The 113,547-nt window shown below is 73.6% G+C and carries 112 protein-coding genes, 2 tRNA genes and 1 riboswitch (2 of these 115 only partly in view); of the genes, 73 read left to right on the forward strand and 41 right to left on the reverse strand.

All coding sequences use genetic code 11. The features are described 5' to 3' along the window. The 3 genes in view from CO540_RS26295 to CO540_RS26305 are tightly spaced (at most 16 nt apart) and all read left to right on the forward strand, a layout consistent with a single transcriptional unit that may run on beyond the window. On the forward strand, positions 1-667 hold the 3' portion of the coding sequence (locus tag CO540_RS26295; protein ID WP_099164022.1) for a carbohydrate ABC transporter permease. 326 nt of this gene lie to the left of the window's left edge; the window shows 667 of its 993 coding nt (coding positions 327-993); its start codon lies off the left edge, out of view; the stop codon is at positions 665-667. Further along, positions 664-1,494: a carbohydrate ABC transporter permease gene (locus CO540_RS26300; RefSeq protein ID WP_091572020.1), complete on the forward strand. Its 831-nt coding sequence runs from the start codon at positions 664-666 to the stop codon at positions 1,492-1,494. Before CO540_RS26295 ends, CO540_RS26300 begins: the two co-directional genes overlap by 4 nt. Positions 1,495-1,510: 16 nt before the next feature. Continuing rightward, a complete protein-coding gene (locus CO540_RS26305) occupies positions 1,511-2,146 on the forward strand; it encodes an MOSC domain-containing protein (RefSeq protein WP_099164023.1) in 636 nt (211 codons plus the stop codon). Positions 2,147-2,161: 15 nt separating this feature from the next. On the opposite strand, the gene CO540_RS26310 is transcribed toward CO540_RS26305, so the two are convergent. Continuing rightward, complete coding sequence (locus CO540_RS26310; protein ID WP_172967942.1) at positions 2,162-3,022, reverse strand: hypothetical protein; 861 nt, start codon at positions 3,020-3,022, stop codon at positions 2,162-2,164. A gap of 138 nt (positions 3,023-3,160) precedes the next feature. Next, positions 3,161-3,946: an enoyl-CoA hydratase-related protein gene (locus CO540_RS26315; protein WP_099164952.1), complete on the reverse strand. Its 786-nt coding sequence runs from the start codon at positions 3,944-3,946 to the stop codon at positions 3,161-3,163. A 19-nt stretch (positions 3,947-3,965) separates the two neighbouring features. Between CO540_RS26315 and hemW the strand changes: the two genes are divergently transcribed. Beyond that, entirely contained in the window at positions 3,966-5,189 is a 1,224-nt protein-coding gene (hemW, locus tag CO540_RS26320) for a radical SAM family heme chaperone HemW (RefSeq protein ID WP_172968076.1), read from the forward strand. A gap of 43 nt (positions 5,190-5,232) precedes the next feature. Here the strand turns inward: hemW and CO540_RS26325 are convergent, their stop codons facing one another. Continuing rightward, entirely contained in the window at positions 5,233-5,874 is a 642-nt protein-coding gene (locus CO540_RS26325) for a DUF4870 domain-containing protein (RefSeq protein WP_091572031.1), read from the reverse strand. A gap of 176 nt (positions 5,875-6,050) precedes the next feature. Between CO540_RS26325 and hrcA the strand changes: the two genes are divergently transcribed. The 3 genes from hrcA (at position 6,051) to CO540_RS26340 (ending at position 9,028) form a co-directional block, all read left to right on the forward strand. Then, positions 6,051-7,073 (forward strand): heat-inducible transcriptional repressor HrcA, encoded by a 1,023-nt coding sequence (gene hrcA / locus CO540_RS26330; protein ID WP_098746941.1) that lies wholly within the window; start codon positions 6,051-6,053, stop codon positions 7,071-7,073. 73 nt (positions 7,074-7,146) lie between these two features. Continuing rightward, positions 7,147-8,292 (forward strand): molecular chaperone DnaJ, encoded by a 1,146-nt coding sequence (gene dnaJ / locus CO540_RS26335; protein ID WP_172968077.1) that lies wholly within the window; start codon positions 7,147-7,149, stop codon positions 8,290-8,292. Position 8,293: 1 nt separating this feature from the next. After that, on the forward strand, positions 8,294-9,028 hold the full coding sequence (locus CO540_RS26340; RefSeq protein WP_099164025.1) for a 16S rRNA (uracil(1498)-N(3))-methyltransferase: 735 nt from the start codon (positions 8,294-8,296) through the stop codon (positions 9,026-9,028). A gap of 91 nt (positions 9,029-9,119) precedes the next feature. On the opposite strand, the gene CO540_RS26345 is transcribed toward CO540_RS26340, so the two are convergent. Then, entirely contained in the window at positions 9,120-9,881 is a 762-nt protein-coding gene (locus CO540_RS26345) for an SDR family NAD(P)-dependent oxidoreductase (protein ID WP_099164953.1), read from the reverse strand. Positions 9,882-9,957: 76 nt separating this feature from the next. Here CO540_RS26345 and CO540_RS26350 point away from each other — a divergent pair, with 76 nt between their 5' ends. From CO540_RS26350 to CO540_RS26385, 8 genes are all read left to right on the forward strand, one after another. Further along, on the forward strand, positions 9,958-10,308 hold the full coding sequence (locus CO540_RS26350; protein ID WP_091572052.1) for a histidine triad nucleotide-binding protein: 351 nt from the start codon (positions 9,958-9,960) through the stop codon (positions 10,306-10,308). Positions 10,309-10,310: 2 nt separating this feature from the next. Beyond that, on the forward strand, positions 10,311-11,687 hold the full coding sequence (locus CO540_RS26355; protein WP_099164026.1) for a serine hydrolase: 1,377 nt from the start codon (positions 10,311-10,313) through the stop codon (positions 11,685-11,687). Between the two features lie 133 nt (positions 11,688-11,820). Continuing rightward, positions 11,821-12,879, forward strand: coding sequence for a PhoH family protein (locus CO540_RS26360; RefSeq protein WP_099164027.1), 1,059 nt, complete (start codon positions 11,821-11,823; stop codon positions 12,877-12,879). Positions 12,880-12,898: 19 nt separating this feature from the next. Next, on the forward strand, positions 12,899-13,372 hold the full coding sequence (ybeY, locus tag CO540_RS26365) for an rRNA maturation RNase YbeY (RefSeq protein ID WP_091572065.1): 474 nt from the start codon (positions 12,899-12,901) through the stop codon (positions 13,370-13,372). Beyond that, a complete protein-coding gene (locus CO540_RS26370) occupies positions 13,348-14,757 on the forward strand; it encodes a hemolysin family protein (RefSeq protein WP_172968078.1) in 1,410 nt (469 codons plus the stop codon). Before ybeY ends, CO540_RS26370 begins: the two co-directional genes overlap by 25 nt. Then, positions 14,750-15,136, forward strand: coding sequence for a cytidine deaminase (locus tag CO540_RS26375; protein WP_091071324.1), 387 nt, complete (start codon positions 14,750-14,752; stop codon positions 15,134-15,136). Before CO540_RS26370 ends, CO540_RS26375 begins: the two co-directional genes overlap by 8 nt. Next, positions 15,133-16,029: a GTPase Era gene (era, locus tag CO540_RS26380; RefSeq protein WP_099164029.1), complete on the forward strand. Its 897-nt coding sequence runs from the start codon at positions 15,133-15,135 to the stop codon at positions 16,027-16,029. The genes CO540_RS26375 and era overlap by 4 nt, the downstream gene beginning before the upstream one ends. A gap of 150 nt (positions 16,030-16,179) precedes the next feature. Then, positions 16,180-17,331 (forward strand): acyltransferase, encoded by a 1,152-nt coding sequence (locus CO540_RS26385; protein ID WP_099164030.1) that lies wholly within the window; start codon positions 16,180-16,182, stop codon positions 17,329-17,331. Here CO540_RS26385 and CO540_RS26390 read toward each other — a convergent pair. After that, positions 17,318-18,136: a DUF4097 family beta strand repeat-containing protein gene (locus CO540_RS26390; protein ID WP_253866204.1), complete on the reverse strand. Its 819-nt coding sequence runs from the start codon at positions 18,134-18,136 to the stop codon at positions 17,318-17,320. The two genes, CO540_RS26385 and CO540_RS26390, sit on opposite strands and share 14 nt — an antisense overlap. Before the next feature lie 102 nt (positions 18,137-18,238). Here CO540_RS26390 and recO point away from each other — a divergent pair, with 102 nt between their 5' ends. From recO to CO540_RS26410, 4 genes are all read left to right on the forward strand, one after another. Continuing rightward, positions 18,239-19,114 (forward strand): DNA repair protein RecO, encoded by an 876-nt coding sequence (gene recO / locus CO540_RS26395; RefSeq protein ID WP_098746932.1) that lies wholly within the window; start codon positions 18,239-18,241, stop codon positions 19,112-19,114. Further along, the gene (locus tag CO540_RS26400) at positions 19,111-19,923 is read left to right on the forward strand and encodes an isoprenyl transferase (protein ID WP_099164032.1); all 813 of its coding nucleotides are present in this window, start codon (positions 19,111-19,113) and stop codon (positions 19,921-19,923) included. The genes recO and CO540_RS26400 overlap by 4 nt, the downstream gene beginning before the upstream one ends. Positions 19,924-19,990: 67 nt before the next feature. Next, positions 19,991-20,176 (forward strand): hypothetical protein, encoded by a 186-nt coding sequence (locus CO540_RS26405; RefSeq protein ID WP_098746930.1) that lies wholly within the window; start codon positions 19,991-19,993, stop codon positions 20,174-20,176. A gap of 131 nt (positions 20,177-20,307) precedes the next feature. Further along, the gene (locus CO540_RS26410; RefSeq protein ID WP_099164033.1) at positions 20,308-20,559 is read left to right on the forward strand and encodes a thioredoxin reductase; all 252 of its coding nucleotides are present in this window, start codon (positions 20,308-20,310) and stop codon (positions 20,557-20,559) included. A gap of 3 nt (positions 20,560-20,562) precedes the next feature. Here the strand turns inward: CO540_RS26410 and gndA are convergent, their stop codons facing one another. Continuing rightward, positions 20,563-22,005: an NADP-dependent phosphogluconate dehydrogenase gene (gene gndA, locus CO540_RS26415; RefSeq protein WP_099164034.1), complete on the reverse strand. Its 1,443-nt coding sequence runs from the start codon at positions 22,003-22,005 to the stop codon at positions 20,563-20,565. Positions 22,006-22,351: 346 nt separating this feature from the next. Here gndA and CO540_RS26420 point away from each other — a divergent pair, with 346 nt between their 5' ends. Further along, positions 22,352-22,585 (forward strand): hypothetical protein, encoded by a 234-nt coding sequence (locus CO540_RS26420; RefSeq protein WP_091572098.1) that lies wholly within the window; start codon positions 22,352-22,354, stop codon positions 22,583-22,585. Positions 22,586-22,722: 137 nt separating this feature from the next. Here the strand turns inward: CO540_RS26420 and CO540_RS26425 are convergent, their stop codons facing one another. The 3 genes from CO540_RS26425 to CO540_RS26435 form a co-directional block, all read right to left on the reverse strand. After that, positions 22,723-23,523: an energy-coupling factor transporter transmembrane protein EcfT gene (locus CO540_RS26425; protein WP_099164035.1), complete on the reverse strand. Its 801-nt coding sequence runs from the start codon at positions 23,521-23,523 to the stop codon at positions 22,723-22,725. Then, positions 23,520-25,124 carry an ABC transporter ATP-binding protein gene (locus tag CO540_RS26430; protein ID WP_253866206.1) on the reverse strand — a complete coding sequence of 535 codons (1,605 nt, stop codon included), beginning with the start codon at positions 25,122-25,124 and terminating at the stop codon, positions 23,520-23,522. The genes CO540_RS26425 and CO540_RS26430 overlap by 4 nt, the downstream gene beginning before the upstream one ends. A gap of 99 nt (positions 25,125-25,223) precedes the next feature. After that, the gene (locus CO540_RS26435; protein WP_091572107.1) at positions 25,224-25,814 is read right to left on the reverse strand and encodes an ECF transporter S component; all 591 of its coding nucleotides are present in this window, start codon (positions 25,812-25,814) and stop codon (positions 25,224-25,226) included. 73 nt (positions 25,815-25,887) lie between these two features. Beyond that, a riboswitch (TPP riboswitch) is annotated at positions 25,888-25,994 on the reverse strand. A gap of 77 nt (positions 25,995-26,071) precedes the next feature. Here CO540_RS26435 and CO540_RS26440 point away from each other — a divergent pair. From CO540_RS26440 to CO540_RS26455, 4 genes are all read left to right on the forward strand, one after another. After that, the gene (locus CO540_RS26440; RefSeq protein WP_099164954.1) at positions 26,072-26,908 is read left to right on the forward strand and encodes an alpha/beta fold hydrolase; all 837 of its coding nucleotides are present in this window, start codon (positions 26,072-26,074) and stop codon (positions 26,906-26,908) included. Further along, positions 26,905-27,654, forward strand: coding sequence for a sugar isomerase domain-containing protein (locus tag CO540_RS26445; RefSeq protein WP_099164036.1), 750 nt, complete (start codon positions 26,905-26,907; stop codon positions 27,652-27,654). The genes CO540_RS26440 and CO540_RS26445 overlap by 4 nt, the downstream gene beginning before the upstream one ends. 210 nt (positions 27,655-27,864) lie before the next feature. Continuing rightward, positions 27,865-28,368: a DUF6328 family protein gene (locus CO540_RS26450; protein ID WP_099164037.1), complete on the forward strand. Its 504-nt coding sequence runs from the start codon at positions 27,865-27,867 to the stop codon at positions 28,366-28,368. 113 nt (positions 28,369-28,481) lie between these two features. Next, the gene (locus tag CO540_RS26455) at positions 28,482-30,443 is read left to right on the forward strand and encodes an acyl-CoA dehydrogenase family protein (protein ID WP_099164038.1); all 1,962 of its coding nucleotides are present in this window, start codon (positions 28,482-28,484) and stop codon (positions 30,441-30,443) included. A gap of 56 nt (positions 30,444-30,499) precedes the next feature. On the opposite strand, the gene CO540_RS30485 is transcribed toward CO540_RS26455, so the two are convergent. From CO540_RS30485 to CO540_RS26485, 7 genes are all read right to left on the reverse strand, one after another. Beyond that, entirely contained in the window at positions 30,500-30,670 is a 171-nt protein-coding gene (locus CO540_RS30485) for a hypothetical protein (RefSeq protein ID WP_172967943.1), read from the reverse strand. A 9-nt stretch (positions 30,671-30,679) separates the two neighbouring features. Next, on the reverse strand, positions 30,680-31,285 hold the full coding sequence (locus tag CO540_RS26460; protein WP_099164039.1) for a hypothetical protein: 606 nt from the start codon (positions 31,283-31,285) through the stop codon (positions 30,680-30,682). Between the two features lie 52 nt (positions 31,286-31,337). Next, a complete protein-coding gene (locus CO540_RS26465; protein ID WP_091572124.1) occupies positions 31,338-31,640 on the reverse strand; it encodes a metalloregulator ArsR/SmtB family transcription factor in 303 nt (100 codons plus the stop codon). A gap of 43 nt (positions 31,641-31,683) precedes the next feature. Then, positions 31,684-32,559, reverse strand: a complete 876-nt coding sequence (locus CO540_RS26470; protein ID WP_099164040.1) for a metal ABC transporter permease — start codon at positions 32,557-32,559, stop codon at positions 31,684-31,686. A 1-nt stretch (position 32,560) separates the two neighbouring features. Further along, positions 32,561-33,325, reverse strand: coding sequence for a metal ABC transporter ATP-binding protein (locus CO540_RS26475; protein ID WP_099164041.1), 765 nt, complete (start codon positions 33,323-33,325; stop codon positions 32,561-32,563). Further along, positions 33,322-34,281 (reverse strand): metal ABC transporter substrate-binding protein, encoded by a 960-nt coding sequence (locus CO540_RS26480; RefSeq protein ID WP_099164042.1) that lies wholly within the window; start codon positions 34,279-34,281, stop codon positions 33,322-33,324. The genes CO540_RS26475 and CO540_RS26480 overlap by 4 nt, the downstream gene beginning before the upstream one ends. A gap of 78 nt (positions 34,282-34,359) precedes the next feature. Beyond that, the gene (locus tag CO540_RS26485; protein WP_091572141.1) at positions 34,360-34,623 is read right to left on the reverse strand and encodes a DUF6703 family protein; all 264 of its coding nucleotides are present in this window, start codon (positions 34,621-34,623) and stop codon (positions 34,360-34,362) included. 27 nt (positions 34,624-34,650) lie between these two features. Between CO540_RS26485 and CO540_RS26490 the strand changes: the two genes are divergently transcribed. The 3 genes from CO540_RS26490 to CO540_RS26500 all read left to right on the forward strand — a co-directional run bounded on the left by CO540_RS26490 (position 34,651) and on the right by CO540_RS26500 (position 37,057). Then, on the forward strand, positions 34,651-34,992 hold the full coding sequence (locus CO540_RS26490; protein WP_091572145.1) for an antibiotic biosynthesis monooxygenase: 342 nt from the start codon (positions 34,651-34,653) through the stop codon (positions 34,990-34,992). Between the two features lie 97 nt (positions 34,993-35,089). Continuing rightward, positions 35,090-35,563, forward strand: a complete 474-nt coding sequence (locus CO540_RS26495) for a hypothetical protein (protein WP_091577089.1) — start codon at positions 35,090-35,092, stop codon at positions 35,561-35,563. A 114-nt stretch (positions 35,564-35,677) separates the two neighbouring features. Beyond that, positions 35,678-37,057: a glycine--tRNA ligase gene (locus tag CO540_RS26500; RefSeq protein WP_098746919.1), complete on the forward strand. Its 1,380-nt coding sequence runs from the start codon at positions 35,678-35,680 to the stop codon at positions 37,055-37,057. Positions 37,058-37,121: 64 nt separating this feature from the next. Here CO540_RS26500 and CO540_RS26505 read toward each other — a convergent pair whose 3' ends face one another. Further along, positions 37,122-38,084: a type IV toxin-antitoxin system AbiEi family antitoxin domain-containing protein gene (locus tag CO540_RS26505; protein WP_099164043.1), complete on the reverse strand. Its 963-nt coding sequence runs from the start codon at positions 38,082-38,084 to the stop codon at positions 37,122-37,124. 178 nt (positions 38,085-38,262) lie between these two features. On the opposite strand from CO540_RS26505, the gene dusB reads away from it, so the two are divergent. Beyond that, complete coding sequence (dusB, locus tag CO540_RS26510; RefSeq protein WP_099164044.1) at positions 38,263-39,411, forward strand: tRNA dihydrouridine synthase DusB; 1,149 nt, start codon at positions 38,263-38,265, stop codon at positions 39,409-39,411. A 56-nt stretch (positions 39,412-39,467) separates the two neighbouring features. Here the strand turns inward: dusB and CO540_RS26515 are convergent, their stop codons facing one another. After that, entirely contained in the window at positions 39,468-40,115 is a 648-nt protein-coding gene (locus tag CO540_RS26515; protein WP_091572157.1) for a C39 family peptidase, read from the reverse strand. An 865-nt stretch (positions 40,116-40,980) separates the two neighbouring features. Continuing rightward, the gene (locus CO540_RS26520) at positions 40,981-42,717 is read right to left on the reverse strand and encodes a beta-N-acetylhexosaminidase (RefSeq protein WP_099164045.1); all 1,737 of its coding nucleotides are present in this window, start codon (positions 42,715-42,717) and stop codon (positions 40,981-40,983) included. A gap of 310 nt (positions 42,718-43,027) precedes the next feature. Between CO540_RS26520 and ppdK the strand changes: the two genes are divergently transcribed. The 10 genes from ppdK (at position 43,028) to CO540_RS26570 (ending at position 54,651) form a co-directional block, all read left to right on the forward strand. Further along, the gene (ppdK, locus tag CO540_RS26525) at positions 43,028-45,736 is read left to right on the forward strand and encodes a pyruvate, phosphate dikinase (protein ID WP_099164046.1); all 2,709 of its coding nucleotides are present in this window, start codon (positions 43,028-43,030) and stop codon (positions 45,734-45,736) included. Between the two features lie 112 nt (positions 45,737-45,848). Continuing rightward, the gene (locus CO540_RS26530; protein WP_099164047.1) at positions 45,849-46,211 is read left to right on the forward strand and encodes a VOC family protein; all 363 of its coding nucleotides are present in this window, start codon (positions 45,849-45,851) and stop codon (positions 46,209-46,211) included. Further along, complete coding sequence (locus tag CO540_RS26535) at positions 46,201-47,433, forward strand: deoxyguanosinetriphosphate triphosphohydrolase (RefSeq protein WP_099164048.1); 1,233 nt, start codon at positions 46,201-46,203, stop codon at positions 47,431-47,433. The genes CO540_RS26530 and CO540_RS26535 overlap by 11 nt, the downstream gene beginning before the upstream one ends. 49 nt (positions 47,434-47,482) lie before the next feature. Beyond that, positions 47,483-48,313: a siderophore-interacting protein gene (locus tag CO540_RS26540; protein WP_099164049.1), complete on the forward strand. Its 831-nt coding sequence runs from the start codon at positions 47,483-47,485 to the stop codon at positions 48,311-48,313. Positions 48,314-48,376: 63 nt separating this feature from the next. Then, a complete protein-coding gene (locus CO540_RS26545; protein WP_099164050.1) occupies positions 48,377-50,011 on the forward strand; it encodes a BCCT family transporter in 1,635 nt (544 codons plus the stop codon). Between the two features lie 44 nt (positions 50,012-50,055). Then, on the forward strand, positions 50,056-51,030 hold the full coding sequence (locus tag CO540_RS26550; protein ID WP_091572190.1) for an ABC transporter ATP-binding protein: 975 nt from the start codon (positions 50,056-50,058) through the stop codon (positions 51,028-51,030). Continuing rightward, positions 51,027-51,878, forward strand: a complete 852-nt coding sequence (locus tag CO540_RS26555) for an ABC transporter permease (RefSeq protein ID WP_098746908.1) — start codon at positions 51,027-51,029, stop codon at positions 51,876-51,878. Before CO540_RS26550 ends, CO540_RS26555 begins: the two co-directional genes overlap by 4 nt. Before the next feature lie 10 nt (positions 51,879-51,888). Beyond that, entirely contained in the window at positions 51,889-52,134 is a 246-nt protein-coding gene (locus tag CO540_RS26560; RefSeq protein WP_099164051.1) for a helix-turn-helix transcriptional regulator, read from the forward strand. A 73-nt stretch (positions 52,135-52,207) separates the two neighbouring features. Then, on the forward strand, positions 52,208-54,112 hold the full coding sequence (dnaG, locus tag CO540_RS26565) for a DNA primase (RefSeq protein ID WP_099164052.1): 1,905 nt from the start codon (positions 52,208-52,210) through the stop codon (positions 54,110-54,112). Continuing rightward, complete coding sequence (locus CO540_RS26570; protein ID WP_099164053.1) at positions 54,112-54,651, forward strand: hypothetical protein; 540 nt, start codon at positions 54,112-54,114, stop codon at positions 54,649-54,651. The genes dnaG and CO540_RS26570 overlap by 1 nt, the downstream gene beginning before the upstream one ends. Here CO540_RS26570 and CO540_RS26575 read toward each other — a convergent pair. The 7 genes from CO540_RS26575 to CO540_RS26605 all read right to left on the reverse strand — a co-directional run bounded on the left by CO540_RS26575 (position 54,648) and on the right by CO540_RS26605 (position 63,203). Then, the gene (locus CO540_RS26575) at positions 54,648-55,142 is read right to left on the reverse strand and encodes a hypothetical protein (RefSeq protein WP_099164054.1); all 495 of its coding nucleotides are present in this window, start codon (positions 55,140-55,142) and stop codon (positions 54,648-54,650) included. The genes CO540_RS26570 and CO540_RS26575 overlap by 4 nt on opposite strands. Positions 55,143-55,238: 96 nt before the next feature. After that, positions 55,239-56,093: a MerR family transcriptional regulator gene (locus CO540_RS26580; protein WP_099164055.1), complete on the reverse strand. Its 855-nt coding sequence runs from the start codon at positions 56,091-56,093 to the stop codon at positions 55,239-55,241. Between the two features lie 51 nt (positions 56,094-56,144). Next, positions 56,145-57,092: a TAXI family TRAP transporter solute-binding subunit gene (locus CO540_RS26585; RefSeq protein WP_253866208.1), complete on the reverse strand. Its 948-nt coding sequence runs from the start codon at positions 57,090-57,092 to the stop codon at positions 56,145-56,147. A gap of 20 nt (positions 57,093-57,112) precedes the next feature. Further along, on the reverse strand, positions 57,113-57,505 hold the full coding sequence (locus CO540_RS26590) for a roadblock/LC7 domain-containing protein (protein WP_091572222.1): 393 nt from the start codon (positions 57,503-57,505) through the stop codon (positions 57,113-57,115). After that, on the reverse strand, positions 57,502-59,883 hold the full coding sequence (locus tag CO540_RS26595; protein ID WP_099164057.1) for a sensor histidine kinase: 2,382 nt from the start codon (positions 59,881-59,883) through the stop codon (positions 57,502-57,504). Before CO540_RS26595 ends, CO540_RS26590 begins: the two co-directional genes overlap by 4 nt. 63 nt (positions 59,884-59,946) lie before the next feature. Beyond that, positions 59,947-60,966 (reverse strand): TAXI family TRAP transporter solute-binding subunit, encoded by a 1,020-nt coding sequence (locus CO540_RS26600; RefSeq protein ID WP_091572230.1) that lies wholly within the window; start codon positions 60,964-60,966, stop codon positions 59,947-59,949. After that, complete coding sequence (locus CO540_RS26605) at positions 60,963-63,203, reverse strand: TRAP transporter permease (RefSeq protein ID WP_371682247.1); 2,241 nt, start codon at positions 63,201-63,203, stop codon at positions 60,963-60,965. Before CO540_RS26605 ends, CO540_RS26600 begins: the two co-directional genes overlap by 4 nt. 246 nt (positions 63,204-63,449) lie before the next feature. Here CO540_RS26605 and CO540_RS26610 point away from each other — a divergent pair, with 246 nt between their 5' ends. The 20 genes from CO540_RS26610 to CO540_RS26710 all read left to right on the forward strand — a co-directional run bounded on the left by CO540_RS26610 (position 63,450) and on the right by CO540_RS26710 (position 89,317). Then, entirely contained in the window at positions 63,450-64,382 is a 933-nt protein-coding gene (locus CO540_RS26610; RefSeq protein ID WP_099164059.1) for an ABC transporter ATP-binding protein, read from the forward strand. An 844-nt stretch (positions 64,383-65,226) separates the two neighbouring features. Next, the gene (locus tag CO540_RS26615) at positions 65,227-66,024 is read left to right on the forward strand and encodes an ABC transporter permease (protein WP_253866210.1); all 798 of its coding nucleotides are present in this window, start codon (positions 65,227-65,229) and stop codon (positions 66,022-66,024) included. Positions 66,025-66,035: 11 nt separating this feature from the next. Beyond that, a complete protein-coding gene (locus CO540_RS26620) occupies positions 66,036-66,842 on the forward strand; it encodes an ABC transporter permease (RefSeq protein WP_099164060.1) in 807 nt (268 codons plus the stop codon). Positions 66,843-66,902: 60 nt separating this feature from the next. After that, a complete protein-coding gene (locus CO540_RS26625; RefSeq protein ID WP_099164061.1) occupies positions 66,903-67,919 on the forward strand; it encodes a YihY/virulence factor BrkB family protein in 1,017 nt (338 codons plus the stop codon). Between the two features lie 203 nt (positions 67,920-68,122). Next, positions 68,123-69,301, forward strand: a complete 1,179-nt coding sequence (locus tag CO540_RS26630; RefSeq protein WP_091572254.1) for an ROK family protein — start codon at positions 68,123-68,125, stop codon at positions 69,299-69,301. 206 nt (positions 69,302-69,507) lie between these two features. Beyond that, on the forward strand, positions 69,508-71,103 hold the full coding sequence (locus tag CO540_RS26640) for a sugar ABC transporter ATP-binding protein (protein ID WP_099164956.1): 1,596 nt from the start codon (positions 69,508-69,510) through the stop codon (positions 71,101-71,103). After that, the gene (locus CO540_RS26645) at positions 71,100-72,188 is read left to right on the forward strand and encodes an ABC transporter permease (RefSeq protein WP_099164062.1); all 1,089 of its coding nucleotides are present in this window, start codon (positions 71,100-71,102) and stop codon (positions 72,186-72,188) included. The genes CO540_RS26640 and CO540_RS26645 overlap by 4 nt, the downstream gene beginning before the upstream one ends. Before the next feature lie 90 nt (positions 72,189-72,278). Beyond that, positions 72,279-73,331 carry a substrate-binding domain-containing protein gene (locus tag CO540_RS26650; RefSeq protein WP_091572263.1) on the forward strand — a complete coding sequence of 351 codons (1,053 nt, stop codon included), beginning with the start codon at positions 72,279-72,281 and terminating at the stop codon, positions 73,329-73,331. Between the two features lie 20 nt (positions 73,332-73,351). Next, positions 73,352-74,551 (forward strand): Gfo/Idh/MocA family protein, encoded by a 1,200-nt coding sequence (locus tag CO540_RS26655; protein ID WP_091572268.1) that lies wholly within the window; start codon positions 73,352-73,354, stop codon positions 74,549-74,551. Positions 74,552-74,817: 266 nt separating this feature from the next. Beyond that, positions 74,818-75,966, forward strand: coding sequence for an inositol-3-phosphate synthase (locus CO540_RS26660; RefSeq protein ID WP_099164063.1), 1,149 nt, complete (start codon positions 74,818-74,820; stop codon positions 75,964-75,966). Beyond that, positions 75,963-76,862, forward strand: coding sequence for an SCO3242 family prenyltransferase (locus CO540_RS26665; RefSeq protein ID WP_099164064.1), 900 nt, complete (start codon positions 75,963-75,965; stop codon positions 76,860-76,862). Before CO540_RS26660 ends, CO540_RS26665 begins: the two co-directional genes overlap by 4 nt. Continuing rightward, the gene (locus CO540_RS26670) at positions 76,859-77,752 is read left to right on the forward strand and encodes a sugar phosphate isomerase/epimerase (RefSeq protein WP_099164065.1); all 894 of its coding nucleotides are present in this window, start codon (positions 76,859-76,861) and stop codon (positions 77,750-77,752) included. Before CO540_RS26665 ends, CO540_RS26670 begins: the two co-directional genes overlap by 4 nt. A gap of 37 nt (positions 77,753-77,789) precedes the next feature. Beyond that, positions 77,790-78,395 (forward strand): EboA domain-containing protein, encoded by a 606-nt coding sequence (locus tag CO540_RS26675; protein ID WP_099164066.1) that lies wholly within the window; start codon positions 77,790-77,792, stop codon positions 78,393-78,395. Position 78,396: 1 nt separating this feature from the next. Then, a complete protein-coding gene (locus CO540_RS26680) occupies positions 78,397-79,248 on the forward strand; it encodes a TatD family hydrolase (RefSeq protein WP_091572289.1) in 852 nt (283 codons plus the stop codon). Then, on the forward strand, positions 79,248-80,435 hold the full coding sequence (gene eboE / locus CO540_RS26685; protein ID WP_099164067.1) for a metabolite traffic protein EboE: 1,188 nt from the start codon (positions 79,248-79,250) through the stop codon (positions 80,433-80,435). Before CO540_RS26680 ends, eboE begins: the two co-directional genes overlap by 1 nt. Continuing rightward, on the forward strand, positions 80,432-81,826 hold the full coding sequence (locus CO540_RS26690) for an alkaline phosphatase family protein (RefSeq protein ID WP_099164068.1): 1,395 nt from the start codon (positions 80,432-80,434) through the stop codon (positions 81,824-81,826). Before eboE ends, CO540_RS26690 begins: the two co-directional genes overlap by 4 nt. Then, entirely contained in the window at positions 81,823-82,890 is a 1,068-nt protein-coding gene (locus CO540_RS26695) for a polyprenyl synthetase family protein (RefSeq protein ID WP_099164069.1), read from the forward strand. Before CO540_RS26690 ends, CO540_RS26695 begins: the two co-directional genes overlap by 4 nt. 277 nt (positions 82,891-83,167) lie before the next feature. After that, positions 83,168-86,005, forward strand: a complete 2,838-nt coding sequence (locus CO540_RS26700; protein WP_099164070.1) for an RICIN domain-containing protein — start codon at positions 83,168-83,170, stop codon at positions 86,003-86,005. Positions 86,006-86,025: 20 nt separating this feature from the next. Beyond that, positions 86,026-88,134: a ThuA domain-containing protein gene (locus CO540_RS26705; RefSeq protein ID WP_099164071.1), complete on the forward strand. Its 2,109-nt coding sequence runs from the start codon at positions 86,026-86,028 to the stop codon at positions 88,132-88,134. A 172-nt stretch (positions 88,135-88,306) separates the two neighbouring features. Further along, entirely contained in the window at positions 88,307-89,317 is a 1,011-nt protein-coding gene (locus tag CO540_RS26710; protein WP_099164072.1) for a sugar phosphate isomerase/epimerase, read from the forward strand. Positions 89,318-89,423: 106 nt separating this feature from the next. Here the strand turns inward: CO540_RS26710 and CO540_RS26715 are convergent, their stop codons facing one another. Both CO540_RS26715 and CO540_RS26720 read right to left on the reverse strand, forming a co-directional pair. Continuing rightward, positions 89,424-90,608 (reverse strand): ROK family transcriptional regulator, encoded by a 1,185-nt coding sequence (locus tag CO540_RS26715; RefSeq protein ID WP_099164073.1) that lies wholly within the window; start codon positions 90,606-90,608, stop codon positions 89,424-89,426. Between the two features lie 127 nt (positions 90,609-90,735). Next, positions 90,736-91,128, reverse strand: coding sequence for a hypothetical protein (locus tag CO540_RS26720; RefSeq protein WP_099164074.1), 393 nt, complete (start codon positions 91,126-91,128; stop codon positions 90,736-90,738). A 272-nt stretch (positions 91,129-91,400) separates the two neighbouring features. Between CO540_RS26720 and CO540_RS26725 the strand changes: the two genes are divergently transcribed. From CO540_RS26725 to CO540_RS26745, 5 genes are all read left to right on the forward strand, one after another. Then, a tRNA-Asn gene (locus CO540_RS26725) sits at positions 91,401-91,473 on the forward strand. Between the two features lie 169 nt (positions 91,474-91,642). Then, a complete protein-coding gene (locus CO540_RS26730) occupies positions 91,643-93,778 on the forward strand; it encodes an MMPL family transporter (protein WP_099164957.1) in 2,136 nt (711 codons plus the stop codon). Beyond that, a complete protein-coding gene (locus CO540_RS26735) occupies positions 93,771-95,003 on the forward strand; it encodes an NAD(P)/FAD-dependent oxidoreductase (RefSeq protein ID WP_099164075.1) in 1,233 nt (410 codons plus the stop codon). The genes CO540_RS26730 and CO540_RS26735 overlap by 8 nt, the downstream gene beginning before the upstream one ends. Before the next feature lie 120 nt (positions 95,004-95,123). After that, positions 95,124-95,200: transfer RNA gene (locus CO540_RS26740), tRNA-Ile, on the forward strand. A 97-nt stretch (positions 95,201-95,297) separates the two neighbouring features. After that, positions 95,298-95,537 (forward strand): hypothetical protein, encoded by a 240-nt coding sequence (locus CO540_RS26745; RefSeq protein ID WP_099164076.1) that lies wholly within the window; start codon positions 95,298-95,300, stop codon positions 95,535-95,537. A 677-nt stretch (positions 95,538-96,214) separates the two neighbouring features. Here CO540_RS26745 and CO540_RS26755 read toward each other — a convergent pair. Together CO540_RS26755 and CO540_RS30240 are read right to left on the reverse strand one after the other, a co-directional pair. Then, the gene (locus CO540_RS26755) at positions 96,215-96,787 is read right to left on the reverse strand and encodes a GNAT family N-acetyltransferase (RefSeq protein WP_371682248.1); all 573 of its coding nucleotides are present in this window, start codon (positions 96,785-96,787) and stop codon (positions 96,215-96,217) included. Further along, positions 96,774-97,475: an SMI1/KNR4 family protein gene (locus CO540_RS30240; RefSeq protein ID WP_157779180.1), complete on the reverse strand. Its 702-nt coding sequence runs from the start codon at positions 97,473-97,475 to the stop codon at positions 96,774-96,776. The genes CO540_RS26755 and CO540_RS30240 overlap by 14 nt, the downstream gene beginning before the upstream one ends. Before the next feature lie 120 nt (positions 97,476-97,595). Between CO540_RS30240 and CO540_RS26765 the strand changes: the two genes are divergently transcribed. Beyond that, positions 97,596-98,102 (forward strand): SigE family RNA polymerase sigma factor, encoded by a 507-nt coding sequence (locus CO540_RS26765; RefSeq protein WP_099164079.1) that lies wholly within the window; start codon positions 97,596-97,598, stop codon positions 98,100-98,102. Positions 98,103-98,912: 810 nt separating this feature from the next. Here CO540_RS26765 and CO540_RS30245 read toward each other — a convergent pair. Continuing rightward, on the reverse strand, positions 98,913-99,353 hold the full coding sequence (locus CO540_RS30245) for a hypothetical protein (RefSeq protein ID WP_157779181.1): 441 nt from the start codon (positions 99,351-99,353) through the stop codon (positions 98,913-98,915). 261 nt (positions 99,354-99,614) lie between these two features. On the opposite strand from CO540_RS30245, the gene CO540_RS26780 reads away from it, so the two are divergent. Next, the gene (locus CO540_RS26780; RefSeq protein WP_099164081.1) at positions 99,615-99,959 is read left to right on the forward strand and encodes a hypothetical protein; all 345 of its coding nucleotides are present in this window, start codon (positions 99,615-99,617) and stop codon (positions 99,957-99,959) included. 91 nt (positions 99,960-100,050) lie between these two features. Here the strand turns inward: CO540_RS26780 and CO540_RS26785 are convergent, their stop codons facing one another. Then, positions 100,051-100,590, reverse strand: a complete 540-nt coding sequence (locus CO540_RS26785) for a GNAT family N-acetyltransferase (protein WP_216642305.1) — start codon at positions 100,588-100,590, stop codon at positions 100,051-100,053. A 152-nt stretch (positions 100,591-100,742) separates the two neighbouring features. Between CO540_RS26785 and CO540_RS26790 the strand changes: the two genes are divergently transcribed. Continuing rightward, the gene (locus tag CO540_RS26790) at positions 100,743-101,324 is read left to right on the forward strand and encodes a DinB family protein (RefSeq protein WP_099164959.1); all 582 of its coding nucleotides are present in this window, start codon (positions 100,743-100,745) and stop codon (positions 101,322-101,324) included. A gap of 151 nt (positions 101,325-101,475) precedes the next feature. Here the strand turns inward: CO540_RS26790 and CO540_RS26795 are convergent, their stop codons facing one another. Beyond that, a complete protein-coding gene (locus CO540_RS26795; RefSeq protein ID WP_099164960.1) occupies positions 101,476-101,886 on the reverse strand; it encodes a RidA family protein in 411 nt (136 codons plus the stop codon). 73 nt (positions 101,887-101,959) lie between these two features. Between CO540_RS26795 and CO540_RS26800 the strand changes: the two genes are divergently transcribed. Beyond that, a complete protein-coding gene (locus CO540_RS26800) occupies positions 101,960-102,268 on the forward strand; it encodes a hypothetical protein (protein ID WP_099164082.1) in 309 nt (102 codons plus the stop codon). 10 nt (positions 102,269-102,278) lie between these two features. On the opposite strand, the gene CO540_RS26805 is transcribed toward CO540_RS26800, so the two are convergent. Then, a complete protein-coding gene (locus tag CO540_RS26805) occupies positions 102,279-102,713 on the reverse strand; it encodes a hypothetical protein (RefSeq protein ID WP_099164083.1) in 435 nt (144 codons plus the stop codon). A gap of 69 nt (positions 102,714-102,782) precedes the next feature. Next, positions 102,783-103,250, reverse strand: a complete 468-nt coding sequence (locus CO540_RS26810) for an SRPBCC family protein (RefSeq protein ID WP_099164961.1) — start codon at positions 103,248-103,250, stop codon at positions 102,783-102,785. A gap of 39 nt (positions 103,251-103,289) precedes the next feature. On the opposite strand from CO540_RS26810, the gene CO540_RS26815 reads away from it, so the two are divergent. Together CO540_RS26815 and CO540_RS26820 are read left to right on the forward strand one after the other, a co-directional pair. Further along, complete coding sequence (locus tag CO540_RS26815) at positions 103,290-103,877, forward strand: GNAT family N-acetyltransferase (RefSeq protein ID WP_099164084.1); 588 nt, start codon at positions 103,290-103,292, stop codon at positions 103,875-103,877. An 82-nt stretch (positions 103,878-103,959) separates the two neighbouring features. Then, on the forward strand, positions 103,960-107,112 hold the full coding sequence (locus CO540_RS26820; RefSeq protein ID WP_099164085.1) for a BTAD domain-containing putative transcriptional regulator: 3,153 nt from the start codon (positions 103,960-103,962) through the stop codon (positions 107,110-107,112). A gap of 6 nt (positions 107,113-107,118) precedes the next feature. Here CO540_RS26820 and CO540_RS26825 read toward each other — a convergent pair whose 3' ends face one another. Together CO540_RS26825 and CO540_RS26830 are read right to left on the reverse strand one after the other, a co-directional pair. After that, positions 107,119-107,943, reverse strand: a complete 825-nt coding sequence (locus CO540_RS26825; RefSeq protein WP_099164086.1) for an ABC transporter permease — start codon at positions 107,941-107,943, stop codon at positions 107,119-107,121. After that, positions 107,940-108,896 carry an ATP-binding cassette domain-containing protein gene (locus CO540_RS26830; protein WP_099164087.1) on the reverse strand — a complete coding sequence of 319 codons (957 nt, stop codon included), beginning with the start codon at positions 108,894-108,896 and terminating at the stop codon, positions 107,940-107,942. Before CO540_RS26830 ends, CO540_RS26825 begins: the two co-directional genes overlap by 4 nt. 135 nt (positions 108,897-109,031) lie before the next feature. On the opposite strand from CO540_RS26830, the gene CO540_RS26835 reads away from it, so the two are divergent. The 3 genes from CO540_RS26835 to CO540_RS26845 are packed head-to-tail and all read left to right on the forward strand — an operon-like array spanning position 109,032 to position 110,287. Continuing rightward, complete coding sequence (locus tag CO540_RS26835; RefSeq protein ID WP_099164088.1) at positions 109,032-109,478, forward strand: SRPBCC family protein; 447 nt, start codon at positions 109,032-109,034, stop codon at positions 109,476-109,478. Beyond that, the gene (locus CO540_RS26840) at positions 109,475-109,825 is read left to right on the forward strand and encodes a metalloregulator ArsR/SmtB family transcription factor (protein WP_099164089.1); all 351 of its coding nucleotides are present in this window, start codon (positions 109,475-109,477) and stop codon (positions 109,823-109,825) included. Before CO540_RS26835 ends, CO540_RS26840 begins: the two co-directional genes overlap by 4 nt. Before the next feature lie 18 nt (positions 109,826-109,843). Then, positions 109,844-110,287 (forward strand): SRPBCC domain-containing protein, encoded by a 444-nt coding sequence (locus tag CO540_RS26845; RefSeq protein WP_099164090.1) that lies wholly within the window; start codon positions 109,844-109,846, stop codon positions 110,285-110,287. Here CO540_RS26845 and CO540_RS26850 read toward each other — a convergent pair. Continuing rightward, positions 110,271-110,999, reverse strand: coding sequence for a hypothetical protein (locus CO540_RS26850; protein WP_253866214.1), 729 nt, complete (start codon positions 110,997-110,999; stop codon positions 110,271-110,273). The genes CO540_RS26845 and CO540_RS26850 overlap by 17 nt on opposite strands. Before the next feature lie 85 nt (positions 111,000-111,084). Here CO540_RS26850 and CO540_RS26855 point away from each other — a divergent pair, with 85 nt between their 5' ends. Continuing rightward, positions 111,085-111,468 carry a hypothetical protein gene (locus CO540_RS26855; RefSeq protein ID WP_099164091.1) on the forward strand — a complete coding sequence of 128 codons (384 nt, stop codon included), beginning with the start codon at positions 111,085-111,087 and terminating at the stop codon, positions 111,466-111,468. 110 nt (positions 111,469-111,578) lie between these two features. On the opposite strand, the gene CO540_RS26860 is transcribed toward CO540_RS26855, so the two are convergent. From CO540_RS26860 to CO540_RS26870, 3 genes are all read right to left on the reverse strand, one after another. Further along, positions 111,579-112,466, reverse strand: a complete 888-nt coding sequence (locus CO540_RS26860) for a glycine betaine ABC transporter substrate-binding protein (RefSeq protein ID WP_099164092.1) — start codon at positions 112,464-112,466, stop codon at positions 111,579-111,581. Between the two features lie 76 nt (positions 112,467-112,542). Then, positions 112,543-113,436, reverse strand: coding sequence for a proline/glycine betaine ABC transporter permease (locus CO540_RS26865; RefSeq protein WP_099164093.1), 894 nt, complete (start codon positions 113,434-113,436; stop codon positions 112,543-112,545). Then, positions 113,433-113,547 carry the end of a glycine betaine/L-proline ABC transporter ATP-binding protein gene (locus tag CO540_RS26870; protein WP_253866216.1) on the reverse strand. Its footprint extends 1,181 nt past the window's final position, so 115 of the gene's 1,296 nt are visible here — the last part of the coding sequence; the start codon falls outside the window, past its right edge; it ends in the stop codon at positions 113,433-113,435. The genes CO540_RS26865 and CO540_RS26870 overlap by 4 nt, the downstream gene beginning before the upstream one ends.

A 113,547-nucleotide genomic window follows, 5' to 3' on the forward strand; every position in this document is an offset into this window, starting at 1 on the left:
GCTGGGCACCCTGGTCGGGCTGCTGCTCAACCGGCTGGGCAAGAAGATGGCCACGTTCGTGGCGAGCTGCGTGATGCTCGCCTGGGCCACTCCGGCGCTCACCGGCACGATCGTCTGGAAGTGGATCTTCGACGACACGAGCGGCCTGGTCACCTGGCTGTTCAACAAGCTCCCGGACGGGCTCTCCACGACCCTGTTCGGGCGCAGCGACTGGACCGGCTACGGCTGGTTCAACGACCCGCTGATGTTCTTCGGCATCCTGACGCTGGTGGTGGTCTGGCACTCGTTCCCGTTCATCGCGGTGAGCGTGCTGGCCGGGCTCAAGAGCGTGCCGACCGAGCTGCAGGAGGCGGCCCGGGTCGACGGCGCCGGACCGTGGAAGGTCTTCTGGTCGGTCACGTTCCCGATGCTGCGGCCGGTCTTCGGCATCCTCGTGGTGCTCTCCACGATCTGGGACTTCAAGGTCTTCACCCAGCAGTTCGTGCTGGCCGGCGGCACGCAGGACCGCTCGACGTTCATGCTGTCGATCTACTCGTACGCGGAGGCGTTCTCGCCGCCGCCCAAGTACGGCCTCGGCTCGGCCATCGCCGTCATCCTCACCGTGATCCTGCTCGTGGTGACCGCCCTGTACGTCCGCATGGTGCTCAAGCAGGAGGACGAGTCGTGAAGAAGATCGCCCTCAACGGTGCCGGCCTGCTGGTCGCGCTCTTCGCCGCGTTCCCGGTCTACTGGATGGTGGCGACCTCGCTGAAGCCCAACCGGGAGATCTTCTCGTCCACGCCGCGCCCGGTGCCGGCGGAGCCGACGCTGGAGCACTACCGGGAGATCCTCACCGGCAACCTCATCCCCGGCGTGACGTTCGTCGACTTCTTCCTCAACAGCGTGCTGGTCGCGGTGGCCACCGTGCTGCTGAGCGGTCTGGTCGCGCTGCTCGCCGCCACCGCGGTGGCCCGGTTCCGGTTCAAGCTGCGCACCAGCTTCCTGATCCTGCTCCTGGTGGTGCAGATGATCCCGCTGGAGGCGCTGGTCATCCCGCTGTTCCTGATGATCCAGCGGCTCGGCCTGTACAACACGCTGCCCAGCCTGATCCTCACCTACCTCGGCTTCTCGCTGCCGTTCGCGGTCTGGATGCTGCGCGGCTTCGTCGCCGCGGTGCCCAAGGAACTGGAGGAGGCCGCCGCGATCGACGGGGCCAGCCGGGCCCAGACGTTCCGCAAGGTGCTCTTCCCGCTGGTCGCACCCGGCCTGGTGGCGACCAGCATCTTCTCCTTCATCACCGCGTGGAACGAGCTGATCTTCGCGCTGACCTTCATCAACGACCAGGAGAAGTACACCCTGCCGGTGGCGATGACGTTCTTCTTCGGTCGGGACGACACGGCCTGGGGCTCGGTCATGGCCGCGTCCACGCTGTTCACCCTGCCGGTGATCGTCTTCTTCCTGCTGGTCCAGCGTCGGATGGTCTCCGGCCTGGTCGCCGGCGCGGTCAAGGGCTGAGCCTAGGCTGATCGCCATGACGGGCAGGCTGGTGGCGGTGAACCTCGGCACGGTCACCGAGGCGGAGTGGGCGGGCGACGCGAGCGGTCGCAGCGGCATCGACAAGCGTCCGGCCGAGGGCCGGGTGCCGGTCACGGCCGCCGGGCTGACCGGCGACTTCATCGGCGAGCCGGCCCACCACGGCGGCCCCGACCAGGCGGTCTACGCGTACGCCGAGGAGGACGCCGCCTGGTGGGCCGCGGAGTTGGGGCGGCAGCCCCGCCCGGGCGTCTTCGGGGAGAACCTCAGCACCTGGGCGGTGGACGTGACCGGCGCGGTCGTCGGCGAGTGCTGGGCGGTCGGCTCCGCGCTGCTCCAGGTGACCAAGCCGCGCACGCCGTGCCGGACGTTCGCCGGCTTCTGGGGCGTACCGGACCTGATCAAGCGGTTCACCCTGCGGGGCGCGCCCGGGGCCTACCTGCGGGTGCTGCGCGAGGGCGAGATCGGTGCCGGCGACCCGGTCGAGGTGGTCGACCGGCCGGCACACGGGGTGACCGTCGGCGAGGTGTTCCGCGCGACCACGCTGGAGCCGGAGCTGCTACCCCGCCTGCTCGACGTGCCGGAGCTGCCCGAGCCGCTGCGGGAGAAGGTCCGCCGCCGGCTCGCCGGCTGACCGGCGCCGGCCGGATCAGGTCGCGGCGAAGACCTCGGCCAGCACCTGCGTGGCCGGGTCACCCTTCACCCGGTCCCAGGTGCCCTGCTCGGCCGTCCACTCCAGGTTCGCGAAGCGGACCCGCTTCACGCCGTGGTCGTCGGCGTGCGACACCAGCCAGTGCGCGTAGCGCCAGCCGTCGCGGTCGTCGCCCGCCGGCACCGTCAGCCCGGTGAGATCGGTCCCCGCGGTCAGCCGGGGCAACCCCCAGTCGAGCGTGAGCCCCTCCAGCAGCGCACTGGCGGCGGCCGGTCCGCGCATGGTCGGCGTCGAACCGACGGTGCAGGCCACCGCTCCGGTCGCCTCACCCAGCAGGGCGCGGGTCAGGACCTGCGACTCGTCCGCCCACTTCTGGTACGCCTCGGGGTAGGCCGACCGCTGCACCCGCTGGGCGGCCTCGGTGACCCGCATCCGCTCCCAGCCCCTGACCCTCTTCAACGCGGCGTAGAACTTGTTCGCCGCGTAGCGCGGGTCCTGGATCTCCTCCGGCGTGCCCCAACCCTGGCTCGGGCGCTGCTGGAACAGGCCCAGGGAGTCCCGGTCGCCGTGCGCGATGTTGCGCAGGTGCGACTCCTGGTAGGCGGTGGCCAGCGCCACCACCACCGCCCGCTCGGGCATCCGGCGCTGCACGCCGATGGCCGCGATGGTGGCCGCGTTCGCCATCTGGTCGGCGCCGAGCACCACCTCGCCGTCGGCCTGCACCGTGCAGGTCCGGCTGGCCACCGGCAGGCGCAGGTGGTGACCGAACTGCTTGGTGACGAACCAGATCGCGAGCAGGGCCAGCACACACACCGCCACACCAGATGCCACGATCGCCGCTCGCGTCCGCACCCGCACCCCCTGTCCCGACAGTCCGACCAGCGTACGTCGGCCACCTCACATCCCGGCTCGGCCGACCGGCTGTCTCACCCCGGCGTCACCGGGCCGCCACGTACCGCGTCGATGTGGCCGGCCGGTGAGCGGCGCTCCCGCCCCTCAGTCTCCGGTCGGCACCCACGACGCGGGGCGCTTCTCCCGGAACGCCAGGACCCCCTCGCGCCCCTCGTCGGAGAGGAAGTACCCGGTGGAGAGCGCCGCCAACTCGGCGATCTCGGCCCGCAGGTCGGTGGCGGCCGGGCGGCGCAGCAGTTCCTTCGCCCCGGCCAGGGCACGAGGCGCCCCCCTGACCAGCGAGGCGCAGTACCGCTCCACGGCGGCGTCCAGCCCGTCCGCCGGCACCGCGGCGGTGACCAGGCCGACCTCGGCGGCCCGCCGGCCGTCGAAGGTGTCCCCGGTCAGGTACAACTCGGCCGCGGCCCGAGGGCTCAGCCGGGGCAGCACGGTCGCCGAGATCACCGCCGGGATCACCCCGATCCGCACCTCGGTGAACGCGAACGTCGCCTCCTGCGCGCAGACCGCCAGGTCGGCGGCCGCGATCAGGCCCAGCCCGCCGGCCCGGGCCGGCCCGGCCACCTTCGCCAGCACCGGCTTCGGGCACTCCCGCACGGCGACCAGCACGTCGCCGAGCATCCCGGCGGGCACGGTCCCGCTCGCGTACGCGGCGGCGGTCTCCTTCAGGTCGGCGCCGGAGCAGAAGACCGGACCGGTGTGGTCCAGCACGATCGCCCGGACCGTGTCGTCGGCGACCGCGGCGGCCAGCCCGGCCAGCAGCTCGGTCATCAGCGCCGTGGAGAGCGCGTTGCGGTTGTGCGGGCTGTCCAGGGTGAGGGTGGTCACCCCACGGGCCGTGGCGACCCGCACGAGAGCGTCCGGAGAGGTCATGCCGGGCACACTAGTGGCCATGCCCGGCGTCCTTCCAGAAGGCGAACCCGTCCCGCGCGACGGCTCGCTGCCCGCCGCCGCCCGCCGCGCCGTCGGCGCCCGCGGCTTCGGCGTGTACGTGCACGTCCCGTTCTGCGCCAGCCGGTGCGGCTACTGCGACTTCAACACGTACACCGCGTCGGAGCTGGGCGGCGGGGCGAGCCGGGAGACGTACGCCGACAGCGTGCTGGCCGAGCTGGCGCTCGCCGACCGGGTGCTCGGCGACACGCCGCCGCCGCGGGTCGACACCGTCTTCGTCGGTGGCGGCACGCCCACCCTGCTGCCCGCCGACGACCTGGCCCGGATCCTCGACGGCATCGACCGCACCTGGGGGCTGGCCGCCGACGCCGAGGTGACCACCGAAGCCAACCCCGAGTCGGTCACCCCGGAGTCGCTCAAGACGCTGCGGGCCGCCGGCTACACCCGCATCTCGCTGGGCATGCAGTCCGCCGCGCCGGGGGTGCTCGCGGTGCTCGACCGCCGGCACAGCGCCGGCCGGGCCACCGCCGCGGCCCGGGAGGCGCGCGATGCCGGATTCGACCACGTCAACCTGGACCTGATCTACGGCACGCCGGGGGAGACGGCCGAGGACTTCGCCGCCTCGCTGGCGCAGGTGGTCGAGGCGGGGGTGGACCACGTCAGCGCGTACGCCCTGATCGTGGAGGACGGCACCCGGTTGGCCGCGCGGATGCGCCGGGGCGAGCTGCCGTACCCCTCCGACGACGTGGCGGCGGACCGCTACCTGGCCGCGGAGGAGGCGCTCGGCGCGGCCGGCTTCTCCTGGTACGAGGTGTCCAACTGGGCCCGCTCGGCGGCGGCGGCGTGCCGGCACAACCTGCTCTACTGGACCGGCGCCGACTGGTGGGGCCTGGGCCCGGGGGCACACAGCCACGTCGGCGGGGTGCGCTGGTGGAACGTCAAGCACCCGACCGCGTACGCGGCGCGGCTGGCCGAGGGCGCGTCACCGGCGCTGGCCCGGGAACGGCTGACGCCCGACGAGCAGCACATGGAGGACGTGATGCTGCGGGTGCGGCTCGCCTCCGGGCTGCCGCTGGACGTGCTCGACGAGGCCGGCCGGACCGGCGCCGAGCGGGCCCGGGACGCGGGGCTGCTGGACGCCGGGGCGTACGCGCGGGGCCTGGTGGTGCTGACCCTGCGCGGCCGGCTGCTGGCCGACGCGGTGGTCCGCGACCTGCTGCCCTGACCGGCGCCGGCCGGCCCCGTCGTCCGGGACCGGCCGGAGCGGATCACTTGATCAGGCTGGCCGACATCGGGTAGCGGTAGAGCTGACCCTCGTTGGCCTTCACCCCGGCCAGGATGCCGAAGACGATGCCGACGATCATGGCGCCGAAGCCGATCACCAGACCGATCAGGATGCAGGTGAGGATCCAGCCGACCAGCGCGATGACCGACCAGATGAGCTGGAAGTTGAGCGCGGCGATCGCGTGCGCCCGGACGGTGGGGGACTGGTTGCCCCGGGCCAGCAGCGCCACCAGCGGCGCGATCCAGCCCAGCACGCCGCCACCGATCAGCATCCCGGCGGCGCCGCCGAAGTGCGCGACCAGGGCCCAGGTCTTGTCGTCGTTGTTGGCGTAACCGGCCGGCGGGCCGTACCCGCCGCCACCGGGGTAGCCGGCGCCGTAGCCCGGCGCGCCGCCGCCCGGCGGGGGATAGCCACCCGGCGGCGGGTAGCCGCCGCCCGACGGGGGTTGGCCGCCCGGGGGTGGATAGTCACCGGGCGGGGGATAGCCGCCCGCCGCCGGTGCCCCGGACAGTGGTGCGGTGGGCGGCTCACCGGCAGGCGAGGAGCCGTAGGGCGCCGACGGCGCGGTCGGGTCGGGCTGGGGGCCGGGGTCCCCCGCTCCGGGAGGGCGAGGAGGTTCAGTCATGCACGTCACGGTAGGTCCCGCCGGCAAGTGGCACCAGGGCTGTTCGGCCCCGGCGCGTCGACGGAGGGCGGTGGGGCGCACCGGAGGTCCGTCGCTGATCATCGCGTCGGCGGGGGTGCCGACGTAGACTGGCACTCGCTACAGTCGAGTGCCAGCCGCGTCAGGAGGTGGGGGACATGGGTCTCGACGACCGGAAGCTCGCCGTGCTGCGCGCGATCGTCGAGGACTACGTCGCCACGCAGGAGCCGGTGGGCAGCAAGGCCCTGGTCGAGCGGCACCAGCTCGGCGTCTCGCCGGCGACCGTGCGCAACGACATGGCGGTGCTGGAGGAGGAGGGCTACATCCGGCAGCCGCACACCAGCGCCGGCCGGGTGCCCACCGACCGTGGCTACCGCCTCTTCGTCGACCGGCTGTCCCGGGTCAAGCCGCTCAGTCCGGCCGAGCGGCGGGCGATCGAGCGCTTCCTGGTCGGCGCCGTCGACCTCGACGACGTGGTGCACCGCACGGTCCGGCTGCTCGCGCAGCTGACCCGGCAGGTCGCCGTGGTGCAGTACCCGAGCCTGGCCCGCTCCAAGGTGCGCCACCTGGAGCTGGTGCCGATCTCCACCACCCGGCTGATGGTCGTCATGATCGCCGACACCGGGCGGGTCGAGCAGCGGCTGGTCGAGCTGCCCGCCCCGGTGCCCGCCGACGACGTCACCGCCCTGCGCCGGCTGGTCAACGAGAAGCTGGTCGGCTGCCAACTGGCCGAGACGCCGCCGCTGGTGCAGGCGCTGGTCGAGGAGTCCGCGCCCCAGCTGCGCCCGGCCATGACCACGCTCTCCACCGTGCTGCTGGAGACGCTCGTGGAACGGCACGAGGAGCGCATCGCGCTGGCCGGCACGGCCAACCTCACCCGGGGTGGCCTGCTCGACTTCCAGGGCTCGCTGCGCCCCATCCTGGAGGCGCTCGAGGAGGAGGTCGTGCTGCTCAAGCTGATCGGCGAGACGGAGCCGAGCACCACCCGGGTGCTCATCGGCGACGAGAACGAGATCGACAACCTGCGGGCCGCCTCGGTGGTCAGCACCGGCTACGGCCCGGGTGCCACGATCGTGGGTGGGCTCGGCGTGCTCGGGCCGACCCGGATGGACTACCCCGGCACCATCGCCACGGTGAGGGCCGTGGCACGCTACGTGGGCGAACTGCTGGCCCAGAACTGACCAGTCAGGGCCGACGGCCGGCCTCGGCCGACGACCGGCGTGACGCGAGACGAACATGAGGACACCGAACGCAGTGGCCAGGGACTACTACGGCATTCTCGGCGTGAGCCGGGACGCCTCCGACGACGAGATCAAGCGCGCCTACCGCAAGCTGGCGCGGCAGTACCACCCGGACGTGAATCCGGACCCGGAGGCACAGGAGAAGTTCAAGGACATCAACGCCGCGTACGAGGTTCTCTCGGACGACCGGAAACGGCAGATCGTCGACCTGGGTGGCGACCCGCTCGCCCCGGGCGGCGGGGGCGCCGGCGGTCCGGGTGGTCCCGGTGGCGCCGGCCCGTTCGTCGGCTTCCAGGACATCATGGACGCGTTCTTCGGCGGCGCGGCGGGCGGCAGCCGGGGTCCCCGGCCGCGCACCCGTCCGGGCGCGGACGCGATCCTGCGGCTGGAGCTCGACCTCAACGAGACCGCGTTCGGCGTCGAGGCGCCGATCACCGTCGACACCGCCGTGCTCTGCACCACCTGCTCGGGCGCCGGCACCGCCGCCGGCACCCACCTGGCCACCTGCGAGGCGTGCGGCGGTCGGGGCGAGGTCCAGTCGGTGCAGCGGACGTTCCTCGGCCAGGTGGTCTCCGCCCGGCCGTGCACCGTCTGCCAGGGCTACGGCACCACGATCCCGCACCCCTGCCCGACCTGCGCCGGCGACGGCCGGGTGCGCACCCGTCGCTCGCTGACCGTCAAGATCCCGGCCGGCGTCGAGGACGGCATGCGGATCCGCCTCGCCCAGCAGGGCGAGGTCGGTCCGGGCGGCGGCACCGCCGGCGACCTCTACGTCGAGATCCACGAGCGGCCGCACGACGTCTACTCCCGCAAGGGCGACGACCTGCACTGCCGGGTCACCGTGCCGATGACCGCCGCCGCGCTCGGCACCCGGTTGACCATCAAGACGCTCGACAGTGAGGAGACCGTCGACGTCAAGGCGGGCACCCAGCCCGGCAGCACCCTGCGCCTGCGCGCCCGGGGCGTGCCGCACCTGCGCGGCACCGGTCGTGGCGACCTCTACGTCCACCTGGACGTGCGGACCCCGACCAAGCTCGACGCCGACCAGGAGCGGATGCTGCGCGACTTCGCCAAGACCCGGGGCGAGGAGGTCGCCGAGCTGACCAAGCAGGGCGGCTTCTTCTCCCGGATGCGCGACGCCTTCAACGGGCACGCCTGAGGTGTCCGCCCCGCTGTTCCTGGTCGAGGCGCTGCCCACCGGTGACACGCTGACGCTGGACGGCCCGGAGGGGCACCACGCGGCCACCGTGCAACGGCTGCGCGTCGGCGAGGAACTGCTGCTCGCCGACGGCCGGGGCGGCACCGCCGCCGCGGTGGTCACCGCCGTCGGCCGGGGCACGCTCGACCTGCGGGTCACCACCCGGGGGTACGCGGACGCGTGCGTCCCCCGGCTGGTGGTGGTGCAGGGCATCGCCAAGGGCGACCGGGGTGAGCTGGCCGTGCAGGCGATGACCGAGGTGGGCGTGGACGAGATCGTGCCGTGGGCGGCGTCCCGCTCGGTCGTCCAGTGGCGCGGCGACCGGGGCGTACGGGCCCGGGAGAAGTGGGCGGCCACCGCCCGCGAGGCCGCCAAGCAGGCCCGCCGACCGTGGCTGCCGGTGGTGGCGGGAGCACCCGACGAGTCCACCGCCACGGTCACCCGACGGATCGCCGGCGCGGCGGCCGCCTTCGTGCTGCACGAGGAGGCAGAGGAGCGGCTGACCACCGCCGAGCTGCCGTCGACCGGCGAGATCGTGCTGGTGGTCGGCCCCGAGGGCGGCATCGCCGAGGCCGAGTTGACCGCGTTCACCGACGCCGGCGCCCACCCCGTCCGCCTGGGCCCCTCGGTGCTCCGCACCTCCACGGCCGGCGTAGCCGCCCTCTCCGTCCTCTCCACCCGCCTCTCCCGCTGGTAACCCTCGTCGATCTTGCACTTTGTGACTCGGCAAAGGTGACGAAACGCCCATCGCGAGGGCCGGAAGTGCAAGATCGCGGGGGAGGGCGGGGTCAGGTGCGGAGGTAGGAGGCGCCGTTGAGGTCGATGATGGTGCCGGCGGCCCACTCCGCTTCCGGGCTGGCCAGCCAGTGCACGGCGGCGGCGATCTCCTCGGGGCGGGCCACCCGGTGGAACGGGGACTGGGCCCGGACCGCGTCGCCGCGCTCGCTCTTGAGGTGCTCGTTGGTCATGTCCGTCTCGACGAAGCCGGGAGCCACACAGGCCACCCCGATGCCGTACGGGGCCAGCGCCACCGCCAGCGACTGCGCCATCGCGTTCATCCCCGCCTTGCTCGCCCCGTACGCCGGGTTCGCCGGCTCACCGCGGAACGCGCCCCGGGACGAGACGTTCACGATCCGGCCGCCCCGCTCCCGCATGTGCTGGGCGGCGCACCAGGCCGCGTTCGCGGCGCCGACCAGGTTGGTGTCGAGCACCTCCCGCCACCGCGCCCGCCACTGCTCGTAGCTGCTGCCGAAGACGGGGTGCGGCGGGTCCGCCGGGCCGAAGACGCCGGCGTTGTTGACCAGCACGTCGAGGCCCCCGAGCAGTCGGGCCGCCTCGTCCACCATGACCCGGACCGCGTCCGCGTCGGCCAGGTCGGCGCGGACCACCACGTGCCCGTCGCCGGGCAGCTCGCCGCGCAGCGCCTCGGCCAGCTCGGCCGAGTCCCGGTGGTGGATCGCCACCCGGTCCCCGCCGGCCGCGAACGCCCGCGCGACCGCCCGTCCGATGCCCCGCGAGGCCCCCGTCACCAGCACCGCCCGTCCCGCCATGCCGGCCATCCTGCCGCACCGCGCCGAGGGGTCGGCCGGGGCCCCGTCGGTCACCGCCCCTCCCTAGACTGCGGCGATGGGAGTCGACTGCCTGTTCTGCCGGATCGTCGCCGGAGAGATCCCGGCCACCATCGTCCGTGAGACCGCCACCACCCTCGCCTTCCGGGACATCGACCCGAAGGCGCCCACCCACGTGCTGGTGATCCCCAAGGAGCACTACGCGGACGTGGCCACGCTCGCCCAGGGCGACCCCGGGCTCGCCGGCGAGGTGCTCCACACCGCGGCCGTGGTGGCCGAGGAGGAGGGCCTGACGGTGGACGGCTTCCGGCTCATGTTCAACACCGGCCCGTACGGCGGCCAGGAGGTCTTCCACGTGCACGCCCACCTGCTCGGTGGCGCGCCGCTCGGCCCGATGCTCTGCCGGTGACCATGACCGGGATCTCCGACCGGCTCGACCGGATGGTGCGGCAGGCGCAGGCGAAGGGCCGGATCCCGGCGGTCTCGGCGGCCCTGCACCGGGCCGACCGCCCGCTCTGGACCTGCGCGGTGGGCGGCACCGGCAACGACACCCCGCTCGACGCCGAGACGGTCTTCCGGATCGGCTCGGTCACCAAGACCTTCACCGCGACGCTGGTCATGCAGTGCCGCGACGACGGCCTGCTCGACCTGGACGACCCGATCGGGCGGCACCTCGACCTCACCGCGCACGGCGAGCTGACCGTGCGCCGGCTGCTGTCGCACACCGCCGGCCTGCAACGCGAGCCGCACGGCGACGTGTGGGACAGCCTGCGCGCGCCCGCCGTCGACGAGCTGCTGGCGGACCTGACCCGGGTCGAGCGGGTGCTGCCCACCGGCCGGCGGTTCCACTACTCCAACCTCGGCATGGCGCTGCTCGGCGAGCTGGTCGCCCGGCTGCGGGGTGGCTCCTGGGCCGAGGTGCTCGCCGAGCGGGTGCTCGACCCGCTCGGGTTGACCGCCACCGGCGCCCGGCCGGGGGAGCGGGCGGCGACCGGTTTCCTGGTCGACGAATACTCCGACGAGGCGCACCCGGAACCGCCCACCGACTTCGGCGCGGTGGCGCCCGCCGCCCAGCTGTGGAGCACCGCGCCGGACATGGCGCGCTGGGCGGCGTTCCTGGCCGACCCGCGGGCGCTGGACCCGGCCGGCGCGGTCCTCGCCCCGGCCACGGTCGAGGAGATGCGCTGGCCGCTGACCACGACCGACGAGTCGCTCTGGGCGGCCGGTTTCGGGCTGGGGCTGATCCTGGTGCCGCAGCCGGCCCGGGTGACCCACGTGGGGCACGACGGCGCGATGCCCGGCTTCCTGGCCGCCGTCTACGGCCGGCGCGGCGGGGACGGCACCCCGGGCGCGATGGGCGCGGCGGTGCTCGGCTCGTCCGGCGCCGGGGTGGAGGTGTTCGACCTGGTGCACGACCTGCTCGCCGCCGCCGCCGAGCACGACCCGGCGGAGATCGAGCCGTGGCGACCCGGTCCACCCGCGCCCGATCACCTGCGCGGAATGCTGGGCCGCTGGTGGGGCGAGGGCTTCGAGTACGTCTTCTCCTGGCACGACGGCGCGCTGCGGGCCCGCGGCGCGGGCGACCCGGCCGGTAAGCCCCCGGCGGTGTTCGCGCCGCTGCCGGACCGGCCGGACGTGTTCCGCACGGTCTCCGGCCGGGAAGTGGGCGAGCTGCTCCGGCTGACCCGGGACGAGAAGGGCGTGGTGGTCCGGATGCACTGGGCGACCTACCGGTTCACCCGCCGCCAGGAGACCTTCGACGGCTACGACTTCCGGGTCGGCGGCTGAGCGCCGGAGCACCGGAAATGGACGCGGTGCGTGCGGTGCCGACCCGATACGATGGGAGCAACCGTACGCCGCGCCAGCAGGGCCCGGCGCCGAGATCGGAGAGCAGGTGGCGCAGGGCCCGACGGCCCGACCTATGACCGGCACCCCACCTCCCGGCCCGCCCCGTGTGCAGACCAGGATCACGGTCCCCGACCAGAAGATCATGGTTAACCTGCTCGGCGCGGGTGACGAGATCCTGCGACTCGTCGAACGCTCGGTCAACAGCGACGTCCACGTGCGCGGCAACGAGATCACCATCACCGGCGCGCCCGCCGACAACGCCCTCGCCGAGCGCCTCTTCAGTGAGCTGCTCGAACTGATCGAGAAAGGCGAGACCCTGACCACAGACGCCGTCCGGCGTACCGTCGGCATGCTCGAGCAGGGCAGCGCCGAGCGGCCCGCCGAGGTCCTGACGCTCAACATCCTCTCCCGGCGCGGCCGCACCATCCGTCCCAAGACGCTCGGGCAGAAGAAGTACGTCGACGCGATCGACGCGCACACCATCGTCTTCGGCATCGGTCCGGCCGGCACGGGCAAGACCTACCTGGCCATGGCGAAGGCCGTCCAGGCGCTCCAGGCCAAGCAGGTCAACCGGATCATCCTGACCCGGCCGGCCGTCGAGGCGGGCGAGCGGCTGGGCTTCCTGCCCGGCACGCTGAACGAGAAGATCGACCCCTACCTGCGCCCGCTCTACGACGCGCTGCACGACATGCTCGACCCGGAGTCCATCCCGAAGCTGATGGCCGCCGGCACGATCGAGGTCGCCCCGCTGGCATACATGCGCGGAAGGACGTTGAACGACGCGTTCATCATCCTGGACGAGGCGCAGAACACCACGCCCGAGCAGATGAAGATGTTCCTCACCCGGCTCGGCTTCGGTTCCAAGATCGTGGTCACCGGTGACGTCACCCAGGTGGACCTTCCGGGCGGGACGACCAGCGGCCTGCGCGTGGTCCGGGAGATCCTGAACAACGTCGAGGACGTGCACTTCGCCCAGCTCTCCAGCTCCGACGTGGTCCGCCACAAGCTGGTCGGCGACATCGTCGACGCGTACGCCCGCTGGGACGCCGAGCGGGAGAACCAGCAGGCGCAGAGCGTGCACGCCGTGCCGGGGCGGACCGCCCAGGGCGGCCGGGCCGGCCGGCGCCGCTAACCACCAGAGGAAGACAGAGTTGTCCATCGAGATCGCCAACGAGTCCGGTGTCGAGGTCGACACCGACGCCGTGCTCGCCGTGGCCCGGCACGCCCTCGACGAGATGGGGGTCAACCCCCTCGCCGAGTTGTCCGTGCTGCTGGTCGACATCGAATACATGTCGGAGCTGAACCACCGCTGGATGGGTGGCGACGGTCCGACCGACGTGCTCGCGTTCCCCATGGACGAGGGCAGCGTCGACCACGGGCCGGGGGAGAGCGCCCCGGCCGGCGGCGAGCCGGCCCTGCTCGGCGACATCGTGCTCTGCCCGGAGGTGGCGGCCAAGCAGGCGGCCGCCGCCGGGCACTCCGCCGCCGACGAGCTGCACCTGCTCACCGTGCACGGCGTGCTGCACCTGCTCGGCTACGACCACGCCGAGCCTGAGGAGGAGCGGGAGATGTTCGGTCTCCAGGCCCGGCTGCTGGCCAGCTGGCGGTCGACCCGGTCGCGGTGATGGTCACCCTGGCGGCGGTCGGCGCTCCGGCCGGCCTGCCCGATCTTCAACTCCTGGTCTTCGCGGCCGGGCTGGTGGTCCTCGCCGGCCTGATCGCGATGACCGAGGCGGCGCTGGCCGCGGTCTCCCCGGCGCGCGCCGCCGAGTCGGCCCGGGACGGCGCGCGCGGCGCGCGCGCCCTCCAGGCGGTCGCCGGTGACGTGGTACGCCACCTCAACCTCCTGCTCCTGCTGCGCCTGCTGGCCGAGCTGACCGCGACCACCTTGGTCGCGCTGGTGGCGGTGGACACGTTCGGCGCCGGCTGGCGGGCCGCGCTGGTGACCGCCGGCGCGATGACGGTGGTGAGCTTCGTGGTGGTGGGGGTGGCGCCGCGCACGCTGGGCCGGCAGCACGCGTACGCGGTGGGCCGGGCGGTGGCGCCGCTGGTGCGCTGGCTGGGCCGGGCGTTGAACCCGCTGGCCTCGCTGCTGATCCTGATCGGCAACGCGGTCACCCCGGGCAAGGGCTTCCGGGAGGGGCCGTTCGCCACCCAGGTGGAGTTGCGTGAGCTGGTCGACCTGGCCGAGCAGCGCGGCGTGGTGGAGCACGGCGAGCGCCAGATGATCCATTCGGTGTTCGCGCTCGGCGACACCATCGCCCGGGAGGTCATGGTCCCGCGCACCGAGATGGTGTGGATAGAGGAGAGCAAGACGCTGGCGCAGGCGCTGGCGCTCTTCCTGCGCTCCGGTTTCTCCCGCATCCCGGTGATCGGCGAGAACGTCGACGACGTGCTCGGCGTGCTCTACCTGAAGGACCTGATCCGGCGTATCCAGGGCGATCGGGGCGCGCGGGAGATGCCGGTGGCCGAGCTGATGCGCCCGGCGACGTTCGTGCCGGAGTCCAAGCCGGTGGACGACCTGCTCTCGGAGATGCAGGCGGCCCGCAACCACCTGGTGATCGTCGTCGACGAGTACGGCGGCACCGGCGGGCTGGTCACCATCGAGGACATCCTGGAGGAGATCGTCGGCGAGATCACCGACGAGTACGATGTCGAGCGCCCGCCGGTCGAGCACCTGGCGGACGGGGCCGTGCGGGTGACCGCCCGGCTGCCGGTGGAGAATCTGGGCGAGCTGTTCGACACCGAGCTGCCCACCGACGAGGTGGAGACGGTCGGTGGCCTGCTCGCCCAGGCGCTCGGTCGGGTGCCCATCCCGGGCGCCGAGGCCGAGGTGTCCGGCCTGCGGCTGATCGCCGAGGGCACCACCGGCCGGCGCAACCGGATAGACACCGTGCTGGTGAGCCGGGCCGAGCCGGGCGCCGCGTCGGAGGGCGCGGGGCGCGGCGAGCAGTCCGAGTCCCGTGGCGACAACAACCGTTCCGAGGAGAGGCAACCCGCCGATGCCTGAGTCAGCCGCCGTGCCGGCCGCACTGCCCACCCCCGCCGATCCGGCCGAGCTGAGCGCCGAGGACGGCAAGCTCGTCGTCCTGGCCCGGGGCGCGCGGGGCCGGGTGGGGGCCGTGGAGGGCGCGGCGGTCCGCGACCAGGACGGCCGAACGTACGCGGCGGCCAGCGTGGCGCTGCCGTCGCTCACCCTGACCGCGCTCCAGCTGGCGGTGGCGTCGGCGGTGGCGGCCGGTGCGAGCCGGCTGGAGGCGGCGGTGGTGGTGACCGAGGCGTCGACGCTGGACGGGGCCGGGCACGCCGCGGTGCGTGACCTCTCCGCCGACGCGCCGATCCACGTGGCGGCGCCGGACGGTGCGGTCCTCGGCACGGTGGTCGAGTGACCACGGCCCAGGAGCGTCCCTACCGGGCCGGTTTCGCCTGTTTCGTCGGCCGACCGAACGCCGGCAAGTCGACGTTGACCAATGCGATCATCGGCACCAAGATTGCGATCACCTCGAACAAGCCGCAGACCACCCGGCACATCATCCGGGCCGTGCTGCACCGGCCGGAGTCCCAGCTCGTGCTGGTCGACACGCCCGGCCTGCACCGTCCCCGCACGCTGCTCGGCGAGCGCCTCAACGACCTGGTCCGGGAGACCTGGAGCGAGGTCGACGTGATCGGGCTCTGCGTCCCGGCGAACGAGCCGGTCGGCCGGGGTGACCGGTTCATCACCGGCGAGCTGGCCAGCCTGAAGGCCACGGTGCTGGCCGTGGTGACCAAGACCGACCTGGTCGACAAGAAGCGGCTGGCCGAGCAGTTGCTGGCGGTCAGCGAGCTGGGCGAGTTCGCCGCCGTGGTGCCGGTGAGCGCGGTCTCCGGGCACCAGGTGGACACGCTGGTGGACGTGATGACCGGCTACCTGCCGGAGTCGCCGCAGCTCTACCCGGACGACATGCTCACCGACGACCCGGAGCAGGTGCTGGTCGCCGAGCTGGTCCGGGAGGCGGCGCTGGAGGGGGTCCGGGACGAGCTGCCGCACTCCATCGCCGTGGTGGTCGAGGAGATGATCGCCGAGGGCAACCTCACGAAGATCTACGCCGACCTCTACGTGGAGCGGTCGAGCCAGAAGGCCATCGTCATCGGGCACCGCGGCAGTCGACTCAAGCACGTCGGCACCACCGCCCGGCGGCAGATCGAGGAGCTGCTCGGCACCCGGGTCTACCTGGACCTGCACGTCCGGGTGGCGAAGGACTGGCAGCGCGACCCGAAGCAGTTGCGCAAGCTCGGCTTCTGACCGGGACCGGGGCGCGCCCCGGTCCCGAATGATCTGGATCAGTCAGTCCTATGGGACATCTCACGTTCCACGGACGTCGGTGACTGTTTCGCGGCTCGCCGGAGCAGGGTAGGGAACCATGTCCCTGCCCCCGGACACGGCTGCGAGCTGATGCGAAACCGCTACCTCGACCTGCTCCGTTTCCTGGCCATCGTGCGTGTCGTCACCTACCACGTCACCGGCTACGCCACGCTCACGCTGGTGTTCCCGGCGATGGCGGTGATGTTCGCGCTGGCCGGGTCGCTGATGGCCGCCTCGTTGGACCGCACCGGGGTGCCCGCCGTCGGGCGCCGCCTGCGCCGTCTGCTGCCCTCGCTCTGGGTGCTCGCCGCGGTCTTCGTGCCGGCCATGCTGCTCACCGGGCTGCCGCTCACGCCGAAGGTGCTCCTCTGGCTCTTCCCGATCAGCGACCCGCCGGCCAACTACTGGGGCGGGCTGGCGCTGAGCCCGATCTGGTACCTGCGGGACTACCTGTGGTTCGTGCTCGCCTCGCCGCTGGTGCTGTGGCTGTTCCGCCGGGCGCCGCTGCCCACGCTGGCCGCCCCGTACGCGCTGCTGGCGGCGATCGAGTTCGGCGTGCTGGCGAACCCGCCGACCGTGCTGCGCGAGTTCGGCCTCTACTTCGGCGCGTGGCTGCTCGGCTTCGCCCACCACGACGGCCTGCTGCGGCGCATGCGCAACCGGGTGCTGCTGCCGGTCGCCGGGGTCCTCGGCGCCGCCGGCCTGGCCTGGATCGCCACCCACCCGGGTCCGCGCGGCTACGACATCAACGACATCCACCTCGGCAACGCGCTCTGGTCGGCCGCGTTCATCCTGGTGGCGATCGGCCGCGCGCCCACCGGCGCCGACTGGGTCGACCGGGTTCCGGCGCTCGGCCGCGCTGTGACGGTGGTCAACCGGCGGGCGCTGACCGTCTACCTCTGGCACATGCCGTTCGTGGTGGCGCTCACCCCGCTGGTCGGGCTGGTCGGCTGGTCGCCGCGCGACCCGGTCGGCCTGTGGCTGCGGGTGGGACTGGTGTTCGTGCTGGTCGGCGTGGTGACGCTGCTGGTCGGGTGGGTCGAGGACCTGGCCGCCCGGCGTACCCCGGAACTGGTTCCCGGCGGGACCCGGCGGACCGTGGCCGACCGGGCGGCGGCCGCCCCGGCCAGTCCGGCCCCCGCGGGCGCGGCGGGCGGACTGGTCGGCGTCGGGGTCCGGGTGCCGGCGCCCCGCGACGGCGAACGCGTCGCGGAGGGCGCCCGCTGGCTCAGCGCGCGGTGACGGTGACGTTGCCGCTGGTGGCGGAGATGTCGAGCAGCACCGACGCGCCCGGGTCGTTGGTCACGGTGACCTCCGTGTCACCGGACTTCGCGTCCGCCCGCACCCGGTAGCGGCCGTCCGGCACGACCAGGTCGACGTCCCCGCTGGTGGCGTGCAGTCGGGCCGGCGCGGGCTGGTCCAGCTCGACGGTGAGGTTGCCCGAGGTGGCCTCCGCGTCGATCGCGGAGGTGAGCCGGCGGGCCTCGATGTCGCCGGATCGCGCCCGCAGCCGCACCGGGTGGGTCGCCTCCACCAGCCGGATGTTGCCGGAGCTGGTCGCGGCGCGGACCTCACCGGTCGCCCCGCTGACGGTCAGGTCCCCGGAGCTGAGCGTGAACTCCACCGCGCCGACCCCGCTGAGGTCGACGTTGCCCGAGCCGGTGCCGCCGCGCACCGCCACGCCCGGTGGCGCGGTCACCTCCCAGGAGATGCTGCACCGCTGGCCGCAGTCGGTGGGCAGCACCAGCTCGTCGCCCCTGATCTCGTACCGGCTGTTCGGCTCGCCGCCCTGGTAGCGCACCACCCGCTTGATCCGTACCTGGTCGGCGGGGCCGTTGGCGCGGACCATCACGTCCCCCGACCCGCCGTCGTCGACGGTGATCCGGGCGATCTTCGTCCGCTCGGTCTGGTCGTAGTCGAGCCGGCGGAACGACAGGGTGTCACACCCGGCGAGGACGATCAGCGTGGTGGCCGCGGTCGCGGCCACCACGCCACGCGGCGATCGGAGAGCGGTGCGCGGCCGGAACGCCGTTCGGAGCGAAGCCATGGCCAGCACACTAGGGCCGGCCGGGCGGCCGACACATCGGGGATCGCCCGCCGACGCACCCCGAGCCGACCCTGAGATCGCACCCCGAGGGAGAATGGCCTGATGGCCGGGTACCGCCGACAGCTCTACCGCGACGACGCGGTGGTGCTGCGCGTGCAGAAGCTGGGCGAGTCCGACCGGATCATCACGCTGTTCACCCGCCGGCACGGCCGGTTGCGTGCGGTGGCCCGCGGCGTCCGGCGCACCTCCAGCCGCTTCGGCGCCCGGCTGGAGCCGTTCGGGCACGTCGACCTCCAGCTCGCCGGCGACCCCAAGGGCAACCAGGGCAGCTCGCTGCACACCGTCAGCCAGGTCGAGGCGATCGAGCTGTACGGCAAGCGGTTCCTCGGCGACTACCCCCGCTACACGGCGGCCAGCGCGATCGCCGAGACCGCCGAGCGGCTGACCCCGGTGGAGCGGGAACCCTCGCTGCGGCTGTTCCAGCTCACCCTCGGCGCGATGAAGTCCCTCGCCCGCGGCGACCACGCCACCACGCTGGTGCTCGACGCCTACCTGCTGCGGGGCATGGCGTTCGCCGGCTGGGCGCCCGCGCTGAGCGCGTGCGCGGTCTGCGGCGAGCCGGGCCGGCACCGCGCGTTCTCGGTGCCGGCCGGCGGCGCGGTCTGCCCGGACTGCCGACCCCCCGGCGCCGCCCACCCCGCGCCGGCCACGCTGGCGCTGATGTCCGCGCTGACCACCGGCGACTGGGCGTACGCCGACGCCGCCGACAACGGCGTCCGCCGGGAGTGCAGCGGGCTGGTCGCGGCGCACCTCCAGTGGCATCTGGAACGCGCGCTACGCTCGCTGCCGCTGGTCGACCGGGGTGGCCCGGCGACCGGCGCGGTCCCGCCGCCCGACGGGGCGGGACCGGGTGTGGTCCCGCCGCGCGCCGGCTCCGGGCCCGCAGCCGCCGGTGTGAACAGGGAGATGACCGAGTGATCCGATCGACGAGGGCGCGCCGCCGCGAGCCGGTGCCGCCGACCCCGCACCCGTCCGGCGCGCGCCCGCCGGCGTTGCCCGCGGGCGCGCTGCCCCGGCACATCGCCATCGTGATGGACGGCAACGGCCGCTGGGCCAAGGAGCGCGGGCTGCCCCGCACCAAGGGGCACGAGCAGGGCGAGCACAGCCTCTTCGACACCATCGAGGGCGCGATCGAGCTGGGCGTCCCCTACCTGTCGGCGTACGCGTTCTCGACCGAGAACTGGCGGCGCTCGCCGGACGAGGTCCGCTTCCTGATGGGCTTCAACCGCGACGTCATCCGCCGCCGCCGCGACCAGCTCGTCGACCTGGGCGTGCGGGTGGTCTGGTCGGGGCGGGCCGGGCGGCTCTGGAAGAGCGTGATCTCCGAGCTGCAGACCGCCGAGGAGATGTCCCGCGACAACTCGACGCTGACGCTGCAGTTCTGCGTCAACTACGGCGGCCAGGCGGAGATCGCCGACGCCGCCGCCGCGATCGCCCGTGACGTGGCCGCCGGCAAGCTGCACCCGGACAAGGTCACCGAAAAGACGGTGGCCCGCTACCTCTACCACCCCGAGGTGCCCGAGGTCGACCTGTTCCTGCGTCCCTCCGGCGAGCAGCGCATCTCCAACTTCCTGCTCTGGCAGACCGCGTACGCCGAACTGGTCTACCTGGACACGCTCTGGCCCGACTTCGACCGCCGTCACCTCTGGTACGCCTGCGAGCTGTACGCCCAGCGCGACCGACGCTTCGGCGGGGCGCTGCCCAACCCGGTGGCCCCGGGAGTCTGAGGTCACGCTTAGCGACGCGCCGCGCTGGGTACGAGTATCCACAGCAGCCAACGCGGAGGTGAACCACATGATTCAGAAGCGGATCGCGCAGTGGGCGGTCATGGCGGTCGCCGTGCCGCTGGCGGCGGCCGGCGCGCGCCGGCTCAGCCACTCCCTGGAGGCCCGTCGTGGCCCGACCGGGGTGAGCCGCCTGCTGACCAAGGGCGCCGACATGATCCGGCCGCAGAAGGCCAAGCGCCGCCGGTTCTTCTGACCCCGACGGTCGGCCCCGTGCCGGCCGTCCCGCGAACGCCCCGCATCCGGCTTTCCGGCCGGATCGCGGGGCGTTCCGCTTACGATCGGCGCAGGGCGCGCCGCCGGGACGCGCCGCCACGGGGGTGGAGAATGCGCGATCTCCGGTACGAGATGACGGCCGCCCTGGCCGGCGCCGACCTGGTGGAGCCGGGGCGCCGCGAGGCGGTCGCCGAGCTGTGTGCCGGGGTGGCCGAGCGCTGGTGCGCCGACGTCGGACACACCCCGACGGTCCGCTCCGGCGAGATCGGTGAGCTGGCCGCCGGTGAGCCGGCCGCCGACTGGGCCCCCGAACCCGGGTCGGCTCCGACCCACCGCCGTCCGTCGCCCGAGCGGGCGTGGTGAGGCTCAGGCCTCCACTTCGGAGCGGTCGCCCGCCCAGCGGGTGTGGAACGAGCCGTCCCGGTCCACCCGGTGGTAGGTGTGCGCGCCGAAGTTGTCCCGCAGCCCCTGGATCAGGGCGGCCGGCAGCCGCTCGGCGCGCAGCGCGTCGAAGTAGGCCAGCGACGACGCGAAGGCCGGGGCCGGCACACCCGCGCGGGCCGCGTCGGCCACCACCCGTCGCCAGGCCGGGACCCCGGCGCTGACCCGGTCGGCGAACCAGGGGGCGACCAGCAGCGTCGACAGGTCCGGCTCGGCGTCGTACGCCTCCCGGATCCGGTCCAGGAAGCGGGCCCGGATGATGCAGCCGCCGCGCCAGATGGTGGCCGTGCCACCCAGGTCGATGTCCCAGTCGTACTCCCCGCTGCCGGCCCGGATGTGGTCGAAGCCCTGGGCGTACGCGACGATCTTGCTGGCGAGCAGCGCCCGGCGGACGTCCTCGACGAACGCGTCCCGGTCGTCGACCTGCCACTTGTCGCCGGCGTCGGCGAACACCCGGCGGGCGGCCGCACGCTGGTCGGCGTGCCCGGACAGCGACCGGGCGAACGTGGCCTCGGCGATGCCGGTGATCGGGATGCCCAGGTCCAGCGCGCTCTGCACGGTCCAGCGGCCGGTGCCCTTCTGCTCGGCCTGGTCGAGCACCACGTCCACGAACGCCCGGCCGGTGGTGGCGTCGGTGTGGCCGAGCACGTCGGCGGTGATCTCGATGAGGAAGGACTCCAGCTCGCCGCCGTTCCACTCCCGGAAGATCTCCGCGATCTCCGCCGGGCTCGCCGACAGGCCGGCCCGCAACAGGTCGTACGCCTCGGCGATGAGCTGCATGTCGGCGTACTCGATGCCGTTGTGCACCATCTTCACGAAGTGCCCGGCGCCGTCCGGGCCGATGTGCCGGCAGCAGGGCGTCCCCTCGACCTGCGCGGCGATCTTCTCGAAGATCGGTCCCAGCTTGCGGTAGGACTCCGCCGAGCCGCCGGGCATGATGCTCGGGCCGCGCAGCGCGCCCTCCTCGCCGCCGGAGACGCCGGTGCCGACGAAGTGCAGCCCGTGCGCGCGCAGCGCCTCCTCCCGACGGCGGGTGTCGGCAAAGTGCGCGTTGCCGCAGTCGACGACGATGTCCCCCTCCTCCAGCAGCGGGACCAACTCGTCGATCACGGCGTCGGTCGGCGCGCCGGCCTTCACCATCACGATCACCGCACGCGGCCGCTCCAGCGAGCCGACGAAGTCGGCCAGCGACTCGGACGGCACGAAGGTGCCCTCGTCGCCGTGCTCGGCGACCAGGCTGCGGGTGCGTTCCGGCGAGCGGTTGTGCACCGCCACGGCGAAACCGTTGCGGGCCAGGTTCCGGGCCAGGTTGCGACCCATCACCGCCAGACCGGTGACCCCGATCTGCGCCGTCGCCTGTTGTGCCATGCGTACCGCCACCTCTCGTCCTCGCTGCCGTGCTGCGACCGTATCGCGGTCGCCGGGGGAGTGGGCCGGGACGTCGACGCCGGGTGAGTGGCCGGTGGCGGTGCGTTCTGCGGTAATTCGGATGCGCGACCGGTTCGGGGCGGGATAGCCTTCCGGCATGCGTAACTGACGCCCTTCTTCCGAGCCCGGTCCACCGCCGTACGTGCCGTGGACCCGTCCTGCTCCGGGCGTCCGCATCCTCTCCCGCCGCCGTGGTTCGCGGTGTCTGTCGCGGTCGGATCGCACCCGGGGCGTACCCGCTCGGCGCGTCCGTGGTCGGCGCGCCCGCCAGACAGGAGGACCGCGGATGCCCGCGAAGCGCAGCCCGAAGAAGTCCCGCAAGCCGTCGCCGTCGCTGCGGGAGGTGACCCCGAGGGATCTCGACGCGCTCACCGTGGCGCCGTCGACGCCGGTGTCCCTGCCGACGGAGCAGGCCCCGGCGCCGCCCACGGCCGGCCCGCCCGCCGGTCGCCAGGGGCGGGTGACCGGGCGCAGTCAGCGCGCCGGCCAGACCCGCTTCTACGCCTTCCGCCGCAGCTGACCGGCAGAGCCCCGGGCGCGCCCGCGCCCGGGGCTCCACCCTTCCCAACGGCGTCGATCATGAAGTTGGCGGCGACATTCCGGGCACCGAGTGCCGCCAACTTCATGATCGACCACGTGGGGCCGCGCTGGGGTGGGTCAGCCGATGAGAGGGCGGAAGGTGCCGAGGAGGATGCTCGTGGTCAGGGCGGCGCCGGCCAGGAGCGCGGCGGTGACCACCAGCAGGGCGTCGGCCGGGGTGAAGTGCTGCCGCCGGGCCACCGTGCGCGGGGTCCCGGCGTCGAAGCCCCGTGCGTCCATCGCCACGGCCAGCCGGGTACCCCGCCGGATCGCGCCGACCAGCAGCGCGAACGCGGTCGACGCGAACAGCCGCAGCTTCGCCAGCGGGTTCCGGCCGGCGTCCACGCCCCGGGCCCGGCGGGCCATGCTGATCATCCGCCACTCCTGTTCCAGCAGCGGGACCATCCGGAACGCGGCCAGCGCGCCGATGGCGAACCGGGCCGGCGCCTTCGCGTTCTGGATCAGCGCGTCGGCCAGCTCGGTCGGATCGGTGGTGGCGAAGACGACGATCCCGGGCAGCGCCACCGCGAGCATGCGCAGCACCAGGCCCAGCGCGGTGACCAGCACACCCTGGGTGACCAGCACCGGGCCGGCGTCGAGCAGCACCGGACCGGACCGGTCGGCGGCGAAGAGCACCAGCGTGACCAGGATGCCCACGGCTCCGGCCAGCAGCGGCCAGGCCCGCCGGGCCAGCACCCGGTAGCGGACGCCGAACAGCGGCAGCACCGCCAGCTCGATCGCGATGGCGATGGCCGGCGCGACCGGGTCCAGCGTCGCCACCAGCACGAGCGTGAAGACCAGCGCGGCGGCCACCTTCGCCACCGGGTTGCGCCGCGCCAGCGGGGCGTCGGGCGCCGCGACCGGTTCGAGATCGATCACGGCGTGCCCGCCCCTCGCCGCGGAGGCGGCGACTGTCCGTCCGCGCCGGGACGCGTCGGAGGTGACGGTGGTCCGTCCGCGCCGGGACGGCCGACTGACTCGCTGGCGCCGTGGCCGCCCGGCGGTGAGCCGACGGGATCCGGCGGACCGGCGGACCCGGCAGTGCGCGTCCGGTCGGGGTCCGCGGACGGGCGGTCCAGGGTGAGCGTCCGGTCGGCCAGCGCGGCGACGAAGTCCGCGTCGTGCGTCACCGCGACCACGCCGTGGCCGGCGTCGCGCAACTCGGCGAGCAGGTCGACCAGCTCCAGCCAGGTCCGCCGGTCCTGGCCGAACGTGGGTTCGTCGCAGATCAGCAGGCGGGGCGCGGTGGCCAGGGCGGTCGCCACGCTCAGCCGCCGCGCCTCGCCGCCCGAGAGGGTGTACGGATTGGCGCCGGCCAACCGGTCCAGTCGCAGCCGGTGCAGCAGCGCGTCCACGGTGTCGGTGACGTCCGCCTCGGACCGGCCGGTACGGCGTGGGCCGAGCGCCAACTCGTCCCGCACCGTGCCGGTGACGAACTGGTGCTCCGGGTCCTGGAACACCGAACCGATCCGGCGTGCCAGCGCGGGTGCCCGCCAGCGGTACGGGGGAGTGCGCGCGTCCCGGCCGGCCAGCTCGGCGGAGGCGGTGAGCGCGCCGGTCCCGGGGCGCAGCAGGCCGCCGAGGAGCAGTGCCAGCGTGGACTTGCCGGCGCCGTTGGGGCCGAGGACGGCGAGTGCCTCGCCGGCGCGTACCCGAAGGTCGGTGGGGGCCAGCCGGGGCGGCAGGCCGAGCCGGTCGGCGGCGAGCAGCACGTCGCCGGGCGGTGTGGTGGCGTGCCGCGGCGGGACGGTGTGTCCGGGCACCCAGACCCCGGCGGCGGCCAGCGCGTCGCCGTGCGCGGCGAAGACCGTCTCGGGCGGTCCGTCGGCCCGCACCCCGCCGCCGGGCTCCAGCACCACCACGCGGTCGACCAGCGGCAGCGCCTCGGCCACCCGGTGCTCCACCAGGATCAGCGTGGTGTCCGGGTCGAGCGCGTCCGCGACGGCCCGGCGGATCAGGGTGGCGCCGGTAGGGTCGAGGTTGGCGGTGGGCTCGTCCAGCAGCAGCAGCCCGGGGCGCAGCGCGAGCGTCCCGGCCAGGGCGAGGCGTTGCTGCTCGCCCCCGCTGAGCGCGGCGGTGGGGCGATCCCGGGGGTAGGGGAAGCCGACCCGGCGCAGTGCCTCGTCCACCCGGGGCCAGATCTCCTCGGCGGGTACGCCCCGGTTCTCCAGCCCGAACGCGACGTCGTCGCCCGAGCGGGCCATCACCAGCTGGGTCTCCGGGTCCTGGAAGACCACGCCGACGCGTTCGCGGGCCTTGCGCGGGTCCAGCCCGTCGATCTCGACGGTGCCCTCCTGCTCGCCGGAGTCCTCGGGGAGCAGCCCGGCCAGCGCCGCCAGCAGGGTGCTCTTGCCCGCCCCCGATGCCCCGAGCAGCAGCACTCGCTCCCCGCTCTCGACGCGCAGGTCGACCCCGCGGAGAGCCCACCGCTTCCGACCCCCGTGCCGCCACCCGAACCCGCGCAGCACCACCCCGCTCACCGTCCCACCCCCTCCCCAGCCTCGGTGATCAAGGAGTTCGCGTCAGGGATATCGCCCGCCGCCGACGCGAACTCCTTGATCAACAGGGCGGCGGACCGGTCAGACCAGGGCGCGGTCGCGGCCGGCGGGGAAGCGGTCCAGGACGCCGGTGTTCGCCAGGGCCCGGGTGAGCAGGTGCGCGCCGAGGCCGGCCACGACGGTGGCGCTGACGATCGTGATCAGGGCGTAGGGGATGCGGTAGGAGGTCAGCTCGTAGGCCTTGTTCCAGTAGACGAAGTCGAAGATCGCCGCGCCCAGGCCGGTCAGCGCCCCGGCCAGCACCGCCACCGGCAGCCGGAACGAGCGGTAGCGGAACGCGGCGAACGCCAGCTCGGCGCCGATGCCCTGCATCAGGCCCTGGAGGATCACGATGCTCGCCCACTGGCTGCCCAGCAGCGCGGAGACGATCGCGGCGACGGTCTCGCAGTAGAGCGCCGCGCCCGGCTTGCGGATGATCAGGCCGGCGAGCACCGCCGGGATCAGCCAGACGCCGTAGAGCAGCGCCTGCGCCGGCGGGAAGAACGCGAACGCCGCGTCGGTGGCGCTCCAGAGCAGGCCCCAGGCCCAGAAGACGACGCCGAAGGCGACGGCGATCACCGAGGCGACGACGATGTCGACCGTACGCCAGCGGTTGCTGTCGGTGTGGCTCATGACGGACTCCCAGTTCAGATGAGGAACCAGGAGAAGACGCACGCCGCGCCCGGAACGCCCGGACGGCGGCGCGGCTGGAGGTCGACCGAACTCCCTGCGCTGGCATTACCCAGATCAGGTTCGAGGGTCTGCGGGCCTCGGCCCGCACTCTCAGCGCTGTGCGCTCCCCTGTCGGATGTGAAGTTGTCTCGTCGCAGACGCTAGCACCGTCGCCTGCCCCGGGCCCAGCAGGGCAACTGTCGGCTACGGTGGCGATCATGCGGGTGAAGGCGCGGGGACTGACGTTCGAGGTACGCACCGGCGGCCCCGCGGACGGCGACCCGGTCCTGCTGCTGCACGGCTTCCCGCAGCACTCCGGCGAATGGGACGCGGTCACGCCCGCGCTGCACGCGGCCGGGCTGCGCACGTACGCGCTGGACCAGCGCGGCTACTCGCCCGGCGCGCGGCCGACCGCCGTCGAGGCGTACCGGATCCCGGAGCTGGTGGCCGACGCGGCCGGCGTGCTGGACGCGCTCGGGGTGACCCGGGCGCACCTGGTCGGCCACGACTGGGGCGCGATCGTGGCCTGGGGGCTGGCGGCGGCGCACCCGGAGCGGGTGCGGACGCTGACCGCGGTCTCGGTGCCGCACCCGGCGGCGATGGGCCACGCGCTCGCCACCGACCCCCGGCAGAAGGCGAAGTCCGCCTACATCGCGCTGTTCCGGATGCCGGGCAAGGCGGAGAAGGTGCTGCTGGCGCTGCGCGGCGCCGCGCTGCGGCGGCTGCTCGGCGGGGTGGGGGACGCCGACGCGGTGGCCCGCTACGCCGAGCCGATGCGCGAGCCGGAGGCGCTCACCGCGGCGCTCAACTGGTACCGGGCGATGAGCGGGACGGACATGAAGGCCGTCGGAGCGGTGGGCGTGCCGACCACGTACGTCTGGAGCGACCGGGACGTGGCGATCGGCCGGACGGCCGCCGAGGCGTGCGCGGCGCACGTCACCGGGGACTACCGCTTCCTGGTGCTCGACGGCGTCAGCCACTGGATCCCCGACGAGGCGCCCGGCCCGCTGGCCGCCGCGATCCTCGCCCGGTGCACAGGAGCGGAGGAAGCATGACGGTGAGCGCCGAGGACTACCTGGCGGTGGTGACCGAGACGATGGGCCGGGTGGCTGCCGAGCAACGGCGGAACGTGGCCGCGGCGGCCGACCTGATCGCCACGGCGCTGCGCGCCGACGCGGTGGTGCACGCCTTCGGCACCGGGCACTCCGAGGCGCTCGCCATGGAGATCGCCGGAAGGGCCGGCGGGCTGGTCCCCACCAACCGGATCGCGCTGCGTGACCTGGTGCTGCGGGGCGGGGAGCCGGCCGACGTGCTCGGCCCGAAGCTGGAACGTGAGCCGGCCGTGGCGCACCGCCTCTACGAGCTGGCCCCGATCCGGCCGCAGGACGTGTTCGTGCTGGCCTCCAACTCGGGCGTGAACGGGGCGATGGTGGAGTTCGCCGCGATCGTGAAGGAGCGCGGGCACGGGCTGGTGGCGATCACCTCGGCCCAGCACTCGGCCCGGATGACGTCCCGGCACCCGTCCGGCCGCAAGCTCGCCGACTTCGCCGACGTGGTGCTGGACAACGGTGCCCCGTACGGCGACGCGACGCTGCCGCTGCCCGGCGGCGGCGCGGTCGGCGCGGTCTCCTCGATCACCGCGGCGCTGCTGGCCCAGCAGATCGTCGCCGAGGTGGTGGCCCGGCTGCTGGCCGCCGGCGAACGGCCGCCGGTCTACCTTTCCGCCAACATCAGCGGCGGCGACGAGCACAATGCGGAGTTGGAGGCACGGTACGAGGGCCGCATCCGCCGCGGAGCGTGAAGCGCGAGGAGTGAGCCGGGGTTGCGAGCCCCGCAGTCGCGAACCAGCTGGCACTGTGAAGCGCGAGGAGTGAGCCGGGGTTGCGAGCCCCGCAGTCGCGAACCAGCGAGGGCCGTGAGGGCGTTTCGCGATCACTCGGGCGGGGCACTGGCGGTGCTGCCGGCGGGCGTTCACCCGCCGGCCGTGCCGTCTTCACCGGAGGTTCGCGAGTTGTCCAAGGAATCCGAGAAGCAGCGCTGGCAGCGCAACTTCGCCGACCTGCTGCAGGAGCTGCGCGTCGCGCAGACCGGCGTGCAGATCCTGTTCGCCTTCCTGCTGACGATGCCGTTCAGCAACGCCTTCACCCGGACCACCGAGTTCCAGCGCGACGTCTACATCGTGGCGCTGCTGGCCGCGGCGGCCGCCGCCGCGATGATCATCTCGCCGGTCGCGTTCCACCGCGCGTTGTTCCGCCAGGGACGCAAGCCGGAGCTGGTCCGGTTCGCCCACCGGATGGCCTCCGGCGGCCTGTTCTTCATGCTGATCGCGATGGTCAGCGCGGTCCTGCTGGTCACCGACTTCGTGCTGCCCCGGCCGGTCGCGTTCGTGCTCAGCGCGGTCACCGGGATCTGGTTCCTGACCTTCTGGGCCATCCTGCCGTTCGCCCGGCGCAACTGGGGTGAGGACGACATCGACGACGAGGACGACGACCCGCGGACGCTGTCCGGCGACTGACGGTCCGCCAAATCGGGCGTGCACGCGACGCTACCCCTGGGTAACACCCGGGGGTAGCGTCGTTTTCGTCGAGCGCGTCGACCGCAGCCGGACCGACCATCCAGGAGGCAGCCGTGACCACGACACAGAACAGCCGGCCCGAGTCCGCCGACGGCGCCGGGCCGCTGCCCGCCGAGGCGGGCCAGGTCTCCGAGAAGGAGGCCCGCCAGGTCGCCGAGGCGGCCCGCGAGGCTGCCTGGGACCGGCCCAGTTTCGGCAAGGAGCTGTTCCTCGGCCGGTTCCGGCTCGACCTGATCAATCCCTGGCCCCGGTCCGATCCGGACGACGTGGCCCGCGCCGAGGAGTTCCTCGGCGCGTTCGGGGCCTACCTCAGGTCTGAGGTGGACGGCGCGGCGATCGAGCGCGACGCGCGCATCCCCGACGAGGTGTTCCACGGGATGGCCGGGCTCGGCGCGTTCGGCATGAAGATCGACCGGAGGTACGGCGGGCTCGGGCTGAGCAACCTGCACTACTGCCGGGCGTTGATGCTCGCCGGATCGGTGAGTCCGGCGATCGGCGCGCTGCTCTCCGCGCACCAGTCGATCGGTGTGCCGCAGCCGCTGAAGATGTTCGGCACGCCCGAGCAGAAGGAACGCTTCCTGCCCCGGCTGGCCGCCGGCGAGGTCTCCGCGTTCCTGCTCACCGAGCCGGACGTCGGCTCCGACCCGGCCCGGCTGGCCACCACCGCCGAGCCCACCTCCGACGGCACCGGCTACCGGCTCAACGGGGTGAAGCTCTGGGCCACCAACGGCACGGTCGCCACCCTGCTGGTGGTGATGGCCCGGGTGCCGGCGGCGGAGGGGCGGCGGGGCGGCATCACCGCGTTCGTGGTGGAGGGCGACAGCGACGGCATCACGGTGGAGCGGCGCAACGCCTTCGTGGGGCTGCGCGGCCTGGAGAACAGCCTCACCCGGTTCCACGACGTCTTCGTGCCGAAGGAGAACGTGATCGGCGGCGAGGGCAAGGGGCTCAAGATCGCCCTGACCACGCTGAACACCGGGCGGCTCTCGCTGCCGGCGATGTGCGTCGGCGCCGGCAAATGGGCGCTCAACGTGGCCCGGGAGTGGGCCGCCGACCGGGTCCAGTGGGGCCGGCCGGTCGGTGAGCACGAGGCGGTGGCGAAGAAGCTGTCCTTCATCGCCGCCACCACGTACGGCATGGAGTCGATGCTCGACCTGTCCTGCCTGCTCGCCGATGACGACCGCAACGACATCCGGATCGAGGCGGCGCTGGTCAAGCTCTACGCCAGCGAGATGGCCTGGCGGATCGCCGACGAGCTGATCCAGATCCGGGGCGGGCGCGGCTACGAGACGGCCGACTCGCTGGCCGCCCGGGGCGAACGTCCGGCCGCGGTCGAGCAGCTGCTGCGCGACCTGCGGATCAACCGGATCTTCGAGGGCTCCACCGAGATCATGCACCTGCTGATCGCCCGGGAGGCGGTCGACGCGCACCTCTCGGTCGCCGGCGACATCATCGACCCGGACGCGGGGCTGGGCCGTAAGGCGAAGGCCGGCGCACGGGCCGGCGCCTTCTACGCGAGGTGGCTGCCCACGCTGGCCGTCGGCCGGGGCCAGGCGCCCGGGGCGTACCAGGAGTTCGGGCCGCTGGCCGGGCACCTGCGGCACGTCGAGCGGACCTCGCGCAAGCTGGCCCGCTCCACCTTCTACGCGATGTCCCGCTGGCAGGGGAAGATGGAGCGCAAGCAGGCGTTCCTCGGCCGGGTGGTGGACATCGGCGCCGAGCTGTTCGCGATGTCCGCGGTCTGCGTCCGGGCCTACGCCGAGCTGGCCGAACACCCGGAGAACGTCGAGCTGGCCGACCTGTTCTGCCGCCAGGCCCGGCTGCGCGTCGACGAGCTGTTCACCGGCCTCTGGTCGAACACCGACTCGGTCGACGTGGCCGCCGCGAAGCGGATCGTCGCCGGCCGGTACGCCTCGCTGGAGACCGGGGTGGTCACCCCGCCCTCCGACCTGCCCTGGGTGGCCCGGTGGCAGCCCGGCCCGTCCACCGCCGAGGACGTCCGCCGCCGCCTGTAAGGAAGGGCCCCCTGTTAACGCGTCCGGTAGAGGAAGGGACCCCTCTTAACAGCCGCTCAACCGCGGGCGATCGCCCACGCGATCACCGCCGCCAGGATCAGGCCGTTGAGGGCGGCCAACACCAGGTACGCCGAAGGCGGGATCTTGCGACCCTTACGGACGAAACTCACCAGCACGCCCGCGTAGCCCAGCAGCAGCACGGCGACGACGATCAGGAAGTACAGCACCGGCACACCCTACCGGCCGGCCCGCAGCCCCAGCCTGCGCAGCTCCAGCGCGGCGAGCGCGTCGACGGTCTCGTCGTCGCCGCGCCGCCACGCCTCGGCCACGTCCGGCGCGATCCGGGTGAGCTTCGACAGCGGCTGGCCGGCGAGCGCGCGCAGCGCCAGCAGGTCCCGGCCGGCGGGCGCGGTGGCCATCGCCTTCGCCGCGCCGGCGCGGCGCATCCAGCGGACCCGCAGCGGCAGCCAGCCGAACAGCACCAGGCCGAGCGGGAACACCAGCACCGCGATGGTCAGCGCGAGCGCCAGCTGCCCGACCAGCTCCTGCTGGTCGCGGCCGGCCTCGGCCATCGCCCGGGCGGCGTCCGCGGCGCGGTTGAAGGGGGCGGTCAGCTCGTCGCCGACCAGCGGCACCCGGCCGACCTTGCCGCCGGCGTCGGCCAGGTTGTCGGCGAGTCCGCCGCCGGCCCCCTCCAGCTTCTGCCCGGGTACGGCGAGCTTCTCGACCAGGTCGTGCAGCCACAGCGCGAAGCGGATCGCCGCGTACACCCAGGCGACCACGAGCAGATCGGTGAGGAACTGGCGGACGGCGGTCGGAAAACGGTCGGCGTAGATCTTCACGCCGGACAGCCTGCCACGGGGGGTGGGCATCGGCACAGGGCCGATCCGCGACTCAGGACGACCCTTCGCCGGCGTGGCTCACCGCGTCCGCCACGATGTGCGCGACGTGCTCGTCGACCAACGCGTACGCGATCTCCCGGCCGCGCCGCGAGCCGCGCACCACGCCGGCGCCGCGCAGCACCCGCAGGTGCTGGGAGACCAGCGGCTGGGGGGCGCCGAGCTTCTCCACCAGCTCGTGCACGCACCGCTCGCCCTCGGCCAGCTCGCTCACGATCGCCAGCCGGATGGGGGCCGAGAGCGCGCGCAGCAGGTCGCCCGCGCCCTCGAAGGCGTCGTACCCGTTCGTGCCGGTCACCCCGTAACGGTAACCAATGCCAGCTGCGCCGGCCGGCGCGGCCTCACCTGAGCACCACCTCGTGCTCGGCCGGCTCGGCAACCGGCGCGTGCCCGGTCGACCGACCCCGACGCCGCACCGCCCGGACGCCGGCCGCGCCGAGCGCCACCAGCAGGAACGAGCCGATCGCCACCAGCACCACCGAGGCGCCGGGCGCGGTGTCGGCGGTGGCCGCCACGAAGACCCCGGCGCCCGCGGCGAACAGGCCCAGCGCCATCGCCGCCGTCATGGTGGACCGGAAGCCCCGGGTCACCTGCTGGGCGGTGGCGACCGGCACCACCATCAGGGCGCTGATCAGCAGCACCCCGACCGCCCGCATGGCGATGGTCACCGTGACCGCGGTGCCCACCGCGATGAGCAGGTTCAGCGCCCGCACCGGCAGGCCGGAGACGCGGGCGTACTCCTCGTCGTGGCAGACCGCGAACAGCGCCGGGCGCAGCGCCAGCATGGTCACCAGCAGCACCGCGCCGAGCACGCCGATGGTGACCAGGTCGGCCTGCGACGTGGTGGTCAGCGACCCGAACAGGTACGCGTTGAGCGACCCGCTGCTGGCGTCGGAGAGCCCGACCAGCATCACGCCGCCGGCGATGCCCCCGTAGAAGAGCAGCGCCAGCGCCAGGTCCCCGGAGGTGCGCCCGTACGCGCGGACCAGCTCGATGACGACCGCGCCGAGGGTGGCCGCGAGCACCGCCACCAGCACGGGGGAGCGGTTCAGCAGCAGCCCCGCGCCGACGCCGGTGAGCGCCACGTGCCCGATGCCGTCGCCGATCAGCGCCAGCCGGCGCTGCACCAGGTAGATGCCGAGCGCCGGCGCGGCCAGCCCGATGACCAGCGCGCCGACCAGGGCGCGGAGCATGAAGTCGTACTGGAAGAGGTCCATCTCAGATGCCTGTCCAGAGCCCGGCGGGCTCCTCGTCGCAGTGCGGGTGCACGTGCTCGTGGTCCGGGTCGGCGTGGTGGCCGGCCGGCTCGGGCACCGCGCCGTCGTGGGCGATCCCGCCCTGGTGCACCACCACGGCCCGGCTGATCAGCGGGCGCAGCGGGCCCAGCTCGTGGGCGACCAGCAGCACCGTGCCCCCGCCGTCGCGGAACGCGCGCAGCGCCCCGGCGAACGCCTCCTGGCTGGCCGCGTCGACCCCGGCCGTCGGCTCGTCGAGCACCAGCAGCTCCGGCCCGCCGGCCAACGCGCGGGCGATCAGGGCGCGTTGCTGCTGGCCGCCGGAGAGCGTGGCCACCGGGTCACCGACCCGGTCGGCCAGCCCGACCGCGCGCAGCGCCGCCGTCACCGCCTCCCGGTCGGCCCGCCCGGCCGGCCGGAGCACGCCCCGGCGGGCCAGCCGCCCGGACGCCACCACCTCGCCCACCGTGGCCGGCACGCCGCCGCCCGCGCCCAGCCGCTGCGGGACGTACCCGATGCGGTGCCAGTGCCGGAAGCGGCGCTGCGGCGTGCCGAAGAGGGCGACCGACCCGGCGCCGAGCGGTACCAGGGCGAGCGCGGCGCGGACCAGCGTCGACTTGCCGGACCCGTTGGCGCCGAGCACGGCGACCACTTCGCCGGCGGTCACGGTCAGTGAGACGTCACGCAGCACCGGCCGGCCGTCGTAGCCGACGGTCGCGTGCGCGATCTCGATCACGGGTGGGGTCATGAGCAGTCCAGAGCGGTTCGCAGGGTCTGCAGGTTGGCCCGCATGGCGGAGAGGTAGTCGCCCTCGGCGGGCGGGCCCTCGATCGGGTCCAGGACCGCGGTCTTCGCCCCGACCTCCCGGGCGATCGTCTCGGCGACCTTCGGGCTGACCAGCGTCTCGAAGAAGATCGTACCGGCCTGGTGCTCCCGAGCCTCCTTCGCGACCTCGGCGAGCCGCTGCGGGGAGGGCTCCGACTCCGGGGTGAGGCCGCTGATGCCGATCTGCTCCAGCTTGTAGTGCTCGGCCAGGTAGCCGAAGGCGGTGTGGCTGGTCACGATCTCCCGGCGCTGGCAGGTGCGCAGGCCCTCGGCGTACGCGGTGTCCAGCGTCGCCAGCTCGGTGCGCAGCGCGCCGGCCCGCGCGGTGTAGTCGGCGGCGTGGTCCGGGTCGGCCCGGCCGAGGCGCTCGGCGAGCTTGTCGCCCACCGTGGCCAGCCGGGTCGGGTCGAGCCAGAGGTGCGGGTCCTTGCCGCCGCCCTCCTCCTCGTGACCGGCCTCCTCCTCGTGACCGGCCTCACCCTCGTGCTCGTGCCCGCCGGCGGCGGCGTCGAGCAGCGGGGCCACCCCGGCCACGTCGAAGGCCCGGTCGCCGCCGTTCTGCTCGACCGCCTCGTCCACCGCCGGCTGGAAGCCGGTGAGGTAGACGATCAGCTCGGCGTCGACCACCTGGCCCACCTGGCGCGGGTTCAGCTCCAGGTCGTGCGGCTCCGCGCCGGGTTTGGTCAGGTTGCTCACCGCGACCCGGTCGCCGCCGATCCGCTCGGCCAGGAACTGCAGCGGGTAGAACGCGGCCACCACGTCGACCTTGTCCGGGTCCTTCCCACCACCGTCGCCGGTCGAGCAGGCGGCGAGACCGCCGACGGTGAGCAGGGCGGCGGTGGCGGCGGCGAGAGCACGGGGAGTGGCACGAACGGTCATGGGATCAACTGTCCGTGACAACGAAAATTATTGTCAAAAACGCATGATTGCATGTCACCGCAGGTCAGGCCGCACGGATCAGCCGACCATCAGCTTGGCCAGCGCGACCGCGATCAGCAGGGTCAGCATCAGCAGCCGGAGCACCCGGGTCGCCGGCGCCTGCACCGGCCAGGTCACCGTCATCAGCCAGACCAGGCCGGCGGCCAGCACCAGCAGCAGGACACCGCCGGCCGGCCCGGGCGCGAACAGGCCGACCAGCACCAGGACCAGCGCGGCGAGGAACACCGTCGTCGGGTTGAGCCGGGCCAACCGGGACAGCACGGGACTCTGCGTACGCTGCATGCCACAAACTCTACGAGGAGGAACGCCGTGCTGGTCACCAACCGGTTCGTGGTGGACGCCGAAACGGCGGACGAGTTCACCCGGGAGGCGCACGCGGCGCTCGCCGCACTCGCCGCCCGGCCCGGTTACCTGCGCGGTGACCTGCTGCGGGCGCTCGACGACCCGGCCCACTGGTGCCTGCTCACCGAGTGGGAGTCGGTCGGGGCGTACCGGCGGGCGCTGGGCGGGTTCGACGTCAAGGTCAGCGCCGTGCCGCTGCTCGCCCGATCGGTGGACGAGCCCTCGGCGTACGAGACGCTCGCCAGCGCCGCCCCGCAGGGCGAGATCGTCGTCGTCGCCAGTGATCGTGCCGCAGGTCCTTACCGCTGAGTCCCGGGGCACTACCCTGGCGCGTATGACCGCTCCCGGACCGGCCGCACCACCCCCGTCGCCCGTGCCGCCCGGCGCCCCGCCGGCGGACCCGGGCGTGCCCGCGCCGCCGCCCGGTCCCGGCGTCGCCCCGCCGTTCGCCGCCCCGCCCACCGAGGGCGGTCGGTCCCGACTCTGGCTCGGCCTCGGGGTCGGCGCGCTGGCCGTGCTGCTCTGCTGCGGCGGAGGCGGCGCGGCCGTGGTCGGGCTGGCCGTGAGCAACGTGCAGGCGGTCGGGGAGCAGGGCCGGGCCGTCACCGACGACTACTACCAGGCGCTGGTCGCGCGGGAGTGGTCCAAGGCGTACGACCAGCTCTGCGACGACGCCCGGCGACGCGAGTCCCGGCCGGAGTTCGAGCAGCGGGTCGCCACCGAGCCGCAGATCTCCGGCTACCGGGTGGGCGACGTCGACACCGCCTCGCTGACCGTGCCGGTGGACGTGACGCTGGCCGGCGGCCGGCGGGAGGCGCAGACCGTCACGCTGGCACCCGACCGGCAGACCGGTGGCATGGAGGTCTGCGGGGTGAGCTGAGGCGCTCCCCGGTATTCTGCTGGGCCCGGGACCGACGCGGTCGTACCGTTGTCCCGAACAGCCCGGTTCCATCCATCTCAACCGCGCCGACCGCCAGCCGGCGTAGGAGGAAACATGCCAGCCGACCGTATCGACGCCGTCGTCAGCCTCGCCAAGCGCCGGGGCTTCGTCTTCCCCTCCAGCGAGATCTACGGGGGCACCCGGTCGGCCTGGGACTACGGTCCGCTCGGCGTCGAGCTGAAGGAGAACGTCCGCCGGCAGTGGTGGCGGACCATGGTCCAGCAGCGCGACGACGTCGTCGGCCTCGACTCGGCGGTCATCCTGGCCCGCAAGGTCTGGGAGGCCAGCGGCCACATCGCCGAGTTCGTCGACCCGCTCACCGAGTGCCAGTCCTGCCACAAGCGGTTCCGGGCCGACCACCTGGAAGAGGCGTACGAGGCCAAGCACGGCAAGCCGCTGACCTCGCTGACGGAGCTGAACTGCCCCAACTGCGGCAACAAGGGCACCTTCACCGAGCCGAAGATGTTCAACGGCCTGATGAAGACCTACCTGGGCCCGGTCGAGAGCGACGAGGGCCTGCACTACCTGCGCCCGGAGACCGCCCAGGGCATCTTCGTCAACTACAAGAACGTGGAGACGGTCGCCCGCAAGAAGCCGCCGTTCGGCATCGCGCAGACCGGCAAGTCGTTCCGCAACGAGATCACCCCGGGCAACTTCATCTTCCGGACCCGCGAGTTCGAGCAGATGGAGATGGAGTTCTTCGTCGAGCCGGGCACCGACGAGCAGTGGCACGAGTACTGGCTGCAGGAGCGCTGGAACTGGTACCTGGACCTGGGCCTGTCCGAGGAGAACCTGCGCTTCTACGAGCACCCCAAGGAGAAGCTCTCCCACTACTCGAAGCGCACCGTCGACATCGAGTACAAGTTCCGGTTCGGCGGCACCGAGTTCGCCGAGCTGGAGGGCATCGCCAACCGCACCGACTTCGACCTGTCCACGCACAGCAAGCACTCCGGCGTCGACCTGTCGTACTTCGACCAGGGCAAGGGCGAGCGCTGGATGCCGTACGTGATCGAGCCGGCCGCCGGTCTCACCCGCGCGGTGCTGGCGTTCCTGCTGGAGGCGTACGACGAGGACGAGGCGCCGAACACCAAGGGCGGCGTGGACAAGCGCACCGTGATGCGCTTCGACCCGCGGCTGGCCCCGGTCAAGGTCGCGGTGCTGCCGCTGTCCCGCAACGAGGCGCTCTCGCCCAAGGCCAAGCAGCTCGCCGCCGACCTGCGCAAGCGCTGGGTGGTCGAGTTCGACGACTCGCAGGCGATCGGCCGTCGCTACCGCCGGCAGGACGAGATCGGCACGCCGTTCTGCGTCACCGTCGACTTCGACACGCTCGACGACAACGCCGTCACGGTGCGGAACCGGGACACCATGGCCCAGGAGCGCGTCGCGCTGGACCAGGTCGAGCGCTACCTGATCGAGCGCCTCCCCGGCTGCTGAGCTGTGTAAGGAAGGGCCCCTTCTTAACGCCTGGCGTAGAGAAGGGGCCCCTTCTTAACACCCGTCATCCGGGGGAGATCGGCTCCGCCCGTACGCCCGTCTCGGTCCCCAGCCCGCGCCGTGCCTCGGACGCGTCCTCCACCATGCGCCGCACGCGGCCCGGCTCCCTGCGGATCTGCGCCGGGGTGAAGTGCAGGACGAGCACCCCGTGCCGGCTCAGCTCGTTGTGCCGGTCCAGCGTCCGCGTCCAGTCGTTCGGGCTGAGGTGGTACTCCCGCGAGTCGACCTCCAACGCCAGCGCGCACTCGGCGAGGTAGCCGTCCGGCGTCGGCAGCCGGGAGCCGTCGGCCGCCGACAGTCGCGGGTTCCACAGGATCTCGGTGAGCACGCCGCTGCTGCTCAGGCACTCCCGCAGCTCGGTCTCCGGCGCCGAGCGGACCCCGTCGGTGATCTCTGCGAACGCCTTCCGGATCAGGGCGGTACGGCTCCGCCTGGCTCGCCGGATCTCCCGGTCCAGGCTGGCCAGGTCGGTGAAGCCGCGCTGGACGGCTTCGGCCACGGTCGCCCGTACCGGCCGCAGCTGGCGCAGGTCGCGGGCCGCGTCCACCACCGCGCGCGCCGGCGAGCACACCGGATACAGCACGGTCCGCCGGGCCTGCGGATCAAGCTCCAGGGCACGCGCGATCACCGCGTGACCGGCCGAGCGGCGCCGCACGTGGTGCGGCAGGATCAGGTGTACGTCAGTGGTGCGCGGGCTGTGCCGGAAGCCGTACCAGATCAGGGCCGCCAGACCGGTGAGCTGTGCGTCGGCGCCCGCGTAGAGCGCGGCCGAGATGCGTCGTTGCTCGTCGGTGAGGGTGCCGGTGACGAGCGCGTACGTGGCCGGCAGGACGCGCTGCCACAGGCCGCGCCGGGTCTGCCGGTACAGGTACATGTCGTCGAATCCGACGCCGAGAAGCTGCGTCCGCGTGACGATCTGCTGCTGGCGTTCCGCCAGGTCGCTGAGTTCGGGTGGCTGTTCGGGCATACCCGGCAGCGTGCGGGTCCGCCCGATCCGTGTCCTGCCCGTGCGCCTGACCTGTGGACAGCCGTCGTCGTTGTGGAGGACCGTCTGCTGGCGGGCCGACTGTGATATGGGCCCTGTTAAGAAGGGGCCCCTGCTCTACCGGAGACGTTAACAAGGGGCCCCTCCTTACACTTGTCCGGTGGATGCGCTGAAGATCGGGCCGCACGAGGTGTGGCCCCCGGTGGTGCTCGCGCCGATGGCCGGGATCACCAACGTCGGCTTCCGACGGCTCTGCCGGGAGCAGGGCGGCGGCATCTACGTCTGCGAGATGATCACCACCCGGGCACTGGTCGAGCGGAACCCGAAGACGCTGCGGATGATCGCGTTCGGCGCCGAGGAGCGGCCGCGCAGCCTCCAGCTCTACGGCACCGACCCGGAGATCACCGCGGCCGCGGTGCGGATCGTGGTGGAGCGCGACCTCGCCGACCACATCGACCTCAACTTCGGCTGCCCGGTCCCCAAGGTCACCCGCCGGGGCGGCGGGTCCGCCCTGCCGTGGCGGCGCCGGCTCTTCGCCCGGCTGGTCAACGCCGCGGTCGACGCCGCGTCGCCCGCCGGGGTGCCGGTCACGGTCAAGATGCGCAAGGGCATCGACGACGACCACCTGACGTACGTCGAGGCCGGGCTGGCCGCCCAGGACGCGGGTGTCGCGGCGGTCGCCCTGCACGGGCGTACGGCCGCGCAGCGCTACTCCGGCACCGCGGACTGGGACGCCATCGGCACGCTCAAGCAGGCGCTCGACGTGCCGGTGCTCGGCAACGGCGACATCTGGGAAGCCGACGACGCGCTGCGGATGGTCGCCCACACCGGCGTGGACGGCGTGGTGGTCGGGCGCGGCTGCCTGGGCCGGCCCTGGCTCTTCGCCGACCTGGAGGCCGCCTTCGACGGTCGCGCCGAGCGGCGGCTGCCCTCGCTGGGCGAGGTGGCGCTGACCATGCGGCGGCACGCCGAGCTGCTGGTGGACCAGTTCGTCGCCGGCGCCCGGAACCCGGCCCGGGGCGAGCGGGACGGCTGCACCGACTTCCGCAAGCACGTGGCCTGGTATCTGAAGGGCTTTCCGATCGGCAGCGAGCTGCGTCGGTCGCTCGCCATGATCGAGAGTCTGGCGCAGCTCGACGACCTGCTCGGCAAGCTCGACCCGGCGGTGCCGTTCCCGGTGGAGAACCTCGGGCAGCCGCGCGGCCGTACCAACTCCCCGGGCAAGGTGTTCCTGCCCGACGGTTGGCTGGCCAGCCGCGACGACGACACCCCGCCGGACGGCGCCGAGCTGGACGACTCCGGCGGCTGACCCCGGACACGCCGAAGGGCCCGACCCCCACGGGGTCGGGCCCTTCGTTCTTCCGGTCAGGAGCTGTAGCCGCGGCTGGCGATCCAGTGCGCCAGGGCGTCCACGTCCATGCGGTAGGAGGCCTGGTCCGGGTTCGCCGAGTCGGCGATCGTCACGACCTTCCCGCCGTCGCGGTAGCCCACCACGCTGATGTAGTGGCCACCCTCGAAGGAGTGGGTGGTGCCGTCGGTGTCGGTCGCGGTGCCGGCGATGTTCGCCACCACGGCCCGGCCGTCGTCCACCGCGCGCACGATGTCGGCGCGCAGCTTGTCGGTCTTCTCGCCGGCCTTGTCCACGGGGATCTCGGTGGACTTGTAGACGTCCTTGCCGGTCTCCTTGTTCAGCACCGGGGTGATGTCGTTGATGGAGTTGGTGCCGTTCTCGGTGGTGCCCATCTCCTTGGCCATCGCGTCCACGTCGATGTTCTTGCCCTGCACGCTGAGCGCGTTGCGGGCGGCGGCGGGGCCGCAGAAGTAGAAGTTGGGCTGGGCCTCGTAGCGCACGCCCAGCTCCCGCTCGCCGTGACCGTGGCGGTCGGTCTGCACCTGCGCGGCGCGCTCGGCCGGGGTGGCCTGGGCGGCGATCGCGGGGCCGGCGATGCCACCGGCGGTGGCGGCGATGCCGGCGACGGTCAGGGCGGTCTTGCGCAGCAGAGTGGTAGCCATGATCAGTTGCCTCTCTGTCGGGGGTACGCGGCGACGGGGGGTGCCGCGAAGAAAGATCAGGTGGCTCGCTCGGGCGGCGGGGTGGCCTGCTCCGGCGGCTCGGGGATGTAACGACCGGGGGCCCGGGGTCATTCCCGGGGGCGCTGCCCGGCGGCGGTGCCGACTCGGCAGGCGCTGTCGACCTGCTCGGCGGCTCCGGGAGATGTAACGACCGGCGTCCCGGCCCGATTCCCGGCCCGCGGGGCGGGCGGTCGGCGGGTGCGGCGCGGTCTGCCATGTACAACGCCGCGCCCCCACCCCCGATTCCACCCCACCGGTGACCCCGACCACCCGGAAACCGGACAACCACCCCACCACGGCAGGCCGCCCGCTCTCACCGCCCCCGGCCCCCGCACGGCCGCCCCTCGCCACCTCGTTGATCAAGGAGTTTGCGTCGTGCACCGGCCTCAGTCGGACGCAAACTCCTTGATCAACGAAGTGATGGAGGGGAGTGCGGCGCCTTGGCTGCGTGTTTCGGCGCTGGCGGGATCGGCTCGGAGATCTTGGTACGTCCGCGCCCCTCCGGGGACCGTGTCGTACCAAGATCTCTGACGGCGTGGGCGTTTTGGGCGATCTGTCCGGTATTGGGGGTCTGCGGTCGGGCGGGCATGGGCGGGCGGGGAAGCCCAGGAAGGAGGACGCCGGGCGGCGCGGGGAGCTGCGGCCGTGCCGCGTGCCGGGCCGTGACGGCCCGCAGGTGCTCGCGTCGGTGGGGGTGCCCGATCCCGTTCCTGGCCGGGATGGGTGCGGCGATCATGAAGTTGGCGGCTGTTCGTGTCCGGTTTGTCGCGTCAACTTCATGATCGACGGGTTGGGGGTCGGTGGGTCAGGGGGTGGGCGCGGTGTGGGGGGTGGGTTGGGTGGGGATCTGGGGTGGGGTGGGGGGCCAGGGGATCTCGGGGGAGCGGTGGAAGGTGATGCCGGCGGTGGCCCAGCGCGGGCCGTGGGCGGCGAGCCGGCTGCGGAACCGGGACCAGTCGTGCGTCTCGCGCGGTGACCAGCCCAGTTCGGCGACGGCGGGCAGGCGCGGGAAGAGCAGGAACTCGATCTCGGCCGCCGTGGTGACCGACTCGGTCCAGAGCGGGGCCTCCACCCCCAGCACCGCCTCGGCCGGCACGCCGTGCACGTGGGTGCCCGGATCCCAGTCGTACGCGCGTCGCACGTCGATGAGGCCGGCCCAGTCGTGCCCGATCGGGGTGTCCGGGGCGTACTTCATGTCCAGGTAGGCGTGGTTGCCGGGGGAGAGGATGAGGCGGGCGCCCCGGCGTACCGCAGCCGCCGTCTCCGGGTCGTCGCCGTTCGTGCCCCACCACTGCAGGACGCGCCCGTCGACGTGCTCCGCCGGGGCGAGCTGGTGCCAGCCGACGACCGTCTTCCCGGTGGCCGCGACCAGTTCCTGCGCCCGTGCGACGAAGGCGCGGTAGCTCTCCGCGGGCACCTTGAACGCCTCGTCGCCGCCGAGGTGCAACCAGGGCCCGGGGGTCAGCGCGGCCACCTCGCCGACCACGTCGGCGACGAACGCGTACGTCCGCTCGTCGGCCGGGTCGACGTAGCTGAACCCGACCTCCGTGCCGGTGTACGGCGGCGGCGCGATCTTGCCGGGGGCCAGTTCGGGGTACGCGACCAGCGCCGCGTTGGTGTGGCCCGGCAGGTCGATCTCGGGCACCACGGTCACGTGGCGGCGGGCGGCGTAGGCGACGATCCGCCGGTAGTCGTCCCGGGTGTACCAGCCGCCCGGGCCGCCGCCGACCTCGGTGGCGCCGCCGACCTCGGCGAGCCGGGGCCACGAGTCGACGGCGATCCGCCAGCCCTGGTCGTCGGTGAGGTGCAGGTGCAGGTGGTTGAGCTTGTACCGGGCCAGGTGGTCGATCACCCGCAGCACGTCCTGGACGCCGAAGAAGTGCCGGGCGACGTCGAGCATCGCGCCCCGGTAGGGGAAGCGCGGCCGGTCGACGATCGTGCCGCCGGGCACCAGCCAGCGCTCGGTGACCGGGGTGGCGCTCTCGACCGCCGCGGGCAGGAGCTGCCGCAGCGTCTGCGCGCCGTGGAACAGGCCGGCCGGACCGGCGGCGGTGATCCGGACGCCGGTGGTGGTGACGTCGAGGCGGTACCCCTCGGCCCCGAGTTCGGCGACCGTCGGGTCGCCGGCCCGAGCGGCGCCGACCAGGGCGGCGTCGACCGAGGACAGGGTGAGCGTCAACCGGCCCTCGGCCGGCTCCGCCGTGTCGGTCACCGGCAGCGGGAAGCCGGTGGCCGGGCGCAACCAGCCGGCGAGCTGGTCGGCCACGTCGCGGCCGGCGGGATCGACGCGCAGTGCCGCGTCCGGGGTCAGGGCGAAGTCGCCGGCCGGGTCGGGGAGCACCCGCTCGGGGGCGGGCACCACCGCGTCCAGGCGGACCGGCGCGGGCGGGGCGAGCACGCCGGCGGCCCGGTCGGCAGCGACGCGGGCCAGCTCCGCGGCGGTCGGCGACACGTCGGGGAGGTGGTCGGCCGGCGGGCGGGCGACGGGCGGGAGTTCGGTCGGCTGCGGCCCGTTCTCGGGGGCGGCGGGGATGGTCGGCACGGCGACGGCTCCGAGGGTGTATTTGCGCGGGATATGGCAAAGGTCAGGTTCGGCGATATCCAGTGCCGTCAAGAGTACGAGGGGAATCGGAATTGCGTGATCCTGCGCGTGGAAGCGTTCCCAACAACCGGTACGGACTCGGGCAGTGGTGACCGTTGTGCCGATTGTCACCGAACGGTCCCAGGCCTCGCGAAGTTCGCTTAACCTTCGCCCACCGATCGCTGACGAGCCGGGATTACCGGTGGTCGCTCCCGGGGTATGTCCGAACTGAACCTTCGTTAAGTGTCAATGGCGCGCGTGGGAGGCTCTGGTGGCAGCGCAAGAGACGGTCGAGCACAAGTACGTCTACGACTTCGCCGAGGGCAACAAGGACCTCAAGGACCTGCTCGGTGGCAAGGGTGCCAACCTCGCCGAGATGACCAACCTCGGCCTGCCGGTCCCGCCCGGCTTCACCATCACCACCGAGGCCTGCAAGGCGTACCTGACGACCGGCCGTGAGCCGGACGGCCTGGCCGGTCAGATCGAGGCCCACCTGGAGTCGCTGGAGCGCGAGATGGGCCGCCGCCTGGGCGACCCGGACGACCCGCTGCTGGTCTCCGTACGCTCCGGCGCCAAGTTCTCCATGCCCGGCATGATGGAGACCGTCCTCAACGTCGGCCTCAACGACCGCAGCGTGGTCGGCCTGAGCAACCAGGCGGGTGGGAACGACAGGTTCGCCTGGGACTCCTACCGCCGTCTGATCCAGATGTTCGGCAAGACCGTCTGCGAGGTGCCGGGCGAGGAGTTCGAGCACGCGCTCGACGAGGCCAAGCGCGCCAAGGGCACGCAGAACGACCTCGACCTGGACGCCGACGACCTGCGCGGGCTGGTCGACGCGTACAAGCAGATCTTCGCCAAGCACACCGGTCGCGAGTTCCCGCAGGAGCCGCGGGAGCAGCTCGACCTGGCCATCCGCGCGGTCTTCGACTCGTGGAACGCGGAGCGGGCGATCCTCTACCGCCGCCAGGAGCGGATCCCGGCCGACCTGGGCACCGCGGTCAACGTGGTGAGCATGGTCTTCGGCAACCTCGGGCCCGACTCCGGCACCGGCGTCGCGTTCACCCGCGACCCGGGCAGCGGCGCGCAGGGCATCTACGGCGACTACCTGGCCAACGCCCAGGGCGAGGACGTGGTGGCCGGCATCCGCAACACCGTGCCGTTGCAGGATCTGGAGCGGCTCGACAAGACCTCCTACGACCAGCTGCTCGGCATCATGGCCCGGCTGGAGGAGCACTACAAGGACCTCTGCGACATCGAGTTCACCATCGAGCGCGGCAAGCTCTGGATGCTGCAGACCCGGGTCGGCAAGCGCACCGCCGCCGCCGCGTTCGTCATCGCCGGCCAGCTCGTCGACGAGGGCCTGATCGACCTGGACGAGGCGCTGCACCGGGTCAACGGCGCGCAGCTCGCCCAGCTGATGTTCCCGCGCTTCCAGCTCGACCACGAGTTCCAGCCGGTGGCCAAGGGCATCGGCGCGTCCCCGGGCGCCGCCTCCGGCAGGGTGGTGTTCACCTCGGCCCGCGCCGTCGAGCTGGCCGCCGAGGGGGAGTCGGTGATCCTGGTCCGCCGGGAGACCAACCCGGACGACCTCAACGGCATGATCGCGGCCAAGGGCATCCTCACCTCGCGCGGCGGCAAGACCAGCCACGCCGCCGTGGTGGCCCGGGGCATGGGCAAGACCTGCGTCTCCGGCGCGGACGAGCTGGAGGTGAACGTCCCGGCGAAGACGTTCACCGTCGGCGGGCACACCGTCGGCGAGGGCGACGTCGTCTCCATCGACGGCACCACCGGCAAGGTCTACCTCGGCGAGGTGCCGGTCATGCCGTCGGAGGTGGTCCAGTACTTCGAGGGCGAACTCGACCCGGAGACCACCGACGATCCGCTGGTCCGGGCCGTACACCGGATCATGACGCACGCGGACGCGGCGCGGCGGCTGCGGGTCCGCACGAACGCCGACACCGGCGCGGACGCGGCCCGGGCCCGGCGCTTCGGCGCCGAGGGCATCGGCCTGTGCCGCACCGAGCACATGTTCCTCGGCGACCGCCGGGAGCTGGTCGAGCGCCTCATCCTCGCCTCCGGCGAACGGGAGCGCGACGACGCGCTCGCCGCGCTGCTGCCGTTGCAGCGGGCCGACTTCGTCGAGATCTTCCGGGAGATGGACGGCCTGCCCGTCACCGTGCGGCTGATCGACCCGCCGCTGCACGAGTTCCTGCCGCCGCTGGAGCAGCTCGCGGTCAACGTCGCGGTCGCGCAGGAACGCGGCGAGGACGTGGCCAAGGAGGAGGCGCTGCTCTCCGCCGTCCGGCGGATGCACGAGGAGAACCCGATGCTGGGCCTGCGCGGCGTGCGGCTCGGCCTGGTCATCCCGGGCCTGTTCGCGATGCAGGTGCGCGCGATCGCCGAGGCCGCCGTCGCGGTCGTCCGGGACGGCGGCCGGGCCTGCCCGGAGATCATGGTGCCGCTGGTCGGCGCGGTGCAGGAGCTGGAGACGGTACGCGCCGAGGCCGAGAAGATCATCGCCGAGGTGGTCGGGGACAGCGGTGTCGAGGTGCTGATCGGCACGATGATCGAGGTGCCCCGGGCCGCGCTGACCGCCGGCCAGATCGCCGAGGCCGCCGAGTTCTTCTCCTTCGGCACCAACGACCTGACCCAGATGGGTTGGGGCTTCTCCCGCGACGACGTGGAGGGCGCGTTCTTCTGGCGCTACCTCGAGCTGGGCATCTTCGGCATCTCGCCGTTCGAGTCGATCGACACCGACGGTGTCGGCCGGCTGGTCCGGATCGCCGCCGAGGAGGGCCGGGCGGCGCGGCCCGGGCTGAAGCTGGGCGTCTGCGGCGAGCACGGCGGCGACCCGGAGTCGGTGCACTTCTTCCACTCCGTCGGGCTGGACTACGTCTCCTGCTCGCCGTTCCGGGTGCCGGTGGCCCGGCTGGAGGCCGGTCGCGCGGCCATCAGCACCACCGGTTCCGACTCGCGCTGAACGCCGCCGGGCGGGCCGTCGCCGACCTGCGGCGGCCCCGCCTGGCGCGCCATCGCGGCCACCCCGGCGTAACCTGAGCTTCCGCCACGTGTCGATCAGGAGGGGTGTCCGCATGAGCGCCGTCTGGGAGAACCTGACCATCGACGCCCGGGACCCGTCCCGGCTCGCCCGCTGGTGGGCGGAGGCGCTCGGCTACCAGGTGACCGTCGACAAGCCGGACGAGGTGGAGATCCGCCGGACCCCCGACTCGCTGCCCGGGATCGTCTTCGTCCCGGTGGCCGGGCCGAGGGCGGGCAAGAACCGGCTGCACATCGACCTGCGCCCGGCCGACCAGGAGGCCGAGGTGGAACGGCTGGTCGACATGGGCGCGCGGCACGTCGACATCGGGCAGGGCGAGGTGGAGTGGACGGTGCTGGCCGACCCGGAGGGCAACGAGTTCTGCGTCTTGCGCCCGCGAAACGACGTTGCACGCTGACGACGCGGAGCGGCTGGTCGTCGAGGCGCCGAAGGACACCGGCTACGGGCGTTCGCCGTTCGAGCGGGACCGGGCCCGGGTGCTGCACTCGGCGGCGTTCCGTCGGCTCGCCGCGAAGACCCAGGTGCACGCCGCCGGCACCGACGACTTCCTGCGGACCCGGCTGACCCACTCGCTGGAGGTCGCGCAGATCGCCCGGGAGATGGGCGCCCGGCTCGGCTGCGACCCCGACGTGGTGGACACCGCCGGGTTGGCGCACGACCTGGGGCACCCGCCGTTCGGGCACAACGGCGAGTACGCGCTGGACGAGCTGGCCGCCGCCTGCGGCGGCTTCGAGGGCAACGCGCAGACGCTGCGGGTGCTGACCCGGCTGGAGGCCAAGGTGCTCGCCCCGGACGGGCGCTCGGCCGGGCTGAACCTGACCCGGGCCGCGCTGGACGCGGTCGGCAAGTACCCGTGGCCGCGCCGGCCCGGCGAGCGCAAGTTCGGCGTGTACGCCGACGACCGGCCGGTCTTCGACTGGGTGCGCGCGGGCTCCCCGCCCGGCGACCGCCGCTGCCTGGAGGCCCAGTTGATGGACTGGGCCGACGACGTGGCGTACTCGGTGCACGACGTCGAGGACGGCATCCACGGTGGGTACGTCGACCTGCGCCCGCTGCTGGCCGACCCGGACGAGCGGCGGGCGCTCTGCGCCGACGTGGCGGCCACCTACTCCGGGGAGGCGCCGGAGGACCTGGGCGAGGTGCTGGGCGGCCTGCTCGCCGATCCGGTGCTCGCCCCGCTCGCCGCGTACGACGGCAGTCACCGCGCCCTCGCCGCGCTGAAAGCCACCACCAGCGTGCTCACCGGCCGCTTCGTGTCGACCGTGGTGGCGGCCACCGAGGAACGCCACGGTCCCGGCCCGCACCGCCGCTACGCGGCCGACCTGGTGGTGCCGCGCCGCATCCGGGCGCAGTGTGCGCTGCTCAAGGGCATCGCCCTGCGCTACGTGATGCGTCGTCCCGGCGCCCTTGGTCGCTACACCCGGCAGCGGGAGCTGCTCGCCGAGCTGGTCGCCGTGCTGCGCGACCGGGCTCCGGACGCGCTCGACCCGGTCTTCGCCCCGCTCTGGCGTGAGGCCCCGGACGACGCGGCGCGGCTGCGGGTGGTGGTCGACCAGGTCGCCTCGCTCACCGATCCGGCCGCGCTGGCCTGGCACGCCCGGCTGGTGTCGGCGGGCTGACCGCACCGCCCCCCGGGCGCGGACGAGAAGTTAGGGTAGCCTAAGCGGCATGACGGAACGCCCGAAGACGCTCACCGCCGCCACGGTCGTCCGGACCTCGCGGCCCACCCCGCACCTGATCCGCCTCGTGCTGGGCGGGGGCGAGCTGACCGGCCTGCCGGTGGGGACGTACACCGACCACTACGTGAAGTTCGTCTTCCCGCCGGCCGGGGTGACCTACCCGCACCCGGTCGACATGGCCACCATCCGGCGTGAGTTCCCGGTCGAGCAGTGGCCGCGACTGCGCGCGTACACGGTGCGGGCCTGGGACGCGGCTGCCGGCGAGCTGACCGTGGACGTGGTCCACCACGGCGACGAGGGGCTGGCCGGCCCGTGGGCGGCCGCGCTGCGCCCCGGTGACCGGGTGCTCTTCGCCGGGCCCGGCGGCGCGTACGCCCCGGACCCGGCGGCCGACTGGCACCTGCTGGCCGGGGACGAGAGCGCACTCCCGGCGATCGCCGCCGCCCTGGAGCGGCTGCCGGCCGGCGCGCCGGCCAAGGTGTACGTCGAGGTGGGCGGCCCGGCCGACGAGCTGCCCCTGGTCAGCGCCGGTGCGGTCGAGCTGCGGTGGCTGCACCGCGCCGGCCGTCCGTTCGGCGCGCCGCTGGTCGAGGCGCTGCGAGCGTTGGAGTTCCCGCCCGGCCGGGTGCACGCGTTCGTGCACGGGGAGGCCGGCGCGGTCAAGGAGCTGCGCCGGCTGCTGCGGGTCGAGCGGGGCGTGCCCCGGGGGGACCTGTCCATCTCCGGCTACTGGCGGCGCGGCATGGACGACGAGGGCTGGCGTTCCACCAAGCCGGCCTGGAACGCCGAGGTCGAGGCCGAGGAGGCCGCCGCCGTCTGACCCCGACGGCGGACCTGGGGGTTTTCGGCCCGGGCGGGGTGCCGGTCCGCCGAGGATGGGGCCATGGCGGAACAGGTGGGGGAGCGGCCCGCGACGCGACCGGCCGACCGGGTGGTGCTCGGGTTCGGGGTGGCCGGTGTGCTGGCCGTGGTGCTCTGGGGCGTGTTCGCCCGTGGCTCGTTGGCCCGCTTCGGCGAGGCCGGGCTGAACTGGACGATCGACACCTTCGGCTGGTTCTTCGTGGTCGCCGCCGACGCGTTCCTGGTGCTGGCCGTGGTCGTCGCCGCCTCCCGGTTCGGCCGGATCCGCCTCGGGGCCGACGACGAGGAGCCGGAGTTCACCGGGCTGGCCTGGATCGCCATGATGTTCAGCGCCGGCATGGGCATCGGCCTGGTCTTCTTCGCCGTCGCCGAGCCGATCCAGCACTACGCGGCGCCGCCGCCCTCCTCCGGCGTCGAACCGCAGACCGGCGCCGCCGCGGCCACGGCCATGCAGTACACGCTGTTCCACTGGACGCTGCACCCGTGGGGCATCTACGCGATCGCGGCGCTCGCGCTGGCGTACTCGACGTTCCGCAAGGGGCGGGGCAACCGGATCTCGTCGGCGTTCGCGCCGCTGCTGGGGGCCCGCACGGACGGCGTGCTCGGCCGGGCGATCGACCTGCTGGCGGTCTTCGCCACGGTGTTCGGCTCGGCGACCAGCCTCGGGCTGGGCGCGCTCCAGGTGGCGGCCGGTCTGGACCTGGTGGTCGGCGTGGCGGACAGCCGGGCCGTCGAGTTGGTGATCATCGGCGCCCTGACGCTGGCGTTCGTGATCTCCGCGTTCTCCGGACTGCACCGTGGGGTGAAGTGGCTGTCCACGACCAACGTGCTGATCGCGGTCCTGCTGATGCTGTTCGTCTTCGTGGTCGGCCCGACCGTCTACACCCTGGAGGTGCTGCCGGCCGCGGTCGGCGACTACCTGAGCGGCCTGGTGCGGATGTCGACCCGCACCGGCGCCTTCTCCGACCCGGCCTGGCTGGGCTCGTGGACGATCTTCTACTGGGCGTGGTGGATCTCCTGGGCGCCGTTCGTCGGCACCTTCATCGCCCGCATCTCGCGCGGGCGTACGGTCCGGCAGTTTCTGATCGGGGTGCTGCTGGTGCCCAGCGGCGCGAGCGCGGTGTGGTTCGCGGTGCTGGGCGGGACCGCGCTGCGGACCCAGGCCACCGGCACCCGGGACCTGGTGGCCGACGTGGGCGCCGGCTCCGAGCAGGCGCTGTTCGGGCTGCTCGACGCGTTGCCGCTGGCGACGCTGACCAGCGTGCTCGCCATGCTGCTGATCGCGCTCTATTTCGTCACCAGCGCCGACTCCGCCTCCCTGGTGCTCGGGTCGTTGAGTTCGCGCGGCGCGCTGCGGCCGCACCGTGGCGTGGTGGTGCTCTGGGGCGTCCTCATCGGCGCGGTCGCCGCCGCGTTGCTGCTGGCCGGTGGTCTGGCCGCGTTGCAGCAGGCCACCATCCTGGTCGCGTTGCCGTTCGTGGTGGTGATGCTCGGCCTGGCCGTGTCCATGGTCCGGGAGATGGCCGCTGATCCGGCGCTGCGCGGCGGGGCCCGACCCCGGCGCTCCGGACTGGCCGCCGCGGTCCGGGCCGCCCGGTCGTACGAGGAGGAGGATCCGCCGCCGGTCACCCGGTGGTTGCACCGCCCGCGCCGTTGAGCGGATGTACCTCAAGCTATAGTAGAGGTGCTACATTCCGGGGCATGACTGCGGTCGAACTCCCGGGGGCTGTCGCGGCTCCCCGACCTCCCGACGAGGACCTCGTCCTCGACGTCCGCGACCTGCGCATGCGCTACGGCGCCGTCGACGTGCTGCACGGCGTGGATCTCACCGCCCGGCGGGGCGAGGTGGTCGCCCTGCTCGGGCCGAACGGCGCCGGCAAGACCACCACCATCGAGATCCTCGAAGGCTTCCGGCTGCCGTCGGCCGGCACGGTCCGGGTGCTCGGTGTCGACCCGGCTCGCGGTGACGAACGGTGGCGCGCCCGGCTCGGCGTGGTGCTCCAGTCCTGGCGTGACCACGGCAAGTGGCGGGTGCGGGACCTGCTGGCCCACCTCGGCGACTTCTACGCGCCGTACGCCACCGACCGGATCCCGCGCCCGTGGCCGGTCGACGACCTGCTGGCGACCGTGGGGCTGACCGCGCACGCCGGCAGCCGGGTGGCCCGGCTCTCCGGGGGGCAACGCCGGCGGCTCGACGTGGCGGTCGGCATCGTGGGCCGGCCGGAGCTGCTGTTCCTGGACGAGCCGACGGTCGGCTTCGATCCGGCGGCCCGGCGCGAGTTCCACGAGCTGGTGCACCGCCTCGCCGACCTGGACGAGACCACCATCGTGCTGACCACCCACGACCTGGCCGAGGCGGAGAAGCTGGCCGACCGGATCCTCATCCTGGCCGGTGGCCGGATCATCGCCGACGGCTCGCCGGACCAGCTGGCCCGGCGCGTCGCCGGGGACGCCGAGGTCCGCTGGACCCGCGACGGCGAGCGCTACGTGCACGCCACCGCCGACGCCACCGCCTTCCTGCGCGACCTGCTCCGCGAGCACGGCGACCGGGTGCGGGAGCTGGAGGTGCGCCGGGCGAGCCTGGAGGACGCGTACCTGACGCTGGTGCACGAGGAGGAGACCGGGATCCGCACCGGCCGGGCCGAGCGGGTGTGGCAGCAGGAGGAGAACCGATGAACCCGACCACCGCCGCGCTGCGCGCCGGGCTGCGGCGCGGCCTGATCGAGCTGCGCACCACGTTCACCAACGGCCAGGACCTGTGGAACTACTTCTTCCCCACCGCCGTCCTGCTGGTCGCCATGTTCTTCATGCGCGGCTCGACCGTGCCCGGCACCGACTTCTCGCTCGGCGCCCGGACGCTGCCCAGCGCCCTGGGCATGGGCCTGCTCTTCGGCGGCCTGCTCGGGCTGGCCCAGCAGCTCATCGTCGACCGGGAGGACGGCACGCTGCTGCGCGCCAAGGCGATCCCCAACGGGATGCTCGGCTACCTGGTCGGCAAGCTCGTGCTGATCTCGGCGATCTCACTGATCGGCCTCGTCATCCAGCTCGTACCCGGACTGTTCTTCCTGGACGGGCTGCGGCTCGGCGACCCGGGCGCGTGGCTGACCCTGGCCTGGGTGGTGCCGTTCGGTCTGGTGGCCACGCTGCCGCTCGGCGCGGTGATCGGCTCGCTGATCGAGAACCCGCGCAACATGGGCCTGGTGGTCCTGCCGATCTTCGGTCTCATCGCCCTGTCGGGCATCTTCTACCCGATCAACGGCCTGCCCGGCTGGCTCCAGGGCGTCGCCCAGGTCTTCCCGCTCTACTGGCTAGGCTTGGGCATGCGCTCGGCGCTGCTCCCGGCCGACCTGGCGGCGGTCGAGCTGGGCGGCTCCTGGCGCCACCTGGAGACGCTCGGCGTGCTCGGCGCCTGGGCGCTGCTCGGGCTCGTGCTGGCCCCGGTGGTGCTGCGTCGGATGGCCCGCCGGGAGTCCGGCTCGCGGGTCGCGGCCCGGCGGGAGCGGGCCATGCAGCGGGTCGGATGAGAGGGCGTCGATGAGCGAGACCGTGCACAACCGGATCGCGGTGCTGCGCGCCGAACGGGGCATCTCTCGCCGGCAACTGGCCGACGCGCTCGGTGTGCACTACCAGACCGTCGGTTATCTGGAGCGCGGCGAGTTCCGGCCCAGCCTGCACCTGGCGCTGCGCATCGCCGCCCACTTCGAGGTGCCGGTCGAGGTGGTCTTCTCCATCGAGCCGTTCCCGCGCATCGGGGACCCCACAGCGGTCCGCTCGGCCTGAGCCGGCGGGGGCGGGCGGCGTCCGCCACACGCCCGTCCCCCCGGCCACCGGATCGTCGGTCCGGCAGGGCAGGATGTACGCCGAGGAGGTGGCGGCCATGGCGGGGCGGATCCGGGACGAGGACATCGCGCTGGTCCGCGAGCGCGCCGCCATCGCGGACGTCATCTCCGAGGTGGTGACGCTCAAGTCGGCCGGCGGTGGCAACCTCAAAGGGCTCTGCCCGTTCCACGACGAGAAGAGCCCCTCGTTCAACGTCTCGCCCGCCCGCAACGTGTTCTACTGCTTCGGCTGCGGGGTCGGCGGCGACGCGATCAAGTTCCTGATGGATGCCGAGCACCTGAGCTTCGTCGAGTCCGTCGAGCGGCTCGCCGCCCGGGCCGGCATCCAGCTGCGCTATGTCGAGGACGACCGGTCCGCCCCGCGCCCCCGCCCGCAGCAGGGGCAGCGGCAGCGGCTGGTGGCCGCGCACGCCGCCGCCGTCGAGTTCTACCGCGCCCAGCTCACCACCGCCGGCGCCCGTCCGGCCCGGGAGTTCCTCGCCGGGCGCGGCTTCGACCGGGCCGCCGCCGAGCGCTACGGCTGCGGTTTCGCCCCCGACGGGTGGGACCTGCTCACCAAGCACCTGCGTCAGCAGGGCTTCAGCCACGACGAGCTGGTCACCGCCGGTCTGTCCCGCCCGGCCCGCTCCGGCTCGCTGATCGACCGGTTCCGCCGCCGGCTGATGTGGCCGATCCGGGACATCACCGGCGACGTGATCGGCTTCGGCGCCCGCAAGCTCTTCGACGACGACGACGGCCCGAAATACCTCAACACCCCCGAGACGCCGATCTACAAGAAGTCGCACGTCCTCTACGGCATCGACCAGGCCAAGCGGGAGATCGCCAAGCAGGGCAAGGTGGTGGTGGTCGAGGGCTACACCGACGTGATGGCCTGCCACCTCGCCGACGTGCCGACCGCGGTGGCCACGTGCGGCACCGCCTTCGGCGGCGACCACATCTCGGTGCTGCGTCGGGTGCTCTTCGACAGCGACGAGCGGGCCGGGGAGATCATCTTCACGTTCGACGGCGACGCCGCCGGGCAGAAGGCCGCGCTGCGCGCCTTCGAGGACGACCAGCGCTTCGTCGGGCGCACGTTCATCGCGGTCAGCCCCGACAACATGGACCCGTGCGAGCTGCGCCTGGCCAAGGGCGACCTGGCCGTCCGGGACCTGGTGGCGCGTCGCGAGCCGCTCGTCGACTTCGCGCTCCGGCACGTCATCAACCGGTTCGACCTCGACACCGTCGACGGTCGGGTGGAGGCGATGCGCCGGGCCGCGCCGCTGGTCGCGAAGATCAAGGACCGGGAGAAGCGCCCGGAATACGTCCGCAAGCTCGCCGGGGACCTCGGCATGGAGATCGAGCCGGTGCAGCGTGCCGTGCTGGCCGCCGCGCACGGGCAGCCCGCCGCCGGCGGGTCCGCCTCCGCGTCCGCGCCGACCCGGCGGGGCCAGGCCGCCCCGAGCGTGGACAGCCCACGCTCCATGGTGGAGCGGGAGGCGCTGAAGCTGGCGCTGCAGGAGCCGGTGCTGGCCGGTCCGATGTTCGACGCCGTCGAGGCCGCCGACTACCAGCACCCGGTGCACGTGGCGGTGCGCGCCGCCGTGGCCGCCGCCGGCGGGGCGTCCGGTGCCACCGGCGGCGCGGTCTGGATCGAGCAGGTCCGCGACGCCTGCGACGACCTGGCCGCCCAAGCGCTCGTCGGCGAGCTGGCGGTCGAGCCGCTGCGCATCGACGGCGAGCCCGACCCGAGGTACGTGTCGGTCACCATGGCCCGGCTCCAGTGGAGTTCGGTGACCGGCCGGATCCGGGACCTGAAGTCGAAGATCCAGCGGATCAACCCGGTCAGCAACAAGGACGAATACTTCGCCCTGTTCGGGGAGCTGCTCTCGCTCGAACAGCACGCGCGGGCGCTGCGCGAGCAGGCCGCCGGAGGACTGTGATGGGTCTGTTCAACCGCCGCCCGAAGCTCCCGCCGGCCGACCGGCCGCCGCTGACCGCCGACGAGCGGGTGCTGGCCTGGGCCGCCGCCGGCAACGGCGAGGGCGACGGCGTGCTCGTCGCCAGCAACCGCGGGCTCTGGCTGCCCGGCCGCGCGGAGCGACTCGGCTGGCACGACATCCTCAAGGTGGTCTGGTCCGGCCGGGAGCTCACCGTCACCCCGGCCGAGACGGTCGGCGAACGCGACGGCGGCTACCTGGTCGTCGCCGACCTCCCGGCCGAGACCTACCTGCTTGTCGACCCCGGTGACCTGCCGCACCAGGTGCGGACCCGGGTCACCGGCTCGGTGGCGTACACCGCGCACCATCCGGTGCCCGGCGGCGCCGGCCGGATCGCCGCCCGCCGGGTGCCCGGCGTCGACGGGCTGAGCTGGACGGTCCGGTACGACCCGGGCACGCCGGCCGACGACGAGGCGGTGGTCGCCGAGACCGACCGCCTGGTCGCCGCGGCCCGGGCCACCACCACGCCCGCCGACGTCTAACCACCCGGGCCGTCAAGCGCCGGTTGCCGGTCCTCCGGCATCGCCGCCCCGCGCCGTGCCGTCACCTCGCGGGCGGCCATGACCGCGACGGCGATCGAGACGAGGTACCCGGCGAACAGGACGGCCAGGAGCCCGCGGGCCGGCGGGCCCCAGTGCCACATCAGGGCACCGGAGACGGTGGCGGTCGCCAGGTTCAGGACGACATAGAAGCGGGCCAGCCCTCGCCCCCACCGGTAGGCCCACGCACGGTCGCCGCGCAACCCTCCACAGACGATCCCGGTCACGATGGCGAGCAGGAACGACGCGATGATGTCGCCGAGCCAGACCGCCGTGCCGACGGGGTGTTCGAGGGTATCGAAGAGCAGCAGGTCGACCGGCCCGAGGAGGGGCGCGAGATTCAGGGTGGTGAGCAGCCACAGGGTGCCGCGGAACAGCACCGAGCCGACCAGGCCGATCGTCAGCCAGGTGCCGGCGCGTCCGTTGTGGGGCACGCCCGGATTATGCGCCGTCCGTCGTCCCGACGGGGGCGCCGCCGGGGCGACCGCGTCGACCGGTGACGGTGACGCCCCGGCGTCCCCAGGACCCGGTCAGACCGCGGTGGAGAGACGGACCGGCACCTGCATCTCGGTCACCCACCGCTCCGGGTCGTCCATCGGGCAGTCCAGGTAGACCTCGCGGGCGAAGCCCGGATCGATCGCCCGGTGGCCGTTGTCGTCGATCCAGGTGGCGATCTTCTGGCCGGTCCGGAACGCCTCCGACATCGCGCCGTGGTGCAGCGCGGTCGCCGCGTCGCCGACGGGCGGGAGCGTGACCACCTCGAAGCCGTCGGCGTGGTCCACCTCGGCCTCCCCGATCGGGAACGCCGCGTGCACCCGGATCGTCTCGTCGCCCGGCTCGGACGGCGTCGGCTCGTACCAGGCGATCGGCGCGCCCGTGACCCTCACCCCGTGCCGTTCCAGCAGCTCCATCAGTCGCGGATAGAGCGGAGAGAGGTTCTCCGTGATCGACGTCGGGTGGTCGTAGCCGGCGGCGGTGGCGGACAGCTGCGCCACCCGGATCGCCGGGATGTTCTTCAGGACGACGTCTCCGGAGTCCATGTGTCCCTCGCTCTCGATCATCCGGAGGCGCGCGTCGACCTGGGCCAGGCGGGCGGTGTCCTGCCGCATGCGCGCGGCCAGTTCGGCCCGGCGCAGGCGCAGCATGCCGCGCAGCTCGGCGGCGTCCACCTTCTCGTCGATCAGCGCCTGCACCTGCTGGAGGCTGAAGCCCAGGTCCTTGAGGGCGGTCACCCGGTTGAGCAGGCGCAGCTGCGCGGCGGTGTAGAAGCGGTAGCCGCTGTGCGGATCGACGTGGGCGGGACGCAACAGGCCGATGGCGTCGTAGTGGCGCAGCATGCGCACCGACACCCGGCCCAGGCCGGCGAACTCTCCGATACTGAACATGGTCCTCCCAGCTTCGGCCCTGACACCGTGTGAGGGTCAAGCTCGGCGCGGTCAGCCGTCGTCGCGGTAGAACCTCGCCGCTCCCGGGTGCAGCGGGATCGGGTCGGTCAGCGCCGCGCTGGACCGGGTGAAGTTGGCCGCCTCCGGGTGCACCTGGACCAGCTCGCCCTGCCAGGTGAAGAGCACCCGGGTCAGGTCGTACGCGAGCTGGTCCGGCATGTCCGCGGCCACCAGGATCACGTTCGCCACCGTGATGGTCGGCGTCGGCTCGGGCGTGCCGTAGACCTCCTTCGGCAGCGTGGCGGTGGTGTAGACCGAGCCGTAGCGGGCCCCCAACGGCTCGATCAGTTCGGTCAGCGGCAGCAGCCGGAACGCACCGGGGGCGGCGGAGAGCAGGTCCTTGACGCCGGGGGTGGGCAGCCCGCCGGAGAAGAACATGGCGTCCAGCGCGTTGGCCCGCATCTGCTTCACGGTCTCCGGCAGCGACAGGTTGACCCGCCGGATGTCCCGGTCCGGGTTGATGCCACCGGCGGTGAGCAGGCGACCGGCGATGATGTCGGTGCCGGACCTCGGCGAGCCGGTGGAGATCCGCTTGCCGCGCAGGTCCGCGAAGCTGCGGATCTTGCCGTCGGCCCGGACGATCACGTGGGTGTAGTTGCTGTAGACGCGGGCCAGCGCCCGCACCGGCTGCGGTTGCTTGTCGAACGCGCCCCGCCCGTTGACCGCGTCCGCGGCGGTGTCCGCCAGGCTGAACGCGATCTCCATGTCGCCACCGGCCACCCGGGTGATGTTCTCCACCGACGCCCCGGTCGGCTCCGCCCGTGCCTCGTAGCCGGGCAGGTGGCGGCTGATCAGGTCGGCGTACCCGCCGCCGAGCTGGTAGTAGACGCCGGTGGTGTTGCCGGTGGCCAGGAAGATCCGCCCGCCGTGCCACGCCGGCGTCCCGGCGTCCCCGCCGCCGCAGCCGGCCAGCAGCGCGACCGCCGACAGGGCGGCCACCAACCACCGCGGGCGGCCGGTCACCGGCGGGCCGCCGGTTCCAGCGCCTCCGCCACCCGCTGCACCAGCGTCGCCGTCTCGTAGCCGATCTGGCCCAGGTCGCAGCCGGGCGCGGCGAGCACGCCGAGCAGCGCCCGCTCACCGACCGCCATCACCAGCATCACGCCGCCGTCCATGTCCACGATCTGCTGGCGTACCCGGCCGGCGGACATCAGCCGGGCCGCCCCGACGGTCAGGCTCGCCAGACCGCTGATCACCGCGGCGAGCTGGTCGACCTGGTCGGCGGAGAGGTCGGGGGAGGCGGCGAGCCGCAGGCCGTCCTCGGAGACCGCGAGCGCGTGCGAGACGTCCGGCACCTGCTCGGCGAAGTTCGCCAGCAGCCAGTCGAGTCCGGCGGTAACGGGTGTGGTCATGGCGTTCTCCCGGTGGGTGTGGTGTTCGGGGCACGGCGCGTCGCGCTGGCCACCCCCTCGGCGAGGGCGGACAGCCGGGCGCGTACCACCTCGGGGTCGAGCAGGTCCGTCGCGGGCGGTGACGCGGGGGCGTCGGGCATCGGCGCGGGCAGGTGCCCGCCCCGGGTCCGGCGCGGCAGGCCGGCGGCGGTGGTGGACACGGGCGCCGGCGGCGCGCTGGCCGGGCGGATCCGCGCCACGCTGGGCGCCAGCAGGGCGCTGCCCGGGGGGCGTACCGCGGCGACGCCCCGCACGACGCCCGCCGACGGCGCGGCCTCGGCCGTCACCGGCGCGGCGGCGACCAGGCCCCGGGTGGTGGCCGGGCGGGTCGCGGCCGCGCCCGCGGTGAACCAGGGCGCGGCGAGCCCGGTCGGTGACCGGCGTTCGGCGGTGGGCCGGCGGCTCACCGACTCGACCCGGGTCAGCACCGACTCGGGCACCTCCACCTGGGCCACCGTGCCACCGGAGGCGTCGTGCAACTGCACCCGGATCCCGTGCCGGGCGGCCAGGTGCGCCACCACGTGCAGGCCCATGCTGCCGGCGGCGGCGCTGGACAGCGTGGCCGGCACGGCGAGCCGCTCGTTGATCTCGGCCAGCCGGCCGTCGCTGATGCCGATGCCCTGGTCGTGCACGCGCAGGACGAGGCCGTCGACGGTGCGCCGCCCGTCGACCAGCACCCGGGCGTCCGGCGGGGAGTAGACGGTGGCGTTCTCCAGCAGCTCGGCCAGCAGGTGCACCAGGTTGCCGACGGCCGCGCCGTGCACCGCGGCGGTCGGCACGTCGATCTCCACCCGGAGGTAGTCCTCGATCTCGGAGGCCGCCGCGCGCACCACGTCGTCGAGGAGCAACGCGCCCTCGTGCCCCCGCCCGGGCTCACCGCCGGCGAGGACCAGCAGGTTCTCGCCGTTGCGCCGCAGCCGGGCGGCCAGGTGGTCCAGCGCGAAGAGCCGGGCCAGCGCGTCCGGGTCGGTCTCCTCGCGTTCGAAGTCGTCGAGCAGCCGGAGCTGCCGGGTGATCAGCGTGCGGATCCGGCGGGCCAGCGCCTCGGCCATCCGGGTCACGTCCAGCCGCAGCTCCGCCTGCTGGCCGGCGAGGCGCAGCGCGGCCCGGTTGACGGTGTCGAACGCCTCGGCGACCTGGGCCACCTCGTCCTGACCCCGACGGATCCCGTCGGTCATCCGGGTCGCCGGACCCTCCGCCGGCGCGCCCTCGCCCGCCGCGATCGCGGTGATCCGGTCCGGCAGCTCCCGGTTGGCCATGGTGAGCGCGGCGACCCGCAGCCGGCGCAGCCGACGGCTGGTGCGTACCGCCAGCAGCACGGCGGTGACCAGCGACCCGAGCGCGACGGTGCTGGTCGCGCCGGCGGTCAGCACCGCCCGCCACCGGGCGGTGCCGGCCAGGTCGGCGGCGTCGCGGTCCAGCCCGTCGGAGAGTTCCCGGCCGAGCAGGTTGTACCGCCGGATGGCACCGCTCTGCGCCACGTACCAGGCGTCGCCGTCGGTCTCCAGCGTCTCGGGCGCGCCGTCGGTGTCCAGCACGGTGTCGCGCATGCGCCGGGCGGTCGTCACGTCCGTGCCGTCGACCAGCCGGTACCAGGCGGTGTTCGCCGGGGCCGAGGCGATCCGGAGGAACTCGGCCTGCCGTTGCTCCCGGGCCCCCCGGAGCCGACCGAGCCGGGCCAGCTCGCCCCGTTCCAGCGCACCCCGGACGAAGACCGCGCGGAGCAGGTCGCGCTCCAGCGCGGACAGGTGCTCCTGGGCGGCCACCGACGCCACCTCGCGCGCCTCGTTGGCCAGGCCGGCGTCGCGGAGCTGGCTGGGCAGCGCGTCCGCCACCGCGAGCAGCGACTCGACGAGCGTCCCGTACGCCGGGTCGCCGCGCTCCCCGGCCAGCGCCAGTTCCCGGGCCGGGCCGAGCCGGTCGAGGTGGCCGTTCGCGTCGTCGAGCACGGCGGCCAGGTCGGGGGCGGCCCGCCGGGCGTCGCCACCGGCCGAGCGGTAACGGTCGACGGCGGCGTCCACCCGACGTCGCTGCGCGTCCACCAGCGGCCGACCGGAGGCGCCGCCCCGCTGGCGCAGCGCCGCCGTCTCACCGAGTTCCCGTTCCAGCTCGTGCACCAGCCGTACCGTCGCCGTTGCGGTGCCGGCGAGCACGCGGGCCCGGTCGGCGTCGGCGGACGCGTCCAGCGCGGCGCCGGTCTGGGCCGCGCCCAGCACCACCAGACCGGCGGTCGCCACCAGGATCGGGGCGAGCAGCTGGACGCGGACCGACCGGAGACGCCCGGCGCGGTCCGCGGAACGGTGGTGGCGGCGTACGCGGGTGGGGTGGGGCAGCGGCACGGGGGTCTCCCGGTCGATGTCGGTGGGCCGGGCCCGGACAGGGTCCGGGCCCGGCCGGTCGGGTCAGCTCGCGCCGAGGTCGGTGAGCGCCCGTTCCGCGCCCCGGTGCAGCGGCACCGGGTCGGTCTTGCGGGCGTTGCCCAGCTCGATGCCCTTGGCGGCCGGGTTGGCCTGGGCGAGGACGTCCTTGCGGTCGAAGACGGTCCGGGTGATCGCGCAGGCCACGTCCGCGTCGAGGTTGTCCCGCACGAGCAGCACGTTGGGCACGACGATGGTGGGCACGTCGGCCGGTGTCTTGTAGATGTCCTTGCCGATGGTGCCGGCCTGGTAGGCCGGGTTCAGCCCGGACATCGTCGGCAGCAGCGGGCTGATGTCGACGAACCGCACCTTGTCGCCGGCGGTGGTGAACAGGTCGGTGACCCCGCCGGTCGGGATGCCGCCGGACCAGAAGAACCCGTCGATGCTGCCGTCCTTCATGCCGTCGACGGTCTTGGTCAGGTCGAGCCGCTGCGCCTGGACGTCCTTGGCCGGGTCCAGCCCGGCGGCGGTGAGCAGGCGGTTGGCGATGACCTCGGTGCCGGACTTGGGCGAGCCGGTGGAGATCTTCTTGCCCTTCATGTCCGCGACCGAGGTGATGCCCGCGTCGGCCCGCACGACCACCTGCGTGTAGTTGTCGTAGATCCGGGACAGCGCCTTGACCGGCTGCGGCGAGCTGAAGCTGCCCTTGCCCTGCACCGCGTTGACCGCGGTGTCGAACAGGGAGAACGCCACGTCGTACTGGCCGGCGACGAGCTGCTCGACGTTCTGCACCGAGGCGCCCGTCTCGGCGGCCGTCCCGGTGAGCTTGCCGTCGGTGGTCTTGCTCAGCTCACCGGCGAGCGCGTTGCCGACCACGTAGTAGACCCCGGTGGCGTTGCCGGTGGCGATGCCGACCCGGGTGTCCTTGGTGACCTTGCAGGTGACGTCGCGGGCGGCGTCGTCCGTCGCCGCGCCGTCCTGTCGGCCCCCGCAGCCGGCGGCGCCGGCGGCGACCAGGGCCAACGCCCCGACGCCCGCCGCTATTCGCGTGTCGATCCGTCTCATCCTCTGTCCTCCCCATGGTGCACGGACTTCAAGGCCGACGGGCGGCCGGCGCCACGTCGGACGTACACGCCCGCGACGGTCAGCGCGGCGAGCGCCGCGCCGACCGCCATGGGCAGCGGTTCCAGCCAGAGCAGCACCAGTCCGGCGACCGCGCCGAGGAGCCGCTCCGGCGTCCCGGCCGGGCCGACGCCGGGCAGCCACCCGCCGGCCGCCACGGCCAGCACGGCGACGCCGAGCGCGGAGACCGCGCCGGCCAGCACGATCCGCCCCACCCCGCCGATGCCGAGCAGGCCGAGGCCGGTCGGGGTGATCACGAAGGCGAGCGGGATGAGGTACGCCGGCAGCGCGTACCGCAGGGTCTGCCACATGGTCGGCACCAGCCGGCCGCCGGTGACCGCGGCGGCGGCGACCGCGGCCAGCGCGGTCGGCGGCGACACCTCGGACAGCACCGCGAAGTAGAAGACGAACATGGCGGCGGCGGGGGCGGCGACGCCCAGGTGCAGCAGCGCCGGGCCGATGATCACCCAGCCGATCACGAAGGACGCGGTGACCGGCACGGCGAGGCCGAGCAGGCTGAGCGCGACCGCGGCGAGCACGGCGGTGAGCGCCAGCACCACGGCCGGCTCCGAGCTGACCGACTGCGCGCCGGAGACCAGCAGCGCGGCCGCCTGCGGGCCGAGACCGGTCTTGGTGGTGGTGGCGGTGATGATGCCCGCCGCGGCGCACACCGCGCTCACCGCGAGCACCCCGCGGACGCCGTCGCGCAGCGCCGCGACCAGCCGGGCCGGGGTGAGCCGGTGCCGGCGGTCCAGGAAGGACAGCACGGCGGCGAGCGCGGTGGCGATCACCACGGCCCGCATCGCCGAGGCGCCCAGCGCCAGCACCACCACGATCACGAGCAGGGAGAGGAAGTGGTAGCCGAAGCGGGCCAGCAGCCGCCAGGCCGAACCGGTGTCGATGACCACCGGCCGCACGCCGGAGCGCCGGGCGTCGATCTCGACGGAGAGCAGGATGCCCAGGTAGTAGAGGACGGTCGGCACGGTGGCCCAGCCGAGCACCTGGAGGTAGGACACGCCCAGGTACTCGGCGATGATGAAGGCCGCCGCGCCGAGCGTCGGCGGCGACAGGATCGCGCCGACCCCGGCCGCGGCGAGCATGCCGCCGGCCCGCTCGGCGGGGTAGCCGGCGCGGCGCAGGATCGGCCAGGTCACCGCTCCGATGCTGACCGTGGTGGCGGCGCCGGAGCCGGAGACGGTGCCGAGCAGGAAGCCGGAGGCGACGGCGGTCCGCCCCGCGGCGGTGCGGGAGCGGCGGAACGCGGCGGCGGAGAGCTCCACGAAGAACCGACCCGCCCCCGAGAGGTCGAGCACCGCGCCGTAGATGGTGAACAGCACGATGTACGACGCGGCCACGTCGAGCGGGGTGCCGTAGAAGCCGCTGTCGGAGTTGTAGAACGCGTCGACCAGCTGCCCGAAGTCCAGCCCCGCGTGGGCCACCGGCCAGGACTGGGGGAGCAGCCCGCCGTAGTAGCCGTAGCCGAGGAACATCACGCACACCGCCGGCAGGATCCATCCGGTGGTGCGGCGGCACGCCTCCAGCAGCAGGAGCAGCAGCCCGGTGCCGAACGCCACGTCGAGCGGGTCGAGCAGGCCCTGCCGGTCGAGGAACGCGTCGTAGCCGCCGCCGGCCGCGCCGAGCGTCACCGGCAGCACCGGGTAGAGGCAGACCAGCAGCGCGGCGAGCGCGAGGGCCCAGTCGACCGCCGTCGGCCCGGGCCGCCCGGTCGCCGTCCGCCGTGGCCGCACCCCCGAGGGGTACGCCAGGAAAACCATCGGGAGTACGCCGGCGAGAAAGATGATGAGGTAGTACTTGCTCCCCTGGGGCAGCGGGAAGAACACCTGCCAGAGCGTCAGCAGCGCGACCGCGACGGTGATCGCGGTGAAGAGCCGGCCGACCGGTCCGGAGAGCGTCCGCCCCGGTTTCTCCTCCTCGAACCGCGCGGCCAGTTCGCGGGTGTCCGGGTGGTCCGGGTCCCGGGTGTGGTGGTGCGTCTCGCCCGGCCCGTCGTCGGCCCACGCCGGGTCGCCCACCCCGCCGTCGTCGGGCGGGAGCGGCACCGCGTCGGAGTCCACTTCGGACCCCGGACGCCCGCCGGCGGGCGTCCGGGGTGACGGGGGAGTGGAGTCGGAGGGGCGAACGGGTGGCACGAGGGGGCACGATACGCGAATGGCGCACATGATGGGAACATTGCCGATCGTGATTGCATTGAGTGACGGAATGAGCCTTCGCTCACTCACCGCACACTCTTTTCGAAGCGATTTCACAATTGTTCTGCCATAAAGACGAACCGGTCTTCGGGAGTCGCTCCACTATGGTGAGTTAGGCCCGCTTCCAACGATGAAATGGGTCCATCACGGAGCGTAGTGACGGTCACGCAACGTGCGGGCGCGCGGGTTGTCGGACCGGGCGGTTAGGGTCGGCCGGTGACCATCGGGCAACCACTCATCCAGGCGCGGGGGCTGGTGAAGCGGTTCGGCGACTTCACCGCCGTCGACGGCATCGACGTCGAGGTCCGTCGCGGCGAGGCGTTCGGCTTCCTCGGTCCCAACGGCGCGGGCAAGTCCTCCACCATGCGCATGATCGGTTGCATCTCCCCGCCGTCCGGGGGCGAGCTGCGCATCCTCGGGCTCGACCCGGTGCGCGACGGCCCGACCATCCGGGCCCGGCTCGGGGTCTGCCCGCAGCTCGACAGCCTCGACCCCGAGCTGACCGTCCGGGAGAACCTCACCACCTACGCGCGCTACTTCGGCATCCCGCGCCGGGTGGCCCGCGAGCGCGCCGCCGAGCTGCTCGACTTCGTCCAGCTCGCCGAGCGGGCCGAGAGCCGGGTCGACCCGCTGTCCGGCGGCATGAAGCGGCGGCTGACGATCGCCCGGGCGCTGGTCAACGATCCGGAGATCGTGCTGCTCGACGAGCCCACCACCGGCCTCGACCCGCAGGCCCGGCACCTGGTCTGGGAGCGCCTGTTCCGGCTCAAGCAGCAGGGCGTGACGCTGGTGCTCACCACCCACTACATGGACGAGGCGGAGCAGCTCTGCGACCGCCTGGTGGTGATGGACGGCGGCCGGATTGTCGCCGAGGGGTCGCCCCGCGCGCTGATCGAGCGGCACGCCACCCGCGAGGTGGTCGAGCTGCGCTTCGCGGGCGACTCGCAGGAGGCGTTCGCCGGCAAGCTCGACGGGTTGGGCGAGCGCGTCGAGGTGCTGCCCGACCGCATCCTGCTCTACGTCTCCGACGGCGACGCCGCGGTGGCCGAGGTGTCCGCGCGCGGCCTGGACCCGGCCGGCGTGCTGGTGCGGCGCGGCAGCCTGGAGGACGTCTTCCTCCACCTCACCGGCCGCACCCTGATCGACTGACGCCCGCGCCGTTCGTGCGGCGGGGCCGGCTGTCCCAAGGACCGGCATGCCTTCGTGACCCCGTCGAACCTGACGGAGGTCGGTACCCGTGGTTGGTGCCCGCGGTTGGTGGCCTTTTGCTCGTGGGGCCCGGGGCGGGTCACGAGGGCCGTGCTGTCCGGCTTGCTCGTGGGCCGGAGCCCCGCTCGCGGCGGTGAGGCGGTGGCGCGAGCGGAGGGTGCGCCCGCGCGGTCGCGTACCGGGGGTGTACGACGCCGCCCACCCCGCCGGCGATTCCGCGTCCGGACGGTCCCGCCCCGCCACCGCGGAACCGGACACCCACCCACCGGACACGATCCGGCGCATCCCTCCGAGGGGTGACACCCACCGCGTTCCACCCACCGCCCGTCAACTCCGTCGGTGGAACACCGTGGGTGTGTTCTGGCCTTGGGGGCACCCATGGCGTTCCACTCGTCGGCTGTTGACGCCGTGGGTGGAACACCATGGGTGCGTCCCGGCTCGGACCATCTGCGCCACCCCCCCCGGAGAGGGCGAGGCGCCACATGCCCGCCCGCCGAGATCTTGGAAGAAAACGGCCCTCAGAGGGGCCTCGCACTTCCAAGATCTCCCACGGAAGCGGACACCCGCACGGATGGGCCGCCAGATCGGGAAGGTGGCGGCGTCGGGCCTTCGCCCCCGGCGCCTGACGCGGGTTCGTCGCCGGGCTCGCCCCCGGCGCTGACCGGCCCGAGCAGCCCGACCCGGCGAGTGCCGACGCCGAGGAGGCGTCGGGACCCCACCGCCGACGGGTCACGCTGGCGCCTGTCGTACCCGCCCGGTAGGAAGGTCGGCGGGGGTGGTGCGGGTGACGACGGCGACGGGCCGGGCCGGGGCGGGCTTGCCACGGGTGCCGGCGGTGGCGGTGTTCGCCCACTACCTGGTCAACTACCGGCGCACGTGGCGGGCGGGCGTCTTCTCGTCCTTCCTGCTGCCGGTGCTCACGGTGGTCGGCTTCGGCTTCGGCGTCGGGGCCTACGTCGACCAGGGCGTCGACGGGGTGCCCTACCTGCCGTGGCTGGTGCCCGGCCTGATCGCCTCGACCGCCTTCCAGGTCGCCGTCGCCGAGTCGACCTGGCCGGTGCACAGCAACTTCAAGTGGGTGCGCACCTACCACACCCAGGTCGCCGCGCCCCTGCGCACCGGTGACATCGTGGCCGGTCACCTGGGCTTCGTGCTGTTCCGGGTGGTCACCAGCGCGCTGGCGTTCCTGCTGGTGGCCGCCGTGTTCGGGGCGTTGCGGTCGCCCTGGGCGGTGGCCGTGGCGCCGCTCGCCCTGCTGCTCGGCCTGGCGGTGGCCGCGCCGGCCTTCGCGTTCAGCGCGTGGGTGCCGAGCGACAGCTACCTCGCGTTGCTGTTCCGGTTCGCGGTGATCCCGATGACGCTCTTCTCCGGGGTGTTCTTCCCGGTCGAGTCGATGCCGGCCGGGCTGCGGCCGGTCGCCTGGGCCACGCCGCTCTGGCACGCCGTGGACCTGTGCCGGGCCGCCACCCTGGGGGTCGCGCCCCGGTGGTCGGTCACCGGTCACCTGCTCTACCTCGCGGTCTGGGCCGGCGCCGGCTGGTGGCTGGCGCTGCGGGCGTTCCGCCGTCAACTCGTCGTCTAGGAAGGGGTGTCGTGGTCGGTCTCGTCCTGCCCCGGCTGGTCGGCGTCACGGGGGCGCGCCGCTCCGCCGCGATCGCCGAGCGCAACCTCACCGCGCTGCGCAGCGCCTACTGGCTGGTGCTGGTCTCCGGCTTCCTGGAGCCGGTGCTCTACCTGCTGTCGATCGGCATCGGGGTGGGCGCGCTGGTCGGTGACCTGACGCTGCCCGGCGGCGCGGTGGTGTCCTACGCGGCGTTCGTCGCGCCGGCCATGCTGGCCTCCTCGGCGATGAGCGGCGCGCTGTCCGAGACCACGTTCAACTTCTTCGGCAAGATGAAATACATGAAGCTGTACGACGGGGTCATCGCGACCCCGGTGCAGCCGTTCGAGATCGCCCTCGGCGAGCTGGGCTGGGCGATGGCGCGGGGTGGCCTCTACTCGGCCGCGTTCCTGCTGATCATGGTGACGCTCGACCTGACCACCGCGTCACGCGCGCTCGTCGCGTTCCCGGCGGCGGTGCTGGTGGGGTTCGCGTTCGGCGCGCTCGGCATGACGGTCGCGACGCTGCTGCGCAGTTGGCAGGATTTCGACCTGATGGGCTCGGCCCAGTTCACCCTCTTCCTCTTCTCCGGCACGTTCGTGCCCGCCGAGGCCTACCCGGCGGCGCTGCGCTGGCTGGTCGAGCTGACCCCGCTCTACCGGTCGGTGCACCTGATCCGCGGCGTGTGCGTGGGGGAGTCCGGCTGGTCCTGGGTGCTCGACGTGGCCTACCTGGTGGCGTTGACCGGCGGCATGCTGGCGCTGGCCTCCCGGCGGATGGGCAGGTTGCTCTACCTGTAGCTGGTTACCGGGCCCGGCCGCGGGGCAAGTCGTGCAGGACGACACGACGAGGGAGGTGCGATGGCCACCGACGAGTCTCCCGCCCGCGAGGGGCGCGAGCGCACCGGGCCAGTGGGGCCGGACGACGGTCCGGACAGCCCGACCGACCTGCCGGGCCCCGGTTGGGTGGCGACGCTCAAGCGGACCGTCCGCGAGTTCCAGGACGACAGCCTGACCGACTGGGCCGCCGCGCTGACCTACTACGGGGTGCTCTCGATCTTCCCGGGCGTGCTGGTGCTGATCTCGATGCTCGGCCTGCTCGGTGAGCGGGCGACCCAGGGCGTGCAGGACACGGTCAACCAGGTGGTGCCGGAGCCCAACATCCGCACGATCATCGAGAGCGCGATCACGCAGGCCGGTGACTCCGGCGGGCTGGCGAGCGTCGCGGCGGTGATCGGTCTGGTCGCCGCGTTCTGGTCGGCCTCCGGCTACGTGGCCGCGTTCATGCGCGCCTCGAACAGCATCTACGACGTGCCGGAGGGGCGGCCGATCTGGAAGACGCTGCCGATCCGCCTCGGGGTGACCGCGGTGATCGGCGTGATGCTGCTGGTCAGCGCCGTGATCGTGGTGTTCACCGGCGGCCTGGCCGAGCAGGCGGGCAACGCGATCGGGCTGGGCTCGACCGCGGTCACGGTGTGGAACATCGCCAAGTGGCCGGTGCTGCTGGTGCTGGTCAGCCTGATGTTCGCGATCCTCTACTGGGCGTCGCCGAACGCCCGGCACGGCGGGTTCCGCTGGGTCAGCCCCGGCGGCGTGCTCGCGGTGGTGCTCTGGCTCGTGGTGTCCGGCCTCTTCGCGCTCTACGTGAGCAACTTCGGCTCGTACAACAAGACGTACGGCGCCGTGGCCGGCGTGATCATCTTCCTGGTCTGGCTCTGGCTGAGCAACATCGCCATCCTGCTCGGCGCGGAGTTCGACGCCGAGTTGGAGCGCAGCCGCGCCATCGCGGCCGGGCACCCGGCCGACGAGGAGCCCTACGTCGAGCTGCGCGACGACCGCAAGCTGCGGAAGAAGCGCAACGCGCCGACTCCCCGCTGACCACCCTCGCGTCGCCCCGCCCGGAGAACCGGGCGGGGCGACGCGTTTTCATGATCCGGAACACGCTTTTGTTCGTATGGACAAAAGTTTCCATCGGTTGTGCCGAAGCTATGGACACGTGACCCGGAAGGCTCCTACTGTGTCGGACACGACACATCGCCGTTGCGTCGATGTGAACGACTCCGATGCGGAGGTGAGCGCCGGTGCGGACGGTCGATCCCCTGCACGTGCGGCTCCTGCGGTTGCTCCGGGACGAGGGCGCGGTCTCCCGCGCCGAGCTCGGCGACCGCCTCCAGATGCCCCGCCCGCGCCTGCTCGCCGAGCTGGAACGCCTGGTCGCCCTCGGCTACGTGGCCGAGGCCGGACTTGCCGCCTCCCGGGGCGGGCGCCGGTCCACCCTGGTCGAGCTGAGCCCGCGCCTGCGCTTCGCCTCGGTCGACCTGGGCGCCAGCTCGATCGACGTCGAGGTGGTCAACGGGCGGCTGGAGCCGGTGACCGCGTACACCGAACCCGCCGACATCCGCTCCGGGCCCAAGGTGACCCTGCACCGGGTCAACGAGCTGCTGCACAAGGCCCGGGTGGACGGGGCGTACGAGCGACTGGACGCGATCGGCATCGGCGTGCCCGGCCCGGTGAGCTTCCGCGACGGGGTCCCGGTCTCCCCGCCGATCATGCCCGGTTGGGACCGCTTCCCGGTCCGCGAGCTGCTGACCCGTGAGCACGGCTGCCCGGCGGTGGTCGACAACGACGTCAACATCATGGCCATCGGCGAGCGGCACGGCGGTGTCGCCCACTCGGTCGACGACTTCCTCTTCATCAAGATCGGCACCGGCATCGGCTGCGGCATCTATCTGCACGGCGAGGTCTACCGGGGCACCGACGGGTGCGCCGGCGACATCGGCCACATCCAGGTCGACCCGAACGGGCCGATGTGCTCCTGCGGCAACCTCGGCTGCCTCGAAGCGGTGTTCAGCGGCGCGGCGTTGGCCCGGGAGGCGACCGCCGCGGCCCGCGCCGAGGTCTCGCCGGCGCTGGTCGAGCGGCTCGCCGCCCGGGGCGTGGTGACCGCGCTCGACGTGGCACAGGGCGCGGTCGAGGGAGACGTCACCTGCATCCAGCTCATCCGCGACGGGGGTCGGCGGGTCGGCAGCGTGCTGGCCGGCCTGGTCAGCTTCACCAACCCGTCGATGATCGTAATCGGTGGCGGGCTGGCCCAGCTCGGCCACATCCTGCTCGCCGAGATCCGCAGCGTGGTCTACCGCCGCTCGCTGCCGCTGGCCACCGGCAACCTGCCGGTCGTCCTCTCCGAGCTGGGCCCACGCGCCGGCGTCGCCGGCGCGGCCGTGCTCGCCAGCGACGTCGCGTTCGGGGAAGCCGCATGACCGAGCGCACCGAGGGCGTGCCCGGCCAGCCCCGCATGACCGAGCGCACCGAGCGCAGCGAGGGCCGTGAGGGCGTGCCCGGTCAGCCCCGCATGACCGAACGCACCGAGCGCAGCGAGGGCCGTGAGGGCATGCCCGGCCAGCCCCGCATGACCGAGCGCACCGAGCGCAGCGAGGGCCGTGAGGGCATGCCCAGCCAGCCCCGCATGACCATCGAGGAGTCCGAGGAGGCCGAGGTGAGCACGAAGGAGCCGCTGGTCGAGGCGCCCGCCGACGCCGTCGCGGGCGAGGTGGTGCTGCGCCTCACCGACGTGGTCAAGACGTTCCCCGGCGTACGCGCGCTGGACGGCGTGCAGCTGGAGGTGCGGGCCGGCGAGGTGCACTGCCTGCTCGGGCAGAACGGCGCCGGCAAGTCCACCCTGATCAAGGTGCTGGCCGGCGTGCACCGGCCGGACTCCGGCGAGGTGGTGTGGCGGGGCGAGCCGGCGACGTTCGCCAACCCGCAGGCCGCTATGCGCGCCGGCATCGCCACGATCTACCAGGAACTCGACCTGGTCGACGACCTGTCGGTGGCGGAGAACGCGTTCCTCGGCCACGAGCCGCGCCGGTCCGGCTTCGTGCGGCGCGGGCTGATGGCCCGCCGTACCCGGCAGATCCTGGCCCGGCTCGGCCACCCGGAGATCCCGCCCGGCCGGCTGGTGCGGCACCTGCCGGCGGCGGGCAAGCAGATCGTCAGCATGGCCCGGGCGCTCTCCCACGAGGCCCGACTGATCATCATGGACGAGCCGAGCGCGGTGCTGGCCCACGACGAGGTGGGCAACCTGTTCCGGATCATCCGGGAACTCACCGCGCAGGGCATCGCGGTCATCTACATCTCGCACCGGATGGAGGAGATCCGCGAGATCGGCGACCGGGTCACCGTACTCAAGGACGGCCGGACCACGGCGGCGAGCCTGCCGGCCCGCGAGACCCCGACCCGCGACCTGGTCGCGCGGATGACCGGGCGGACCATCGAGTACGTCTTCCCGCAGCGCCCGGCCGCCGACGGCGCCGGCGCGGAACTGCTCCGGGTGGACGGGCTGACCCGGCACGGCGAGTTCGCCGACGTGTCGCTCGGGGTGCGCGCCGGGGAGATCGTCGGGATCGCCGGGCTGGTCGGCTCGGGCCGGTCGGAGCTGCTGGAGACCATCTTCGGGGCCCGTCGGGCGCAGGCGGGGACGGTCCGGGTCGACGGCCGGGCGCTGCGTCCGGGCAGCGTCGGCGCGGCGGTGCGGGCCGGCATGGGGATGGCGCCGGAGGAGCGCAAGAGCCAGGCGCTGCTGCTCGGCGAACCGATCTACCGCAACGTCACGCTGGCCACCTTCGGCCGGTACGCCCGTCTCGGCTTCACCGACGCCGCGCGGGAGCGGGCCGAGGCGGACCGGGTCGCCGCATCGCTGGAGCTGCGGCCCCGGGACGTACGCCGACCGGTGCGCACCCTCTCCGGCGGCAACCAGCAGAAGGTCGTGGTCGGCCGGTGGCTGCTCGGGGAGACCCGGCTGCTGCTGCTCGACGAGCCGACCCGGGGTGTGGACGTCGGCGCCCGGGCCGAGCTCTACCAGGTCATCCGGGACCTGGCCGCCCGGGGCGTCGGGGTGCTGCTGGTCTCCAGCGAGGTGCCCGAGGTGCTCGGCCTGGCCGACCGGGTGCTGGTCATGCGGGAGGGCCGGGTGGTCCGCGAGGCACCGGCCGGCGAACTCGACGAGAACACCGTGCTCGACCTCGTCATGGCGGGGTCCCTCATGGAAGGCGCACCGGCATGAGTGACGTCACTGATACCGCGCTGCCCGCGCAGTCGCCGCCGGTGGACCGGGCGGAGACCGCCAAGGCCGACGCGGCGTCCCGCCTGTCCTGGTGGCGGGGCGACGGCGGGGAGGGCGCGAAGCGCAACCTCGGCCTGCTCGCCACGCTGGTGGTGCTGGTCGTCATCGGCATCCTGACCCGCCCCGACCTCTACGGCGACCCGAACTGGGTGTGGGGCAACACGCTCACCATCCTCAAGCTCGCCTCGGTGGTCGGCGTGGTCACCGTCGGGATGACCTTCGTGATCATCGGCGGCGGCATCGACCTGTCGGTCGGCGCGATCGTGGCGCTGGCCGGGGTCTGGTGCACCACGGTGGCGACCCAGAGCTACGGCGCCGGCGGCATGATCTTCAGCGCGCTGACCGTCGGGTTGGCCGTCGGCGTGGTCAACGGGCTGCTCATCTCGTACGGACGACTGGTGCCGTTCATCGCCACGCTGGCCATGCTGGTGGCCGCGCGGGGCCTGGCCGCGGAGATCTCCGACAAGCAGACCCAGGTCTCCACCAGCTCGTTCATCAACGGCATCGCGACCACCAAGGTGCTCGGCATCCCACTGCTGGTCTACATCCTGGTCGCGGTGGTCGCGGCCGGCTGGGTGCTGCTGAACCGGACCACGTTCGGCCGCCGCACGGTGGCGGTCGGCGGCAACCCGGAGGCGGCCCGGCTCGCCGGCATCAACGTCCGCCGGCACACCGTGCTCCTCTACGCGCTCTCCGGCCTCTGCTGCGGCATCGCCGCGGTCATGCTGACCGCGCAGGCCACCTCCGCCCAGGCGGCGATGGCAAACCTCTACGAGCTGGACGCGATCGCCGCCGCGATCATCGGCGGCACGCTGCTCAGCGGCGGGCGGGGCACCATCATCGGCTCCCTGCTCGGGGTGATCATCTTCTCCACGATCACGAACCTCTTCGCCATCAACAACCTCTCCGCCGAGGCCCAGAACATGGTCAAGGGCGGCATCATCGTCGCCGCCGTCCTGGTCCAGCAGGTGCAGTTCCGCAGCCTGACCCAGTTCCTCGCCCGCAACCGGGCCACCACCACCTGATCCCACCGCGCACGCCGGCCGCCGTCGACCCGACGGTGGTCCGACCCACCGCACCCGAAAACACCCCACCACCTCATCCAGGAGGTCGTCATGAGAACACCGCGCCACGATCTGTCCCGCCGCCGGTTGCTCTTCGGCGGAGCCGCGGTCTCCGCCGGGGTGCTGCTCGCCGGCTGCACCAGCAACGAGCAGACCCCGACGGAGGCGCAGACGAAGGCCGCCGCGACCGGTGGCAACACCGAGCCGGGCAAGAAGGTGACCATCGGCTTCTCCGCCCCGGCCGCCGACCACGGCTGGATCGCCGCCATCACCAACAACGCCAAGGCGCAGGCCGGGGCGTACTCGGACGTGGAGCTGAAGTCGGTGGAGGCCGGCGCGGACGCGGCGGCCCAGCGGGCCGCGCTGTCCACGCTGATCTCCCAGAAGCCGGACGTGATCGTGCTGCTGCCGCACGACGGCAAGGAACTCAACGCGTTCGGCCTGGAGGCGATGAAGGCCGGCATCCCGGTGGTCAACCTGGACCGGGCCTTCCCCGACGCGCGGGCCTACCGCCTCCAGATCAAGGGCGACAACTACGGCATGGGGGTGGCCGCCGCCACCTACATCGCCGAGCAGCTCAAGGCCAAGGGCGTGAGCAACCCGGTGATCGGTGAGATCCCCGGCATCGAGTCGCTGGAGCTGACCCAGGAACGCTCCAAGGGCTTCGCCGACACGCTCGCCTCCTACGGGCTGAAGGTCGCCAACCGGCGGCCGGCCGAGTTCACCGTGGACTCCGGCCAACAGGCCGCCACCGGCCTGTTCCAGGCCCTGCCGAAGATCGACGCGGTCTGGAACCACGACGACGACCAGGGCATCGGCGTGCTCGCCGCGGTCAACCAGGCCAACCGCAAGGAGTTCTTCATGGTCGGCGGCGCCGGCTCGAAGAAGGCCATGGAGGACATCGCCGCCGACAGCACGGTGCTCAAGGCCACCGTCACCTACAGCCCGTCGATGGCCTCCTCGGCCATCTCCCTGGCCCGCTTGATCGGCCAGGGCAAGGGCATGTCCGACCTGGTCGAACTCCAGGTACCGAAGGAGATCGTGCTCTCCTCCGAGACGATCACCAAGGAGAACGCGGGCGACTACCTGAAGCTCGGGTTCTGACACACGGGGGGAGACCCACCTTGTCCACTCACGACAGGATCCTGCGGGTCGGCATGGTCGGCTACGCGTTCATGGGCGCCGCGCACTCACAGGCGTGGCGCACCGTGAACCGGGTGTTCGACCTGCCGGCGCGGGTGCGGATGTCGCTCGTCTGCGGCCGGGACGAACCGAAGGTGGCCGAGGCCGCCGACCGGCTCGGCTGGGACGGCTACACCACTGACTGGCGGCGACTCGTCGAGTCCGACGAGATCGACGTGGTCGACATCTGCACACCGGGGGACAGCCACGGCGAGATCGCGCTGGCCGCGTTGGCCGCGGGCAAGCACGTGCTGTGCGAGAAGCCGCTGGCCAACACCGTCGCCGAGGCCCGGGAGATGACGGCCGCCGCCGAGCGGGCCCGGGAGTCCGGGGTACGCGCCATGTGCGGCTTCAACTACCGGCGCGTACCCGCGGTCGCCCTGATGCGGCAGCTGGTCGCCGACGGTCGGCTCGGCGAGATCCGGCACGTCCGGGCGGTCTACCTCCAGGACTGGATCGTCGACCCGCAGTTCCCGCTGGTCTGGCGGTTGCAGAAGGACAGGGCGGGCTCCGGTGCGCTCGGCGACATCGGCGCGCACATCATCGACCTGACCCAGTACGTGACCGGCCAGCTCATCACCGGGGTCAGCGCGATCACCGAGACGTTCGTCCGCCAGCGGCCCCTGGTCGCCGGGTCGAGCGGCCTGGCCGCGCGGGCCGACGGCAACGGCAGCGCGACGGGCGAGGTCACGGTGGACGACGCGGCGGTCTTCGTGGCCCGGCTCGACGGTGGCGCGCTCGCCACCTACGAGGCCACCCGGTTCGCCACCGGCCGCAAGAACGCCCTGCGGGTCGAGATCAACGGCTCGCGCGGCAGCGTCGTGTTCGACCTGGAACGCCTCAACGAGCTGGAGTTCCTGGACGCCACCCGGCCCGCCGCCGAGCAGGGCTTCAGCCGGATCCTGGTGACCGAGGCGGACCACCCGTACCTGTCGGCGTGGTGGCCGCCGGGCCACATCATCGGCTACGAGCACTCCTTCACCCACCAGATGCGGGACTTCGTCGAGGCGGTCGCCACCGGCGCCGACCCGGCTCCGTCGTTCGCCGACGCGTTGCAGGTCCAGCTCGTGCTCGACGCGGTCACCCGCTCGGCCGAGCGGGCCGCGTGGACGGAGGTGACACCCGCCCTGGCCGAGGTGTGACGCCGGGCCCCCGCTCACCCAGCCGGGAGACGCGGGGGCCCGACCGGACACCTCCCGCGCGGCGCGGCAGCGCCGCCGACAGCCTTCCGGCGCCGGCCGGCGAGGGCCCGCCGCGGTTGCGCCCCGCGGCGGGGACGAGGCCGGCTCCGGGGAGCGTGCCGCCGGAAGCCCTCCGGGCGGCACGACCAGCACGGCCCTCCGGTGCGGCCGGACCGGGATTCCCCGGCCGCACCGGTGGACCGGCACCGACCTGGGGAGGTAGCGCGATGCGTACAGGTGTCTGGCTGGTCGGAGCACGTGGCTCGGTCGCGACCACCAGCGTGGTCGGGGCGCTCGCCCTGCGGGCCGGGCTGACCGCGCCGACCGGCTGCGTCACCGAGCTTCCCGAGCTGCGCGGACCCGCGCTGCCGGGCTTCACCGACCTCGTCTTCGGCGGCCACGACGTGGTCGCCACCCCGCTCACCAAACGCGCCGAGGCGCTCGCCGCCGCCGGGGTGCTGCCCGCCCGGCTGGCCGACGCCGTGGCGCCTGAGCTGGCCGCCGTGGAGGCGGCGCTGCGCCCCGCGCCGACCGACGGTGGCCCGGGCGACCGGATCGCCGCCGTGGTCCGCGACCTCACCGACTTCCGCCGCCGACACGAGCTGGAGCGGGTGGTGGTGGTCAACGTCGCCGCCACCGAGCCGACGCCCGCCCCGCACCCGGCCCACCACGACCCGACCGCGCTGCGCGCCGCGCTGGCCGGTTCGGTCGACGTGCTGCCGGCCAGCTCCCGCTACGCGTACGCGGCGTTCACCGCCGGGTGCCCGTACGTCGACTTCACCCCGTCCACCGGGGCCCGGCTGCCGGCCCTGGTGGCGCTGGCCGACGAGCGCGGACTGCCGTACGCCGGGCACGACGGCAAGACCGGCGAGACGCTGCTCAAGTCGGTGCTGGCGCCGATGTTCGCGATGCGTCACCTGGCGGTGCGTTCCTGGTCCGGGACGAACCTGCTCGGCGGCGGCGACGGCGCCACGCTCGCCGAACCCGCCGCCAACGCCGCCAAGGTGGGCAGCAAGCAACGGGTCCTCGCCGAGACGCTCGGCTACCTGCCGCAGGGCAGCACCCGGATCGACTACGTCGAGGAACTGGGCGACTTCAAGACGGCCTGGGACCTGGTCACGTTCGCCGGCTTCCTCGGCACCGGGATGCGGATGGAGTTCACCTGGCACGGCTGCGACTCCGCGTTGGCCGCTCCGCTGGTGCTCGACCTGGCCCGGCTCACCGCCGCCGCGCACGCCGCCGGCCGCCGGGGCGCGCTGGCCGAGCTGGCGTTCTTCTTCAAGGACCCGCTCGGCGACACCGGCCACGCGCTCGGTGAGCAGTGGGCGGTGCTGTGCGACTTCGTCGCCGGTCTGCACGCCGGGGTGACCCGGTGACCCGGCTGGCCGACCTGGTCGAGCTGGTCCGGGCGCCGGCCGCGCTCTCGGTGCCCGGGGACGTGGTGGCCGGCGCCGCGGCGGCCGGTGCGCTCGACCGGCGTACGCCCGCGCTGGCCGGCGCGTCGGTGCTGCTCTACTGGGCCGGGATGGCCGCCAACGACTGGGCGGACCGGCGGCTGGACGCGGTCGAGCGCCCGGAGCGGCCGATCCCGTCCGGCCGGGTCCGCCCGGCCGTCGCGTGGGGCGTCGCGGCCGGCCTCACCGCCGCCGGCCTCGCCGTCGCCACCGCCGCCGGCGGCCGCCGGGCGGCGGCCGTCGCGTTCCCGCTCGCGGCCACGATCTGGGGGTACGACCTGCGGGCCAAGGACACCGCCGCCGGTCCGGCGGTGATGGCCGCCTGTCGGGGCCTGGACGTGCTGCTCGGCGCGACGGGCGGCCGTGCGGCGCGGGCGTTGCCGGCCGCGCTGACCGTCGCCGCGCACACCTGGACCGTCACCGCGCTGTCCCGCCGCGAGGTGACCGGGATGCCGGACCGGCGGTTGCCCGGGCTCACCCTGGCCGGCACCGCGCTCATCGCGGTCGCCGCCCCAGGCCGGCCGACCGTGTTAAGCGGGGCCCCCTCCTCTACCGGAGGCGTTAAGAGGGGGCCCTTCCTTCGGGTGCCGGCCGTGCTCGCGGCCGGTTACGCCGTCGGGTACGGCCGGGCGCAGGCCCGGGTGCTCGCCGACCCGGCGCCGGCCCGGGTGCGGGCCGCCGTCGGCGCCGGCATCACCGGGCTGCCCGCGTTGCAGGGCGCGCTGACCGCCCGGGCCGGCGCGCGGCTGCTCGGCCTCGCCGTCGCCGGGGCCGCCCCGATCGGTCGCCGCCTGGCCCGACTCGTCTCCCCGACATGACCGCCGCGCCGGCGGCACCGACCGCCGCGACTCCGCCCGGGCCGGGCCGGCTGCGCTTCGGGTACGGCACCAACGGCTTCGCCAACCACCGCCTCGGTGACGCGCTCGCGGTCCTGGCCGACCTCGGGTACGAGGGCGTCGCGCTCACCCTGGACCACGACCACCTGGACCCGTTCGCCCCCGGGCTGGCCCGCCGGGTGGCCGCCGTGCGCCGCCGGCTCGACGCCCTGGGGTTGGCCGTGGTGGTCGAGACCGGGGCCCGCTACCTGCTCGACCCCCGGCACAAGCACGCCCCGACGCTGCTTCACGACGACCCCGCCCGCCGGCTGGAGTTCCTGCGCCGGGCGGTCCGGGTCGGCGCGGACCTGGGCGCCGAGGCGGTCTCCTTCTGGGCCGGCGTACGCCCGCCGCAGGTGCCGCCGCCCGTCGCCCGGGACCGCCTGGTCGCCGGGTGCGCCACCGTCTGCGCCGAGGCGGAGGCGGCCGGCGTGCCGCTGGGCTTCGAACCGGAGCCGGGGATGCTGGTGGCGGACATCGCCGACTGGTGGTGGCTGCGCGACGCGCTCGGCGCGCCGCCCGGCTTCGGCATCACCCTCGACATCGGACACTGTCGCTGCCTGGAGCCGCGGCCGGTGCCCGAGTGCGTGACGGCGGTCGCCGACCACCTGGTCAACGTGCAGATCGACGACATGCGCCGGGGCGTGCACGAGCACCTGGAGTTCGGTGCCGGGGAGATCGCCTTCCCGCCGGTGCTGCGTGCCCTGACCGACGCCGGCTACCCCGGCCTGGTGGCGGTGGAGCTGCCCCGGCACTCGCACGCCGCCCCGACCGTCGCCGCCCGCTCGCTGGACTTCCTGCGCGCCGCCGCCCGGCGCGGCGAGGGGCGGTGACCGACCACCTTCCAGCACCCGGCAGAGGGGAGACGGCATGACACCCGACCGACTGCGCGCCGCGCTGCGGGGCGTACCCGATCCGCAGTGGCTGGACGCGGCGCTGCGCCGCGTCGCGACCGAACCCGCCACGATCCCGCGCTTCTTCGCCGCCGCCGCCCGGCGGTGCGGGCGTGGGCCGGTGCCCGATCCGCCCGGCTGGACCGTCGACGAGACGGTCCGGGCGCTGCTGCTCACCGCGCTGCCGTCCGGCCACGCCGCCGCGGCCGAGGCGCTCTACCGGCACGGCGACGCCGCCGAGCGGCGCGGGGTGCTGCGCGCGCTGCCGCTGCTGCCGATCGGGGCGGAGTGCGTGCCGCTGCTGCACGACGCGATCCGCACCAACGACACCCGGCTGGTCGCCGCCGCGCTCGGCCCCTACGCCCGGCACCTGGAGCAGCCGGCCTGGCGGCAGGCGGTGCTCAAGTGCGTGTTCGCCGGGGTGCCGCTGGCCGTGGTCGACGACCTGACCGGCCGGGCCGACGCCGAGCTGGCCCAGATGCTGGCCGCGTTCGCCGCCGAGCGGCACGCCGCCGGCCGGACCATGCCCGCCGACGCGACCGAGCTGCTGCACCGACTGACCATCACCACCACGGAGGCGTGACATGCGCATCTTCGACCCGCACATCCACATGACGTCGCGGACCACCGACGACTACGAGCGGATGGCCGCCGCCGGCGTGCGCGCGGTGGTCGAGCCGGCGTTCTGGCTGGGTCAGCCGCGCACCAGCGTGGACAGCTTCGTCGACTACTTCGACTCGCTGATCGGCTGGGAACCGTTCCGGGCCGGGCAGTTCGGCGTCCGGCACCACGCCACCGTGGCGCTCAACCCGAAGGAGGCCAACGACCCGCGCTGCCGCCCGGTGCTCGACGTGCTGCCGCGCTACCTGGACAAGGACGGCGTGGTCGCGGTCGGCGAGATCGGCTACGACGCGATGACCCCGGCCGAGGACGCCGCGCTGGCCGGGCAGCTCGCGCTGGCCGTCGGGCACGACCTGCCCGCGCTGGTGCACACCCCGCACCGGGACAAGGCGCGCGGCGTCGAGCGCACCCTCGCCGTGGTCGCCGAGTCGGGCATCGAACCCGGGCGGGTGCTGATCGACCACCTCAACGAGGTCACCGTGAAGCTGGTCCGGGACACCGGCTGCTGGCTGGGCTTCTCCATCTACCCGGAGACCAAGATGTCGCCGCCCCGGATGGTCGAGTTGCTGCGCGCGTACGGGACCGAGCGGATGCTGGTCAACTCGGCCGCTGACTGGGGGCGCTCCGACCCGCTGCTCACCCGGGCCACCGGGGAGGCGATGCTGGCCGCCGGGTTCGACGACGACGAGGTCGACCGGGTGCTGTGGCGCAACCCGGTGGAGTTCTACGGCCAGTCCGGGCGGCTCGACCTCGCCGACCTGGACGCCCCGGCGCCCACCTTCGCCGGCAACTCGATCCTGCGCGGGGGCGAGTGATGCGGCTGCGGCACCCGGACGGCACCACCGTCCATCTCGGCTACTGCACGAACGTCCACCCCGCCGAGGACCTGCCGGGCGTCCTCGCCCAGCTCGACACGTACGCGGTGGCGGTGCGCCGGACGCTCGACACCGACCTGCTCGGGCTGGGGCTCTGGCTGGCCGCGCCGGTGGCCGCCGCGCTCGCCGCCGACCCGGCGGCCCGCCGCCGGCTGCGCCACGAGCTGACCGTACGCGGGCTGGAGGTGGTCACGCTCAACGGCTTCCCGTACGCGGCGTTCCAGGCCCCGGTGGTCAAGGGCGCGGTCTACCACCCGGACTGGACCACGTCGCAGCGGCTGGCGTACACCCTTGACCTGGCCCGGGTGCTGGCCGACCTGCTGCCCGACGACGCGGCCCGGGGCTCGGTGTCGACGCTGCCGCTGGCCTGGCGCACCCCGTGGGACGTCGAACGGGCGGACACCGCCCGGCGCCGGCTGGACGCGCTCGCCGCCGGGCTGGCCGCCGTGCAGCGGGACACCGGCCGGGTGGTCCGGGTCGGCTTCGAACCGGAACCGGGCTGTCTGGTGGAGTCCACGGGACAGGCACGCGCGGTATTGTCAGCCATGGATACCGACCGGCTCGGGATCTGTCTGGACCTGGCGCACCTCGCGTGCGCCTGGGAGGAGCCGGTCGACGCGTTGGCCCGGCTGCGCGACGCCGGGCTGCCGGTGGTCAAGGTGCAGGTCTCCGCCGCCGTCGAGGCGGCCGACCCGGCCGGTTCCACCGACGCGCTGCGCCGCTTCGTCGAGCCGAGGTTCCTGCACCAGACCCGGGCGGCGGGCTGCGCCGGCGCCATCGACCCGGCCGACCCGGCGTGGGCCGCCGACGACCTCGACGCGGCGCTCGACGCGCGGCTGCCCGGGGCGTGGCGGGTGCACTACCACGTGCCGCTGCACGCCCCGCCCGAGCCGCCGCTGCGCTCCACCGTGCCGGTGCTGCGGTCCGCCCTCTCCGCGCTCCTCGCCGGCCCGGCCGCCGGCTGCGACCACCTCGACGTGGAGACGTACACCTGGGGGGTGCTGCCGGAGGCGCGGCGGCCGCGCGGCGACGCGGAGCTGGCCGCCGGCATCGCCGCCGAGCTGGCCTTCGCCCGCGACGAACTGGTCGCGCTCGGGCTGTCCACGGCGGCCGGGGTTCCCTCATGAGCCGCCGGCTGGTGGTGCTCGACGTGGTCGGGCTGACGCCCCGGCTGCTGGCCCACATGCCCCGGCTGCGCGCGGTGGCCGAGGCCGGGTTCACCGCCGAGCTGGGCACCGTGCTGCCGGCGGTGACCTGCTCGGCGCAGGCCACGTTCCTCACCGGGGAGCTGCCCGCCGGGCACGGCGTGGTGGGCAACGGCTGGTACTTCCGCGACCTCGGCGAGGTGCTGCTCTGGCGGCAGCACCACGCGCTGGTCGGCGGTGAGAAGGTGTGGCAGGCGGCCCGCCGGGTGGAGCCGGGCTACCGCGTCGCCAACGTCTGCTGGTGGTACGCGATGGGCGCGGACGTGGACTGGACGGTCACGCCGCGCCCGGTCTACCACGCCGACGGACGCAAGGAGCCGGACTGCTGGACCGACCCGCCCGAGCTGCGGGACACGCTGACCGACGCGCTCGGCACGTTTCCGCTGTTCAGCTACTGGGGGCCGGGCGCCGGGCTGCCGTCGTCGGCGTGGATCAGCCGGGCGGCGCAGCGCATCCTGGCCGACCACGCCCCCGACCTGACCCTGGTCTACCTGCCGCACCTCGACTACGACCTGCAACGGTTCGGGCCCTCCGACCCCCGGGCCGCCGCCTCGGCGGCCGAGCTGGACGCGGTGCTCGGCCCGCTGCTGGACGCGGCCCGGGGGCGGGACGCGACGATCGTCGCGCTCTCCGAGTACGGCATCACCGACGTCTCCCGCCCGGTGGACGTCAACCGGATGCTGCGGTCCGAGGGCCTGCTGCGGGTGTACACCCAGGCCGGGATGGAGTACCTGGACCCGTGGACGTCGCGGGCGTTCGCGGTGGCCGACCACCAGGTGGCGCACGTCTACGTGCGGGACCCGGCGGACGTGCCGGCGGTGGCGAAGCGCTGCGCCGCGCTGCCGGGCGTCGCCGAGGTGCTGGACGCCGCCGGGCAGGCCGGCCACGGGCTGGACCACCAGCGCTCCGGCGAGCTGGTGCTGGTGGCCGAGCCGGATTCCTGGTTCACGTACTACTACTGGTTGGACGACGCCCGGGCGCCCGACTTCGCCCGGCTGGTCGAGATCCACCGCAAGCCCGGCTACGACCCGGCCGAGCTGTTCTTCGACCCGGCCGCTCCGGCCGCCGCGAAACGGCGGGCGGCGGTGGCGCTGGCCCGCAAGAAGCTCGGCCTGCGCTACCTGATGAGCGTGGTGGGGCTGGACGCCGGGGCGCGGGCGGTGCGCGGCTCGCACGGCCGGCTGCCCGCCGACCCGGCGGACGGTCCGGTGCTGCTCTGCTCCGACCCGGCCGCGACCCGGGCCCGGGTCGCGGCGACCGACGTCAAGGCGTTGCTGCTCCAGCTCGCCGGACTGGCCCGGGAGGCGCCATGACCGTCACCGTCGTACCGACCGAACCGGCCCTGCTGCGGGGTCGCTTCGACGCCGCGCTCGCCGCGTTCCTGGACGCGCGTGGGCCGGGTCGGCCGGACGACGGGACGGGGGCCGTCCACGCCGAGATACGCCGGTTCGTGCTGGCCGGGGGCAAGCGGCTGCGGCCGTTGTTCTGCTACTGGGGCTGGCGGGGCTTCGGCGGTCCGGACGGCCGGCCGATCGTGGTCGCCGCGGCGGCGCTGGAGCTGTTCCACGCGTTCGCGCTGATCCACGACGACATCCTGGACCGCAGCGACCGCCGCCGGGGCGAGCCGACGGTGCACCGGCACTTCGCCGATCTGCACGCCCGCTCCGGGTGGCGGGGCGACCCGGCGGCGTACGGCCGGCAGGCGGCGCTGCTCTGCGGTGACCTCTGCGCGACCTGGTCGGCCCAGATGTTCCACGGCTGCGGGCTGCCGGCCGAGCGGCTGCGTCGGGGTCACGCCGTGCTGTCCCGGATGCGGACCGAGGTGATCGCGGGGGAGTACCTGGACGTGACCGCGGCGGCCGGGGACGGCTCGGTGGCGAGCGCGCTGGCGGTGGTGCGGCTGAAGACGGCCCGTTACACCGTCACCCGGCCGGTGCAGGTCGGCGCCGCGCTGGCCGGGGCGGGCCCGGGGGAGGTGGCCGCGCTGGCCGGCTTCGGCGATCCGCTCGGCGACGCGTTCCAGCTCCGCGACGACCTGCTCGGCGTCTTCGGTGACCCGGCGGTGACCGGCAAGTCCGACCTGGACGACCTGCGGGAGGGCAAGCCCACCGTCCTGATGGCGCTGGCCCGGGCGGCGGCCGACCCGACCGGCGCGGCCCGGCTGCGGAAGCTGGTCGGGGATCCGGGCCTGGGTCGGGCCGGGGCCGCCGAGGTGCGGGCCGTCGTCGAGGCGTGCGGGGCGCGCGACGCGGTGGAGCGGATGATCCGGGTCCGGGCGGACGAGGCGCTGGCCGCGCTGGACGGGTTGCCGCTGGACGAGCCGGCGCGGCGGGCCCTGACCGCGCTCGCGTACCGGGCCGTGGACCGTCGCCAGTGACGCCAACTTTTGACGCGTCCCGACAAAAGTGTTTCCGGAACCAGCAGAAGCTATGGACAGGCCAATCGAAAGCCCTTAATGTCGTGCGCAGCACAGAGCTGTTTCGTCGAGGTGAACGCCCGCACCGCCCCGCCTCGTCGAGGTGACCACCGGCCCCGTCGGAGGTCACGGCCCGCCGTAACCGCACCCGACGGGCCGGCGCAGCATCCCCCCACCCGGCATCCGGCGCGACGCGCGCCCGGTCCTGGCTGCGCGCGTCAGGAAGGGACAGCACAGCATGTCCAGCCACCCCCACCACCCCCCAGCCCGACGACGACTCGCCGCCGGATCGGCGCTGCTGCTCGCGGCGGCCGCCGGCGCGGTCACCCTGGCCGCGGCGCCCGTCCCGGCGTCCGCCCACCCCATCCCGGCGAGCGACTTCCAGCAGGTCGAACTCGCCCGAGGTGTCGCCGAGACCGGCGAGCCGATGTCCCTCGCGGTGCTGCCCGACCGGTCGGTGCTGCACACCGCCCGCAACGGCACGCTGCGCCGCACCGACGCGGCCGGCGCCACCACGGTCATCGGCACCCTGCCCGTGTACACCCACGACGAGGAGGGGTTGCAGGGCGTCGGCGTCGACCCCGGCTTCACCACCAACCGGCACATCTACCTCTACTACGCGCCGCCGCTGTCCACCCCGGCCGGGGACGCGCCGGCCACCGGCACCGACTTCTCCGCCTGGCAGGGCGTCAACCGGCTCTCGCGGTTCACGCTCAACGCCGACTTCACGCTCAACCAGGCCAGCAAGGTCGACGTGCTCGACGTGCCGGCCGACCGGGGGCTGTGCTGCCACGTCGGCGGCGACATCGACTTCGACGCCGCCGGCAACCTCTATCTGTCCACCGGCGACGACACCAACCCGTTCGACTCCGCCGGCTACGCCCCGATCGACGAGCGCACCAACCGCAACCCCGGGTACGACGCGCAGCGCAGCGCCGGCAACACCAACGACCTGCGCGGCAAGATCCTGCGGATCAAGGTGAACGCCAACGGCACCTACTCGATCCCGAGCGGCAACCTCTTCGCGCCCGGCACCGCGAAGACCCGACCGGAGATCTACGCGATGGGCTTCCGCAACCCGTTCCGGATGAGCGTCGACAAGTCCACCGGCATCGTCTACGTCGGCGACTACGGCCCGGACGCCGGCACCACCTCGGCGCGCGGCCCGTCCGGGCAGGTCGAGTTCGACCGGGTCACCGGCCCGGGCAACTACGGCTGGCCGTACTGCACCGGTACCAACACCGCCGCCGAGACGTACGCCGAGTGGGACTTCGCCACCGGCACCGCCGGTGCGAAGTTCGCCTGCACCGGCGGCCCGACGAACAACTCGTTCCGCAACACCGGCCTCACCACGCTGCCGGCCGCGAAGCCGGCCTGGATCCGCTACGCCGGTGACGCCGGCAGCCCGCCCGAGTTCGGCGGCGGCTCCGAGTCGCCGATGGGCGGCCCGGTCTACCGGTACGACGCGGCCAACCCGTCCACCACCAAGTTCCCGCAGTCCTTCGACGGGCAGTTCTTCGCCACCGAGTTCGGCCGGGGCTGGATCAAGCCGATCCACCTCAACGCCGACGGCTCACCCGGCACCATCGACGCGTTCCCGTGGACCGGCAAGCAGGTGATGGACTCCGCGTTCGGCCCGGACGGCTCCTACTACGTGCTCGACTACGGCACCGGCTACTTCAACGGCGACGCCAACTCGGCGCTGTACCGCTTCGACTACCTCGGCGGGGCCAACCGCGCCCCGGTGGCCCGGGCCGCCGCCGACCGGACCTCCGGCGCCGCCCCGCTGGCCGTGGCGTTCTCCTCGGCCGGCTCGTCCGACCCGGAGGGCGGCGCGCTGACGTACGCCTGGACGTTCGGTGACGGCGGCACCTCGACCGCGGCCAACCCGTCGCACACCTACACCGCGAACGGGCGCTACACCGCCACGCTGACCGTCCGCGACCCGCAGGGCGCCACCGGCACCGCCAGCGTGACGATCACCGTGGGCAACACCGCGCCGACGGTGGTCATCGAGACGCCCGGCAACGGCAAGCTCTTCTCCTTCGGCGACACGGTGCCGTTCCGGATCACCGTCACCGACCCGGAGGACGCCACCATCGACTGCACCAAGGTCAAGATGACCTACGTGCTCGGCCACGACCAGCACGGCCATCAGATCACCTCGGCGACCGGCTGCACCGGCTCGATCGCCATCCCGGTCGACGGCGAGCACGACGACGCGGCGAACATCTTCGCCATCTTCGACGCCGAGTACACCGACTCCGGCGGCCTCACCACCCACACCCAGCACACGCTCCAGCCCCGGCACCGGCAGGCCGAGCACTTCAAGACCGCGTCCGGGATCAACACGTTCGACAAGGGCACCGCCGAGGGCGGCAAGACCGTCGGCGACATCCACAACGGCGACTGGATCGCGTTCCAGCCGTACCTGCTCGCCGACGCCACCGGGTTCACCGCCCGGGTCTCCTCGGCCGGCGCGGGCGGCACGCTCCAGGTGCGCGCCGGCTCGGCCACCGGCACCGTGCTCGGCTCGGCCACCGTCCCGGTCACGGGCGCCTGGGACTCGTTCACCACCGTCACCGGCACCATCACCAACCCGCCGGCCGGCACCACCACGCTCTACCTGACGTTCGCCGGCGGCGCCGGGGCGCTCTACGACCTGGACGCGTTCACGTTCGCCACCTCGGCCGTCCGCACCGGCCCGGTGACGGGCCTGGCCGGCAAGTGCCTCGACGTCCGTAACGCCGCCACCGCCGACGGCACCCAGATCCAGCTCTACACCTGCAACGGCACGGCCGCGCAGTCGTGGACCGTGACGCCGAACTCGACGGTCAAGGCGTACGGCAAGTGCCTGGACGTGTCCGGTGGCGGCAGCGCGGACGGCACGAAGATCCAGTTGTGGACGTGCAACGGCACGGGCGCGCAGAACTGGTCGGCGCAGGCCGACGGGACGGTGCGTAACCCGCAGTCGGGCAAGTGCCTGGACGTGTCCGGCAACAACTCGGCCGACAGCACGCCGGTGCACCTGTGGACCTGCACCGCTGCCGCCAACCAGCGCTGGACCCTACCCTGAGGAATGGAAGGAGAACGCCGATGAGACTCCTCCGCACCGCGCTGGGGGCGGTGACCGCCGTGCTCGCCACCATCGCCTGCACGGCCCCCGCCGCCCCGGCGAGCGCCGCCGACGCCCCCTACGACGTGCTGGTCTTCTCCAAGACCGCCGGCTTCCGGCACGACTCCATCGCGGTCGGCACACAGACCGTCCGCGACCTCGGCGCGGCGAACAACTTCACCGTCACCGCGACCGAGGACGCCGCCCAGTTCACCACCGCCAACCTGGCCCGCTTCGAGGCGGTGATCTTCCTCAACACCACCGGGGACGTGCTCAACGCGACCCAGCAGGCCGCGTTCGAGGCGTACATCTCCGGCGGCGGTGGATACGTCGGCGTGCACTCCGCCGCCGACACCGAGTACGACTGGCCGTTCTACGGCAACCTGGTCGGCGCCTGGTTCGCGTCCCACCCGGCGATCCAGCCGGCCACCGTCAGGGTGGAGGACCGGGCGCACGCCGCCACCGCGCACCTGCCGCAGCAGTGGAACCGCACCGACGAGTGGTACGACTACCGCACCAACGCGCGGTCCACCGCGCACGTGCTGGCCAGCCTCGACGAGTCCTCGTACTCCGGTGGCTCGATGGGCGGGGACCACCCGCACGCCTGGTGCAAGCCCTACAGCGGCGGCCGGTCCTTCTACACCGGCGGCGGGCACACCCAGGCGTCCTACGCCGAGCCGGCGTTCCGGGCCCACCTGCTCGGCGGCATCCGCTACGCCGCCGGGCGCACGAAGGCCGACTGCCGGCCGGAGACCGGCTACACCGCGCTCTACAACGGCGGCACCACCGGCTGGTCCCAGGCCGGGCCGGGCAGCTTCACCAACACCGACGCCACGCTCACCTCGGTCGGCGGTATGGGGCTCTACTGGTACAGCGCGAAGCAGTTCACCAACTACTCGCTCAAGCTGGACTGGCGGGTGGCCGGCGACGACAACTCCGGGATCTTCGTCGGCTTCCCGCCGTCGAGCGACCCGAACTCGGCCGTGAACAACGGCTACGAGGTGCAGATCGACCCCACCGACGCGGCCGACCGGACCACCGGCGCGATCTACGGGTTCAAGTCCGCCGACCTGGCGGCCCGGGACGCGGCGCTCAACCCGGCGGGGGAGTGGAACACCTACGAGATCCTGGTCGAGGGCGAGCGCCTCCAGGTCTTCCTCAACGGCGTCCGGATCAACGACTTCACCAACACCGACCCGGTCCGGTCGCTCGCCGGGCACGTCGGCATCCAGAACCACGGCACCGGTGACGACGTGTCGTTCCGCAACATCCGGATCAAGGAGCTGGGCGGTACCCCGCCGCCCAGCGGCAGCACCACCGTGCAGGCCGAGTCGTTCAGCGCGGCCAGCGGCGTCAGCGCGTTCACCAAGGCCGGCGCCAACGGCGGGCAGACCCTCGGGTACGTCGACCCGGGCGACTGGGCCGCGTACCAGGGCCTGGACCTGACCGGGGTGACGTCGCTGCGCGCCCGGGTGGTCTCCGGCGGTCCGGGCGGCACCATTCAGGTGCGCACCGGCTCGCCCACCGGCCCGGTGCTCGGCCAGGTGGCGGTGCCGAACACCGGCGGCTGGACCACCTTCGCCGACGTCTCCACGGCGTTGAGCGGGGTGCCGTCGGGCACGCAGACGGTCTACCTGACGTTCACCGGCAGCGGGTCCGGGCTGTTCGACGTCGACGACTTCACGCTGGTCCGCTCGACCGGCACCGGCGGCGTCGGCCCGGTGAAGGGCCTGGCCGGCAAGTGCCTGGACGTGCGGGGCGCGGCCACCGCGGACGGCACGCAGATCCAGCTCTACACGTGCAACGGCACGGCCGCGCAGTCGTGGACCGTGACGCCGAACTCGACGGTCAAGGCGTACGGCAAGTGCCTGGACGTGTCCGGTGGCGGCAGCGCGGACGGCACGAAGATCCAGTTGTGGACGTGCAACGGCACGGGCGCGCAGAACTGGTCGGCGCAGGCCGACGGGACGGTGCGTAACCCGCAGTCGGGCAAGTGCCTGGACGTGTCCGGCAACAACTCGGCCGACAGCACGCCGGTGCACCTGTGGACCTGCACCGGCGCCGCCAACCAACGCTGGACCCTGCCGTGAGGTAGGCCATAGAGTGGGGACGGCGGCCGTGAGGTGGCCGGTGGCCCGGCGGGAGGCGCAACCCGCGGGTTCGCAGACGCTAACGCGTCCACCGGTGCCCTCGGGCCGCCGCCTCCGGTCGCCTCGCCCCGGTCCGCAACGGAATCCCCCATCACGACAGGGGAGAAGGACAATGGCGCGACCCATCACGCTCTTCACCGGCCAGTGGGCCGATCTTCCGTTCGACGAGGTCTGCCGACTCGCCTCCGAGTGGGGCTACGACGGCCTGGAGATCGCCTGTTGGGGCGACCACTTCGAGGTCGACAGGGCGCTCGCCGACGACTCGTACGTCGAGCGCAAGCGGGCCACGCTGGCCAAGCACAACCTCCAGGTCTTCACCATCTCCAACCACCTGGTCGGGCAGGCCGTCTGCGACCACCCGATCGACGAGCGGCACCAGGACATCCTGCCGGCCCGGATCTGGGGCGACGGCGAGCCGGAGGGCGTACGCCGCCGGGCCGCCGAGGAGATGAAGGACACCGCGCGGGCGGCGGCGAAGCTCGGCGTACGGACCGTCGTGGGCTTCACCGGCTCGTCGATCTGGCACACCCTGGCCATGTTCCCGCCGGTGCCGCCGGCCATGATCGAGCGCGGCTACCAGGACTTCGCCGACCGGTGGAACCCGATCCTGGACGTCTTCGACGAGGTGGGGGTGCGGTTCGCGCACGAGGTGCACCCCAGCGAGATCGCCTACGACTACTGGACCACCAAGCGCACGTTGGAGGCGATCGGCCACCGGCCGGCGTTCGGCCTGAACTGGGACCCGTCGCACTTCGTCTGGCAGGAGCTGGACCCGGTGAACTTCATCTTCGACTTCGCCGACCGGATCTATCACGTGGACTGCAAGGACGCGAAGGTCCGCACCGGGGACGGCCGGCGCGGCCGGCTCTCCTCCCACCTGCCCTGGGCCGACCTGCGGCGCGGCTGGGACTTCGTCTCCACCGGGCACGGCGACGTGCCGTGGGAGGACTGCTTCCGGGCGTTGAACGCGATCGGCTACGACGGCCCGATCTCGATCGAGTGGGAGGACGCCGGCATGGACCGCCTGGTCGGCGCGCCGGAGGCGCTCCAGTTCGTCCGCCGCCTCGCCTTCGACGCCCCCTCCGCCGCCTTCGACGCCGCCTTCAGCAGCACCCGCGACTAACCCCCCGCTTTCCGCGATCTTGCAGTTGTGGCCCCCCAGAAACGGGGTGTATCCGGCATCTCGGGGGCCGTAACTGCAAGATCGGCGGCGGGGGGTGGGAGGTGGGTCAGCGGGCGGCGAAGGTCTGGTCGCTGACCAGGCGGGCCGCGCCGATCAGGGCGGCCCGCTCGTCCAGGTCGGACAGGACGATCGGCATGCTGCCGGTGGCCAGCGGGGTGGAGCGCCGGTAGACCACGCCCCGGATCTCGGCCAGCAGGACCGGCCCGATGCCGGGCGGCGCCCCTCCGATGATCACGATGGCCGGGTTGACGAAACTCACCAGCCCGACCAGCACCTGCCCGAGGCGACGGGCGGCGTCGCGGACCAGCGTCTGCGCCGCCGCGTCGCCCTCGGTCGCCGCCGCGGCCACGTCGGCCACCGTCAGCGTGCCGGCCTCCGCGAGCCGGTCCGCCAGCGCCGTCGAGCGCCCCGCCCGCACGGCCGTCACCGCCTCGCGCACCAGGGCGGCGTCCCCGCAGTACGCCTCGACGCAACCGGTGTTGCCGCACCCGCAGAGCGGTCCGTCCTCGGTGAGCTGGAGGTGCCCGATGTCGCCGGCCCCGCTGGCCGCGCCCCGGTGGAGCGTCCCGCCGAGCACCAGCCCGCAGCCGACGGCGTCGCCGAGCTTGACGTAGAGGAAGTCGTCGAACGGTCGGCCGGTGCCGGCGTGCCGCTCGCCCAGGGCCATCGCGTTGGCGTCGTTGTCGACGTGCACCGGGCAGCCCAGCTCGGCGGCGAGCGTGTCGCGTACCGGGAAGCGGTGCCAGCCCGGCAGGGCGGGTGGGGAGACGGGGCTGCCGTCGCGGACGGCGACCGGCGCGGGCAGCGCGACCCCGACCCCGGTCAGCCGGGCCAGCCCGGCCTCGGCCCGCAGCTTGCCGAGCAGCTCGACCGCCCGGCCGACCACCGCCTCGGGGCCGACCCGGACGTCGACCGGCTCGTCGTGCCGGGCCAGCAGGTTCAGCTCGCCGTCGGTGAGGGCGACCCGCAGCCGGCCGTCGCCGACGAGCACCGCGCCGAAGCGCACCTGCGCGCCGACCCGCAGCAGCGACGAGCGACGGCCACCGCGGGACGCCGCCGGGCCGGCGGTCTCCACCAGGCCCAGCTCGGTCAGCCGGTCGACCTCGGCGGCGAACCGTGCCCGGGGCAGCCCCAGCACGTCGACCAGCTCGACCCGTGACCGCGGGCCGTCGTCGCGCAGCAGGCGCAGCAGCCGCGCCTGCTCCGCCGTCTCCGGTCCGACCATCGGCATGTGATCACCTCCCCACGAAGAATGTGCCACACCCGCGTCACGGCGGCGTGACGCGTGAGGAGGTGGCGTCCGGGCACACGGGAGCGGGCCGGTCACCCGAAGGTGGCCGGCCCGCTGTCCGCGTGCGTCAGAGCGTGTTGCCGGTGCTGGACGGCTTGGTGCTCGTGCCGGTCGTGGTCGAGCCGGTGGCGCTGGTCGAGCCCGTGCCGTTGGCGCTGCTCCGGCTGCCGACGGCGGCCGGCGTGCCGGCGAACGGCTTGTCGGCGTCGGAGAGCCCCTGCTTGCCACCGTTGCCGGTGGCGAGCTTCTCGCCGATCTTGGTCTGTCCCAGCTTGTCCTTGCCCTCCGAGTAGAGCCGGGTGGCCTGGGCCTGCGCGACGCCGGCCGCCTCCTGGACGGTCGGGTGGTCGAGCACCTTGCGCCCGCGGACCACCAGCTCCTCGTACTTCTCCCGGCCGGCACGGGCGCCCAGGACGAAGCCCGCAGCCAGCCCGCCAAGGAACATGATCTTTCCGCGCATGGCGGCTCCTTTCGTACCTGACGCTCTGCCGATCCCCGCCGATACCCGGCGGAAGCGACCCACTCGCGCCTACATCCTCTGTCGGTGCCTTAACTACCCATCCTGCTCCGCGCTCATACCTCCCTGTGTCGAGATGGCGATTTGTCCCGTAATCCGCCCTCGGTCCACCGGTCCGGTCGGGTCCGGTAACCCCCTGGCGCACTACCGGCGGATGTCCTGTACTCTTGTCCCCGTCGCACGGCGCGGAGAGATCCGGGTCGGGCGGTGCACGGTCCCCTGTAGCTCAATTGGCAGAGCAGCCGGCTGTTAACCGGCAGGTTATTGGTTCGAGTCCAATCGGGGGAGCTTCGCTCCACGTCACGCCCGTCGGCCCAGGCCGACGGGCGTTCTCCGTTTCCAGGCCCGGGCAGCCGCCTGATTTCCGCCCGCGCGCGACAGCTCGGCCGGCAGGATGGTCGCTGTCGACTTAGACTCCCGCTGCGTCGATTGATGCGTCGATTCGAGGGTGGTGGAGATGGCCGCAGGACGCAGCCGCTGGACCGCGACGCTGGTCGCGGTTGCGGTGGTGCTCGGCTGGCTGGTGGTCGGTGGCATCGCCGGCCCCTACTCCGGAAAGCTCGGCGAGGTCGCCACCAACGACAACGCCTCCTTCCTCCCCGCCGACGCCGAGGCCACCCGGGCGCAGGACCTGGCCGCCGGATTCGTCGACCGGGAGAGCACGCCGGCACTGGTGGTCTACGAGCGCACCAGCGGCATCACCCCCGCCGACCAGCAGCGGATCCAGGCCGACGCGGCGCGCTTCGCCCAGGTGCCGGGCGTCATCGGTCCGCTGCCACCACCGATCGTCAGCCAGGACAAGCAGGCCGCCCAGGTGATCGTCCCCATCGACAGCGCCGAGGGCGAACAGATCCGCACCGTCGTCGACGAGCTGCGGAACATCGCCGGCCCGGACCGGGACGGACTCACGGTCGACGTGGCCGGCCCGGCCGGCCTGCTCGGCGACCTGATCGAGGTGTTCAGCGCGATCGACGGGCCGCTGCTGCTGGTCACCCTGGTCGTGGTGCTGATCATCCTGCTGATCGTCTACCGCAGCCCGGTGCTCTGGATCTTTCCGTTGCTGGCCGCGGGGATGTCGTACTCGCTGGCCGCCGTCGTCGTCTACGTCCTGGCGGACAACGACGTGGTCAAGCTCAACGGGCAGGCGCAGGGCATCCTCACCGTGCTCGTCTTCGGCGCCGGCACCGACTACGCGCTGCTGCTGATCGCCCGCTACCGCGAGGAGCTGCACCGGCACGAGCGCCCCTGGGACGCCATGAAGGCCGCCTGGAAGGGCGCCGCCCCGGCCATCATCGCCTCCGGCGCCACGGTCATCGTCAGCCTGCTCTGCCTGCTGCTGTCCAGCCTGAACTCCAACCGGGCGCTCGGCCCGGTCAGTGCCGTCGGCATCGCCGCGACACTGCTCGTCATGCTCACGTTCCTGCCCGCCCTGCTGGTGCTCGGCGGGCGGTGGGCGTTCTGGCCCCGGCGCCCCCGGCACGACGACGCGGACCCCCGCACCGAGCACGGCATCTGGGGGCGGATCGCCGGCTTCGTGGCGCGCCGCGCGCGTACCGTCTGGGTCGTCACCGCCGTGGTGCTGGCCGCCCTCGCGATCGGGGTGACCCAACTCGGCGCCACCACGCTCGGCCAGTCCCAGCTGTTCACCCAGCGCACCGACTCGGTGGCCGGCCAGGAGGTGATCGACAGGCACTTCCCGGCCGGCACCGGCAGCCCGGCCACCGTCTTCACCGCGCAGGCCGCCGCCCAGCGGGTCGCCCAGGTGGCGCAGGGCGTCAAGGGCGTCGCCTCGGTGGCGCCGCTCGGCCGGCGCGGCGAGAACGCGCCGCCCGAGGAGAACACGCCCCCGAAGGTCGTCGACGGGCGGGTGCAGCTCAACGTCACGCTCGCCGACCCGCCGGACAGCAACGGCGCCGAACAGACCATCCGCGACCTGCGCGAGGCGGTCCACGCGGTGCCCGGCGCGGACGCCGTGGTCGGCGGCTTCACCGCGATCAACGTGGACACCGCCGACGCCTCCGTCCGGGACCGCAACGTGATCATCCCGGTGGTGCTGCTCGTCATCGCGGTCATCCTGGCGCTGCTGCTGCGCGCCCTGGTCGCCCCGGTGCTGCTGATCGCCACCGTGGTGCTGTCGTTCCTGGCCACGCTCGGCCTCTGCGCCCTGCTCTTCCGGTACGTCTTCGACTTCCCCGGCGTGGACCAGTCGTTCCCGCTGTTCGCGTTCGTCTTCCTGGTCGCGCTCGGCATCGACTACAACATCTTCCTGATGAGCCGGGTCCGCGAGGAGTCGGTCCGGCGTGGCACCCGGGCCGGCGTGCTGGCCGGCCTCGCGGTCACCGGCGGGGTCATCACCTCCGCCGGCATCGTGCTCGCCGCCACGTTCTCCGCGCTCGCCGTCCTCCCGCTGGTGGTGCTGGTCGAACTGGGCGTGGCGGTCGCCGTCGGGGTGCTGCTGGACACCATCGTGGTCCGCTCGCTGCTGGTGCCCGCGCTCGCGTACGACATCGGGCCGAAGGTCTGGTGGCCGAGCCGATTGTCCCGCTCGCACCGCGAGGGCGACCGGGCCGGGGCGGGGGTGGACCGTGCCTGACACCGACGTGGTGATCGTCGGCGGCGGCCTGGCCGGCCTCGCCGCCGCCCGCCGGCTGCACCGCGCCGGCGTGCCCTGGCGGCTGCTGGAGAGCGCCGACCGGCTCGGCGGTCGGGTGGCCACCGACGAGGTCGACGGGTTCCTGCTGGACCGGGGGTTCCAGGTGCTCAACACCGCCTACCCCCGGCTCGGCGGCCTCGTCGACCTGGACACGCTCGACCTGGGCTGGTTCACCTCCGGGGTGCTGGTGCGCCGGGGCGACCGGCTGGAGCGACTGGTCAACCCGCTGCGCGAGCCGACCGGCGCGCCCGGCGCGCTGACCGCCGGCGTCGGCTCGCTGCGCGACCGGCTGCGCCTCGCCGCGCTCGCCGCCGGTTGCGCCGGCCTCCCGGTCGGGCGGCTGCTCTCCGCGCCCGAGACCAGCACCGAGACGGCGCTGCGCCGGGCCGGCCTCTCCGACGCGATCATCGAGGAGCTGCTCCGGCCGTTCCTCTCCGGCGTCCTGCTCGACCGCGAGCTGGCCACCTCCAGCCACGTCTTCGCGGTCATCCTGCGGTCCTTCGCCCGCGGCCGGATCGGGCTGCCCGCGCGCGGGATGGGCGCGCTGCCCCGCGCCGTCGCCGCCCCGCTGCCCGCCGAGCTGATCGCGCTGCGTACCCCGGTCACCGCTGTCGCGCCCGGCCGGGTCCGCACCGAGGCCGGTCAGATCACCTGCCGCGCCGTCGTGGTCGCCGCCGACCCGCCGGCGGCGACCACGCTGCTGCCCACGATCAGTCGGGTACGCATGCACGCGTACACCACCTACTACCACCGCGCCGACACCCCGCCGCTGGACGAGCCGATCCTGCTGCTCGACGGCGACCGGCGGGAGATGATCGCCAACACGGTGGTGCTCAGCAACGCCGCACCCACCTACGCACCGGCCAACCAGCACCTGGTCGCCACGTCCGTGGTCGGCCCGCAGCCCCCGCCCGAGCGGGTGATCCGGACCGAGCTGGAACGCCTCTACGGCCGCTCCACCGCGGACTGGACCCACCTCACCACCGTCACGGTGCCCGACGCGCTGCCGGCCGCCCCGCCACCGCAGGGCCGACTGCGCAAACCGGTCGCGCTCGGCGACGGGCTCTACGTGGCCGGCGATCACCGGGACAGCCCGTCCATCCAGGGCGCGCTGGCCAGCGGGTGGCGTACCGCCGGGGCGGTGCTGGAGGAGTTGCGGCGCTGAGCCGACGTGTCGCTGCGCGCTGTTATTCTCGCGTTGCCCATCGTGGGCGTCGCGGCGGCGGCGTCGTCGGGGCGGTGGTGCCCGGAGATCGATCGGCGGGTTACGATCCGGCGCGGTGACGGGGCGGTAGCTCAGCCGGTTAGAGCAGGGGACTCATAATCCCTCGGTCGCGGGTTCGAACCCCGCCCGCCCCACCAGCCGCTTTCCCCTTTCAGTCATGCTGACGGCGACCCCAACCGATGCCTCCGGCGGAGATCTTCGACAGGGCTGTAGTTGAGGCAGAGGAGCGGTGGCGTGGCGGACGAGGCGTTCCCCAGCGATCTTTCCGGCCACTTCTGGGCGACGCTCGAACGTCGGCCCGAACTCGATCGATGGCGCTTCGAGATCCTCGACTATCAGAACAACGTCCTGCTCAGTGGCTTGGCCTGCAACGAGCGGCAGGCCGCGGCCATCGTCAACGCCTGGGACCAGGTGATCACATCGTCGCCCGACGAGGAGGACCCCAGCATGGATCGGCCCGATGAGTCGGCATGATCGTGCCAATGGTCGAATTCCCCGCCCAGCGGGCCGCCTGACACCGGGGCCGTCCAGCGACCCTGTGGGCTTCCGCCGTCCATCTTGACCAGGGCGACCAGGCCGTGGCCCCCGAGGTGGGCCAGCAACTCCGCCGGGCGTTCATCCACTGCCGCATCCGACGGCTACGTCCAGCACCGACAGGCGTCCTGACCGGAACGCCGTCACCTGCTCGGCGTTCAGCGGGTAGTACGACAGGGGTGGATCACTCGTCGTCCAGCGGTCGACGTGCACGAAGCACCCGTGCCACTGACCGCGACCCACCACCGCGACATGGGTGGGCCGCTGGAGCTGAGTCGTCGGTGGAGCGGACGTGCTTCCGCCACCGGCGGTGGCGCCGTGCGGCGACGGCGACGGCCACCGCGACGAGAAGCGCGGTGGCGCCCTTCCAACCCCGCTCGAACGACGACCTGTCGTCGCCGAACGCCGCGTCACCGGCGGTCATGAGCCACAGCCCGACCCACGCCCACTGCCAGCCGTGTGGTCGGGAGAACCTGTCGGGTGGCTCGGATGCGGCGACGAACACCGCGGCCACGGCGCCGCCGACGACGATCAGCGGTATTCCGATGCGCCCGACGACGTCCCACAGCGACACGAGCCGATGATGGCACCCCGTCCGGACAGAACCGGCGTCATGGTCAGCGAGTCGACTGCCGCATGACCCAGGTCGGCACGGGTTCGGCGAAGCGGTGCGCCACCTCCCAGCCGGCGCGCCGGTAGACCTCGACGTTGTCGGGGTTGCTCGTCTCCAGGACCGCAGGCAGGCCGTCGGCGGCGGCCCGGTCCAGCCCCACCCGCATGAGGGCGTGGCCCCACCCGTGGCCGGCGTGGTCCGGATGCGTGCCCAACACCCCGAGATACCAGAAGGGGACGGCGGGCAGTGCGGCGTGGACCGCCCGGTCGTACGCGCGGACGCGCCGCAGCACGTCGGCGGGAAGTCGGTCGGCGAGGTCGTCGTCCGGTGCGTCGCCCTCGGCGGCGGGTGGTTCCCAGATGGCGACCGACGCGCCGCGCTCGACCGTCCAGATCGTCGCCTTGGGTAGCCGCTTGTCGAAGAGGTGCCCGAAGAAGGCGCCGGCGTAGGGCGCGTAGGTCGCGTCGTCGGGGAACAGGAACCGCAGGACGGGGTCCTTGGTGAACGCGGCGACCAGCGAGGCGACGACCCGGCCCCGGTCCTCCGCCGTGGCGACGGTGATCTCAGGTGCTGTCACAGCGAACATTGTCCCGGGCCCGACGTGCCACACGGCTCTCGGCCTCCTCCAGCCAGCGCCGATACCACCGGGCGAAGCCGAGGGGGGTTCCGTCCTCGTCGCGCAGCGGCTGGTAACCGCCGTCCGAGGCGGTGTCGTCCGTCCACATCTGGCCCCGCGCCGGTCCGCTGACGACCAGCGCCTCACGCAGCGCACAGCCGAGATGACACAGGTAGAGCAGGCCGACCGAGTGCTCCGGCCGAAACACCACGGCGTCGTGCCGTTCCCAGTACGCGTCCTCGGCCGCGTTGAACTCCTCCTCCGAGTCGAAGTCGTCCTCGTCGGGCGGGCCGGGCAGCCCGTCGGCCGGGTTGAACGCCTCGACGTGCGGAAAGGGCCGCGCGAGCGTGCCCAGGTCGGTGAGGTCGGCGCCGTCGCCCTCCCACGACCACCGTCCGTCGCGCCGGCGCAGCGGGAAGAGCCCGTACGCCGGCCCCGCGCCGCCCCGGCCCGCGACGAGCAGGAAGGCCTGGTACTCACCGGGCAGTTCCACCCCGAGCTGTGCCTCCACCTCGGCCAGGTCCCCGGTGCTCAGGGGCGGCTCCAGCTCCCACCGGTGGCCGGCGGACCCGAAGACGGCGGAGGCGGCGGGCGCGGCGGCCACGCGGGCCAGCCGTTCGCGTACGTCGGACCAGTCGGTGTGCGGCACGCGCCGGACGATACCGCCGTGCCCGGACCGCCGACAGCCCTCGACAATCTCGACGGGGCGGGATAGCGGTGGGGCTCCCAGGCGTCTGTGAGGGGTGGACGAGGAAACGAGGGTGGTGCGGTGGAAGAGGACGAACGGGCGGTGCTGGCCGAGTTCGTGGCGAGTCGCGCGCCGGCGCTGATCCGGGTCGCCTACCTGCTCACCGGCGACCGGAGCAGCGCGGAGGACCTGTTCCAGTCGGCGCTGTCGAAGGTCATCCCGAAGTGGCGGAGCATCCGTCACGCCGACCCGGAGGGCTACCTGCGGGCGGTCATGTACCGGGAGCAGGTGAGCTGGTGGCGTCGGCTGCGTCGGCGGCGTGAGACCCCGGTCGACCTCGGTACGCCGGTGGTGGCCGACCCGAGCGGGGGAGCGGACCTGCGGCTGGCGTTGCGGGCGGCGCTCCGGCAACTCACGCCGGCGCAGCGGACCGTCGTGGTCCTGCGCTACTACGAGGACCTGCCGGAGGCGCAGGTCGCCGAGCTGCTGGGCTGTTCGGTCGGGACCGTGCGCAGCCGCACCGCCCGTGCGGTCGCCCGCCTGCGTCAGCTCCTGCCGGCCGGCGAGCTTCTGGAGATGCAGCGATGACCGATCCCTTCGAGCACGTCCTCCGCACCACCCTCACCGAGATCGCCGAGGAGGCACCGACCGTGCAGGACTCTCTGACCAGGGCGGAACGACGCGTACGCCACCGCCGACGGAACACCATGGTGGTGGGTACGGCGGGCCTGCTGGCCGCGCTCGTCATCGCCGCGCCGTTCGCCTACGCGGACCGGGGCGACGACGGGCAGCCGTCACGTCCGGCGACGATCGTCCCGAAGCCGAGCCCGAGCGGGCCGGACGAGCCGGTTCCGGGCCCGCCGGGTGAGCCGGTCCCGAGTCCCGGCGGCGCACGGGGAACCGTTCCCCCTCCGCCGGGCGCTCCCGGCACGCCGGTCCCGAGCCCGAGCGGGACCGCTCGGGCGGTTCCGCCTCCGCCGGGCGCAGCCAGTCCGAGCCCGAGCGGGACCGCTCGGCCGGTTCCGCCCTCGGCGGGCGCGCCGGCCCCGGGCCGACCGGGCATGCCGGCCCCCGATCCGGGGGCGCCGGGCGCAGCGGTGGCGAGCCCTGTTCCCCACTGAGCCGATGCCGGCGCGGATCGGAGCGTCGCCGTGCCGCCGCAGCGACGCCGGGCCCGCCGCGCAACGGCGGGCCCGGGCCGTCGCAAGGCGCCGACGTGGCTGCGTAGGTCGCGTCGTCGGGGAACAGGAATCGCAGGAGGGCGTCTTTGCTGAACGCGGCGACCGGCGAGGTGACGACCCGGGCGCGGCCTTCGGACGTGGCGACGGTGATCTCAGGCGTGGTCACACCGAACATGGCCCTCGCCCGCCTGTCGCGGCATGCCCGTCGTGGTCCCGGTCACTTCGCCGCCGGGCTGGTGACACTCGGCCAACCGGGCCGCTGGACGGCTCCCCTGCACGTCCAGCTGAGGTCCATGGCGTTGACCTGGAGCTCGATCGCCACGCCTGGCTCGGTCGCCCGACGTTGCTCCACCAGGTCGGCTTTCGCCAGCAGCACGGACCCCTTGAAGGTGAAGCCGTCGACGCCGGACTGCTTGGCCGCCTCGCCGATCGGCCGCATGACGGCCGGATCGCCGTGGGTGCCGCTCCGCACCGCCTGGTCGACCTGTTCACACACCCAGGCGGCCAGGGCGACGCCCTTGAGAGCAGGGTACGAGACGGCCGCGGCAGGGGGAGTGCTGCCGACTGTGGACGGTTGCGGCGAGGGACCGTAGCCCTGACACCCCGGCACGGCGAGGACCACGGCAGCGGCCAGAACCGCCGGACGGAGACGCAGCACCGGCTGATGATAGAGGCGGCGCGCGCGCCGGCGGACCCCCGCTCGATCTCCTGGGGCCGGCCGATTCCCGGCACCCGGCTCTCGGCCCTCGCCGGCCGGCGCCGATACCACCGGGTGAGGCCGAGTGGGGTTCCGTTCTCGTCGTGCCGTTCCCGATACACGTCCTCGGCCGCGTTGAACTCCTCCTCCGAGTCGAAGTCGTCCTCGTCCGGCGGGAGCCATCCGGAGCGGCTACCGGGCGCGGATCGGTAGGCTGCGCCGGTGGACAAGCGCTACGCGGCGATGGCCCTGTCGCTGCCTCTTGCGGTGCTCCTCGCTTCGTGCGGCAGCAGCGCGACCCCTGAGGAGCAGGCGGACTACCTGCGCAAGATGGCTCATCGGGGGGCCGACCTGCATGCCGCCAAGCAGAGTCAGGGCCGGGGAACCCCCGGTGACCGGGAGGAGTGCGACGGGGCCTACCAACACCTCTACGGTGGACGGAACAGCCCCGAGACGCCGCACGTCGGATCCGCGGCTGGGGACGCCGCCCTGGCCGAGGAGGGCGAGGACCTGTTCGTCGAGAGCTGCGTGAACGGCACCCCGGCACCGGTGCCGGCGCGCGACTGACCGTCGGCTCGCCAACTCCGACGTGCCGCTTCGACACCCCCGCCGCGGCACCCGGGGTCGGCGGCGACGACTGAGCCTCAGGGGCGCCCCCTCAGGTTGTCGCCGCGTAACACCGGACGGCCACCCGCTGCCCCGAGCTCCACTGCTGATCGACCGTGCCCAGCAGGTGCCAGCCGAGCCGCTCGTAGAGAGCCACCGCCGCGGTGTCGGACGCCACCACGTCGAGCACCGGCCTCAGGCCGCGATCCCGTGCCGCGTCGACAGCCCGCGCCATCAGCAGCACACCGATCCCGTGGCCGCGAGCCGACGGAGCGACGAACAGTCGGTTGACCACGGCGGTCCCTTCGACACCCACACCCGTGCGAGAGCTCCACAAGCCGGGTGCCGCGTCTCCCGTCCCGCTCCGGGACAGGCCGACATGGCCGACCACCCGGCCGTCCCGTTCCGCCACCCACGCGGCGAGGAGCGACGACGGCGTGAGCCAGGCGTGCGGGACGTCGGGCCAGTTCACCGGATAGCCGTCGCGCCGATGAACCTCCGCCAGCACGCGGAGGCAGTCGCCGAGGTCGCGGTCGGTGCGCCGGCGGGCGCTCGGGGGCGCGTCCGCGCCGGATGCGTCTCCGCTCGTCACCCGCCGTATGGAAGCACAGCTCACCGCCGGTGACCAGCGAATTCCACGACCACCTCCGGTCCACGGCGGCGTGTGGCGCCGCCGGTGTCAGGACGGCCAGTACCACCCGAGGGGGCCGGCCGAGCGAGCATCGATGCCTCATGCTGTGCACCATGGCGATCTACGACCCGAAGGCGAACCTGCTCGACTATCTGCGCGGTGCCCGGGAGGCGGTGGTGTGGAAGCTCGACGGGCTGGACGAGTACGACGTCCGGCGTCCGCTGACGCCCACCGGCACGAACCTGCTGGGCCTGGTCAAGCACCTGGCGCGCGGCGAGTTCGGCTACTTCGGTGAGACGTTCGGGCGGCCGGGTGACGCCGTCGCCCGATGGTGCGAGGATGACGCGTCGTGGGAAGCCTGGGCTCTGCCGACTGAGTCGCGCGAGTCCGTCGTCGACCGCTACCGGCAGGCCTGGGCACACGCGGACGCGACGATCGAGGCCCTGCCGCTGGACGCCGTCGGCCGAGTGCCGTGGTGGGGCGACGGCGGTGAGGTGACACTGCACCAGGTCCTGGTCCACGTCACCGCCGAGACGCAGCGCCACGCCGGGCACGCCGACATCGTTCGGGAGCTGATCGACGGCACCGTCGGACTGCTGCGTACGACGACGAACATGCCCACGTCGGACGCGGCGCACTGGGCCGCTCACCGGGACATGGTGGAGCGGAACGCGCGGGAGGCCGCCGGCCGGTGAATCACCGCGGTGACGGGGCGGGACGGCAGCCCCGTGGACCTGGTGCGCTGTCGCGCCCGCGGCGGTGGCGCGCCGGGGGGCGACGGGCCGGGCGAGAACATGCCGCTCGACACCCGCAGGTCCGACGACGAGGGGATCCGCGACGCCCGACCTACGACGGCTCGGGCAGCGCCGCGGTGACGTCCAGCTCGACCAACTGCCCGGTGAAACCGAGCTGGGCCACGCCGAGCAGCGTGCTGGCGGTGGTGAACGCGCCCGCCAGTGGCGTGGCGAGGAACCGTCGCCACACCTGGGCCAGCACGGTCTGGTCGGCGCTGACGACGTAGATGACGGTACGCACGACGTGCTCGGGACCGGCGCCGACCGACCGGAGAGCGGTCAGCGCATTCCGGGCGACCTGGTCCACCTGGGCCTCCACGTCACCGGGGCCTGCCAGGACACCGTCGGCGTCCAACGGGCACTGGCCGGCGAGGTAGGCGGTGCGACCGGCCGCGACGATCGTGACGTGGTGGTAGCCCGGGGTGGGGTGCACGCCCTCGGGGTTGGAGCTGATGATGGTCATGCGCCGCAGCATCCCGGATCCAGGTCCGTGGCGTCACCGGGTTTGCGCGGTGGTGGAGCGAGCAGGAGGCCTGATGGAGACCTGGCGGGTCGTTGCGGGTGTCCTGATCGCGCTGTTCATCGGCCTCGTCGGTGTCGCACTGGCCACCAACTACCGCGGCGTCACGGAGTGGCACGTACGCCGCTCGGCGGCCGCTGCCGGCATGCTCCGGCGGGTGCCGCCGTGGCGGTGGTTGCCGGACGCCGACGCCGACCGCCGGGTGGCGCGGTTCGTCCTGTTCGAACGGGGGCTCGGTGTGCTCTTCGCGGCGGCGGGCGTCGTCGCCCTGGTGGTCGAGCTGTACTCCGTCGTCTCCGGCGAGCCGCTGCCGTCGAACAAGTAGGAGCGAACCGCTACGTCCACGGCGGCGTGTGCCGGGTCAGGTAGGCGCGGGCGCGTGGCAGCGGATCGCCCCAGTACTGGTGCGGCATGCGGCTGTGGTGCGCGGCGCAGAACTCGGCCAGGTCGGCGGGGAGCGCGACGGCCTCCAGCGGCCGGCTCTCGAAGTCGCGGTTCGCCGCCAGCAGGTCCGCCTCCGCGTGCCAGCCGGAATGGTCGAACGCCCACCCCGCCCAGGTCGCGTACACGTGCCAGACCTGCGGGTCGTCGGTGAAGCGCAGTCCGGCGAGCCCGACCGGCCGGTCCGGGTAGGCGTCCCGGCACACCCAGGCCAGGATGTGGCACGCGCCGGCGGCGAAGAACGCCTGATCGGTGCGGTCCCACGCGAGGCGCTGGTCGGACCGTTCGAGAGGGGTCCGACGGAAGACCCCCGCCGCCACCGCTGCCACGCCCCGACGGTACCGGTCCGTCGGGGCGGATCGGGCAGGCGCGCGCGGCGACGCGGTGACGGGCGAGGGTCAGTCGCCGGGTTCGACGTACGAGGCGAGGTTCGCCAGCGAGGACGCGATGCCCTCCTCGTGGACGGCCTGGTCGATGCCGGACGGCACGCCGGTCGCGGTCACCGTCACCTCGGTGCCGTCGCCGGCCGCGGCGAGGTGCCAGGTCATCGTCATGGTGCCGGCGTACGCCGGGTCGTCGGCCCGGAACACCGCTGTCTGCACCACGCGCGCCGGCCGTACCAGGTCGGCGAACCCGACGTCGACGACGTCGGTCGCGTCCGACGTCTTGCCCGGACTGCCGCTGGGGTCGAGGTAGGTGAGCACCATCCGGAACCCGCCGCCGGGGCGGGGATCCCACCGCTCGATCCGCCCGCGCATGCCGTCGGGCGGCAGCCACGCCTCGAGCGCCTCTCGGTCGAGGAGCGCGTCGTAGATCGCGGCGGGCGCTGCGGCGATCGTCCGGCTCGCCTGATCGATGCGGTTCACCACTCGATTCTAGGATCCGATCGCGGGCAGGATGGGCGGGTGAGGTTTCCTCTGTCGACACCGCCCGCCGTTCCCGCCGGCACGCTCGCGGTCGGTCCGCAGCCGACGCTCACCGCCGGCGGTGACCTCGTCCTGCGGCCCTGGCGGGCGTCCGACGCGGCGGCTTTCCTGGCCGCGTACCAGGATCCGGAGATCCGACGCTGGCACACCCGCCGACCCGCCTCCGAGGAGCAGGTACGCGAGTGGTTCGCGTTCTACCGCCGCGCGTGGGCGCAGGAGACGGCGGCGAGCTGGGCGATGACGTACGGCGGCGGTGACGTGCTGGGACGCATGGTCCTGGGTGGCATGGACCTCGGCGACGGGGTGGCGGTGTGTGCGTACTGGGTGGTTCCGGCCGCCCGTGGCGCGGGTGTGGCCTCCCGGTCGTTGCGGGCGGTGAGCGACTGGGCGCTCGGTGCGGTGGGCTTCCACCGTCTCGAACTCGACCACTCGACCCGCAATCACGCCTCCTGCCGGGTCGCCGTCAAGGCGGGCTTCCGACCGGAGGGCATCAGGCGCAACGCGGCCGTGCACGCCGACGGACGGCACGACATGGAGGTGCACGCCCGCGTACGCGGCGACGACTGACGCGGTCGGCCGGCGCTCACTCGCCACCTGCGTCGTGACGCCTGACTGCTCGGGCGGTGCACTCGGATGAGAAAGTGGCAGCGTGCGGGTGGGGATCCTCGGGCCGCTGGAGGTCCGTGACGGCGAGCGGACCGTCGACGTCGCCGGGGCGCGACTGCGGGCGCTGCTGATCCGCCTCGCCCTGGACCCGGGTCGCCCGGTGAGCCTGCCCGCGCTGGCCGAGGCGCTCTGGGCGGACGCGCCGCCCGCGGACACCGCCAACGCGGTGCAGACGCTGGTGTCCCGGCTGCGTCGGGCCGTGCCCGGGCTGGGGGTGCGCAGCGGTCCGGCCGGCTACCGGCTCGACCTCGCCCCCGAGGACGTGGACGCCGGGCGCTTCGAGCGGCTGGCCCGGCAGGGTCGGGAGGCGCTGCGGGACGGCAACGCGCCGGAGGCGCTCGCGACGCTGCGCGACGCGCTGGCGCTGTGGCGCGGTCCGGCGCTGGCGGAGGTCGCCGACGCAGCCTATGCGGGGGCCGCCGCGGCCCGGCTGGCCGAGCTGCGGCTCACCGCGCAGGAGGACCGGATCGACGCGGAACTGCGCACCGGGCGGCCGGAACTGCTGGTCGCCGAGCTGGACGAGCTGACCGCCGCACATCCGCTGCGGGAGCGGCTGGCCGCGCTGCACCTGCGCACGTTGGCCGCCGCCGGGCGGCCCGCCGAGGCGCTGGCCGGGTACGAGCGGATCCGCGAGCGGCTCGCCGAGGAGCTGGGCGTCGACCCCTCGCCCGAGCTGCGGGCCGCGCACCTGGCGCTGCTGCGGGGCGAGGCGGCCCCGGCCGCCGTGCCCGCCGGGCGGCGGGGCAACCTGCGGGCGGCGCTCACCACGTTCGTCGGGCGGGACGAGGACCTGCGCCGGCTCACCGGGCTGCTCGCCGGCAACCGGCTGGTCACGCTCATCGGCCCGGGTGGGGCCGGCAAGACCCGGCTGGCGAGCGTCGCGGCGGGCCGGCTGGCCGACGGTGTGCCCGGCGGGGCCTGGCTGGTCGAGCTGGCGCCGATCACCGACCCGGCCGACGTGGCCCGGGCCGTGCTCGACACGGTGGGCCGGCGGGAGCGGACGCGGGAACCGGTCCGGCCCACGCTCCGCGACACGCTCGGCCGGCTGGTCGACGCGATCTCCACCGACGAGACGCTGATCGTGCTGGACAACTGCGAACACGTCGTCGAGGCCGCCGCCCGGCTCGCCGAGGACCTGCTGGGCCGCTGCCCGGGGCTGCGCGTGCTGGCCACCTCCCGGGAGCCGCTGGGCATCGTCGGCGAGGTGCTGGAACCCGTACCGCCGTTGCGCCTGCCGCCGGCCGACGCGAGCCCGGGCGACGCGGCCGCGTACCCGTCGGTGCAGTTGCTGCGCGACCGGGCCGCCGCCGTGCGGGTCGGTTTCGCGGTGACCGACGACAACGTCGCGGACGTGGTGGAGATCTGCCGCCGGCTCGACGGCATGCCGCTGGCGATCGAGCTGGCGGCGGCGCGGCTGCGGACGCTGTCGCCCCGGCAGGTCGCGGCCGGCCTGGACGACCGGTTCCGGCTGCTGACCGGTGGCAGCCGCACCGCGCTGCCCCGGCACCGGACGCTGCGGGCGGTGGTGGACTGGAGCTGGGGGCTGCTCACCGACGACGAGCGCCGGCTCGCCGAGCGGCTGGCGGTCTTCCCGGCGTCGGTCACCGCCGAGTCGGCGGCCGGCGTCGCCGGCCCGGCCGCCGCCGCGCTCCTCGACGCGCTCGTCGACAAGTCGCTGCTCCAGGTGGTCGACGACGGGCGGTTCCGGATGCTGGAGACCATCCGGGAGTACGGGCTGGAGCGGCTCGCCGCGGCCGGGGAGGGTGCCGGGGCGCGGGCCGCGCACGCCGCGTACTTCCGGGATCTGGTCGGCACCGCCGAGCCGCACCTGCGCACCGCGGGCCAGCTGCCCTGGCTGCGGCTGCTGGAGGCGGAACGGGAGAACATCGTCGGCGCGCTGCACCACGCCTGCGACGCCGGCGACGCCGACACCGCGCTGCGGATCGGCGCGGGGCTGGCGCTGCCGTTGACGATCTGGGGCGACGACGGCGGCATCGGCGGTGACGTGCTGGCCCGTGCGCTCGCGTTGCCCGGCCCGACGCCGCCGGGGGAGCGGGCCGTGGTGCTCGCCATCCGTGTCGTCACGGAGATGTTCCACAGCGCCCACGTGCCGACGCCGGAGCGGATCGCCGAGCTGACCGACGCCGTGCGCGCGGCGCAGGGGACCGGGCACCCGCTGGTGGCGCTGCTCGAACCGGCGCTGTCCATCTTCACCGATGACACCGCCGCCGGGATCGCCGCGGTCGACCGGGCGCGCGGCCATCCCGACCCGTGGACGGACGGGACGCTGCTGGCGATGCGCGGCCAGATCAGGGAGAACGACGGCGACGCCGAGGGCATGCTGCGCGACCTCACCGGGGCGATCGAGGAGCTGCGCGCGGTGGGCGAGCGGTGGAGCCTGTCGATGGTGCTGAGCCAGTACGCCGACGCGCTCACCAAACGCGGCGACTTCGCGGCGGCCACGGCCGCGCTGGAGGAGTCGGCGCGCCTGGTCCGCGAACTGAACCCGGCCGCCGAGCCGGGCTTCCAGCTGATCTGGCTGGCGGCCATCCGCGCCCGCTCCGGCGACGTGGCCGGCGCCAAGGCGGAGCTGCGCCGGTTCGTCGCCGACCGGGTGGCCGACCGGGACGGCCGGGACGCCGCGTTCGGGCTGATGATGCTCGGCGACATCGCCCGGCTGGAGGGCTCGCTCGACGAGGCGCAGGAGTGCCTCGCCGAGGCGATGCGCCGACAGGACGAGGCGCCACTGGTCGCGCCGCAGTTCCGTGGCCTGCTGCTGGCCACCATGGCGCATCTCGCGCTCGCCCGGGGCGACCTGCCGGACGCCCGTCGTCACCTGGACGAGGCCACCGTCCGAGGGCTGGCCGCACGGGACATGCCGGTGATGGCGATCATCGCGGTCGGCTGGGTCGCGGTCGCCGAGGCGGAGGGCCGGTACGAGCGGGCCGCCGAGCTGCTCGGCACGTCCGACGCGCTGCGCGGCTGGCCGGACCGCTCCAACCCGGACGCGCAGCGGCTCGCCGAACGGCTGCGGACCGAGCTGGGCGAGGACGGCTACACCGCCGCGTACGCCCGGGGGCACGGCCTGAGCCGGGCCGACGCCCTCGCGTTCGTGGGCGGCGACCCGGCTCGGTGAGGCCGGTCAGGCGCGACGTCGGTAGGCCCGCACCGCGAGCGGCGCGAACACCGCGATGATCGCCACGGTCCAGAGCAGCGACCGGGTCACCGGCCCGGCCACCGGGCCGCCGATGATCAGGCCCCGGGCCGCCTCCATCACGTCGGCCACCGGGTTGATCCCGACCCACCACTGCAACCACCCGGGCAGCGTGTCGGTCGGCACCATCATGTTGGTGCCGAAGGTGAGCGGGAACAGGACCAGGAACGCGGTGCCCTGCACGGCGCCCGGGCTGCGCATCACCACGCCGAGCAGCACGCCGATCCAACTGACCGCGAACGCGAACGCGATGGTCAGCAGGCAGGCGGCCAGCGTGGACAGCGGGTCGGTGCCGATCCGGAAGCCGATGGCGTAGCCGAACGCGAACAGCACCACGATGGAGACCACGAACCGGACCAGGTCGCCGACCACGGAGCCGACCAACGGCGCGGACCGGGCGATGGGCAGGCTGCGGAACCGGTCGAAGACGCCCTTCTCGACGTCGGTGTTGAGGCTGACGCCGGTCGCGATGGACGCGAAGAGCACCGTCTGCACCATGATCGCCGGGAGCAGGAACTCCAGGTACGCGTGCTGCGAGCCGGAGATTGCGCCGCCGAGCAGGTAGACGAAGATCAGCACGAAGATGACCGGCTGGAGCGTGACGTCCAGCAGTTGCTCCGGTGTGCGGAGCGTCTTGATCAGGCTGCGGCCGGCGAGCGCGAGGCTGTGCCGGGCCAGTCCGAACCGGCGGGCGGCGCCCCGGGGCGCGCGGGTGCGGGGCGGCGTCGCCGCCGCGCGGGTGGTCGTGGTCATGCCGCCACCTCCGTGGGCTCGTCGGCGCCGTGGCCGGTCAACGTGAAGAACACCTCGTCGAGGCTGGGCAGCCGCAGCGCCAGCTCGGCCACCCCGATGCCGGCGTCGTCGAGCCGGCGGACCACGGCGGTGAACGGGGCGTCGCCCTCGACCGGCACGGTGAGCAGCCCGGGGCGGGGCAGCTCGGGTTCGGTCCCGGTGCTGGCGCGCAGGATCTCGGCGACCTCGCCGATCCGGTCGGGCTCGGTCGGCCGGACCACGATCGTCTGGCTGCCGGCGATCCGCTTCAGCTCGCCCGGCGTGCCGTGGGCGATCACCCGGCCGTGGTCGATCACCGAGATCTCGTCGGCCAGCGCGTCGGCCTCGTCCAGGTACTGCGTGGTCAGCAGCACCGTCGAGCCGTCGTCCACCAGCGAGCGGACCACGCCCCACATCTCCTCGCGCTTGGCCGGGTCCAGGCCGGTCGTCGGCTCGTCCAGGTAGATCACCTCCGGCCGGCCGACCAGGCTCGCGGCCAGGTCCAGCCGGCGGCGCATGCCACCGGAGTACGTCTTGGCCGGCCGTCCGGCCGCCTCGGTCAGGTCGAACCAGGCGAGCAGTTCGGCGGCCCGGGCCCGGGCCTCGCGCCGGCTCAGGTCGAGCAGGCGACCGATCAGCACCAGGTTCTGCGTGCCGGTCAGGTCCTCGTCGACCGAGGCGTACTGGCCGGTGAGCCCGATCAGCCGGCGTACCTCGGCGGCCTCGCGGACCACGTCGTGACCGCCGACGGTGGCGCGCCCGGAGTCCGGGCGTAACAGGGTGGCGAGGATCCGCACCGCCGTGGTCTTGCCGGCGCCGTTGGGCCCCAGCACCCCCAGCACGGTCCCCCGTCGTGCGGCGAGGTCGATCCCGGCCAGCGCGGTCGTCGTACCGAACCGCTTGACCAGGCCCTCCGCCTCGAATGCGTACGTCATGGCACCGACCCTGGTGGGTGGTGCTGGCAGCGGACGCACACGACGCTGGCACCACCACGCACATGCAACAAATGGTTGCGCGTCGGGCCGGGGGCGGCTAGCGTCATGTGCAACCAACGGTTGCAGGAGGTTGCCATGGAGTACGGGACCATCGAGCGGGAGATCTTCGTCGAGGCGTCGCCCGACATCGTCTTCGAGGTGGTGAGCAGCCCCGAGCACCTGTCGAGATGGTGGCCCGACGAGGCCCGCTACACCCCGACCCCCGGCGCGCCCGGGGAGATCGTCTTCGGCGACACCGTCGTCCCGTTCACCGTCGTCGAGGCCCGCCCGCCCCGGACGTTCTCGTTCCGCTGGACCCACCCCGCCGGCGAGACGCCGGTGGAGGGCAACTCGCTGCTCGTCACGTTCGAGCTGACCCCGTCGGGCGCCGGCACCCTGCTGCGGATGACCGAGACCGGCTTCCGGGAGATGGGCTGGGAGATCGCCGTGCTGGAGCAGCAGTACCGGGACCACGTCAGCGGCTGGGACCACTTCCTGCCGCAACTGCCGCCCTACGCCGCGACGCTGGCCGTCCGGCCGTGACCAGCACCCTGGTCGAGCCGGTCGACGACGACCTGTGGTCCGCGATCGGGGACCCGACCCGCCGCCGGATGCTCGACCTGCTGCTCGCCGAGGGCGGCGGCACCGCCACGTCGCTGAGCCGGCAGATGCCGGTGACCCGCCAGGCGGTGGCCAAGCACCTCGGCGTCCTGGACCGGGTCGGTCTGGTCCGGGGCGACCCGGCCGGCCGCGAGCGGCGCTACCGCGTCGACGACGCCCAGCTCGCCCGTGCGGTGGCCCAACTCGCGTCGGTCGGCTCCGCCTGGGACGCCCGCCTGCGGCGGATCAAGCGGATCGCCGAGGAGATCCAGCGCACCCAATCGGAGTGACGAGACGAGGAGATCGAGATGGTGGACATCCTGCACCGGATCGGGGTGCGGACCCCGGACCCCGCGACGGCGTACGAGGCGTTGACGACCGTCGACGGACTGGCCGGCTGGTGGACCGACGACACGACGGGCAGTCCCGAGGTCGGTGGCGTCCTGGAGTTCCGCTTCCCGCCCGGCGGGTTCGACATGGAGGTCGTCGAGCTGCGGCCGTCCGAGCGGGTGGTCTGGCGGGTGGTGGACGGCCCGCCGGAGTGGGTCGGCACCACCGTCGAGTGGGACCTGCGCCAGGACGGCGACTGGACGATCGTGCTCTTCGCCCACCGGGGTTGGCGTGAGCCGGTCGAGTTCATGCACCACTGCGGCACGAAGTGGGGGTCCTACCTGCTGAGCCTGAAGTCGCTGGTGGAGACCGGCGAGGGCGCGCCGTCGCCGCGCGACGTGCGGATCAGCGACTGGCACTGAGCGGATCGGGCCCGGGGCCGGCGAGCAGGGCGCCGTGTTCGGTCCAGAGCCACCGCAGATAGGCGCGCAGTCGCTCCGGGGTGGCGATCCAGCCCTCGTCCGGATAGCGGAGCAACCGGCTGACCTCGCCGGCCACCAGGTCGTACCCGCACGCCCCGGCCTCCGGCACCGGGGCGTGCGGGGCGACCGCCACGGGCAGCGGGACCATCGGCACCCGCAGGCCGGCGTCGTCGGCGGCCCGCAACACGGTGAGGTAGACCCGGACCAGGTGGTACGGGGAGACGACCAGCGCGAGACTGCCGATGCCCAGCTCCCGAACCCGGTCGACGATCCACCGGGCCTGCTGTCCGGTGTCGCCGGCCGGCTCGGCCTGGAGCACGACCCCGTCGACCCGGCGCAGCCCGAGCGCCCGCAGGCGATCCAGCGTGAGCGGGCGGTAGGTCCGCTCGGCCGGGTTGGTGCTCGCCACCAGCAGGTGGCGCAGCGCCCGGTCGGCCTCCCAGGCGCGGATCGCGTCGGTGAGGCGCCAGTCCTCGCCCTGGCCGGTGGGGACCACCAGCGCGTCCACCCGTGTCGCGGCGCGCCCGGGCAGGGTGAGGATCATGGTGACCGCCTCCAGCAACGCCAGGAACCGGTCGGCCGGGACGTCCGCGAGCGCCCCCGCCGGCACGACCCGCGGCAGCGCGCCCGGCGGGCGGGACACACTCGTCACGCCTGGAGATCCTGCCAGCACCCCACCGGAAACGAGTACGGATGCTCATCCGTCCGCCCACCCCGGCCCGGCAGGATCTCCAAATGTGACGACGAGACCTGCGGTGCTCGGCGGGCTGATCCTCGCGGCGGCCACGGCCGGCGCCTGGTGGGCCTGGCTGAGCTGGGAGTCCGGCTGGACCGTGGATCCGGAGACCGGCGCGGCCGGCGGACCGTACGCGGTCCGGCAGGTGGCCGCCGCGGTGCTGACCCTGGTGGCGCTCGCCGTGGCCGGCGGCTGGTGGCTGAACACCTGGCTGGTCGCCTCGGTGATGACGGTGGCGTTCACCGTGCCGTGGGCGGCGCACGCCGCCGCGGGCGACGACAGCGGCCTGTGGGCGATCGGGGCGGCGCTGGTGGCGATCGGCACCGCCATCGGGGCGACGGTGGTCGCCGGCGGCACCGGCTGGCTGCGCCGGCGGGCGGCCTGACGGGGCGACATCGAGATGCCGGGCGACGACCGGGCCGCTGTCTAGGATGGCGGCATGGACGGCCAGGGGCCCGCCGAACCGGCGGGGCCCCTGGGGTCACTGACGTTCGCTCAGGCGAGCGTCTTCAGGTAGTCGGGGTTGGCCTTCAGCCACTCCTCGACCGCCTTCTTCTCGTCGCCCTTGTGCGTGTTGAACATCAGGTCCTCCAGCGACGCGAGCTGGTCACCGTCCATCTTGAACTTCTTCAGCATCGCGGCGACCTCGGGGAAGTCCTCGCTGAAGCCCTGCCGGCCGAACGTGTTGATCTGCTCGGCCTTGCCCAGCGTGCCCTTCGGGTCGGTCAGGTCCTTCAGCTCGTACTTGGCGTAGGCCCAGTGCGGGTGCCAGAGCGTGACCACGATCGGCTTCTTGTCCGCGATGGCGCCGTCGAGCGCGGCCAGCATGGCCGGGGTGGAGGACGTCTTCAGCTTCATCGAGCCGTCCAGGCCGTACTGCGGGAGCACCTGCTCCTGGGTGGCCTTGGTGAGGCCGGCGCCGGGCTCGATGCCGATCATCTCGCCGCCGAACGTACCGGCCTTGCCGGCCAGGTCGGCCAGCGAGTCGACGCCCTCGACGTACTTCGGCACCGCGATGCTGAGGCTGGCGTCGTCGTGCCACACGCCCAGCTTCTCCAGCTTGTCGCCGTACTTCTCCACGTAGGAGGCGTGGGTGAGCGGCAGCCAGCCGTCCAGGAACAGGTCGATGTCGCCGTTCGCGAGGCCGCCGTAGACCAGCCCGGCCTCCAGGTTCTTGAGCTGGACCCGGTAGCCCTTGTCCTCCAGGATGTGCTGCCACAGGTTCGAGGCGGCGATCGCCTCGTCCCAGGCCATGTAGCCGATGGTGATCTTCTTGTCGGCGCCGGACGCGTCGTCCGACTTCTCGCCGCAGGCGGCCGCGCCGCCCAGGGCCAGGGTGGCGGTCACCGCCAGCGCGAGCACGCGCTTCACTGTCGTGAACACAGAATTTCCCTTCCTTTCGGGGTGCCGGCGGTTCCGCGTACGCGGAACCAGGGGTGCCGGCGGGGGAGGGCGACGGTCAGGCGGCCTCGCGCGCGAGGCGCTGGGCCCGCGCGGAGGGGAACCGGTCGCCCACGGAATCGGTGAGCCGGTCGAGCACGACGGCGAGGACCACGACCGCGATCCCACCCTCGAAGCCGCTGCCCACCTCGACCTGGGAGAGCGCGAACATGATCACGTCGCCGAGTCCGCCGGCGCCGACCATGCCGGCGATGACCACCATGGACAGGGCCAGCATGATCACCTGGTTCACGCCGGTCATGATCGTCGGCAGCGCCAGCGGGAGCTTCGTCCGCAGCAGCACCATCCACGGCGGCGCGCCGAAGGACTCGGCCGCCTGCACGATCTCCCTGTCGACCTGGCGCAGGCCCAGCTCGGTCAGGCGGACACCGGGCGGCATGCTGAACACCAGCGTGGCGAGCACGCCCGGCACCGTGCCGATGCCGAAGAAGAAGATCGCCGGGATCAGGTAGACGAACGCCGGCATCGTCTGCATCAGGTCCAGCACCGGCCGGGCCAGGGCGGAGGCCCGCCTGTTCTCGGCCACGAAGACGCCCAGGGGGATCGCCAACAGCAGGGCGAGCACGCTGGCCACGAGCACCTGCGCGAGCGTGCTCATGGTCTCCTCCCAGTACGGCATCCCGGCCACCAGGCCGAGGCCGACCGCGGTGCCGAGGCCGAACTTCCAGCCGCGCAGCCACCAGCCCAGGGCGGCCAGCACCGCGACGACCGCCACGGCGGGTACGCCGTTGAGCAGCTGGTCGAGCGGGCTGACCAGGGCCTCGACCACGGACGCGACAGCGTCGAAGACCGGGCCGAGGGTACGGGTGGCCCAGTCCACCGCGGACTCCGTCCACTCACCCAGCGGGACCCGGGGCAGGGCGGCGTCGAGCGGGGATTCGCGCAGACTCATGCCGACATCTCCTTGTCGCCGACCAGCTCCGCCTCGGCGGGCCCGGTCGCGGGCTCGGCCGGTCGCGGGACCGGCGGGTGCGGGGCCGACGCGTGCGGCGCCTCGTCCGGG

The organism is Micromonospora sp. WMMA2032 (genome assembly GCF_002688545.1).
GTDB classification, from domain to species: Bacteria; Actinomycetota; Actinomycetes; order Mycobacteriales; family Micromonosporaceae; genus Micromonospora; species Micromonospora sediminicola.

Coding starts and splice junctions, on each gene's coding strand:
- CO540_RS26305 (WP_099164023.1), top strand. CDS start 1,511: ATGACGGGCAGGCTGGTGGCGGTGAACCTCGGCACGGTCACCGAGGCG.
- CO540_RS26315 (WP_099164952.1), bottom strand. CDS start 3,946: ATGACCTCTCCGGACGCTCTCGTGCGGGTCGCCACGGCCCGTGGGGTG.
- hemW (WP_172968076.1), top strand. CDS start 3,966: ATGCCCGGCGTCCTTCCAGAAGGCGAACCCGTCCCGCGCGACGGCTCG.
- CO540_RS26325 (WP_091572031.1), bottom strand. CDS start 5,874: ATGACTGAACCTCCTCGCCCTCCCGGAGCGGGGGACCCCGGCCCCCAG.
- hrcA (WP_098746941.1), top strand. CDS start 6,051: ATGGGTCTCGACGACCGGAAGCTCGCCGTGCTGCGCGCGATCGTCGAG.
- CO540_RS26345 (WP_099164953.1), bottom strand. CDS start 9,881: ATGGCGGGACGGGCGGTGCTGGTGACGGGGGCCTCGCGGGGCATCGGA.
- CO540_RS26350 (WP_091572052.1), top strand. CDS start 9,958: ATGGGAGTCGACTGCCTGTTCTGCCGGATCGTCGCCGGAGAGATCCCG.
- CO540_RS26355 (WP_099164026.1), top strand. CDS start 10,311: ATGACCGGGATCTCCGACCGGCTCGACCGGATGGTGCGGCAGGCGCAG.
- CO540_RS26360 (WP_099164027.1), top strand. CDS start 11,821: ATGACCGGCACCCCACCTCCCGGCCCGCCCCGTGTGCAGACCAGGATC.
- CO540_RS26375 (WP_091071324.1), top strand. CDS start 14,750: ATGCCTGAGTCAGCCGCCGTGCCGGCCGCACTGCCCACCCCCGCCGAT.
- CO540_RS26385 (WP_099164030.1), top strand. CDS start 16,180: ATGCGAAACCGCTACCTCGACCTGCTCCGTTTCCTGGCCATCGTGCGT.
- CO540_RS26390 (WP_253866204.1), bottom strand. CDS start 18,136: ATGGCTTCGCTCCGAACGGCGTTCCGGCCGCGCACCGCTCTCCGATCG.
- recO (WP_098746932.1), top strand. CDS start 18,239: ATGGCCGGGTACCGCCGACAGCTCTACCGCGACGACGCGGTGGTGCTG.
- CO540_RS26405 (WP_098746930.1), top strand. CDS start 19,991: ATGATTCAGAAGCGGATCGCGCAGTGGGCGGTCATGGCGGTCGCCGTG.
- CO540_RS26410 (WP_099164033.1), top strand. CDS start 20,308: ATGCGCGATCTCCGGTACGAGATGACGGCCGCCCTGGCCGGCGCCGAC.
- gndA (WP_099164034.1), bottom strand. CDS start 22,005: ATGGCACAACAGGCGACGGCGCAGATCGGGGTCACCGGTCTGGCGGTG.
- CO540_RS26420 (WP_091572098.1), top strand. CDS start 22,352: ATGCCCGCGAAGCGCAGCCCGAAGAAGTCCCGCAAGCCGTCGCCGTCG.
- CO540_RS26435 (WP_091572107.1), bottom strand. CDS start 25,814: ATGAGCCACACCGACAGCAACCGCTGGCGTACGGTCGACATCGTCGTC.
- CO540_RS26440 (WP_099164954.1), top strand. CDS start 26,072: ATGCGGGTGAAGGCGCGGGGACTGACGTTCGAGGTACGCACCGGCGGC.
- CO540_RS26445 (WP_099164036.1), top strand. CDS start 26,905: ATGACGGTGAGCGCCGAGGACTACCTGGCGGTGGTGACCGAGACGATG.
- CO540_RS26470 (WP_099164040.1), bottom strand. CDS start 32,559: ATGGACCTCTTCCAGTACGACTTCATGCTCCGCGCCCTGGTCGGCGCG.
- CO540_RS26475 (WP_099164041.1), bottom strand. CDS start 33,325: ATGACCCCACCCGTGATCGAGATCGCGCACGCGACCGTCGGCTACGAC.
- CO540_RS26480 (WP_099164042.1), bottom strand. CDS start 34,281: ATGACCGTTCGTGCCACTCCCCGTGCTCTCGCCGCCGCCACCGCCGCC.
- CO540_RS26485 (WP_091572141.1), bottom strand. CDS start 34,623: ATGCAGCGTACGCAGAGTCCCGTGCTGTCCCGGTTGGCCCGGCTCAAC.
- CO540_RS26500 (WP_098746919.1), top strand. CDS start 35,678: ATGCCAGCCGACCGTATCGACGCCGTCGTCAGCCTCGCCAAGCGCCGG.
- CO540_RS26505 (WP_099164043.1), bottom strand. CDS start 38,084: ATGCCCGAACAGCCACCCGAACTCAGCGACCTGGCGGAACGCCAGCAG.
- CO540_RS26515 (WP_091572157.1), bottom strand. CDS start 40,115: ATGGCTACCACTCTGCTGCGCAAGACCGCCCTGACCGTCGCCGGCATC.
- CO540_RS26530 (WP_099164047.1), top strand. CDS start 45,849: ATGAGCGCCGTCTGGGAGAACCTGACCATCGACGCCCGGGACCCGTCC.
- CO540_RS26540 (WP_099164049.1), top strand. CDS start 47,483: ATGACGGAACGCCCGAAGACGCTCACCGCCGCCACGGTCGTCCGGACC.
- CO540_RS26545 (WP_099164050.1), top strand. CDS start 48,377: ATGGCGGAACAGGTGGGGGAGCGGCCCGCGACGCGACCGGCCGACCGG.
- CO540_RS26550 (WP_091572190.1), top strand. CDS start 50,056: ATGACTGCGGTCGAACTCCCGGGGGCTGTCGCGGCTCCCCGACCTCCC.
- CO540_RS26555 (WP_098746908.1), top strand. CDS start 51,027: ATGAACCCGACCACCGCCGCGCTGCGCGCCGGGCTGCGGCGCGGCCTG.
- CO540_RS26560 (WP_099164051.1), top strand. CDS start 51,889: ATGAGCGAGACCGTGCACAACCGGATCGCGGTGCTGCGCGCCGAACGG.
- dnaG (WP_099164052.1), top strand. CDS start 52,208: ATGTACGCCGAGGAGGTGGCGGCCATGGCGGGGCGGATCCGGGACGAG.
- CO540_RS26570 (WP_099164053.1), top strand. CDS start 54,112: ATGGGTCTGTTCAACCGCCGCCCGAAGCTCCCGCCGGCCGACCGGCCG.
- CO540_RS26580 (WP_099164055.1), bottom strand. CDS start 56,093: ATGTTCAGTATCGGAGAGTTCGCCGGCCTGGGCCGGGTGTCGGTGCGC.
- CO540_RS26590 (WP_091572222.1), bottom strand. CDS start 57,505: ATGACCACACCCGTTACCGCCGGACTCGACTGGCTGCTGGCGAACTTC.
- CO540_RS26600 (WP_091572230.1), bottom strand. CDS start 60,966: ATGAGACGGATCGACACGCGAATAGCGGCGGGCGTCGGGGCGTTGGCC.
- CO540_RS26605 (WP_371682247.1), bottom strand. CDS start 63,203: ATGTGCGCCATTCGCGTATCGTGCCCCCTCGTGCCACCCGTTCGCCCC.
- CO540_RS26625 (WP_099164061.1), top strand. CDS start 66,903: ATGGCCACCGACGAGTCTCCCGCCCGCGAGGGGCGCGAGCGCACCGGG.
- CO540_RS26640 (WP_099164956.1), top strand. CDS start 69,508: ATGACCATCGAGGAGTCCGAGGAGGCCGAGGTGAGCACGAAGGAGCCG.
- CO540_RS26645 (WP_099164062.1), top strand. CDS start 71,100: ATGAGTGACGTCACTGATACCGCGCTGCCCGCGCAGTCGCCGCCGGTG.
- CO540_RS26650 (WP_091572263.1), top strand. CDS start 72,279: ATGAGAACACCGCGCCACGATCTGTCCCGCCGCCGGTTGCTCTTCGGC.
- CO540_RS26660 (WP_099164063.1), top strand. CDS start 74,818: ATGCGTACAGGTGTCTGGCTGGTCGGAGCACGTGGCTCGGTCGCGACC.
- CO540_RS26670 (WP_099164065.1), top strand. CDS start 76,859: ATGACCGCCGCGCCGGCGGCACCGACCGCCGCGACTCCGCCCGGGCCG.
- CO540_RS26675 (WP_099164066.1), top strand. CDS start 77,790: ATGACACCCGACCGACTGCGCGCCGCGCTGCGGGGCGTACCCGATCCG.
- CO540_RS26680 (WP_091572289.1), top strand. CDS start 78,397: ATGCGCATCTTCGACCCGCACATCCACATGACGTCGCGGACCACCGAC.
- eboE (WP_099164067.1), top strand. CDS start 79,248: ATGCGGCTGCGGCACCCGGACGGCACCACCGTCCATCTCGGCTACTGC.
- CO540_RS26690 (WP_099164068.1), top strand. CDS start 80,432: ATGAGCCGCCGGCTGGTGGTGCTCGACGTGGTCGGGCTGACGCCCCGG.
- CO540_RS26695 (WP_099164069.1), top strand. CDS start 81,823: ATGACCGTCACCGTCGTACCGACCGAACCGGCCCTGCTGCGGGGTCGC.
- CO540_RS26700 (WP_099164070.1), top strand. CDS start 83,168: ATGTCCAGCCACCCCCACCACCCCCCAGCCCGACGACGACTCGCCGCC.
- CO540_RS26705 (WP_099164071.1), top strand. CDS start 86,026: ATGAGACTCCTCCGCACCGCGCTGGGGGCGGTGACCGCCGTGCTCGCC.
- CO540_RS26710 (WP_099164072.1), top strand. CDS start 88,307: ATGGCGCGACCCATCACGCTCTTCACCGGCCAGTGGGCCGATCTTCCG.
- CO540_RS26715 (WP_099164073.1), bottom strand. CDS start 90,608: ATGCCGATGGTCGGACCGGAGACGGCGGAGCAGGCGCGGCTGCTGCGC.
- CO540_RS26720 (WP_099164074.1), bottom strand. CDS start 91,128: ATGCGCGGAAAGATCATGTTCCTTGGCGGGCTGGCTGCGGGCTTCGTC.
- CO540_RS26730 (WP_099164957.1), top strand. CDS start 91,643: ATGGCCGCAGGACGCAGCCGCTGGACCGCGACGCTGGTCGCGGTTGCG.
- CO540_RS26790 (WP_099164959.1), top strand. CDS start 100,743: ATGGCGATCTACGACCCGAAGGCGAACCTGCTCGACTATCTGCGCGGT.
- CO540_RS26795 (WP_099164960.1), bottom strand. CDS start 101,886: ATGACCATCATCAGCTCCAACCCCGAGGGCGTGCACCCCACCCCGGGC.
- CO540_RS26800 (WP_099164082.1), top strand. CDS start 101,960: ATGGAGACCTGGCGGGTCGTTGCGGGTGTCCTGATCGCGCTGTTCATC.
- CO540_RS26825 (WP_099164086.1), bottom strand. CDS start 107,943: ATGACCACGACCACCCGCGCGGCGGCGACGCCGCCCCGCACCCGCGCG.
- CO540_RS26830 (WP_099164087.1), bottom strand. CDS start 108,896: ATGACGTACGCATTCGAGGCGGAGGGCCTGGTCAAGCGGTTCGGTACG.
- CO540_RS26835 (WP_099164088.1), top strand. CDS start 109,032: ATGGAGTACGGGACCATCGAGCGGGAGATCTTCGTCGAGGCGTCGCCC.
- CO540_RS26845 (WP_099164090.1), top strand. CDS start 109,844: ATGGTGGACATCCTGCACCGGATCGGGGTGCGGACCCCGGACCCCGCG.
- CO540_RS26865 (WP_099164093.1), bottom strand. CDS start 113,436: ATGAGTCTGCGCGAATCCCCGCTCGACGCCGCCCTGCCCCGGGTCCCG.